This window comes from Rathayibacter sp. PhB179, assembly GCF_004345345.1.
GTDB lineage: Bacteria > Actinomycetota > Actinomycetes > Actinomycetales > Microbacteriaceae > Rathayibacter > Rathayibacter festucae.
Map to the genome: position 1 here is coordinate 166612 of NZ_SLVD01000003.1, position 115343 is coordinate 281954.

Consider the following 115343-nt stretch of genomic DNA (forward strand, 5'->3'; position numbering starts at 1 on the left):
GCGGCAGCGCCTCGAGCAGGCGGTACTGGGCGGCGAGCGGCGTGATGTCGTCCTGCGCCGCGGCGATCAGCAGCGTCGGCACCGCGATCCGCGCGGCGTACTCGCTGACGTCGTGCGAGACCGAGGCGCAGAACGCCTCCAGCACCGTGTCGCGCGAGGCGAAGGCGCTGAAGTAGCGGTCGTGCTGGTCGTGCACGAAGCGGCGCAGCGGCCCGTCCTTGGTCTTCACCATCGCGAGGCTCATCACCCGCACGATCAGCGGATCGCCGAGCAGGCGCAGCCCGAGCGGGCGGGGCAGCACCGCGCCGAGGCGGTAGTAGAGCACCGCCAGCCGGGTCAGCACGCCACGGGGCCCCGCGAGGGCGGGCGCGGCGATCGGATTGACGAGCACCAGCAGCGGAGTCTCCAGCCCGCCCGCGACGGCCGCCGCGGAGACGATCGAGCCGAACGAGTGCCCGAGCACGACCGCGCTCCCGCGCAGCCCGAGCGCGTCCAGGAACTCGCCGAGCCAGGCCGCGTAGCCGTCGACGTCGTGCGCGTGCGCCGTCATCGGCGGCGACGCGCCGAAGCCGGGCAGGTCGGGCGCGATGACGCGGGCGTCCGCGCCGCCCGCGAGCAGCCGCGCGATCACCGGCTCCAGCCCGTGGTGCTCGCCGCGGAATCCGTGCACCAGGACCAGCACGGTCCCGGCGTCGGGGTCGCCGTAGCTCCAGTAGGCGGTGGTGGCCCCGGCGACGTCGACGGCGCTCTCGCTGATGGCGAGTCGCCCGAGGTCGGCGGCGTAGGGGGAGGCTATGGTCATGACGGTCCCCATCGTAGGGAAAGCCCGTCGAACTTCCCGCCGCAACGCCTTGCGGGCCCTCGATCCGAGCCGCAAGCATGAAGGCGCGTCCGCACGCGACGCACCGCCCGTCCCCCGTCCTCCGCTCCGATCCCGGCGCGGCGCCGGTCATCCGCTCAGGCAGCAGCAGAAGGAGCACCGTGAGCTTCACGTCCCCGATCCAACTCCCCGGGCTCGCCCTCGATCCGCAGTGGTACCGCAGGGCCGTGTTCTACGAGGTCATGATCCGGTCGTACTACGACTCGAACGGAGACGGCGCCGGCGACATCAACGGCCTGGCGTCCAAGCTCGACTACCTGCAGTGGCTCGGCATCGACGCGCTCTGGCTGCCGCCCTTCTACATGTCGCCTCTGCGCGACGGCGGCTACGACGTCTCCGACTTCAAGGCGATCCTCCCCGAGTTCGGCACCATGGAGGACTTCCGCGAGCTGGTCCGCAAGGCCCACGAGCGCAACATGCGCATCGTGATGGACTTCCCGCTCAACCACACCAGCGACCAGCACGAGTGGTTCCAGCAGTCGCGCTCCGACCCCGAGGGTCCCTACGGCGACTTCTACGTCTGGAACGACACCGACGACAAGTACCCGGACATCCGGATCATCTTCGTCGACACCGAGGACTCCAACTGGGCCTTCGACGCCGAGCGCCGCCAGTTCTACTTCCACCGCTTCTTCTCGCACCAGCCCGACCTCAACTTCGAGAACCCGGCCGTCCACGAGGCGATCCATGACGTCGTCAAGTTCTGGCTCGACCTGGGCGTCGACGGCATCCGGCTCGACGCGATCCCCTACCTCTACGAGTCCGACGAGGGCAACGGCGAGGGCGAGCCGCCCACGCACGACTTCATCAAGAACCTGCGCACGATGGTCGACCGCGACTACCCCGGCCGCATCCTGATCGCCGAGGCGAACCAGTGGCCGCGCGAGGTCGCCGCGTTCTTCGGCACGGAGGAGGAGCCGGAGTGCCACATGGCCTTCGACTTCCCGGTCATGCCGCGCATCTTCTACTCCCTCCGCGCGCAGACCGCGAACGAGCTGAAGAAGGTGCTCTCCGAGACCTTCGACATCCCCTCGGGCGCCGCCTGGGGCGTCTTCCTGCGCAACCACGACGAGCTCACCCTCGAGATGGTCTCCGAGGAGTACCGCCAGGCGATGTACGGCTGGTACGCCTACGACCCGCGGATGCGCTCCAACATCGGCATCCGCCGCCGGCTGGCGCCGCTGCTCGACAACTCGCGCGCCGAGCTCGAGCTGATCAACGCCCTGCTCTTCTCGCTCGCCGGCAGCCCGTTCCTCTACTACGGGGACGAGATCGGGATGGGCGACAACATCTGGCTGAACGACCGCGACGCCTCGCGCACCCCGATGCAGTGGACCCCGGACCGCAACGCCGGCTTCTCGGCCGCCGACCCGGGCAAGCTCGTGCAGCCGATCGTGCAGTCGCTCGTCTACCACTACAACCAGGTCAATGTGGAGGCGCAGCTCGCCCAGTCGCGCTCGCTGCTGCACTGGATGCGGAACGTCCTGCACGTGCGCCGCGGCCACCCGGCCTTCGGCCTCGGCTCGATGCGCGTCCTCGAGACCGACCACGAGTCGGTGCTCGCCTTCGTCCGCGACTACGCCGGCTCCGGCACCGCGATGGGCGACCAGCCGGAGGAGGTGCTCTGCGTCTTCAGCTTCAACCACAACCCGGTCTCGGTGACGATCACCGACCCCGAGAACCCCGGCTCGACGCTGACCGACCTCTTCGGCGGCGGCCGCTTCCCCGGCTTCTCCGAGGACGGCTCGCTGACGATGACGCTCGGCACCCAGGGCTTCTTCTGGCTGCACGTCGCGAAGGCGGGCCAGACCCGCGAGGGACTCACCCGCTGACCCGGGCTTCGCCCGCTCGACCGCGCAGCACGCCGCGGGGCCTCCCGACGATGTCGGAGGCCCCGCCTAGGCTGTCGGCGTGAGCACCACCGAGACGAACCAGGCACCGACGCTCTTCGACGAGAGCCTCCTCGACGAAGCCGGGTCCACCGGCGGGTCCGCAGGTTCGTCGGAGAGGTCGGAAGGATCCGACGGCGCCCGCTGGTACGACCGTCTCGCCGTCTTCGACCTCGAGACCACCGGCATCGACGTCCGCACCAGCCGCATCGTCACCGCGCACGTCGGCTTCATCGACGCCGACGGCACCCCGGTCGAGGGCACCACCTGGCTCGCGGATCCCGGCGTCGAGATCCCGGCCGGCGCCAGCGCCGTGCACGGCATCAGCACCGAGCACGCCCGCGAGCACGGCCGCCCCGCCGGCGAGGTCGTCGCCGAGGTGTCGGAGGCGCTCCGCTCGCTCCTGGCCCGCGGGATCCCCGTCGTCATCTACAACGCCCCCTACGACCTCTCGCTGCTCGCCTTCGAGGCGCGCCGCTGGGGCGTCCCGGTGCTGATCGACCCGAGTCCCGTCATCGACCCGCTGGTCATCGACAAGGCCCTCGACCGCTACCGCAAGGGCAAGCGCACGCTGGTCCAGGCCGCGCTGCACTACGGCGTCCCGCTGACCGAGGCGCACGACGCCGGCGCCGACGCGATCGCTGCGGGCCGCGTCGCCCAGGCCCTCGGCCGCGCCTTCGCCGAGGAGCTCGGTGGCGGTGCCGAGGCGCTGCACGCCCTGCAGATCGACTGGTGCCGCACCCAGGCCGAGTCGTTCCAGGAGTACATGCGCCGCGTCCGCGACGAGAGCTTCGTCGCCGACGGCGCCTGGCCCGTCCGGCACTGAGCGTCCGGTAGCGACCTCTCGGCACTGCCGTCGCGGCTCAGGTGAGCGTGCGGCCCTCCGCGAGCAGCGCGACGAACTCCGCTATCCGCCGCTCCCGCGCCTCCGGCCGCTTGAGCTGCGACAGCCGGAACAGGAACGCGAAGCGCTTCTGCCCGCCGACCGTCGCGAAGAAGGCGGCGGCCGCCGGATCCGCGGCCAGTGCCGCCGTGAAGTCGTCCGGCACCTCCGCGTCGCGCTGCCGGTAGGCGGCCTCCCAGCGTCCGTCCGCCCGCGCTCGCTCCACCTCGGCGAGCCCGGCCGGCAGCATCCGGCCCTCCTCGAGCAGCCGCGCCACGTGGTCGCGGTTCACCTTCGACCACGGGCTCGCCCGGCGCCGCGGTGTGAACGCCTGCAGCTTGAACTGCTCGTCGAAGGCGCCCGCCTGCCCGTCGATCCAGCCGTGGCAGAGCGCGACGTCGAGCGCCTCCGCGTAGGTGATGCCCGGGTCGACGGCCGCCTTCTTCCGCAGCTTCAACCGCACACCGCCCGGGTCCGGCTCACCGCGGAGGTAGGCGTCCCACTCCTCGGGCGTCGTGAGCGGCAGGATCGGCTTGTCGGCGAAGGACACCATCCCCGGACGCTACCGCCTCTCGGCCCGCCGCGTCACGGGCCCGGAACCCGCGCTCCCGTCACGAGGACATGCGGCGGCCCTCGCGCGCAACCGCTCGACCGCTGCCTCGCGCTGCGCTGGGATCGGAGGACAGCGGGACCACCCGAGTCCCCGGCGAGGAGCAGTCATGCCCACCATCCGCACGGTCACCGTCCTCGGCAGCGGAGTCCTCGGCTCCCAGATCGCGTTCCAGGCCGCCTTCCACGGCTTCGCCGTCACCAGCTACGACGTCACCGACGAGGTGCTCGACGCCGCGCGCGAGCGCTTCCGCGGGCTCGCCGGCGTCTACGAGTCGGCACAGGTCTCCGGAGGGATCTCCGGCGGCGCCGCCGCGGCCCTCGAGTCGCTGCGCCTCACCTCCGACCTCGCCGAGGCCGTCGCCGACGCCGACCTCGTGATCGAGGCCGTCCCCGAGGACCTCGCGCTCAAGCAGGAGCTCTACGGCCGCCTCGGCGCGGTCGCCCCCGAGCGGACGATCTTCGCGACCAACTCCTCGACGCTGCTCCCCAGCGATCTGAAGGAGTCGACCGGCCGCCCCGACCGCTTCCTCGCCCTGCACTACGCCAACCACGTCTGGGTGCAGAACACCGCCGAGATCATGGGCACGGCCGACACCGACCCGGCCGTCGTCGACGCGGTCGTCGCCTTCGCGGTCGAGAGCGGTCTCGAGCCGATCCGCCTGCAGAAGGAGAAGGCCGGCTACCTGCTCAACTCGCTGCTGGTGCCGCTGCTGAACGCCGCGAGCGGCCTCCTGATGGGCGGCTACGCCGACCCCGAGACCATCGACAAGACCTGGCGGATCGGCACCGGCGCCCCGCTCGGCCCCTTCCAGATCTTCGACGTCATCGGCCTCAACACCGCCTACCACGTCGCCGTCGCCGCCCCCGACGAGGCCTCCCAGGCCTTCGCCGCCCACCTCAAGACCGAGTACCTCGACCAGGGCAAGCTCGGCACCGCGACGGGCGAGGGCTTCTACCGCTACTGAACCGGCCGACTGCCCGATCAGCAGAGGAAGAGGACTCGCTCCGCGAACTGCATCGCGACTCATGCTGGTCGAGTAGCCGCGCAGCGGCGTATCGAGACCCGGCGACCACCGTGCAGGCGGTGGTGGATCTCGATACGCCCGCTCCGCGGGCTACTCGATCAGCAGGAAGCGGCCGGCTGCCGGGTCGTCCGATCAGCAGAGGGAAGCGGACTCGCTCCGCGAGCTCCATCGCCACTCATGCTGGTCGAGTAGCCCCGCAGGGGCGTGTCGAGACCCGCCCACCCCGATGACGTCGGCCTCTTCCCCGCCCTGCGCTGGCGCCTACGACGAAGGGCCCCCGACCGCGAGGTCGAGGGCCCTTCGGAGGCGGGAGGCCGGACCCTACTTGCCGAAGTTCTTGTAGCGCGAGTTGAACTTCTCGACGCGGCCGGCCGAGTCCATGATGCGCTGCTTGCCCGTGTAGAACGGGTGCGAGGCGGACGAGATCTCGACGTCGATGACGGGGTACGTGACGCCGTCGAGCTCGATCGTCTTGCTGCTGGTCGCCGTCGAGCGGGTGAGGAAGGTCTCACCGGAGGCGAGGTCGCGGAACACGATGGCCTCGTACTTGGGGTGGATGTCGGTCTGCATGATCGTGTCCTGTCGCTTGTGGTCCTGAACCGCGCCTGTCGTCGACGGGTGCGGGTGGATGAGTGGCGGGCGCACCGCGAACGGGCCCGAACCAGCTACCGAGAATAGCAGACGGCCGCCGCCACGGGGAGGTGCGGCACGCGGTCGCGCGAGCCCGTGCTCAGCGGGCGCGGGCCGAGTAGCGCCCGTTCTCGTGCGTCAGCGCGATGTCGAGCCCGAAGGCGTCCGCGAGGGTCGCCTCGTTGAGCGCCTCGGCCAGCGGGCCCGCGGCGACGACGGCGCCGTCGCGCAGCAGCAGCGCGTGCGTGAACCCGGCCGGGATCTCCTCGACGTGGTGGGTCACCATCACGATCGCGGGCGAGGCCGGGTCCTGCGCGAAACCGCCGAGCAGCTGCACGAGCTCCTCGCGGGCGCCGAGGTCGAGGCTGCCGGCCGGCTCGTCGAGCAGCAGCAGCTCGGGGTCGGTCATGATCGCGCGGGCGATCTGGACGCGCTTCTGCTCGCCGTCCGAGAGGGTGCCGAAGGTCCGATCGGCGAGGTGGTCGAGCTTCCACTCCACGAGGACGCGGCGCGCGCGGCGCTCGTCGATCTCGTCGTAGCCCTCGTTCCAGCGCCCGGTGACCGCGTACGCGGCGGTCATCACGACGTCGAGCACCGTCTCGCCCGCGGGCAGGCGGCGCGCCATCGCGGTCGAGGCGTAGCCGATCCGGGGGCGCAACTCGAAGACGTCGACGCGGCCGAGCGTCTCCTCGAGCAGGTGCGCCGAGCCGGTCGACGGATAGTTCTGCGCCGCGGCGATCTGCAGGATCGAGGTCTTCCCGGCTCCGTTGGAGCCGAGGATCACCCAGCGCTCCTCCTCGGACACGGTCCAGTCGACGTGGTCGAGGATCCGCTTGCCGTTCCGGACGAAGGACACATCGACGAACGAGACAACGCTGGGCATGCGGACCAGTCTAAAGGGAGCGGGCGGCGGGCTCAGACGAGCGAGTCGTAGATCGCACGGGTGTCCCGGGCGATCTGCGTCCAGCTGAAGTCGCTCTGCGCCCGGAGGCGGCCGGCCTCGCCCATCCGCTTCGCGGCGGCCGGATCGGCGACGACCTCGGCCATCGCGGCCGCGAGATCGGCGACGTAGCGCTCCGGATCCACCGGCGTGCCGGTGCCGTCCGTCACCTGCTCGATCGGCACGAGCCGCCCGGTGACGCCGTCGACGACGACCTCCGGGATGCCGCCGGTCGCGGTCCCGACGACCGCGGCACCGCACGCCATCGCCTCGAGGTTCACGATGCCCAGCGGCTCGTAGATCGACGGGCAGACGAACGTGGTCGCGGCGGTCAGCACCGCGGAGAGCTGGTGGCGCGGCAGGTGGCGGTCGATCCAGACGACGCCGGTGCGCTCCTGCTGCAGCCCCCGGACGAGCGCGGTGACCTCGGCCATGATCTCGGGGGTGTCCGGGGCGCCGGCGCAGAGCACGAGCTGCACCTCCGGCGGCAGCATCGCGGCCGCGCGCAGCAGGTAGGGCAGCCCCTTCTGCCGGGTGATCCGGCCGACGAAGACGACGGACGGACGCGACGGGTCGATACCCAGCTCGGCGAGGACGGCCTCGTCCTCCACCGGGTGCCACGCGTCGAGGTCGATGCCGTTGTAGACGACGTGCACCTTCGCCGGGTCCAGAGCGGGGTACGAGCGGAGGATGTCGTTCCGCATCCCGCCGGAGACCGCGATCACCGCGTCGGCGCTCTCGTACGCCTCGCGCTCGATCCAGCTCGAGACGCGGTAGCCGCCGCCGAGCTGCTCGGCCTTCCACGGGCGCAGCGGCTCGAGGCTGTGCGCCGAGACGACGTGCGGGATGCCGTGCAGCAGCTGCGCGAGGCGCCCGGCCGCGTTGGCGTACCAGGTGTGCGAGTGCACGAGATCGGCTCCGGCCGCGTCCTGGGCGATCTGGAGATCGACGCCCAGGGTCTGCAGCGCGCCGTTGGCCTGCGCCAGCTCGGCCGGCACCGGGTACGCGAACGCACCCTCCTCGTCCCTCGGCGCGCCGAAGCAGCGCACCACGACCTCGATGTCGTGGCGGAGGGCCTTGGTGAGCTCGGCCACGTGCACACCGGCTCCCCCGTACACCTCGGGCGGATATTCCTTGGTCAGCAGATCGACTCGCACACCCCGAACCGTAGTACAGCGTGATCCCCCGGCGACAGCCGCATCCGCGCGGGTTCGCGGACCTTCGCCAACCCCTACTGTGGAGCCATGCAGTCAAAGAAGATTTTCGGCATCGTCCTCGCGGGTGGCGAAGGCAAGCGGCTCATGCCCCTGACGGCGGACCGGGCCAAGCCCGCGGTGCCGTTCGGCGGGCAGTACCGTCTGATCGACTTCGCGCTGTCCAACCTCATCAACTCGGGTCTGACTCAGATCGTGGTGCTGACGCAGTACAAGTCGCACTCGCTCGACCGCCACGTCTCGCAGACCTGGACGCTCTCGGGGCTGCTCAACTCGTACGTCGCGTCCGTCCCGGCGCAGCAGCGGCTCGGCAAGCGCTGGTTCAGCGGCTCGGCCGACGCGATCCTGCAGAGCCTCAACCTGATCCGCGACGAGAAGCCCGACATCGTCGTCGTGGTCGGCGCGGACCACGTCTACCGCATGGACTTCTCGCAGATGATCGAGGCGCACATCAAGTCGGGCGCTAAGGCGACCGTCGCGGCGATCCGCCAGCCGATCGAGCTCGCCGACCAGTTCGGCGTCATCCAGCTCGCGGGCGACGAGGCCGGCGACGGCATCGTCCCGACCAAGATCGCCGAGTTCCTCGAGAAGCCCAAGGACGCGGTCGGCCTCGCCGACTCCCCGCACGAGGTCCTCGCCTCGATGGGCAACTACGTCTTCGACGCCGACGCACTGATCGACGCGGTCATCCGCGACGGCGAGCTCTCCACCTCCGACCACGACATGGGCGGCGACATCATCCCCGACTTCGTCGCGCGCGGCGAGGCGGGGGTCTACGACCTCAAGCTCAACGAGGTCCCCGGCTCCACCGATCGCGACCGCTACTACTGGCGCGACGTGGGGACGATCGACTCGTTCTTCGAGGCGCACCAGGACCTCATCTCGGCGCTGCCCGTCTTCAACCTCTACAACCAGCAGTGGCCGATCTTCTCGTCGCAGCTCAACTCGCCGCCCGCGAAGATCGTGCGCGACGGCAAGGGCAACCTCGGCACGACCGTCGACTCGGTGGTCTCGCTCGGCACGGTCATCTCCGGAGCCCACATCGAGCGCAGCGTCGTCGGGCCCTGGGCGATCATCGAGTCGAACGCGACGGTCTCCGACTCGGTCGTCTTCGACAAGGTCCGGATCGGCCCGGACGCCGTGGTCGCCCGCGCTATCCTCGACAAGGACGTCGTCGTCGAGCCCGGCGCCCGTGTCGGCGTGGACCACGACCACGACCGCGAGCGCGGGTTCACCGTCACCGAGTCGGGCATCACCGTCGTCGGCAAGGGCGTCGTCGTCCGCCCGTAGCACCCCCGCGGGTCGAGAGCACTGCGCTTCCGCGCGCCGGCCGTGCCGGCGCGCGGACCCGACCGATTGGCCCGTCCTTGAGTGAGCCTCTGCGCACACCCGCCCGCTTCCTGGTCGTCGTCGACGCCGACTCCACGCTGCTGCAGGACGAGGTGATCGAGCTGCTCGCCGCGCACGCTGGCTCCGAGGAGCGCGTCGCCGCGATCACCGAGCGCGCGATGCACGGCGAGATCGACTTCGGCGAGAGCCTGCGCGAGCGCGTCGCCACCCTCGCCGGCGTGCTCGACGACGTCTGCGCCGGAGTGAGCGCCCGCGTCCGGGTCACCCCGGGAGTGGAGGAGCTGATCGCCGGCATCCACGCCGCCGGTGGCCGGATCGGCGTCGTCTCGGGCGGCTTCCACGAGGTGCTCGATCCGGTCGCCGGGGCGCTCGGCCTCGACTTCGTCCGCGCGAACCGGCTCGGCAGCCGCGACGGCCGCCTGACCGGCGCGGTCGAGGGCCCGGTCATCGACGCCGCTGCGAAGGCCGCGGCCCTCTGCGAGTGGGCGGCGGAGTCCGGCGTCCCGCTCCGGCGCGCGATCGCGGTCGGCGACGGCGCGAACGATCTCGAGATGATGCGGGTGGCCGGCCTCTCGGTCGCCTTCAACGCGAAGCCCGTGGTCCGCGAGCGCGCCGACCTCGTCATCGACGGCCTCGACCTCAGCCAGCTGCTGCCGGTCCTCGGCCTGCGCGGCTGACGCCGGTGGGGCGGCGCCTCAGCCGCCCGCCGTCGCGACCAGCGCCGCCGCGCCCAGGGCCAGCGCCCAGCTGACCAGCGAGCCGACCAGGAAGTACTCCGCCTTCGAGCCGCCCTCGCCGTCGCGGGAGATCTCCGGGAAGCGCACGATGCCCTTCGCCGCGAAGACGGCGCCGGCCAGCCCGATCGCTCCGGCGAGGGTGAGCCCGGCCACGAGGAGCCGCTCCAGCGGCCCGATGGCGCGACCGCCGCGCAGATCCGGGACGCGCACCTCCTGGGGCGCCGGCCGGGCGAATCGAGCGCGGAGCGAGAAGCGGCTGCGGGCGGCGACCGGCTGCGGCAGCTCGCGGTAGAGCGCGGCGCGCACGACGACGTTGGCGCTCTCCAGGAGGAAGAGCGCGGCGCCTCCGGCGAGCAGCGCCTGAGCGATCGGCGGCACCGGCCCGGAGCGCCCGAGCTCCGCGTAGGCGTCGACTAGGGGGCCGGCAGCGGGCCCGGCCGCACGATCCAGCACCGAGAGCACGAGGACCGCGACGACCAGGCCGACGGCGGGTCGGAGCCCACCGGGCGGCCGGGTGCCCGCCGCGGTCGTCGTGAGCAGCAGCCAGGCTCCGGAGAGGACCGCGACGATCGCGACCGCGAGCGGCGGAGCCCCGAGGCCGAGCACCGCCGACACCGCTGCGGCCGCCCAGAGCACGACGATCGCGCCGGCGGCGACGGGCCGTCGCAGGTGCGTCCGCGCGAGGTCGGCCAGTCCGACGAGCGCGAGCAGCAGCGCGGTCAGCACGCGTCCGCCAGCAGCCGCGCGCCGGTGAGCAGCGCGCCGGCGCCCGCGCGCTTCAGCGCCTGCGACACCGCCGACTGCGTGATCGACTCCTGCTCGGCCAGGACCTTCTGCGGCAGCCCGCGCGCGGTGCCGAGCACGAGCCGCCGGTCGCGGTCGCTCATCTCGCCGACGAGGGCGTCGCGGGCGAGGAGGTAGGCGTTCACCGCGGCCTCCTGCGCGCCCGGAGCGTCCGAAGCGATGAACCAGCCCCGTGCGGTGGGCACCGCGCCGTCCTCGAGGGCGTGCGCTCGCTCGATGGCCGCTCGCGCGCGCCACCAGCCGGGCCCGTCCTGCAGGTCACCGGCGATGCCCGAGCCGACCACCCTGATCTCGCCGCGACCGAGGCCGACCCGGCAGTCCACCCCGGGCGGCAGCGCCAGGCGAGCCTGGAGCGTCGCCCCGAGGGCCGCGGAGACGGAGGCATAGACCGCCTGGAACTCGTCCCCGACCGTCGGGTGCAGCGGTTCGAGTGCCGGGACCGCCCCGTCGATCGCCGCGAAGCCGCGCTCGATCTCGCGCTGCACGGAGGACCGGGCAGTGATCTCCCGGGAGTCGACCAGGTCGAGCAGCACCGCGACGACGAGGGGTTCGGTCATCGCATAAGCCTACAGCTAATATCCGTCAGATATAAGCTCTCAGCTGATACGGTCAGTGACCCATCCCGAGGCCGCCGTCGACGGGGATGACGGCGCCGGAGATGTAGTCCGCCTCGTCGCTCGCCAGCCAGCGGGTGACCTTCGCGACCTCGGCGGCCGTGCCGTAGCGGGCCAGCGGGATGCTCTTGCGGTACTCCGCCTGCTGCTCCGCCGGGAGCTCCGCCGTCATGTCGGTCTCGATGAACCCGGGTGCGACGACGTTCGCCGTGATGTTGCGGGCACCGAGCTCGCGGGTCAGCGACCGGGCGAAGCCGACCAGCGCGGCCTTCGACGAGGAGTAGTTGATCTGGCCCGGTCCGCCGTAGAGGCCGACGACGCTCGAGATCAGAACGATGCGGCCGAACTTCTGCTTCAGCATCGCCTTCGACGCCCGCTTGACGACCCGGAAGGCTCCGGTGAGGTTGGTGTCGATCACGGAGGTGAAGTCCTCCTCCGACATGCGCAGCAGCAGCATGTCGCGGGTGATGCCGGCGTTCGCGACGACGACCTCGACGGGGCCGAGCTCGGCCTCGATCTGCGAGAAGGCGGCGTCGACGGACGCGGAGTCGGTGACGTCGGCGACGACGGTGAAGGAGCCCTCGGGGCCCGAGCCGGAGCGGGCGGTGACCGCGACCCGGTGACCGGCCGCCACGAACTCCTCGGCGATGGCGTAGCCGATCCCCCGGTTGCCCCCCGTGACGAGAACGGTGCGCGGCGTGGTCATGGTGTCCCTCTCCGCCGGTGCGCGGGCGGCTCCGGACGACCCGTACATCTTAGAGGCGCTCGGCGCAACACATCCGCGGATAGGGCCGTCTCAGCCTTCGCTTGGCGCGCACGACGTAGTCTTGTCGGGCTGTGAAATCACGCGAATCGCTCACCTCCCTCCCGCCGTCGCCCAGTGCCGCGCGTCGCTCCCGCGCGATCAAGTACTCCATCGCCATGGGCATCAGGATGGTCTGCGTGATCTGCCTGATCTTCGCCCAGGGCTGGTGGCTGCTCTTCTTCGCCCTCGGCGCGATCGTGCTCCCCTACTTCGCCGTCGTGCTCGCCAACGTCGGCAGCGCCGGTGAGAGCGGAACGGTCGAGCGTCCCGGCGCGATCGTGCTGTCCCGGCCGGTGCCGCCCTACGTGCCGCCCACGGCGGACGACGCGGCGCCCTCCGCCGACGCGCCCGAGGGCGGCGACCCGACCGAGGGACGACGGTGATCCCGCTCGGCGGCGTGCCCGATCAGCACGCCTGCTCGCGCGCCGGCTGCGCGCTGACCGCGACCTGGGCGATCGAGTGGCGGAACCCGCGCATCCACACCGCGGACCGCAGGAAGACCTGGCTCGCCTGCGGGGAGCACCTCGACTACCTGCGCGAGTTCCTCGCGGCGCGGGAGTTCCCGCTCGAGGTGAAGCCGCTGCTGACGGTCGACCGCGGAGCCGCCCTGTGAGCGCGACGGCGACGCGGCCGTCCTGGCGCTTCGCCTTCTCGCGCCGCTGGTTCGGCTACCTGGCCCTCACGATCGTCTTCGCCGTCGCCTGCGTGCTGCTCTCGCGCTGGCAGGTCGCGCGGCTCGACGAGGCGGCGAGCACCAACCGGCTCGTCACCGCCAACTGGAACGCGGATCCCGTCGCACTCGACGGGCTGCTCCCCGAGGGAGCGAGCTGGGACGACGCGCTCGAGTACCGGCCCGTCGAGGTCAGCGGCGTCTACGAGACCGACGGCGAGACGCTCGTCCGCAACCGGCCGTACAACGGCAATCCCGGCTTCGAGATCCTCACGCCGTTGCGCCTCGCGGACGGCAGCGTCTTCGTCGTCGATCGCGGCTGGGTCCCGGTCGGCTCCACCCAGGACTCCCCCGACGTCGTCCCGGCCCCGCCCGAGGGCGAGGTCACGGTGACGGCCCGGCTCAAGCCCGGCGAGGGCCGCATCGAGGGCCGCGGCGCCCCCGCCGGCCAGATCGCCACGATCCAGCTCGACGACCTCTCCGCGCAGCTCGACGAGCCGCTGCGCACCGCCGGCTACGGGCTGCTGGTCCAGGAGGACCCGGCACCGATCGAGGAGCGGCCGCTCGCCGCGATCAAGCCGGTCGCCGACGAGGGCCTGCACATCAGCTACGCGATCCAGTGGGTGCTCTTCGCGATCATGGGCTTCGGCGGTCTCGCCTGGGCGATCCGGCACGAGTACCGGATCCGCAACGCCGACGACCCCGAGGTCATCGCCGCTGAGGAGCGCCGCGAGCAGCGCCGCCTCCGCCGCGGCCGCACCGACGCCGAGATCGAGGACGAGCTGCTCGACGCCCGCTGACGGAGCGGGATCCACCGAGATGACGCCCGCCCGCATGCATGCTGGCCGAGTAGCCGCGGCACGCGGTGTATCGGGACCCACGTGAGCCACATGCTGGTCGAGTAGCCGCGGCACGCGGCGTATCGAGACCCACGGCGCCGGGACTCGGGGATCCCTGGACGCCGCGGGTCAGGCCAGCATGATCAGGTCGAGGTAGTCCGCGGTCCAGTGGTCCTCGGTGCCCTCGGGCATGATCAGCACGCGCTCGGGGTTGAGCGCCTCCACGGCCCCCTCGTCGTGGCTGACCAGGACGACCGCGCCCTCGTAGTGCGCGAGCGCGTCGAGGATCTCCTCGCGGCTGGCCGGGTCCAGGTTGTTGGTGGGCTCGTCCAGCAGCAGCACGTTGGCGCCCGAGACGACGATCATCGCCAGAGCGAGGCGGGTCTTCTCGCCGCCGGAGAGGACGCCGGCCGGCTTGTGCGAGTCGTCGCCGGTGAAGAGGAACGAGCCCAGCACGCGGCGGGCCTCGGTCTCGGTGAGGTTCGGGCTCGAGGAGACCATGTTCTCCAGCACCGAGCGCTTGACGTCGATCGTCTCGTGCTCCTGGGCGTAGTAGCCGATGCGCAGCCCGTGGCCTGCCTCGATCACGCCGGTATCCGGCGCGTCCACGCCGCCGAGGATGCGCAGCAGAGTCGTCTTGCCCGCACCGTTCAGCCCGAGGATGACCACCTTCGAGCCGCGGTCGATCGCGAGGTCGACGGAGGTGAAGATCTCGAGCGAGCCGTAGCTCTTCGAGAGGTTCTGCGCCTGCAGCGGGGTCCGGCCGCAGGCGGACGGGGTCGGGAAGCGGAGCTTCGCGACCCGGTCCACGGCGCGGACCTCCTCGAGGCCGCTGAGCATCCGCTCGGCGCGGGCGACCATCTGGTGCGCGGCCGCGGCTTTCGAGGCCTTCGCGCCGAAGCGCGCGGCCTGCAGCTGCAGTGCCCCGGCCTTCTTCTCGACGTTGACGCGCTCCTTCTTGCGGCGCTCCTCGTCGGCCGCGCGCTGGCGGAGGTAGTTCTTCCAGTTCATGTTGTAGACGTCGATGACCTGGCGGTTGGCGTCCAGGTAGAAGACGCGGTTCACGGTCTCGCCGACCAGCTCGATGTCGTGGCTGATCACGATGAAGCCGCCGCGGTAGTTCTTCAGGAACTCGCGGAGCCAGACCACGGAGTCGGCGTCGAGGTGGTTGGTCGGCTCGTCGAGGATGAGCGTCTGCGCGTCGGAGAAGAGGATGCGGGCGAGCTCGATGCGGCGGCGCTGACCACCCGAGAGCGTCTTCAGCGGCTGGTCGAGGATCCGGTCCGGCAGGTTCAGGTTGCTCGCGATCGACGCCGCCTCGGCCTCCGCCGCGTATCCGCCGAGCGAGAGGAAGCGGTCGGTCAGGTTGCCGTACTTCTTCATCCCGGCCTCGCTGACGGCCGTGTCGCTGCTCGACATCGCGACGGTGGCCTCCTGCATGCCCAGCACCAGCTGACCGAGGCCGCGGGCGTCGAGGATGCGCGTGCGCGCCAGCTCCTCCGGGTCGCCGGAGCGCGGGTCCTGCGGCAGGTAGCCGATCTCGCCGCCGCGGTCGACCGACCCCTTCGCGGCGATGAGGTCGCCGGCGAGGACCTTGGTCAGCGTCGTCTTGCCCGCGCCGTTGCGGCCGACGAGGCCGACCTTGTCGCCGTCGCCGACTCTGAAGGACACGTTCTCCATCAGGAGTCGGGCGCCGACTCGGAGTTCGAGGTCGTGCACGCTGAGCACTGTGCTGTCCGTTCCCGCCAAGAAATGGCGTTCGGTTCGGGAGGTGTGGGGCAAGAGGCCGCGGAGCGGCAGCCCCCTAGTATATTTCCTGAGCCGCGGGGCGGATCCACGTCCGCTCACCGCGGACGCGCTCGCTCCTCGCTCTCGGGCGACACGGTCTTTGGAGAACAGACATGTCCAGCTACTCTCTCGCCCCGTCGCGACCGGTCCTGGCGGACCGGCTGCTCACCCGCTCGCTGGTCACCGATCTGGTGCTCGTCCTCGCCGCCGCCGCGTTCACGGCCGGCATGGCGCAGCTGTACATCCCGATGTGGCCGGTCCCGATCACGGGCCAGACCTTCGCCGTCCTGCTCGTCGGCACCACGCTCGGCGCCCTCCGCGGCGCGCTCTCGATGGGCGTCTACGCGCTCGTCGGCGCCCTCGGCGCCCCGATCTTCACCGAGGGCTCGAGCGGCTGGGCCGTCCTGGCCGGCCCGACGGGCGGCTACATCGTCGGCTTCGTCCTCGCCTCGATCGTCACCGGATGGCTCGCGCAGCGCCAGTGGGACCGCCGCGTCGTCGGCACCGCCGTGACCTTCCTCGCGGGCACCGCCACGATCTACCTGGTCGGACTCCCCTGGCTCGCCACCGCGCTCGGCTCGATGGGCTACCCGGCCGACCTCGGCTCGGTGCTGACCGCCGGCCTCGTGCCCTTCCTCGTCGGCGACACCCTCAAGATCCTGCTGGCCGCCGCGCTCCTGCCCACCACGTGGGCGATGCTCGGCCGCCGCAAGGGCTGACCCGCCCCGCACGCACGGCGAAGGGCCCGGAGGATGATCCTCCGGGCCCTTCCCCGTACCTGACGCCGATCGAGCGGCGCGGCTCTAGATCGAGAAGCCGAGGGCGCGCATCATGTCGCGGCCGTCCTCGGTGATCCGGTCCGGACCCCACGGCGGCATCCAGACCCAGTTGATCCGGAACGCCTCCACGACGCCGTCGAGCGACTCCGCGGTCTGCTCCTCGAGCACGTCCGTCAGCGGGCAGCCCGCCGACGTCAGCGTCATGTGGATGACCAGGGCGTCGTTCTCGTCGTCCCAGCCCAGGTCGTAGATGAGGCCGAGGTCGACGACGTTGACGCCGAGCTCGGGGTCCATGACGTCCTTGAGCGCCTCCTCGACCTGGTCGAAGAGCTTCGGGTCGAGCGTGGTGACCGCCATGATCAGGCCGTCGCCGGGGCGAGGAAGCGGTCGTAGCCCTCGTCCTCGAGGCGGGTCGCGAGCTCCTTGCCGCCCTGCTCGGCGATCCGGCCGGCGACGAAGACGTGCACGAAGTCGGGCTGGATGTAGCGCAGGATCCGCGTGTAGTGCGTGATCAGCAGGACGCCGAGGCCGGTCGAGGCGTGGGCGCGGTTGACGCCCTCCGAGACGATCTTGAGCGCGTCGACGTCGAGGCCGGAGTCGGTCTCGTCGAGGACGGCGAACTGCGGGGCGAGCAGCTCGAGCTGGAGGATCTCGTTGCGCTTCTTCTCGCCGCCCGAGAAGCCCTCGTTGACGTTGCGCGCCGCGAAGGACGGATCCATGCGCAGGTCGGCCATGGCCTTCTTGACGTCCTTGGTCCAGGTGCGGATCGCCGGCGCCTCGCCCGCGATCGCGGTCTTGGCCGTGCGGAGGAAGTTGGTGTTGGTCACGCCGGGGATCTCGACCGGGTACTGCATGGCGAGGAAGAGGCCGGCGCGAGCGCGCTCGTCGACGGTCATGTCGAGGACCTCGACGCCGTCGAGGGTGATCGAGCCGCCGTCGACGTGGTACTTCGGGTGGCCCGCGATCGTGTACGCGAGGGTGGACTTGCCGGACCCGTTCGGGCCCATCACGGCGTGGATCTCACCCTGGTTGATGGTGAGGTCGACACCGCGGAGGATCTGCTTGGTCCCCTGCTCGGTCTCGACACTGACGTGGAGATCGCTGATCTGGAGAACGGACATTCAGACTTCCTTCGTGACGGTCGGGTCGATGTAGACGTCGCCGTCGATGACCTCGACGACGAAGACGGGAACCGGCTCGAAGGCCGGCAGGTTTAGGGGGGCGCCGGTGCGCAGCGAGAACGCCGAGCCGTGGGCCCAGCACTCGAGGGTGTCGTCCTCGACGAAGCCCTCGGCGAGGGAGACCTCGCCGTGCGTGCAGGTGTCGCCGATGGCGTGGATCTCGCCGGCCGTGTCCTGCACGATCGCGATGGCGATGCCGTCGACGACGTAGCGGACGGCCTGATTGGGGATCAGCTCCGAGGCGGCGCAGATCTTCGCGGCGTCGCTCATGCGGACACCTCCGGCATGTACGCGCCGGTCTGCCCGGCGCTGCCGGCCAGCTCGGCCTCGATCGCGAGCTGGAGGCGGTCCTCGAGCTCGGTCACGCCGATCTGCTGCACGATCTCGCTGAGGAAGCCGCGGACGACCAGGCGGCGCGCCTCGTCCTCGCGGATGCCGCGCGACTGCAGGTAGAAGAGCTGCTCGTCGTCGAAGCGGCCGGTCGCCGAGGCGTGGCCCGCTCCGGCGATGTCGCCGGTCTCGATCTCGAGGTTCGGGATCGAGTCGGCCCGCGTGCCGTCCGAGAGGACGAGGTTGCGGTTCTGCTCGTAGCTGTCGGTGCCGTTCGCGCTCTGGCGGATCAGCACGTCGCCGATCCAGACCGTCCGCGCGCCCTGGCCCTGCAGCGCGCCCTTGTAGGTGACGCGGCTGCGGGTGTCGGGGGCGTCGTGGTCGACGTAGACCTGCTGCTCGAGGTGCTGGCCGCCGTCGGCGAAGTACAGGCCGAGGAGCTCGCCGTCGGCGCCGCGCTCGACGAGGTGCGCCGAGGGGTTCACCCGGACGATCGAGCCGCCGAGGGTGACGACGATGTGCTTGACCTTCGCGTCGCGGCCGACGCGGAGGAAGTGGTTCGCGAGGTGGCGGGCGTCGTCGGCCCACTCCTGCAGCGTGACGATGGTCAGCTGCGCGCCCTCGCCGACGAGGACCTCGACGTTCTCGGCGAGAGTCGCCTCGCCCTCGTTCTGCAGCACGACGACGCCGCGCGCGTACGGCGCGGCCTCGATGATCGTGTGCGCGGCACGGGGAGCGGAGCCGAGACCGGTGCGGACGAGCGTCGCGACCTTCTCGTCCTCGCCGGTCACCCGGATCGAGAGCGCCTGCTCGAACTGCGACCAGGCGTTCGCGGCGGCGCGGTCCTCGGGGAGGCCGGCGGTGCCGATCCGCGCGTCGTCGCGACCGACCCAGGAGACGTCGACGCCCTCGACCGCCGCCGACTCCAGCGGAGTCGGCGAGCCGTCGAGGGGGCCGTCGATCAGGTCGCCGAGGCGGGCGACCGGGGTCAGCTTCCAGGCGATCTCGCGACCGGTGACCGTCTCGAAGGCGTCGACGTCGGTGGACGCGAAGCGCTCGGAGCGGGTCTGCACGGGCGTGAACGCCCCGTCGGAGTGCGCGGCGATGCCCAGGCGCGCGGCGGCGTCCGCGCCGTCGATCGCAGGGGACGTCGGGGCGCTCGTGGGGACCGTCATCAGGCGGTGGTTCCTTTCGAAGGGTGCTGGCCGCCCGACTCGGGCGGCCTCGGGGCCGGTGGGGCGAGCGTCAGCCGACGCTGCCCTCCATCCCCATCTCGATGAGCTTGTTGAGCTCGAGGGCGTACTCCATCGGCAGCTCGCGCGCGATCGGCTCGATGAAGCCGCGGACGATCATGGCCATGGCCTCGTCCTCCGGCATGCCGCGGGACATCAGGTAGAAGAGCTGCTCCTCGCTGACCTTCGAGACCGTGGCCTCGTGGCCGAGCTGGACGTCGTCCACGCGGATGTCGATCGCCGGGTAGGTGTCCGAGCGCGAGATCGTGTCGACCAGGAGGGCGTCGCAGCGCACCGTGTTCGCGGAGTGGTGCGCGTTGGCGTCCACCCGGACCTCGCCGCGGTAGCCGGCTCGGCCGCCGCCGCGGGCGATCGACTTGGAGACGATCGACGACTGCGTGTACGGAGCCATGTGGATCATCTTCGCGCCGGCGTCCTGGTGCTGGCCGGGGCCCGCGAACGCGACGGAGAGGGTCTCGCCCTTGGCGTGCTCGCCGACCAGGAAGATCGACGGGTACTTCATCGTGACCTTGGAGCCGATGTTGCCGTCGATCCACTCCATCGTCGCGCCCTCGTGAGCGATCGCGCGCTTGGTGACGAGGTTGTAGACGTTGTTCGACCAGTTCTGGATCGTCGTGTAGCGCACGCGGGCGTTCTTCTTCACGATGATCTCGACGACGGCCGAGTGCAGGGAGTCCGACTTGTAGATCGGCGCCGTGCAGCCCTCGATGTAGTGGACGTAGCTGCCCTCGTCCGCGATGATCAGCGTCCGCTCGAACTGGCCCATGTTCTCGGTGTTGATCCGGAAGTAGGCCTGCAGCGGGATGTCGACGCGCACGCCCTTGGGGACGTAGACGAACGAGCCGCCGGACCAGACCGCCGTGTTCAGCGCGGCGAACTTGTTGTCGCCGGCCGGGATGACGGTGCCGAAGTACTCCTCGAAGATCTCGGGGTGCTCGCGGAGGGCGGTGTCGGTGTCCATGAAGATGACGCCCTGCTCCTCCAGGTCCTCGCGGATCTGGTGGTAGACGACCTCGGACTCGTACTGCGCGGCGACGCCGCCGACGAGGCGCTGGCGCTCCGCCTCGGGGATGCCGAGCTTCTCATACGTGTTCTTGATGTCGTCCGGGAGGTCCTCCCAGGTCTGCGCCTGCTTCTCGGTGGAGCGGACGAAGTACTTGATGTTGTCGAAGTCGATGTCCGACAGGTCGGCGCCCCAGGTGGGCATCGGCTTGCGCTCGAAGAGGGCGAGCGCCTTCATGCGCCGCTCGCGCATCCAGGCCGGCTCGTTCTTGAGCGCGGAGATGTCGGAGACGACCTCGGGCGAGATGCCGCGGCGCGCGGAGGCGCCGGCGGAGTCCGAGTCGGACCAGCCGAACTCGTAGACGCCCAGGCTCGCGAGCTCGGGGCGGTCGATCAGGATGTCTGACATAAGTACCTCGTTTCCTACCCACTGGTAACCGGTCGGGTTCCGGAGTCATTCCCCGAGGGGGATCCGAGGAGCGCATCCGGGCCGATCACGCCATCGAGTCGATGGGCGGAGCGGAGCGGTGCGTCCCGGGAAGTCCTGAGGCTTGCGGTGGCGCTCCATCGGGCCGAGGTCCGGGTCTCGCCGTCACGGCGACCGACGCGTCCCGCGTCGAACCTGAACCAACTACTCATCCTACGGAAGCCGTGCTCCCAGTGGAACCTCTGCACCTGGGTGTCGCCCGGGCACCGGAGCCCGCGCCGCCAGACCCGCATGACCACACCCGTGTCGGTGGTCCGTGCTGAAGTGTCCGCATGACGAACGACGACAGCATCCCGACACTTCCCCGCCTCCTCCTCGCGCTTGCGCGCACCGGCCTGGAGCCGAGGCTCGCCCGCGACTTCGGCTCGTTGGCCGAGCCGCTCGCGCGGTGCCTCCCGCTGCCGCGGCTCGTGCTCGCACTGGTCCGGCTGCGCCGGCACCTGCGGTCGGGCGGGAAGGGCCCCCGAGCCGGCCACCGTCCGAGTCAGAGCGCGGGCGCGAGCTCCTCGACGGCCTGCCGACGCTGAGCGCGCACCGTGAAGAGCCGCGGATTCACGTCGAGCAGGACCCGCAGCGCACCGACCCACACGAACGCGGAGCCGAGGAGGTGGACGGCGACGAGCGCCTCCGGCAGGGCGAGGAGCGACTGGGCGACGCCCACCAGCGCCTGCACCCCCACCACGACGAGGAAGGTGATCACGCGGCGCCGTGCCAGCTCGGAGCCCGGAACGCGCGCCAGCAGCACCAGCAGCGCGAGGCCGAGCACGAGCGTGGCCGTCCCGAGGACCCCGTGCACGACGGTGACGCTCTCCCAGTGGAACCGCATCCGCGGGACCTCGGCCGAGTCGCCCGCGTGCGGACCGGTGCCGGTCACCAGGGTGCCGACGGCGATCACGGCCAGCGTCACCGCGACGAGCGCGATGCTCACCCCTCGCGTCAGCGCGTCCGGCTCGAACGCGACGGACTGCGAGCGGTGCGCGCGGTGCCAGGTCAGCGCCGTGGTCGTCAGCAGGGCGATCGCGAGCATGAAGTGACCGGCGACGATGTAGGGGTTGAGGCCCGAGTGCACGGTCGCGCCGCCCGCGAGTGCGTTCGCCACTACGAGCCAGAACTGCGACCAGGCCAGGCGGGTCATCGTGCGGTCGCGCGGCTTCTGCAGCCGGGCCGCGGTGATGGCCCAGCCGACCGCGACGATCAGCACGCCGGTGAAGGCGCGGTTGGTGAACTCGATGAAGCCGTGGATCCCGAGCTCGGGCGTCGAGGTCAGCGAGCCCGCGTCGCAGGCGGGCCAGGTCGGGCAGCCGAGGCCCGAGCCGGTCAGGCGCACGACGCCGCCGAAGAAGATGATCAGGATGCTCGCGACCAGGGCGGCCGTCGTCCCCCAGCGCAGGGCGCGGGGACTCAGGGTGACCCGCTCGGCGAGGAACGAGAACGGCGTCACCATCAGAACGGCAGCAGCGGGTCGATGCCGACGGCGAGGAACAGCAGCGTGAGGTATCCGATCGAGCCGTGGAAGACGCGCATCGGCGAGACGTGCTCGTGACGGATCGCGAGGCTGTAGAGGCGGTGCGTCTCGGCGATGAACCAGACACCGCTCGCGAGGGCGACGACCGTGTAGACGACGCCCATCCCGGCGACGGGGATGAGCAGCAGGGAGCACGCGACGGTGGCCCACGCGTAGAGGATGACCTGGAGACCGACGATGCTGCGCCCGCGGACGACGGCGAGCATCGGCACGCCGGCGGCGCGGTAGTCCTCGCGGTACTTCATCGAGAGCGGCCAGTAGTGCGGCGGCGTCCAGAGGAAGATGACCGAGAACAGGATGATCGGAGCCCAGTCGAGCGAGTTCGTGACCGCGGCCCAGCCGATCAGCACGGGCATGCAGCCCGCGATGCCGCCCCAGACGATGTTCTGCGGCGTGCGGCGCTTGAGGAACAGCGTGTAGAAGAGCACGTAGATGAGGATCGCGGCGAGCGAGAGCGACGCGGCCAGCCAGTTGGCGGTCAGGCCGAGCCAGACGATCGACAGCACGCCGATCGTGGTCGCGAAGACCAGCGCCTCCCGGTCGGAGACCTCGCCGGTGACGAGCGGGCGGTTGCGGGTCCGCTTCATCACGCGGTCGATGTCGCGGTCGATGTAGCAGTTGAACGCGCCGGCCGACCCGGCGCTGAGCGCCCCGCCGATGAGGACGTTGAGGACCAGCAGCAGGTTCGGGATCCCGTTCTGCGCCAGGATCATCGTGGGCGCGGTGACCACGAGCAGCAGCTCGATCACCCGCGGCTTCGTCAGCGCGACGTACGCCCTCACCTTGCGCGACAGGGGCGACCGGACGGGTCCTCCCCGCTCGATCGCGGTGGTCTCTGCGACTACGTCCATTGCTCCTCTAACGATCGATGATCCCGAACGAGTGTAATGCGCGCCGGATGGGGGCGGGCCCGGAGTGCACGCTTGTCCAATCGGACGCCGACATATGCGAGGCGCAACCCCCGATCCCCGGCGCACCCCCCTCCGTATACTCGGAACTGCTCGCCAGAGCGCCCGGCCCGCACCCGAGTTCCGCCCGACTGATCAGTCGCGCGAGGCCGAACGGGGCGTCGTCGGAAGCATCGTGTCGAAGTCGTCATGCGCGCTCCACCATGCGAGAGGGCGGACGGTCCCCGTCTGCCCCACGTCTCGAGAAGGGTCAGTACCTAGTGTCAGAACTGCAATGGGATTCCATTGACGAGAAGGCAGTCGACACGGCGAGGGTTCTCGCCGCGGACGCGGTCGAGAAGGTCGGCAACGGCCACCCCGGCACCGCCATGAGCCTCGCGCCGGCCGCGTACCTCCTGTTCCAGAAGGTCATGCGCCGCGATCCGTCCGACGCCACCTGGATCGGCCGCGACCGCTTCATCCTGTCGGTCGGCCACTCCTCGCTGACGCAGTACGTCCAGTTCTACCTGGGCGGCTACGGCCTCGAGCTCGACGACCTCAAGGCGCTGCGCACCTGGGGCTCGAAGACCCCGGGCCACCCCGAGTACGGCCACACCGACGGCGTCGAGATCACCACCGGCCCGCTCGGCCAGGGCCTCGCCTCGGCCGTCGGCTTCGCCTACGCGGCGCGTTTCGAGCGCGACCTGTTCGACCCCGAGGCCGCCGCGGGCACCTCGCCGTTCGACCACTTCGTCTACGTCATCGCCGGCGACGGCGACCTGCAGGAGGGCATCACCAGCGAGGCCTCCTCGCTGGCCGGCCACCAGCAGCTCGGCAACCTCGTCGTCATCTACGACTCCAACCAGATCTCGATCGAGGACGACACCAACATCGCCTTCACCGAGGACGTCAAGGCGCGCTACGAGGCCTACGACTGGCAGGTCCAGGTCGTCGACTGGAAGAAGACCGGCGAGTACCACGAGGACGTCGCCGAGCTGCACGCCGCGATCGAGGCCGCCAAGGGCGAGACCGACAAGCCGTCGCTCATCATCCTGCGCACGATCATCGGCTGGCCCTCGCCGAAGAAGCAGAACACCGGCAAGATCCACGGCTCCGCCCTCGGCGCCGACGAGCTCCGCGGCCTCAAGGAGGTGCTCGGCTTCGACCCCGAGAAGACCTTCGACGTCGCCGACGAGGTCCTCGAGCACACCCGCAAGGCCGTCGAGCGCGGCCAAGCGCAGCACGCCGAGTGGAACGAGACGCTCGAGGCGTGGGCGACCGCGAACCCCGAGAAGAAGGTCCTCCTCGACCGCGTCCTGAGCGGCGACCTCCCCGAGGGCGTCCAGGAGGCCCTCCCGGTCTTCGAGCCCGGCAAGGAGGTGTCGACCCGTGCCGCGTCCGGCAAGGTCATCAACGCCCTCGCCGGCGTCGTGCCCGAGCTCTGGGGCGGCTCCGCCGACCTCGCCGAGTCGAACAACACGACCATCGAGGGCGCCGGCTCCTTCGTGCCGAGCGAGTTCTCGACCCACGAGTGGACCGGCAAGAAGGGCGGCCGCGTGCTGCACTTCGGCATCCGCGAGCACGCCATGGGCGCGATCCTCAACGGCATCGTCCTGCACGGCAACACCCGCCCCTTCGGCGGCACCTTCCTGATCTTCTCCGACTACATGCGCCCGGCGGTCCGTCTCGCCGCGCTCATGAAGGCGCCGGCCATCTACGTCTGGACCCACGACTCCGTGGCGCTCGGCGAGGACGGCCCGACGCACCAGCCGGTCGAGCAGCTGGCGGCCCTCCGCGCGATCCCGGGACTGGACATCGTCCGCCCCGGCGACGCGAACGAGGTCGCCTACGCCTGGAAGACGATCCTGGAGCGCCGCGAGGGCCCGGCCGGCCTCGCGCTGACCCGCCAGAACATCCCCGTCTTCGAGCGCGGAGAGGGCGACGCCTCCGGCGAGACCTTCGCCCACGCGTCGAACGTCGCCCGCGGTGCGTACATCCTCGCCGAGGCGCCGAACGGCACCCCCGACGTGATCCTCATCGCCACCGGCTCCGAGGTGCAGATCGCCGTCGAGGCGCGCGAGCTGCTCAAGGGCGAGGGCGTCAACGCCCGCGTCGTCTCGGCCCCGTCGCTCGAGTGGTTCGAGGAGCAGGACGCCGAGTACCGCGAGAAGGTGCTGCCCTCCGCCGTGAAGGCGCGCGTCTCGATCGAGGCCGGACTCAGCCTCGGCTGGCAGAAGTACGTCGGCGACGCCGGCCGCTCGGTCTCCATCGAGCACTTCGGCGCCTCCGCCGACTACAAGACCCTGTTCCGCGAGTTCGGGATCACCACCGAGGCGGCCATCACCGCCGCCAAGGAGTCGCTCGCGGCGTCCTGACCACGAAGGCCGCGTCCACCCGGGCGCGGCCTTCGCCGTCGGCCCCACGACTCCCCACCGACCCGCACCATCTAGCGAGAAGAAGAGACATGACCGAGAACACCCCCACCGCAGACCTCTCCGCCGCCGGCGTCAGCATCTGGCTCGACGACCTGTCGCGCTCGCGCATCTCGAGCGGCGGGCTGCAGAAGCTCATCGACGAGAAGAACGTCGTCGGAGTCACGACCAACCCCACGATCTTCGCCGCGGCCCTCGCCAAGGGCGAGTCCTACGACGAGCAGGTCGAGGAGCTCGCCGCCGCCGACACCCCGGTGACCGACGCGGTCTTCGCGATCACCACCGACGACGTCGCCGCCGCCTCCGACGTCTTCCGCCCGATCTACGACGCGACGAACGGCTACGACGGCCGCGTCTCGATCGAGGTCGAGCCGGGCCTCGCGCACGACGCGCAGGGCACCATCGAGCAGGCCAAGGCCCTCTGGGCCAAGGTCGACCGCCCGAACGCGATGATCAAGATCCCCGCGACCGTCGAGGGCCTCGAGGCCATCACCGAGGCCATCGGCTCCGGCATCTCGGTCAACGTCACGCTGATCTTCTCGCTCGCCCGCTACCGCGCCGTCATCAACGCGTACCTGGCCGGCCTCGAGAAGGCCAAGGACGCCGGCATCGACCTGTCGACGATCCACTCCGTCGCCTCGTTCTTCGTGTCGCGCGTCGACACCGAGATCGACAAGCGCCTCGAGGCCGTCGGCACCGACGAGGCCCTCGCGCTCAAGAGCAAGGCCGGCGTCGCCAACGCGCAGCTCGCCTACGAGGTCTTCGTCGAGGCCTTCGCCACCGAGCGCGCGCTGCTCCTGCAGGAGTCCGGCGCCAACCGCCAGCGGCCGCTGTGGGCCTCGACCGGCGTCAAGTCGACCGACCTGCCCGACACCCTCTACGTGACCGAGCTGGTCGCGGCGGGCGTCGTCAACACCATGCCCGAGAAGACCCTCGAGGCGACCTTCGACCACGGCGTCATCGCCGGCGACACGGTGACCGGCTCCTACGCCGACGCCAACGCCGTCCTCGACGCCGTCGCCGCGCAGGGCGTCTCCTACGCCGAGGTCACCGAGCTGCTCGAGAAGGAGGGCGTCGAGAAGTTCGTCGTCTCCTGGAACGAGCTGCTCGACACCGTCACCGCCGCGCTCGAGGGCGCGAAGGCGAAGGCCTGAGCATGACGATCCAGATCCACCTCAGCGGCGACGCCGAGAAGGCCGCCGACCGCGTCGTGCCGGAGCTCGTCGCCGACGAGGTCGCCTCGGGCATCACCGCCCAGGTCCCCACCCTCTGGGGTGCGGCGGCCGAGGAGGAGTCGGCGAAGCGCCTCGGCTGGACCGAGTCGACCACCGTCTCCCGCCCGCTGATCCCCGAGATCCTGGCGCTCCGCGAGGAGTTCCAGGCCAAGGGCATCGACCACATCGTGCTCGGCGGCATGGGCGGCTCCTCGCTCGCGCCCGAGGTCATCACCCGGACCGCCGGCGTCGAGCTCACCGTGCTCGATTCCACCGCGCCCGGGCAGGTCCTCGCGGCCCTGAACGACCGCCTCGCGTCGACCGCGGTCGTCATCTCGTCCAAGTCCGGCTCGACGGTCGAGACCGCCAGCCAGAAGAAGGCCTACGAGAAGGCGTTCACCGAGGCGGGCATCGACCCGCTCGACCGCATCGTCATCGTGACCGACCCCGGCTCGCCGCTCGACTCGTCCTCGCGCGAGGCCGGCTACCGGGTCTTCAACGCCGACCCGAACATCGGCGGCCGCTTCTCGGCGCTCTCCGCGTTCGGCCTCGTGCCGTCCGGACTCGCCGGCGCCGACATCGAGGCCCTCCTCGACGAGGCGGCGGAGGCCTCCCTCGGCCTGGCCGTGGACACCCCGGAGAACCCGGGTCTGCTCCTCGGCGCCGCGATCGCCGCCACCAGCCCCCGTCGCGACAAGCTCGCGATCGTGGCCGACGGCACGCACATCGTGGGCTTCGCCGACTGGGCCGAGCAGCTCATCGCCGAGTCCACCGGCAAGGACGGCACGGGCATCCTCCCCGTCGTCCTCGGCACCCTCGCCCCCGAGCTGTCGGAGGACCTCGCCGACGTGCAGGTCGTCCGCCTGGTCGAGGACGCGAGCGCGCTGCACCTGTTCCCGCGCGACCGGCACGAGGGCGAGATCCTCCTGTCCGGCTCGCTCGGCGCGCAGATGCTGACCTGGGAGTACGCGGTCGCGGTCGCCGGGCGCCTGCTCGGGATCAACCCGTTCGACCAGCCCGACGTCGAGTCGGCGAAGGTCGCGACCCGGGCCCTGCTCGAAAAGCGTCCCGAGCCCGCCGCACCGGCGTTCACCGATGCGGGCATCGAGGTCACCGGCACGTCGGACGTCACCGAGGGCGTCTCGACCGTCGCCGCCGCCGTCGACCGCCTCCTCGCCCAGCTGGGCGAGGGCGGCTACGTGTCGATCCAGGCCTACGTCGACCGCCTCGCGCTGCCGCAGCTGGAGGGCGTCCGCGATCTCCTCGCCGCGCAGGCGCAGCGCCCCGTCACCTTCGGCTGGGGCCCGCGCTTCCTGCACTCGACCGGTCAGTACCACAAGGGCGGAGCGCCGACCGGCGTCTTCCTCCAGATCGCCGAGCGCGCGAGCACGGATCTCGAGATCCCCGAGAGCCCGTTCACCTTCGGCCAGCTGATCCAGGCCCAGGCCGCGGGCGACGCGAGCGTGCTCGCCGAGCACGGCCGCCCGGTCCTGACGCTGACGCTGACGGACCCCGAGGCCGACCTCGAGGCCCTCTTCGAGGCGCTCAACACCTGATCCGCCGGGCGCGGCGTCCCGTCCTCCTCGCGGAGGCGGGGCGCCGCGCCCGCGGTCGTCCGCGCGGTCCGCCACGACCCCGCTCGCAAGCCCTCAGCGGAGCGGGCACGCGTCACCACTCCCCCTCCGTCACCGATAGCAGTGCGCCGAGGCGCCGGCTCCGCCGGCCCGCGGCACACAGAAGGACACTGCACATGTCTGTGGACATCACTCCCGAGTTCAATCCGCTGCGGTTGAGCTTCGACCGCCGGCTGAACCGGATCGCGGGGCCGAGCGGCCTCGTCATCTTCGGCGTCACCGGCGATCTCTCCCGCAAGAAGCTCATGCCGGCGGTCTACGACCTCGCCAACCGCGGCCTGCTTCCGCCCGGCTTCGCGCTCGTCGGCTTCGCCCGGCGCGACTGGGACGACCAGGACTTCGAGAAGGTCGTGCACGACTCGGTCAAGAAGCACGCCCGCACCGAGTTCCACGAGGAGGTCTGGACGCAGCTCGCGCAGGGCATCCGCTTCGTGCAGGGCGAGTTCGACGACCCCGAGGCCTTCAGCCGCCTGAAGACGACCGTCGACGACCTCGACCGCGAGCGCGGCACGAACGGCAATTTCGCCTTCTACCTCTCGATCCCGCCGAAGTCCTTCCCCCAGGTCACCGAGCAGCTGCGCAACTCGGGCCTCGCGGAGCAGAAGGACGGCCAGTGGCGCCGCGTCGTCATCGAGAAGCCCTTCGGCAGCGACCTGAAGACCGCCCGCGAGCTCAACGCGGTCGTCGAGTCGGTCTTCCCGCCGGACTCCGTCTTCCGGATCGACCACTACCTCGGCAAGGAGACGGTCCAGAACATCCTGGCGCTGCGCTTCGCCAACATGATGTACGAGCCCCTCTGGAACTCGAACTACGTCGACCACGTGCAGATCACCATGGCCGAGGACATCGGAGTGGGCGGCCGGGCCGGCTACTACGACGGCATCGGCGCCGCGCGCGACGTCATCCAGAACCACCTGCTCCAGCTGCTCGCCCTCACGGCGATGGAGGAGCCGATCTCGTTCGACGCCGCGGACCTCCGCGCCGAGAAGGAGAAGGTCCTCGCGGCCGTCCGCCTGCCGAAGGACCTGTCGACCGTCACCGCCCGCGGGCAGTACTCCGGCGGCTGGCAGGGCGGCGAGAAGGTGCTCGGCTTCCTCGAGGAGGACGGCATGAGCCCCACCTCGACGACCGAGACCTTCGCCGCGATGCGCCTGGACATCGGCACCCGCCGTTGGGCCGGTGTGCCGTTCTACCTGCGCGCGGGCAAGCGCCTCGGACGCCGCGTCACCGAGATCGCCGTGGTCTTCAAGCGCGCGCCCCAGCAGCTCTTCGCCGAGAGCCAGACCACCTCGCTCGGCCAGAACGCTTTGGTCATCCGCGTCCAGCCCGACGAGGGCGTCACCATGCGCTTCGGCTCGAAGGTCCCCGGCGCGGGGATGCAGGTCCGCGACGTCACGATGGACTTCGGCTACGGCCACGCCTTCACCGAGGCGAGCCCCGAGGCCTACGAGCGCCTCATCCTCGACGTCCTCCTCGGCGAGCCGCCGCTCTTCCCGCGGCACGAGGAGGTCGAGCTGTCCTGGAAGATCCTCGACCCGATCGAGGAGTACTGGGCCACGCAGGGCCAGCCCGAGCAGTACCGCCCCGGAACCTGGGGCCCCGATTCCGCCGACGAGCTCCTCGCTCGCGACGGCCGCACCTGGAGGCGCCCGTGATCGTCGATCTGCCCGACACCACGACGAGCGAGGTCTCGAAGACCCTCGTCAAGATCCGCGAGGAGGGCGGCGCCGTCGCCCTCGGCCGCGTGCTCACCCTCATCATCGCGACCTCGCGAGGCCAGGAGGAGGAGGCGATCGACGCAGCCAACGACGCGTCCCGCGAGCACCCGATGCGCGTCATCGTCGTCTCGAAGGACGACGGGCTGACCACGGTCCCCGTCGACGCCACCCCGCGCGTCGACGCGCAGATCCGCGTGGGCGGCGACGCCGGCGCGAGCGAGGTCGTCGTGCTCCGCCCGTTCGGCGACGCGGCGACCGACGAGGAGAGCCTGGTCACCGGGCTCCTGCTCCCGGACGCCCCCGTGGTCGCCTGGTGGCCGAACAGCGCGCCGGACAGCGCCTCGAAGTCGCCGATCGGCCGCATCGCCACGCGCCGGATCACCGACGCCTCCGCGCAGTCCAACCCGGCCGAGGCTCTGCACCACCTGGCCTCGACCTACGCCCCCGGCGACACCGACTTCGCCTGGACCCGCCTCACCCTCTGGCGTGCCCAGCTCGCCGCGGTGCTCGACCAGCCGCCGTACGAGCCGATCACGGCCGTCGAGGTCTCCGGTGCGCCGGACTCCCCCTCGACGATCCTCCTCGCGGCCTGGCTGCAGCTCGAGCTCGACATCCCCGTCGACCACGAGCTCACCATCAGCGCGACCGGGTCCAGCGGGATCCACGGGGTGCGCCTCTTCCGCGAGTCCGGCGTGATCGAGCTCGAGCGCTCGATCCCGAACGTCGCGACGCTGACGCAGCCGGACCAGCCCGTCCACGACATCTCCCTGCCGCGCCGGAGCCTCCGCGACTGCCTGGCGGAGGAGCTGCGCAGGCTCGACCCGGATGACCTGTACGGTGAAGTCATCTCGCGCGGTGTGGACATGCTCACCGAGAAGAACGACGCTCGCAGCGCGTCCTGACACCGCCGCACTCCCCGGCCGCCGCACCCTGCACGTCAGGCGCGGCGGTCGGGTAGACGGCCATCCGCCGATGGCGACCGACCCGAAGGAGACCCCGATGACCACTGACCGCCGTGTGCTCGTCCACCGAGACAAGCAGACCCTCGCAGGCTCGGTCGCCGCGCGCTTCCTGACGAAGACGATCGACATCCTCGACGACCTGGGCACGGCGAACGTGGTCCTCACCGGCGGGACGATGGGGGCGGCGACCCTCAAGGAGATCGGCGGCTCCTCCGCCGCGGGCAACGTCGACTGGACCCGCGTCCACTTCTGGTGGGGCGACGAGCGCTGGGTGCCCCGCGGCCACGAGGACCGCAACGACGTGCAGGCGGGCGACCTCTTCGAGCGCCTCGAGGTGCCGGCCGAGAACGTGCACTCCTACCCCGCGTCCGACGAGGGCCTCGACCTCGACGGCGCGGCCGCCGCCTACGACGCCGAGCTCCGCGCGCACGCGACCGAGGGCCGCGACTACCCGCGCTTCGACATCACCTTCCTCGGGGTCGGCCCCGACGGCCACATCGCCTCGCTCTTCCCGGAGCGCTCGGCCATCCGCCACCCGCAGCCGGGAGTGCTGGCGGTCCGCAACTCCCCGAAGCCGCCGCCCGAGCGCCTCACGCTCACCCTGCCGCTGATCAACCAGTCCGACCGGATCTGGATGGTCCTCGCCGGCGCCGACAAGGCGTCAGCACTCGGGCTGGCCCTCGCGGGCGCGAGCACGAACGAGGTGCCGGCAGCCGGCGCGTTCGGCCGCAAGCGCACGGTGTTCTTCGTCGACCAGGAGGCCGCGGCTGAGGTGCCCGAGTCGCTGATCGCGCCGAGCTACTGAGCTCTCCCCGGCTCGTCCGGGAACGACGAAGGGCCCGCCTCCTCTGGAGGACGGGCCCTTCGTCGTTGCACCGGCCCTGCGGCCGGCGGTGCTCAGGAGGGGGTCGCCGTGCCCCGGCGGGCGCGCAGCTGCTGCAGCGCCTCCTCGAGGAGCTGAGCGGCCTCGGCCTCGGTGCGGCGCTCCTTCACGTACGCGAGGTGCGTCTTGTAGGGCTCCGACTTCGCGACCTGCGGCGGGTTCGCCCGGTCGCGCCCGGCGGGGAGACCGGACTGCGGGGAGTCGATCACCTCGGGGATCTCGTCCTCGGGGAGGGCCGCCGAGAAGTGACGCACCGTCTCGTTGCCGAGGGCGTCCCAGTAGGAGACCGCGACGCGCTCCGCGTGGTAGCCCCGGTCCTGCTCGCCCATGGGTCCCGCGCCGACGCGCGAACCGCGGATTGCACTGCCGCCTGATGCCATTCCGTTTACCCCTATGCTCCGGTGTCGAACTTGGTGATGAGACCGAGCACCACGATGCAGGCCAGCCAGACGAGGCCGAGGATCACGGTGATGCGGTTCAGGTTGCGCTCTGCGACGCCCGAGGCACCGAGGTTCGAGGTGACTCCACCGCCGAACATGTCGGACAGTCCGCCGCCGCGCCCCTTGTGGAGCAGGATCAGCATGGTGAGCAGGAGGCTCGTGATGCCCAGGACGACCTGGAGCACGACCTGGAGGATGTCCACGCGGTACCTTTCGAAGTTCTGGCGCGTTGCACGCCTCGACGAGTATAACGGCGCCTGCGAACCCCCGGGGAATCGCGTCGCCCTGTGTTCTGTCCGCTGGATACGCGGGGGCTTCGACTTCTGGTGAGGGGCGGAGGGGATGGCCTCGTCGCGGCGCCTTCCCGCGCCCTTCGGGCGCCCGCCAGACCCGAGCTGCGCCCACTCCCACGCCGCTCCCTGCGCGGCGTGGCGCAGTCGGCCTAATCACGGGGTCGCTTCCCGTGGAGCGACTCCCGACCGTCTACGTCGATTCGCTGGCACGCGAATCACCGGTTAGCCTCGCCGCCGAGAGACTGGTCGTTCACCTGCCCGACGACGCCGACCTCGAGCCTGTCGCCTCATGCGAAGACGCCGAGACGATTTCGGGCTTCAACGCGAAGAAGGCGGGCCCTCTCGGGCCCGCCTTCTCGTCGCAGTAGGTCAGACTCCGACGTGGTTGCGGAACCTTGCGATGGCGGCGAACTCCTCGACCTGGAGGCTGGCGCCTCCGACGAGGGCGCCGTCGACGTCGGGCTCGCGCATGAAGCCGGCGATGTTGCCGGACTTGACGGAGCCGCCGTAGAGGATGCGCGTCTTCGCCGCGGTGTCGGCGCCGAGGATGTCGGCGACGACGTCGCGGAGGGCCTTGCAGACCTGCTGGGCCTGCTCGGGCGTGGCGGCCTGGCCGGAGCCGATGGCCCAGACCGGCTCGTAGGCGACGACGATGTCGGCGTCCGAGGGCAGGCCGGTGAGGGCCTCCTTCAGCTGCGCGACCGGGACCGCGGACGGGCCGTGCTTCTCGAGGTCCTCGGCGGTCTCGCCGACGCAGACGATCGGCGGGACGCCGTGCTTGACGGCCGCGGCCGTCTTCGCAGCGATGTCCGCGTCGGTCTCGCCGTGCAGCGTGCGACGCTCCGAGTGGCCGACGATGACGTAGTCGCAGTCGAGCTGCTTGAGGAACTGGCCGGAGATCTCACCGGTGTAGGCCCCGCTGTCGAACTTCGACAGGTCCTGCGCGCCGTACTTGAGCGGCAGCTTGTCGGAGTCCACGAGGATCTGCACGGGGCGCAGATCGGTGAACGGCGGGAACACCGCGACCTCGACGCCGTCGAAGTCGTGGTCGGCGTCCTTGAGGCTCCACGCGAGCTTCTGGACGAAGGCGATGGCCTGGAGGTGGTCCAGGTTCATCTTCCAGTTGCCGGCGATGAGCGGGATGCGGGATGTCACTGCCATCCGAGGACCTCCAGTCCGGGGAGGCGCTTCCCCTCGAGGAATTCGAGGCTGGCTCCGCCTCCCGTCGAGATGTGGCCGAACTGCCCGTCCTCGAAGCCGAGGGCGCGCACCGCGGCGGCCGAGTCTCCGCCGCCGACGACGCTGAGTCCGTCGACCTCGGTGAGGGCCTGGGCGACGGCCTTCGTGCCGGCCGCGAACGGCTCGAGCTCGAAGACGCCCATCGGTCCGTTCCAGAACACGGTCTTCGAGGCCGCGACGACCTCGGCGAACCGCTTCGCGGTGTCGGGCCCGATGTCGAGACCGAGGCCGTCCGCGCCGAAAGCGGTGTCCTCGATCGCGTCGGCGGGGGCCGTCACGTACTCGGCGTCGGCTCCGAACTTCGAGGCGACGACGACGTCCGTGGGGACGACGATCTCCACCCCGAGCTCCTTCGCCTTCGCGAGGTAGCCGAGGACGGTGTCGATCTGGTCGGCCTCGAGCAGGCTCTTGCCGACCTCGTGGCCCTGGGCCTTGAGGAAGGTGAAGAGCATGCCGCCGCCGATGAGGATCGAGTCGACCCGCGGGAGCAGGTGGTCGATCACGCCGAGCTTGTCCGAGACCTTCGAGCCGCCGAGGACGACCGTGTAGGGGCGCTCCGGCTTCTCGGTCAGGCGGTCCAGGACCTCGAGCTCGGCGGCGATCAGCGTTCCGGCGGCACTGGGCAGCAGCTGGGCGAGCTCGTAGACGCTCGCCTGCTTGCGGTGCACGACGCCGAAGCCGTCGGAGACGAACGCGTCGCCGAAGGCGGCGAGCTTCTCGGCGAAGGCGCGGCGCTCGTCCGCGTCCTTGCTGGTCTCCCCCGGGTTGAAGCGGAGGTTCTCGAGCACGACGACCTGGCCGTCCTCGAGGGCGTCCACCGCGGCGGAGGCGGAGTCGCCGACCGTGTCGTCGGCGAACGAGACGGGGGCGTCCAGGAGCTCGCCGAGGCGCTTCGCGACGGGCGCGAGGCTGTACTTCGAGTCGGGGGCGCCGTCGGGGCGGCCGAGGTGGCTCACGACCACGACTCGCGCGCCCTCGGCGACGAGCCGCTGGAGCGTGGGCACCGACGCGCGCACGCGGCCGTCGTCCGTGATCGTTCCGTCCTTCAGGGGGACGTTCAGATCGCAGCGGACGACGACGCGCGTGCCGGCGAGGGAGCCCAGTGAGTCCAGAGTGCGGAGCGTCACGGTGTCACTCGTCACGGAGTCGTGACTCAGAGCTTGCCGGCGACGAGCTCGGCGACGTCGACGAGGCGGTTGGAGTAGCCCCACTCGTTGTCGTACCAGGAGGCGACCTTGACCTGGTTGCCGATGACCTTGGTCAGGCCGGCGTCGAAGATCGAGGAGTGCGGGTCGGTGACGATGTCGCTGGAGACGATCGGGTCCTCGGTGTACTTGAGGATGCCCTTGAGGTCGCCCTCGGCGGCGGCCTTGTAGGCCGCGTTGATCTCCTCGACCGTGGCCGACTTCGACAGCTCGACCGTGAGGTCGGTGATCGAGCCGGTCGGGACCGGGACGCGCAGCGCGTAGCCGTCGAGCTTGCCGACGAGCTCGGGGATGACGAGGCCGAGGGCCTTGGCGGCACCGGTCGACGTCGGGATGATGTTGACCGCGGCGGCGCGCGCGCGACGGAGGTCGCTGTGCGGGCCGTCCTGCAGGTTCTGGTCGGCGGTGTAGGCGTGGACCGTGGTCATCAGACCGCGCTCGATGCCGAAGTTGTCGAGCAGGACCTTGGCGAGGGGCGCGAGGCAGTTCGTGGTGCACGACGCGTTCGAGACGATGTCGTGGACCTGGGGGTCGTAGGTGCCCTCGTTGACGCCGAGGACGATGGTCGCGACGTCGTCGCCGGTGGCGGGAGCCGAGACGATGACCTTCTTGGCGCCGGCGGTGATGTGCTTGCGCGCGTCCTCCGACTTGGTGAAGCGGCCGGTCGACTCGATGACGACGTCGACGCCCAGCTCGCCCCAGGGGAGGTTCGCGGGGTCGCGCTCCTCGAGCACGATGATCGGCTTGCCGTTGACGACGATCTTGTCGCCGTCCAGCTCCACGGTCGCGTCGAGGCGGCCGGTGATGGAGTCGTACTTCAGGAGGTGCGCGAGCGCCTTGTTGTCGGTGAGGTCGTTGACCGCGACGATCTCGAGGTCGCTGCCCTTGGCGAGGGCCGCACGGAGGAAGTTACGGCCGATACGGCCGAAGCCGTTGATGCCGATCTTGACGGACACAGATATCTCCTGGAGAGGAAGGGCACCTCGACGGTGCAGTGGAGGGTGTGGATCGCTGCGAGAGCGGCGTCCCGGATCGGGACCCGGGACGCCGGAATCGCTACGACAGTAGCAGGAGGCCGGAAGTGTTCTGGCGGGCCTTCTCGAAGCGCGCGGAGACGTCCGCCCAGTTCACGATGTTCCAGAACGCCTTGACGTAGTCGGCCTTCACGTTGACGTAGTCGAGGTAGAAGGCGTGCTCCCACATGTCCAGCAGCAGGACCGGAACGGTCGCGGCGGCGTGGTTGCTCTGGTGGTCGTAGAGCTGCTCGATGAGCAGCTTCTGGCCGAGGGAGTCCCAGGCCAGGATCGACCAGCCGGAGCCCTGGATGCCGAGGGCCGAGGCGGTGAAGTGCGCCTTGAACTTGTCGAACGAGCCGAAGTTCTCGTCGATCGCCGCGGCGAGCTCGCCGGTCGGCTTGTCGCCGCCGTCGGGCGAGAGGTTGTTCCAGAACACGGTGTGGTTCACGTGACCGGCGAGGTTGAACGCCAGGTCCTTCTGGAGCTTGTTGACGTTCGCGAGGTTCTCGCTGTCGCGAGCCTCCTGCAGCGCGGCGAGGGCGGTGTTCGCCCCGGTCACGTACGTCGCGTGGTGCTTGTCGTGGTGGAGCTCCATGATCCGTCCACTGATGTGCGGCTCGAGAGCCGAGTAGTCGTAGGGCAGTTCGGCGAGCGTGTAGTCAGCCATGTGCGATCTCCTGTTCGTGGTCGTCGACCTCAGTGATCCGCCGGGTCTCACGGCCCCTCACCGCTGTGCGGGAGGGTGTGCCGGGGTGTCCTGAGCGACCTTTCCAGTCTAGTGAGAGCCGCCCTCCGCACTCGGAGCGTTTCCTCCGTTCAACCAGGAGACACTCAGCGTTCCCGCGTTCGTGCGCCCGACGGCCCTTCGGCTCGCGCGGGGCTCAGAGGTCCTGGAGCTCGGCGGGGAGGTTCGCGTCGGTGCCGGGGATGTCGAGGTCGGTCGCGCGCTTGTCGGCCATCGCGAGCAGGCGGCGGATGCGGCCGGCGACCGCGTCCTTCGTCATCGGCGGGTCGGCGTGGTGGCCGAGCTCGTCGAGGCTGGCGTCGCGGTGGGCGAGCCGGAGGCGGCCGGCGTAGCGGAGGTGCTCGGGGATGTCCTCGCCGAGGATCTCCATGGCGCGCTCGACCCGGGAGCAGGCGGCGACGGCGGCCTGCGCCGAGCGGCGGAGGTTCGCGTCGTCGAAGTTGACCAGGCGGTTGGCGGTGGCCCGCACCTCGCGGCGCTGGCGCAGCTCCTCCCAGCTGGCGACGGTGGAGGTCGCGCCCATCAGGGTGAGCATCGCGCTGATGCTCTCGCCGTCGCGGACGACCACGCGGTGCACGCCGCGCACCTCGCGCGACTTGGCCTGGACGCCGAGGCGCCCGGCCGCACCGACGATCGCCATCGCCGCCTCGTTGCCGGGGCAGATCACCTCGAGCGCGGCCGAGCGGCCGGGATCGGTGAGCGAGCCCTGCGCGAGGAAGGCGCCGCGCCAGACGGCGGCGAGCTCCTCGCGGGTGCCGGTGGTCAGCCGGTTCGGCAGTCCGCGGACGGGACGGCCGCGCTGATCGAGCAGGCCGGTCTGGCGGGCGAGGGTGTCGCCGCCCTCGACCACCCGGACGAGCCAGCTGGTGGTGCGGCGCGAGCCGCCGGCCGACACGATGCTGCCCTCGCTGCGGACGCCGTAGAGCTCGGCGAGGTCGCGGCGGACGCGGGTGGCCAGGGGGGCGGAGTCGAGCTCGACCTCGACCGCGAGGCGGTTCGAGATGATGTGCAGTCCTCCGGAGAAGCGGAGGATGGTCGCCAGTTCAGCGGCACGGACGGTGTTCTTGCGCGAGACGATCGCGACCAGTTCGCCCTTGACATCTGCAGTGAGGGCCACGGAGTCTTCTTTCCTTACGTCGGGAGCGCGGCGGAGCGCGCGGGGATCATTCTCGGCCGAGGTCGCGGTGCGCCACGTTGACGGCGACACCCGGCAGCTCGGCCAGTCGGGCCGCGACGCGGCCGGCGACGGCGACCGAGCGGTGCTTGCCGCCGGTGCAGCCGATGGCGATGGTCGCGTGGCGCTTGTTCTCGCGCTGGTAGCCGTCGAGCACCGGCCGGAGGGCACGCGAGTAGGAGTCGATGAACTCCTCCGCGCCCTGCTGGGCCAGCACGTAGTCTCTCACCTCTTCGTCGAGACCGGTGTGCGGGCGGAGCTCCGGGATCCAGTACGGGTTGGGCAGGAAGCGCGCATCCGCGACCATGTCGGCGTCGGTCGGCAGGCCGTACTTGAAGCCGAAGCTCATCACGGTGATCTGCAGCCCCGCGCGGCCGGCTTCGGCGAACCGCGTGGTGATCGTGGTCGCGAGCTGGTGCGGGTTGAGGTCGGAGGTGTCGATCACGATGTCGGCCGACTCGCGCAGTTGCGCCAGGCGGGTCCGCTCGGCGGAGATGCCGTCGAGGAGCGTGCCGCGCCCCTGCAGCGGGTGCGGGCGGCGGACCTGCTCGAAGCGGCGGACGAGAGCGGCGTCGGCGGCCTCGAGGAAGACGACGCGCAGATCGACGCCGACGCGCAGCTCGCGCACGATCTCGCCGAGGTCGGCGAAGAAGTCCCGCCCGCGGACGTCGACGACGGCCGCGACCTTGGGCACGGTGTCGCCCGCCCGCTGGGCGAGATCCACCAGCGGGCGCAGCATCTGCGGCGGGAGGTTGTCGACCACGTACCAGCCGAGGTCCTCCAGCGCGTTGGCGGCGGTGGATCGTCCGGCTCCGGACATCCCGGTGACGATCAGCACGTTCTGCTGCTCGCTCTCGGTGCTCATGGGGTCTCCGTGCTCGTGTGGGGTGGTCGCGGACCCTCCTTCGGGGAGGGCGGGCCTCCAGCCTAGGGTGTGGCCCTGAGCAGAGCACCCGGCGGAAGGTGGTGCCTCATGGATGCAGGTGCCCGTGGATCGCGGCCGCGAGCGTCGGCCCGATGCCCTTCACCTCCGCGATCTCGGCGTCGCTCGCCTCGCGCAGGCGGGTCACCGAGCCGAAGTGCTTCAGCAGGTCGCGCACCCGCGTCCCGCCCAGCCCCGGGATCTCGGCCAGCTGCGACGAGATGTCGCGCTTGCGCCGCTGCCGCTGGTGGGTGATCGCGAAGCGGTGCGCCTCGTCCCGGATGCGCTGGAACAGGAAGAGCGCGTCGCTGTTGCGCGGCAGGATCACCGGGAAGTCGGAGTCGGGCAGCCAGATCTCCTCCAGCCGCTTGGCGATCCCGCAGAGCGTGATCCCGGTGACGCCGGACTCGTCGAGCGCGCGCTGGGCGGCCGCGACCTGCGGCTGCCCGCCGTCGACGATGAGGAGGTTCGGCGGGTAGGAGAACTTGCGCCGCTTGGCCTCCCCCGTCTCGGGATCGACCTCGGCGGGCTCGGTCGGCTCCTTGAGGTAGGCGAGGCGCCGGGTGAGCACCTGGTGGAGGGACTCGGTGTCGTCCGTGGACTCCGCGATGCTGAAGCGGCGGTACTGGTCTTTGCGGACCAGGCCGTCTTCGAAGACGACCATCGAGGCGACGATGTTCGTGCCGCTGAGGTGCGAGACGTCGTAGCACTCCATCCGCAGCGGCGCCTCGGCCATCCCGAGCGCGTCGCGGATGTCCTCCAGGGCCTGTGTGCGCGCGGTGAAGTCGGCGGAGCGCCGGGTCTTGTAGAGCATCAGCGAGTGCTTGGCGTTCTGCGTCGCGGTCTCGAGGAGGGCCGCCTTGTCGCCGCGCTGCGCGGCGCGCAGACGGACGTTGGCACCGCGGAGGGAGCCCAGCCACTCCTCGAGCGCCTCGGAGTCGTCGGGCAGCTCGGGCACGACGACCTCGCGCGGCGGGACGTCGCCGCCCTCGTAGGCCGCTTGCAGGGCCGTGTCGACGAGCTCGGCGGTGCTCATGTCGAGCTCCTTGTCGACGACCCAGCCGCGCTCACCGCGGATCCGGCCGCCGCGCACGCGGAACTGCTGCACCGAGGCGGCCAGCTCGTCGTGCACGATCGCGTACAGGTCGACGTCGACGTTGTCCTTCAGCACGACCGCGCTCTTGGCGAGCACGGCGTCGAGCGCCGCGGCCTGGTCGCGGAGCTTGCCGGCGCGCTCGTACTGCATCGCCTCGGCGGCCTCGCGCATCTCGCGCTCGAGCTCGCCGATCATCTTGCGGTCGTGGCTGCCCATGAACGCGACGAAGCGGTCGACGATCGTCCGGTGCTCCGCGAAGGTGACCCGGTGCGAGCACGGACCGCCGCAGCGGCCGATCTGCGAGGCGAAGCAGGGCTTCCCGCTCTGCATCGCCCGCTTGTAGTTGGAGTCGTTGCAGGTCCTGATCGGGAACGCCTTGATCATCAGGTCGATCGTCTCGTGGATCGCCCAGATCTTCGGGTACGGGCCGAAGTACCGCGCCCCGCGGATCTTCGAATTGCGGGTCACCATCACCCGCGGCGCCTCGTCGCCGAGGGTCACCGCCATATACGGGTACGACTTGTCGTCGCGGAACTTGACGTTGAAGGGGGGATCGAACTCGTTGATCCAGGTGAACTCGAGCTGCAGCGCCTCGACGTCGGTGCCGACCACGGTCCACTCGACGCCGGACGCCGAGGTGACCATCCGCCGGGTGCGCTCGTGCAGGCTCGGCAGCGGAGCGAAGTAGTTGCTGAGCCGGGCGCGGAGGTTCTTCGCCTTGCCCACGTAGAGGACCCGGCCCCGGGCGTCCTTGAAGCGGTAGACGCCCGGGAGGGTCGGGATCTCGCCCGGCTTGGGCCGGAAGTCGACGGTCTGCGTCATGCCCGCGCCCCCGCTCCCCCGGCCCTCCGGGGACGACCGGCGAGGCGGAGCCGCGTCACGGCAGGATCTCGGCGAGGAAGGTGCCGGTGTGGCTCTCCTTGACCTTCGCGACGTGCTCGGGGGTGCCGATGGCGACGACCTGGCCGCCGCCCGCGCCGCCCTCGGGACCCATGTCGATCAGCCAGTCGGCCGACTTGATGACGTCGAGGTTGTGCTCGATCGTGATGACGGTGTTGCCCTTGTCGACGAGGCCGTTGAGCACCAGCAGGAGCTTGCGGACGTCCTCGAAGTGCAGACCGGTGGTCGGCTCGTCGAGCACGTAGACGCTGCGCCCGTTCGAGCGGCGCTGCAGCTCGGTGGCGAGCTTGACGCGCTGCGCCTCGCCGCCGGAGAGCGTGGTCGCGCTCTGCCCGAGCCGGACGTAGCCGAGGCCGACCTCGACCAGGGTCTTGAGGAACCGGTGGATCGAGGTGATCGGCTCGAAGAACTCGGCCGCCTCGGCGATCGGCATGTCGAGCACCTCGGCGATGTTCTTGCCCTTGTAGTGCACGGTCAGGGTGTCGCGGTTGTAGCGCGCTCCCCCGCAGACCTCGCACGCGACGTAGACGTCGGGCAGGAAGTTCATCTCGATCTTGATCGTGCCGTCGCCCGAACAGGCCTCGCAGCGCCCGCCCTTGACGTTGAAGCTGAACCGGCCGGGCAGGTAGCCGCGGGCCTTCGCCTCGGTGGTCTCGGCGAAGAGGTTGCGGATGCGGTCGAACACGCCGGTGTAGGTCGCCGGGTTGGAGCGCGGGGTGCGGCCGATCGGGTTCTGGTCGACGTGCACGACCTTGTCGAGGTTCTCGAGCCCGGTGACGCGCGTGTGCTTGCCCGGCACCTTGCGGGCGCCGTTGAGCTGGTTGGCGAGCACCCGGTAGAGGATGTCGTTCACCAGCGTCGACTTGCCGGAGCCCGAGACGCCGGTGACCGCGACGAAGGTGCCGAGCGGGAACTCGACGTCGACCTTCTGCAGGTTGTTCGCGTTGGCGCCGACGACCTTGATCACGCGCTTGCGGTCGATCTTGCGGCGCTTCTTCGGCAGCTCGATCGAGCGGCGGCCGGCGATGTAGTCGCCGGTGAGCGAGTGCGTGTTCTCGAGCAGCGACTCGTAGGAGCCGGAGTGCACGACCTGGCCGCCGTTGACGCCGGCGCCGGGGCCGATGTCGACGATCCAGTCGGCGGTGCGGATGGTGTCCTCGTCGTGCTCGACGACGATCAGGGTGTTGCCGAGGTCGCGCAGCTTGATCAGGGTGTCGATCAGCCGGCGGTTGTCGCGCTGGTGCAGGCCGATGCTCGGCTCGTCGAGGACGTAGAGCACGCCGGTGAGACCGGAGCCGATCTGGGTCGCGAGCCGGATGCGCTGGGCCTCGCCGCCGGAGAGCGAGCCGGCCGCACGGGAGAGGTTGAGGTAGTTGAGCCCGACCTCGATCAGGAAGTCGAGGCGCGCGCGGATCTCGCGGAGCACCTGCGCGGCGATGGTGGCCTCGCGCGGGGTGAGCTGCAGCTCGCTCATGAACGACTGGGCGTCACCGAGGCTGAGGTCGGCGACGTCGGCGATGCTCGCGCCGTGCACGAGCACGGCGAGCACCTCGGGCTTAAGGCGCGAGCCCTTGCAGACGGGGCAGGCGACCTCGCGGAGGAACTCGGCCCAGCGCGAGCGCTGCACATCGGTCTCGGCCTGCACGTACTGCCGCTCGATGTAGGGCACGACGCCCTCGAAGCCGGAGGTGTAGCTCATCTCCCGGCCGTAGCGGTTCTTCCACTTGACCTTGACCTCGAAGTTGTCGCCGTGCAGCACGGCCTGCTGCACCTCCGAGCTGAGGCGCTTCCACGGGGTGGTCAGCTTGAAGCCGAGGTCGCGGGAGAGGCCGTCGAGCAGCTTCTCGTAGTACTGGAAGAGGCCCTTGCCCTGGGTGGTCCACGGGATGATGACGCCCTCGGCGATGCTGAGGTCGGGGTCGCCGAGCAGCAGCTCGTCGTCGACCGACATCCGCGTGCCGAGGCCGGAGCACTCGGGGCAGGCGCCGAAGGGGGCGTTGAAGGAGAAGGTGCGCGGCTCGATCTCGGTGAGCGAGATCGGGTGGTTGTTGGGGCAGGACAGCTTCTCGGAGTACGTCGTCCACGCGCCGTCGCCCTCGCCGTCTACGAAGTTGATCTGCACGATGCCGTCGGTGAGGCGCAGCGCCGTCTCGAGCGAGTCGGTCAGGCGGCCGAGGATGTCCGGGCCGGCGACGAGGCGGTCGACGACGACGGAGATGTCGTGCTTGTACTGCTTCTTCAGCACCGGCGGCTCGCTCAGCTGGATGAGCTTGCCGTCGACCATGGCGCGGGAGTAGCCGCCCGCGGTCAGCTCCTTGATGAGGTCGACGAACTCGCCCTTCTTCTGCGAGACGACCGGGCTGAGGATCTGGTAGCGGGTGCCCTCCTCCAGCTCCATCAGCTGATCGGCGATCTGCTGCACGGTCTGCGCCGAGATCGGCTCGCTGCAGACGGGGCAGTGCGGGATCCCGATGCGGGCCCAGAGCAGGCGCATGTAGTCGAAGATCTCGGTGATCGTGCCGACGGTGGAGCGCGGGTTGCGGTTGGTCGACTTCTGGTCGATCGACACCGCCGGGCTGAGGCCCTCGATGAAGTCGACGTCCGGCCGGTCGACCTGGCCGAGGAACTGCCGCGCGTAGGCGGAGAGCGACTCGACGTAGCGGCGCTGGCCCTCGGCGAAGATCGTGTCGAAGGCGAGCGACGACTTGCCCGACCCGGACAGTCCGGTGAAGACGACCATCGAGTCACGGGGGATCTCGAGGTCGACATCGCGCAGGTTGTGCACTCTGGCCCCGCTCACCACCAGCTTCGACACCGATTCGTCCAGGGAGGAGACGAAGCGGTGGAAGGAGGGTGAGGGGGTGGTGGAAGGGTCCGTAACGGCGTTCAGGATCGACACCTCGAAAGTGTATGCGGAGCCACCGACATCGCCCGGGGCGTTCGCTGGCCGCTGATCCCGGACCCCGCGACTTGCGCTCGTCGACGCCGCCCGCACCGGTGGGCCGGCCCGCGCGGGCCGGCCCGGATCGGTCAGGACAGGTGCCCGGCCTTCTCCATCTGCCGCAGCTCGCGCTTGAGCTCGGAGACCTCGTCGCGCAGGCGCGCGGCGAGCTCGAACTTCAGCTCGCCGGCGGCCTGCAGCATCTGGCCGTTGAGGTCGGCGATGATCGCCTCGAGGTCGTTGCCGCCGTTCGCGGCGAGACCCTGGCGGCGCAGGTTGGGCGTCGGGCTCTTCTTCTTGGCGTCGCGGCCGGCCAGGAGCTTCGCGGTGTCGGCTCCCTCGCGGGCGAGCGCGTCGGTGATGTCGGCGATCTTCTTGCGCAGCGGCGTCGGGTCGATGCCGTGGTCGAGGTTGTAGGCGACCTGCTTCTCGCGACGGCGATCGGTCTCGTCGATCGCGAGCTTCATCGAGTCGGTCATCTTGTCCGCGTACATGTGCACCTCGCCCGAGACGTTGCGCGCGGCGCGGCCGATGGTCTGGATGAGCGAGGTCGACGAGCGGAGGAAGCCCTCCTTGTCGGCGTCGAGGATCGCGACGAGCGACACCTCGGGCAGGTCGAGGCCTTCGCGGAGGAGGTTGATGCCGACGAGGACGTCGTAGACGCCCGCGCGCAGCTCGGAGAGCAGCTCGACCCGTCGCAGCGTGTCGACGTCGGAGTGCAGGTAGCGCACCCGGACTCCGGCCTCGGTGAGGAAGTCCGTGAGCTCCTCCGCCATCCGCTTCGTGAGGGTGGTGACCAGCACGCGCTCGTCGCGCTCGGTGCGGAGCTTGATCTCCTCGAGCAGGTCGTCGATCTGGCCCTTGGTCGGCTTGACGACGATCTCGGGGTCGATCAGGCCGGTCGGGCGGATGATCTGCTCGACGATGCCGTCGGCGATCCCCATTTCGTAGCGGCCGGGGGTGGCCGAGAGGTAGACGGTCTGGCCGACGCGGCCCTTGAACTCCTCCCACTTCAACGGGCGGTTGTCCATCGCCGAGGGCAGCCGGAAGCCGTGCTCGACCAGGGTGCGCTTCCGCGAGGCGTCGCCCTCGTACATCGCGCCGATCTGCGGCACGGTGACGTGCGACTCGTCGATGACGACGAGGAAGTCGTCGGGGAAGTAGTCGAGCAGGCAGTGCGGCGCCTCGCCGGACTCGCGGCCGTCGATGTGGCGCGAGTAGTTCTCGATGCCGGAGCAGAAGCCGATCTGCTGCATCATCTCGAGGTCGAAGGTGGTCCGCATCCGGAGGCGCTGCGCCTCGAGGAGCTTGTTCTGCTTCTCGAGGTCGGCGAGGCGGACCTCGAGCTCCTGCTGGATGGTGTCGATGGCGCGGTGCATGACGTCCTGGCTGGCGACGTAGTGCGAGCCGGGGAAGACGGAGACGGACTCGAGCTTCTTCACGACGTTCCCGGTGAGCGGGTGCAGCGTGTAGAGCGCCTCGATCTCGTCGCCGAACATCTCGATGCGGATCGCGAGCTCCTCGTACATCGGGATGATCTCGATCGTGTCGCCGCGGACCCGGAAGGTGCCGCGGGCGAAGTCGACGTCGTTGCGGGCGTACTGCATCGAGACGAACTTGCGGATCAGGCGGTCGCGGTCGACCCGCTGGCCGACCTGGAGCGCGACCATCGCCTCGAGGTACTGCTCCGGCTGGCCGAGGCCGTAGATGCAGGAGACGGTCGAGACGACGATGACGTCGCGCCGGCTGAGCAGCGAGTTGGTCGTCGAGTGCCGCAGGCGCTCCACCTCGGCGTTGACCGAGCTGTCCTTCTCGATGAAGGTGTCCGTCTGCGGGACGTAGGCCTCGGGCTGGTAGTAGTCGTAGTAGGAGACGAAGTACTCGACCGCGTTGTTGGGGAAGAGCTCGCGGAACTCGTTGGCGAGCTGCGCGGCGAGCGTCTTGTTGTGCGCGAGCACGAGGGTCGGCCGCTGCACGGCCTCGACGAGCCAGGCGGTGGTCGCGGACTTGCCGGTACCGGTGGCGCCGAGGAGGACGACGTCGGTCTCGCCGGCGTTGATCCGGGCGCTCAGATCGGCGATCGCTCCGGGCTGGTCACCGCTCGGCTGGTATTCGCTGATGACCTCGAAGGGGTGCACGGCACGGGTTGGCTCCATGCTCGAAGCGTAACCGCGACCACCGACATCGGGGCGGCCCTGCGCCGACGGCGAACGGGGCTCGCGCCGACCCCGGCCACACACCGCCCGGCTGGGGGCGCCGGGTCTCGATACACCCCTGCGGGGCTACTCGACCAGCAGGGGCGTCCAGCACGTGGCGAACGCATGCCCGACGGGACGCCGCTGCAGGCCTGCTCGATCAGCATGGGCGTCCAGCACCCTGCCACATGCATGCTGATCGAGTAGCGCGCGGAGCGCGCGTATCGAGATCCACCGGGCCCGGAAGCCCGGTCTGCAGGCCGACCAGCAGGAGGGCGCCCGATCAGAGGCGGGAGACGCGCAGGTCGCGCAGGTGGAGGCGGTCGCCCGCGGCCATGCCGTCGGTGCGCACGCGGAGCACCGCGCAGACCGCCCACTCCGGCGCGGGGAGGGAGTAGGCGTCGTCGAGCCGGACTCCGGCGAAGGAGTCGCGGGCCGAGACGTCGGTCACCGAGTACCAGTCCCGCCCCAGGCCGTCGGCCCGTCGCGCCGTCGAGAAGCCGAGATCGATCGCGACGGATCCGGAGCCCTCGTAGAGCGCGTCCAGCGACGCGAGCACCCGCGCTCCCGCGGCGATCGGCACGAAGAGGTGGACCGCGCCGGAGCCCGACCCGTCCTCGACTGCGAGCGCGCGGAGCCCCGCGATCGGCGAGTCCCCCGCCGCGACGGACGCCCCGCCCTCCGCCGTCCAGTCGTCGGCGAGCACCGAGCGCGAGCCGTGCGGGTCGAGCACGCCGCGGATCCGCTCGGCCGCGTGGAACCGCAGCGCGGTCGAGGGCAGCGCGGAGGTGTCCGAGATCGTCAAGACGCCGTCACCGCGCGCCAGGAAGGGCAGCCGCGAATTGCCGCCCTGGAACTGCCCGCCCCGGACGACGGCCCGCTGGCCCCCTGCCCCGGAGAACTGGATCAGTCCGCGCTCGGCGTCACCGTCGACCTCCTTCCGAGCCCGGACGAGGAAGCGGCAGTCGGTGAGCGAGAGCAGGGCGCCCCAGCCGTCCAGCTCGAACCAGCCGTGGTTGTCGGGGACCTGCATCTCGAAGTGGCAGTGCGAGAAGTGGGCCTGTCCACGCGAGATCGTGACCGCGCGGCCCTGGTTCGTCGAGAAGGTGTCGAACGAGCACTGGTCGACGAAGAACTCCTGGTCGCCGTGGATCTGGAGCGCGCTCTCGGTGTTGCTGGTGAGGTCGCAGCCCTGGAACGCGATGCGCTCGCCCGAATCGACGGCGTCCTCGACCGCCACGACTCCCACGCGGTTCCCCTGGAACGAGCACGAGCGGAACTCGAGCAGATAGGCGTGCGACCCGAGCTCGACCGCCGTGTCGAAGCTGCGCGCGACGACGTTCGCGAACGAGAGGTAGGCGGGCTTCGGTCCGGGTTCGCGCAGGTGGGACGGTGCGCTCACGGCGATGCCGGTGTTCGAGCCGTTGCCGATCAGGTGCAGATCGCTCAGCACGGTCTGGTGCTGGCGGGTGTAGCCCGCGGCGGAGGACTGCAGCACGGGGCCGACGGTCTGCAGCGCAGGGCCCGTGCCGACGTAGCGGATCTCGCAGCGACCCTCGATGCTCACCCGGGCGTCCCAGGAGAGCGTCTCGTCGACGACGAAGCTCCCACCGGGCGCGGTGACGACGGCGTGGTGCTCGGCCGGGTCGACCCCGTCCTCCGGCACGGCGGCAGCCGCCAGCGCCGCCTGCCAGGCAGCGGTGTCGCGCGCGGCTCCCGCGGGGAGCGACTCGTCGAGGTGGTCGTGCACGTCGACGATGCGGGACGTGCCGGCGGGACGGCTGATCACCTGGACCGGCGCCGGTCCGGTCCGGCCGGTGAGCGCACCCGCGGCCGCTCCCGCGCCCGCACCGAGCAGGACGCCCGCCCCGGAGGCGAGCAGGAGGCGCCGGGAGTCGGAGGCGGGCGGGCGTGCTCCGGAAGCGCTCATGCGTCGTACCCCTCGACTCGGCGATCGTGCTGGGGCCGTCCCCCGTGCTGCGGCCCTCCCACTGTAGGAGCAGGGCCTGACGGTCTCCCGCCGCCGGATGCACTCAGGCTGAGGGGCGGCGCAGCCGCTCCCAGAGCGCGTCGACCTGGCTCAGGGTCTCCTCCAGAGTTCCGGAGGCGTCGATCACGGCGTCCGCGAGGGCCAGGCGGTCCTCGTCGCTCGCCTGCGCGCCGACGCGAGCGCGGGCGTCGGCCTCGGTCATGCCGCGCAGGTCGATGAGGCGCTCGACGCGCGTCTCCTGCGGGGCGTGGACGACGATCACCTCGTCGAACTCCCCCGCCCCGCGCGACTCGGCCAGAAGCGGGACGTCGTAGACGACGATCGCCGCGGGGTCGGCGGCGGCCGCCGCGGCGAACAGCTCCTGCGAGCGGAGCGACACCGCCGGGTGGGTGATCGCGTTGAGGTCCTCGCGGGCGGCGGAGTCGGAGAAGACGATCGCGCCGAGCGCCGCCCGGTCGAGCGAGCCGTCGGCGCGCAGGGTCTCCGGGCCGAACCGCTCGACGATCGCGGCCAGCGCGGGCTCCCCCGGCTCGACCACCTCGCGGGCGAGCCGGTCGGCGTCGACGACGACGGCTCCGAGCTCGGCGAGACGGCGGGCGACGGTGGACTTGCCCGAGGCGATGCCTCCGGTGAGGGCTGCGAGATGCACCCGGCAAGCCTAACGAGCGGCGCAGTGGACCGGACGGGGGTGGATCTCGATACGCCCGCTCCGCGGGCTACTCGATCAGCATGAGAGGGCAGTGCGGGCTTGTCGGTCACCAGGGATGCAGTGGGCGGCTCCACGCATGCTGGTCGAGTAGCCGCGCAGCGGCATATCGAGACCCGCGCCGTCCGCTCCCGCTGCAACGCCGAACGGCCGGCCCCCGAGGGGACCGGCCGTTCGTCGTGGTGGTGATGCTGCAATCAGTTGTTCGAGGACAGCTTCTCGCGCAGAGCGGCGAGCGACTCGTCGTCGGCGAGGGTTCCGCCGCCGGCAGCCGACTCGGTGTTGGTGAAGCCGCCGCCGACCGAGACGCCCTCGGAGACCGTGGCGGCCTCCTCCTGCGACTTGGCGACCTGGGCCTTGTGGGCCTCCCAGCGAGCCTGAGCAGCGGCGTACTCCTGCTCCCAGGCCTCGCGCTGGGACTCGAAGCCCTCGCGCCACTCGTTGGTCTCCGGGTCGAAGCCGTCGGGGTACTTGTAGTTCCCCTGGTCGTCGTACTCGGTGGCCATGCCGTAGAGCGCCGGGTCGAACTCGGTGCCCTCGGGGTCGACGTTCTCGTTCGCCTGCTTGAGCGAGAGCGAGATGCGACGACGGTCGAGGTCGATGTCGATGACCTTGACGAAGACCTCTTCACCGACCGACACGACCTGCTCGGCGAGCTCGACGTGCTTGCCCGAGAGCTCGGAGATGTGGACGAGGCCCTCGATGCCGTCCGCGACGCGGACGAAGGCACCGAACGGGACCAGCTTCGTGACCTTGCCCGGGGCGACCTGACCGATCGCGTGGGTGCGGGCGAAGACCTGCCACGGGTCCTCCTGCGTCGCCTTGAGCGAGAGCGACACGCGCTCGCGGTCGAGGTCGACCTCGAGGATCTCGACGGTGACCTCCTGGCCCACCTCGACGACCTCGGAGGCGTGCTCGATGTGCTTCCAGGAGAGCTCGGAGACGTGGACGAGACCGTCGACGCCGCCGAGGTCGACGAACGCACCGAAGTTGACGATCGAGGACACGACGCCCTTGCGGACCTGACCCTTGTGCAGGTTGTTCAGGAACGTGGTGCGGCTCTCGGACTGCGTCTGCTCGAGGAGCGCGCGACGCGACAGGACCACGTTGTTGCGGTTCTTGTCGAGCTCGAGGATCTTCGCCTCGATCTCCTGGCCGAGGTACGGCGTGAGGTCGCGGACGCGGCGCAGCTCGATGAGCGAGGCCGGGAGGAAGCCGCGGAGGCCGATGTCGACGATGAGCCCGCCCTTGACAACCTCGATGACCGAACCGGTGACGACACCGTCGGACTCCTTGATCTTCTCGACGTCGCCCCACGCACGCTCGTACTGCGCGCGCTTCTTGGAGAGGATCAGGCGACCCTCCTTGTCCTCCTTCTGCAGGACGAGGGCTTCGACGCTGTCGCCCACGTTGACGACCTCGGAGGGGTCGACGTCGTGCTTGATGGAGAGCTCACGCGAGGGGATGACGCCCTCGGTCTTGTAACCGACGTCGAGGAGGACCTCGTCGCGGTCGATCTTCACGACGGTGCCTTCGATGAGGTCTCCGTCGTTGAAGAACTTCAGAGTCTTTTCGACCGCGGCAAGAAAGTCTTCAGCAGACCCGATGTCGTTGATCGCGACCTGCTTGGTTGCCTTTTCGGTCGTTGCGGTTGTCATTAAGGGATGCTCCAGGATGGATGGGTATCGGGCGGCGGGCACCGACACGCCCGAGGGCGTGACGCGGTGGTGACCACTGCGGAGGTGATGGGGATGCCGTGACCGGGAGGAGCTCGAGAGCCCGGACCGTGATCCCGGATCTCCAGCGCACCGTGGGCACGGCGGTGCCACGAATGTGACGTTCCAGACTATCGAACCGACCGGGGTGAGAGCAATCTCGAGGGGCCCCGTTCCGCGTGTCCTGGCGGGTTCCGTCGGTCGGCAGCCGCCCGACGGAGGTCAGGCCCCGGCGCCGAGGCTCGCGCGGAGGGTGTCGAGCCCGACACCGCCGAGATCGAGGGCGCGACGGTGGAACGACGCGAGGGAGAAGTCCGCCCCGTCGCGCGCGCTCGCCTCGTCCCGCAGCTCCTCCCAGATCCGCTGGCCGATCTTGTAGGAGGGCGCCTGGCCGGGCCAGCCGAGGTAGCGGTTGACCTCGAAGCGGACGAAGGCGTCGTCCATGTTGACGTTCGCGCGCAGGAAGGCGAGGGCGGACTCGGCCGTCCAGACGTCCGAGGAGCCGGGCATCCGCTTCTGCAGGTGCACGCCGATGTCGATGACGACGCGGGCGGCGCGCATCCGCTGCCCGTCGAGCATCCCGAGGCGGTCGGCCGGGTCGTCCAGGTAGCCGAAGCGCTCCATCAGCCGCTCGGCGTAGAGGGCCCAGCCCTCGGCGTGCCCCGAGCTGCCGGCGAGCTGGCGGCGCCAGGTGTTGAGGCTCGCGCGGTTGTACACGGCCTGACCCACCTGCAGGTGGTGACCGGGGACGCCCTCGTGGTAGACGGTCGTCAGCTCGCGCCAGGTGGCGAACTCGGTGACGCCCGGCGGGACGGACCACCACATCCGGCCCGGGCGGGAGAAGTCGTCGCTCGGGCCGGTGTAGTAGATGCCGCCCTCCTGGGTCGGCGCGATGCGGCACTCGAGGCGGCGGAGCTCGTCCGGGATGTCGAAGGCGGTGCCCGCGAGCTCGCTCACGGCCCGGTCGCTGGTCTCCTGCATCCAGCGCTGCAGCGCATCGACGCCGTGCAGGGTGCGGGCGGGGTCGGTGTCGAGGTGCGCGATCGCCTCGGCGACACTCGCGCCGGGCAGGATCTCGCGGGCGATCGCCTCCTGCTCGGCGGTCATCCGTGCGAGCTCCTCGATCCCCCACTCGTAGGTCTCGTCGAGGTCGACCACCGCGCCGAGGAAGCGGCGCGACTGCAGCGCGTAGTGCTCGCGGCCCACCGCGTCCTGCTCCGTCGCGGCCGGGCCGAGCTCGGTGCGGAGGAACCGGGCGAGGCCGCCGTAGGCCGCGGAGGCGCGACGGGCGCCCTCCTCGAGCCGCAGCGAGAGCGACGCGGGCAGCGATCCGGTGGCCGGAGCCGCGTCGGCGGCCAGTGCCGCGAAGAACCCCCGCGGACCGGCGATCGTCTCGGCCTGCTCGGCGACGAGGCCGACCTGGCGGCGCGCCGGCGTCACCCCGGCGCCGATGCCAGCGCGGAGGGTCTCCGCGTAGCCGGCGAGGGCGGCCGGGACCGCGAGGAGCCGCTCCGCCACGTCCTCCCAGTCGCTCACGGAGTCGGTCGGCATCAGGTCGAAGACGTCGCGCAGCTCCTGCGCGGGCGAGGCGATCACGTTCAGATCGCGGAGCGGCAGCTGCGCCGCGTGCGCCTCGAGCGACAGCCGCAGGTCCGCCCCCAGATCGGCGACCGTCACCGCGTCGACCGCGTCGACCGGCTCGGCGGACTCGAGCTCGGCCAGCGCGGCGGCCGTCGCCGCCCGCGCCCGCTCCACGCCCTCCGGCGACAGGTCGCCGAGTCGGCGGTTCGCCTCGGCGCGGCCGATCGAGGTGCCGAGGGTGGGCTCGAGCTCGACGAGGGTGTCGACCCAGCGCTCGGCGACGAGGTCGACGGCGGTGGGCTCGCGGGAGATGTCGGAGGTCATGCCTTCGAGCCTAGCCAGGGGTCAGGAACGGCCCGGATCCGGCGGGCGCCGCGCGACGTCAGTGCGCCGCGACGTCCCAGTCGGAGCCGTGGCCGACCTGCACCTCGAGCGGCACGGAGAGATCGACCGCACCGGCCATCCGTGCGCGGACGACCTCCTCGAGCACGTCCTCCTCGCCGGGGGCCACGTCGAAGATGAGCTCGTCGTGCACCTGCAGCAGCATCCGCGACTCCAGGCCCTTCTCAGCGATGTCGGCCTGGACGCCGATCATCGCGATCTTCATGATGTCGGCGGCGGATCCCTGGATCGGCGAGTTCAGCGCGGCGCGCTCCGCGTTGTCGCGGAGGACGCGGTTGCCGCTCTGGAGGTCGGGGAAGGGGCGGCGGCGACCGAAAATCGTCTCGGTGTAGCCGGTCTCCCGCGCCTGCTCGACGACCGTGCGGAGGTAGTCGCGAACCGCGCCGAAGCGGACGAAGTAGTCGGTCATCAGCTGCTTCGCCTCGTTGCTGGAGATGCGCAGCTGCTTGGAGAGGCCGAACGCGCTCAGTCCGTAGGCGAGCCCGTAGGACATCGCCTTGACCTTGTTGCGCATCGCCGAGGTGACGTCCGACGGCTCGACGCCGAAGATCCGCGCGCCGACGAAGCGGTGCAGGTCCTCGCCGCTGTGGAAGGCCTCGATCAGGCCGGCGTCGCCGGAGAGGTGCGCCATGATCCGCATCTCGATCTGCGAGTAGTCGGCGGTGATCAGGGTGCTCGCCTGCTCGCCGTGCACGAACGCGGTGCGGATGCGGCGGCCGACCTCGCTGCGGACCGGGATGTTCTGCAGGTTCGGGTCGTTCGACGAGATCCGCCCGGTCGCGGTGCCGGTCTGGTCGTAGCTGGTGTGGATCCTGCCGTCGGCGGTGACCGACTTCTCCAGCGTCTCGATGATCTGCTTGAGCTTGGTCGCGTCGCGGTGCTCGAGCAGGAGACCGAGGAACGGGTGCGGGTGCGACTCCTGCAGGTCCGCCAGGGCGGACGCGTCGGTCGTGTAGCCGGTCTTCGTCGCGCGGGTGCGCGGCATCGCCAGCTCCTCGAAGAGGACCTGCTGCAGCTGCTTGGGCGAGCCGAGGTTCATCTCGTGCCCGATCTCGGCGAAGGCGCGGTTCGCGAGGTCGACGGAGGTGGCGGTGAGCTCGCCGCGGAGGCGCGCGAGCACCTCGGCGTCGATCGCGACGCCGGTGAGCTCCATCGTTGCGAGCACCTGCACGATCGGCAGCTCGATGTCGACGAGCACCGAGAGCATGCCCTCGCCGAGCAGCTCGGTCTGCACGCCGACCAGGCGGTGCGCGTACCAGGCCTCGGTCGCGGGACCGATCGGCGGGGCGGTCGGGACGAGCTGGTTCGGGTCGCCCTGGATCATCGCCTCGTCGAGGTACTGCTGGACCTGGGCCGGCAGCGTCGCCGCGTGACCGGTGGGCTGCAGGAGCCACGCCGCGATGCGGGTGTCGAAGGCGAGTCCGGCCACCGGGAGCCCGGCCCGGCGCAGCGCCTTGACCTGCGGCTTGGCGTCGGCGAAGTACTTGGGGGCGTCGCTCGCGAGCCACTCCTCGAGCGCTGTGTAGTCGGGCCGGCCGGCGGCCCAGGGCACGAAGGCCGACTCCGCCTCGACCGACAGGCCGATGCCCTCGAGGCCGCCCTCGCCGAGCTGCACCTGCACGGCGACGGGCACGGTGCCGTTCGCGGAGACCCGGGCGAGCCAGTGCGCGAGCTCCTCGTCGACCAGGTTCCGCACGGCCGGAGCCGCGGTCACGACGGTGTCGCCCGCGAGCGCCTCCGCCGCGCCCTCGACGCCCTCGTCGGCGGCGATCGTGAGCACGCGCTCCTGCAGCGTCCTGAACTCGAGCCGGCTGAAGATCTCGCGGACCGCGTCCGGGTCGATCGGACGGCGGTCGAGGTCGTTCGGGCCGAGCGGCAGCTCGACGTCGGTGATCAGGCGGTTGAGCCGGCGGTTGCGGAGCGCGTTCTCCTTCTGCTCACGCAGCTTCTCGCCGACGACGCCCTTGATCTCGTCGGCGTGGGCGATGATGTCGGCGACGGTGCCGTACTGGTTGACCCACTTGGCGGCCGTCTTCGGGCCGACCTTGTCGACGCCGGGCAGGTTGTCGCTCGTCTCGCCGACGAGCGCCGCGATCTCGGGGTACTGGTGCGGCTCGACGCCGTACTTCTCGAAGACCTTGTCGCGGTCGTAGCGGGTGAGCTGCGAGACGCCCTGGGTCGACGGGTAGAGCAGGGTGACGTCGGGCGTCACCAGCTGGATGGTGTCGCGGTCTCCCGAGACGACCAGCACGCGGAAGCCCGCCTCGGCGCCCTGGCGGGCGAGCGTGGCGAGGATGTCGTCGGCCTCGAAGTCCTCCTTCGAGACGGTGCGGATGTTCATCGCGTGCAGCGCCTCCTCGAGGAGGGGGACCTGGCCCTTGAACTCGGGCGGGGTCTCGCCGCGGGTGCCCTTGTACTCCGGGTACTCGCGGGTGCGGAACGAGTAGCGGGAGATGTCGAAGGCGACGCCGAGGTGCGTCGGCTTCTCGTTCTTCAGCAGCAGGATCAGCATCGACAGGAAGCCGTGGATGGCGTTCGTGTGCTGCCCGTCGCGGGTCTGGAAGCTGTCGACCGGGAGGGCGTAGAACGCCCGGAACGCGAGCGAATGACCGTCGATGAGCAGGAGGGTAGGCTGTTCCGGATCTGACACAGGGCAAGACTACACAGCGCCTCCGACACCGGTTCGGGCCCGGTCCCGCCCGTCGGCGGAGGGCCTCCGGGAGGCCCAGCACGAGGAGCACCGTGACCGAATACGCCCCCGCCGCCGCGACCGCCGCCCCCTGGGTCCGCCCGCCCGTCCTCGATCTCGAGGCGCACATCGGGCGCGGCATGGGCGAGCTCGCCGAGCGGATGGGCATCGTCTGGCACGAGCTCACCCCGGAGCACTCGGTCGCGTCGATGCCCGTCGAGGGCAACCGCCAGCCGGTCGGCATCCTGCACGGCGGCGCGCACGTCGTCCTCGCCGAGTCGATGGGCTCGATCGCCGCGAACGTGCACGCCGGCGCGGGACGCCTCGCGATGGGCATCGAGCTGAACGCGAGCCACAGCCGCTCGATCACCCACGGCCACGTGATCGCCACCTGCGACGCCATCCACCTCGGCTCCACCCTTACCACCCATGAGATCGTCGTCCGCGACGAGCAGGGCCGCCGCCTCAGCACGGTCCGCATCACGAACATCCTCCGCGACGCGCGCTGACCGCTCCGCTCAGTCCGCACCGGGGACGACGGCGACGACGACGGAGCCGAGCACGAGGACCGTGCCCGCCGCCGCGACGAGGGGCTTCGGCGAGCCCACGGCGACCGCCAGGAGCGCGCCCGCGAGACCGACCGTCACCTCCGCCGAGCACGCGACGACCATCGGTCGCGCCGCCGTGCGCTCCAGCAGCCACGAGTCCTCGACGGCCGGGAAGGCTCGGGGCAGGAGCGCGAGGAGGGAGACGACGACCGGGAGGACCACCAGCGGCGGTGTCCGCCCCAGCTCCGGCAGGCAGGCGCCCAGCATGAGCTCGAGCACGACGGTCGCCGTGACGAGCAGCAGTCCGAGCCTGGACCGGGACGCGCGCCGGGTCGGCTGCCGTGATCGGTTCGCAGGGCGCAACGATCGACTCCCTCCTCTGCGGACGGGTCCTGCACCCGCGCCTCGTCCGTTCTAGCGGCGGCCCGCCTCGGCGGTACCGCCCTGTCGCCGGACGTGAGCTGAATGGCGCGGGCCGCCCGCGGGCCGGCGGACGACGGGCTCCGCAAGGGTGTGCCCGCGCGGCGGACCCCGGCCGCGCAAGCACGACGGGCGACTCGGGCTCGAGGCCCGCGGACGAGGTTCAGCTCAGCGCTCGCGAGGCCGTGAGCGCGAAGGCCGTCCCGAGCACGAGCACGAGCCCGGCGGCGACGAAGGACGGCACGGGCGACCCGACGGCGGCCGACATCGTCCAGCCGATCAGTGCAATGCCGAGCTCTGCGGCGAACACTGCGCGCGTCGGTCGCTGGGCGGAGCGCTCGAGGAGGCGCGACCCCTCGACGAGCGGAATCATCCGCGGAACGAGAGCCAGGAGAACGAGCAGGAGAGGGAAGGGCACCTCCACTGCGCCTCCCCAGGATCCGGAAGGCGGAGCGTCGACGACGAGGAGAACAGCGAGCGCCACGGCGAGAACGAGGATCCCCGCTCTCGATCGGGGCAGGCCCCACGGCGACGAGGAGCGAGTCGAAGTCGGATCCATCTGCTCATTCCTTGCAGGGCTCGAAGGGCGTGATGCCACTACCGCGCGGAGGGAGTGGCGGATCGGCCGTCGGCACTGTCGCATCGATCACCGACCGTGCGCCGCACCCGACCTGCGTACTTTGTAGCAAGGTCAGGCACGCGGAGAGACAGCTGTCGCTCCGCGCCGGTCCTCGCGCGACGAGGACCGCGAGAGGCGACGAGGACGAGCGCGCTCTCGGTGGAGATGCGGGAAGCCGGCCTTCGTCCGACACGAGACGGACCGACTGCTCGACGTCGCCCGCGGAGCGCGCCGCGGAGCGCGCCGCGGCAGGTCCGCAAGCCCCCGCCGTGGCGGGGCGGGCGACCTAGGCTCGGGGCGTGACCTTCCGCGATCTGCTGCGCTCCCTGCCGTCCATGCCCTCCGAGCTGCCCGACTTCGACGCGGAGGCGGCTCCGGCCGACCCGGTCGAGCTGTTCGGGCAGTGGCTGGAGGCGGCGAAGGACGCCGGCCAGCTCCTCCCCCACGGCGCGACGCTGTCGACCGCCGACGCCGACGGGACCGTCTCGGCGCGGGTGCTCGTGCTGCGCGACATCGACGACGCCGGCTGGGCGTTCTCGACCCACGCCTCCAGCCCCAAGGGGCGGGCGATGGCGGCGAATCCGCACGCCGCGCTGACCTTCTTCTGGCCGGTGCAGGGCCGGCAGGTCCGGGTGGAGGGCCGCGTCGAGCGCGCGTCCGTCGAGGAGTCGAAGAATGACTTCCAGCGGCGCTCCGAGGCGGCGCGCACGGCACTGCTGGTCGGCCGGCAGAGCGAGCCGATGAAGCGCGCCGAGGACTTCGACCTGGTGACGCTGCAGACCGGCGTCGCCGTCGCCTGCTCCCCCGCGACGCTCGACCGCGACTGGGCCGTCTACCGCGTCGTGCCCGAGCGGATCGAGTTCTGGCAGGGCTCGACCAGGGCGGAGCAGGACCACACCCGCCTGCTGTACAGCGCACCCGGGGCGGGAACGACGGAGGCGGGCGGCTCCCCGTGGGAGCGCACCCGCCTCTGGCCGTGACGGCGCGGCCCTCGGGCCGCCGCCGCCCTACTTCTTGGGGCTGAGCTGCTCGATGATCGCCTGGGCGACGTCGTGCATGGTGAGGCGGCGGTCCATCGACGCCTTCTGGATCCAGCGGAACGCCTCGGGCTCGGAGAGGCCCATCTTCTCGTTGAGCAGGCCCTTGGCCCGGTCGACGAGCTTGCGGGTCTCGAAGCGCTCGACCATGTCGGCGACCTCGGCCTCGAGGGTGAGGATCTGCGCGTAGCGGGAGAGGGCGATCTCGATCGCCGGCAGCAGGTCGTTCGGCGTGAACGGCTTGACCACGTAGGCCAGCGCGCCGGCCTCGCTCGCGCGCTCGACCAGCTCCTTCTGGCTGAAGGCGGTCAGCAGGACGACGGGAGCGATGTGCGCCTTCGAGAGGCGCTCGGCGGCGGAGATGCCGTCGAGCTGGGGCATCTTCACGTCCATGATCACCAGATCGGGGCGCAGCTCCGTGGCGAGGGCCACGGCCGTCTCGCCGTCGCCCGCCTCACCGACGACCTCGAAGCCGTTGTCGCGGAGGATCTCCACGATGTCCATGCGGATGAGCGATTCGTCCTCTGCGACGACGACCCGACGGGGTGCGGTCTGCGGAGTTTCCTGGTCTGTCACGCCGAAGAGCCTACGGTATTCTCGACAGGCTCGTGATGAGCCGGTGTGGCGGAATGGCAGACGCGGGGCACTCAAAATGCTCTGTCCGAGAGGGCTTGTGGGTTCGAGTCCCACCACCGGTACCGCAGGCGCCCCGCGCGCGTCGCCACTTCGCTAGCGTCGTCGGATGGACGATTCCTCGGCGGCCTGGCCGCTCTTCTCCCTCGTGCTGCGCACGCCGCGCCTCGAGCTGCACCCGGTCCGCGACGCCGATCTGCCGGCCCTCGCCGCGGCCGCCGTCGCCGGGATCCACGAACCCGGCCGATCGCCGTTCCCCGCGGCCTGGGCCGAGGCGCCCGCCGAGCAGCTGCCCGCCGATCTCGCCCGCTACCAGTGGTCGCTCCGTGCGGCGACGCGGCCGGACTCCTGGCGCGTGGCCTTCGCGATCGTCGAGGACGGCGCGGTGATCGGCTGCCAGGACCTGCTCGCCGACGAGTTCGCGGCGCGGCGAACCGTCTCCTCCGGCTCGTGGCTCACGCGCGCGGCGCAGGGGCGCGGTCTCGGCCGGGAGATGCGGGCGGCGGCCCTGCTGCTCGCCTTCGACCACCTCGGTGCGGAGGTGGCGGAGAGCAGCGCGCTGGCCTGGAACACGGCGTCGATCCGGGTGTCGACCGGGCTCGGCTACGAGCCCAACGGCACCCAGCGCACGGTCGGCGCCGACGGAGTGGCGGTCGAGGAGATCCGGTTCCGCGTCACGCCCGAGACGTTCCGCCGCCCGGAGTGGGCGCTCGAGGTGTCCGGCCTCGAGGCGGCCCGTGCGCTCCTGATCGCCGAGCCGGCGGCGGACTCCTAGCGAGAACCGGCGAGCCGAGCCGCTCAGAACTCCGCGAGGCTCCCGCGCAGGCCACCCCCGGGGTACTCCCGCCGCAGGATCCCGCGGCGGCGCAGGATCGGCACCAGCTCGTCGAGCATCCGGTGCAGCGTCACCGGGTGGAAGTCGCCGGAGAACGCGACGCCGTCGTTGTCCGCGTCGTCGCCGAGCTCCTGGACGAAGTCGGCGACCTCCTCCGCGGTGCCCACCACTCCGCTGCGGCCGGCGATCAGGCCGAGCCGGGCCTTCGCGGTGAGCAGGGCGCGCAGCGGAGCGTCCTCGTCGGCACCGCCGTAGAGGCCGGCGATGCTGCCGCGCGAGACGTGCTCGCCGAAGACCGCCGGGTCGACCGGGCGGTCGAGGTCCAGCGCGGTCAGGTCGGTCTCGAGGTCGCTCGACCAGGCGGCCGCGGCGGTGAGCAGCGCCGCGTCGTCGGGGTGGGCGGAGGCGTCGACGAGGCGCTGCGCCTCCTCCCGGCTCGAGACGATGATCGGCTTGAAGACGAAGAGGATGGTGAGGTCGTCGGGGTTCCGGCCGTGCGCGGCGGCCGCGGCGCGGGCCCGCTCGCGGTAGGCGCGCACCGTCGCGGTGTCGAGCGAGGCGAGGGCCAGCTGGATCTCGGACTGCGCGCCGGCGAAGTCGATGCCGCGCGGCGAGCCGCCGGGCGAGACGATGACCGGCTCGCCCGGGCCGGCGGCGGCCGAGGAGGACCCGGTGCCGAACGGCAGCGCGTTCAGCGGGCCGTCGAAGGAGTAGTGCGTCCCGCGGTGCTGCAGCGCGCGCAGCCGGTCGCCGTCGGCGAAGCGGCCGGTCGCCTCGTCCTGGATCAGCGCGCCGTCGTCCCAGCTGCGCCAGAGCTCGCGCAGCGAGTCGAGCCACTCGTGCGCGCGGTCGTAGGCGCCGTCGTGCGGCAGCGGCTCGAGGCCGAAGTGCCGGCTGCTGCCGACGTCGGTGACGACGTTGAGCCCGAGCCGGCCGCCGCTGAGGTGCTGCAGCGTGGCGAACTGGCGCGCCGCCTGGTACGGGCTGTAGGCCATCGGGTTCACGGTCGGCGCGACGCCGAGGTGCTGCGTCGCCTCGAAGAGCGACGGCGCCAGCAGCAGCGGGTCGTGCTTGGGCCCGCCGTAGGCCCGGCGGATCCGGAGGTCGAGGGTGCTCGCGTTCCCGAGCGACAGCGCGTCCTCGATGATGACGAGGTCGAAGCCGGCCTGCTCGAGCTCGCGGGCGCTGCGCCGGTAGACCTCGGCCGTCGTCCAGGAGTGGTCCCACTCCCAGCCGGGCTGCCCCCAGGCCTGCGGCCCGAAGCCCCGGGAGAGGAACCAGGCGAAGTGCTGCGGCCGGCTCACGACGCCTCCGCCAGCACGAGCGGCCGGACGGCCGCGGCGCGCAGCCCGAGCTCGAGGTCGGCGAGGAGGTCCTCGACGTCCTCGATGCCGATGGAGAGCCGCAGCAGACCGGGGCCGATCCCCGCGGCCTCGAGCTGCTCGGCGGTGCGGGCGACGTGCGTGGTCGAGGCCGGGTGCAGCACGAGCGAGCGGACGTCGCCGAGGTGGGTCATCCGGGTGAAGAGGCCGAGCGCGTCGGAGAAGCGGCGAGCCGCCTCCTCGCCGCCGTGCAGCGTGAAGGAGAAGACCGAGCCCTGCCCGCGCGGCAGCAGGCGGCGGGCGAGCGCGTGCGAGGGGCTGGAGGCGAGTCCGCTGTAGTCGACGCTCGCGACTTCGGGCCGCTCCTCCAGCCAGCGCGCGACGGCGAGGGCGCTGGCGACTGGTGGCGGACCCGCAGCGACAGCGTCTCGAGGCCCTGCTCGAGCAGGAAGGCGGTGAGCGGCGAGACGGTCGGACCCATCCGGCCGGCGACGACGTGGCGGGCGTAGTCGGCGAAGGCTCGCTCGGGGTCGCCACCGCGCTCGATCGCGGCGGCGAGGTGCGGATAGTGCGGCGTGCGCCAGTCGAAGCGGCCGCCGTCCACGATCACGCCGGCGATGACGGCGCCGTGCCCGGCCAGGAACTTGCTCGCCGAGTGCACGACGATGTCGGCCCCGTGCTCGAGCGGGCGGAGGAGGTACGGGGTCGCGAAGGTGTTGTCGACGACCACGGGGACACCGGCGCGGTGCGCGACCTCGGCGACGAGCCGGACGTCCACCACGTCGTTGCGCGGATTCGGGATCGATTCGATCAGGACGGCGCGGGTGCGCGGGGTGATCGCGGTGGCCCAGGCGAGCGGATCGTCGGCGTCCTCGACGAACGTGGCGCCGACGCCGAGGCGGGCGAGGTTCTCCAGCAGGAGGTTGCGGGTGCCCTCGTAGAGGCTCGCTGCGGCGACCACGTGGTCTCCGGCCGAGGCGAGCGCGAGCAGGGCGACCGAGACGGCCGCCTGACCGCTGCCGACCAGGAGCGCCTCGACGCCGCCCTCGAGGGCGGCGAGGCGGCGCTCGACGGCGTCGGTGGTCGGGTTGCCGACCCGGGTGTAGGTGTAGCCGTCCGCGCCGGCGAAGCGGTCGCGCGCCTCGTCGAAGGAGTCGAAGCTGAAGCCGGCCGTGAGGTAGATCGGGGTGCGCCGCGCGTGCAGCGCGTCCTCGACCGCTCCGGCGTGCAGCTGCCGGGTCGAGAAGCCCCAGCCGTCCTCGCTCGCGTGCCCGTGCCGTGCCATGATCCGCCTCCCTCGTGCCCGCCCTCCGGCAGTGGCCACCACCGTGGCAGAGGAGGAGGGCGGCGCGTCGGGCGGTTACCCGCCGTTACGCCGGAGCCGCCGGAGCGTCACCAGAACATCGTTCCCGGCGCGCCCTTGAACGGTCCGACCACGCGGGAGGTGATCCAGCCGCCGTAGAAGTCGCCCGGCTGCGGCTGCACGGTCTCGCCGTCGACGGTGCAGGAGTCCATCCGCCCCGGGTAGAGCGCGACCGTGTCGACGAGCTGCTCGAAGCCCGGCATCGGCTCGGGGTAGATCCAGCCGGCCGCCTCGGCGACGGCCTCGCCGCCGCGCACCGTCAGGTAGGAGGCCGCGCCCTTGAACTCGCAGATGCTGCGACCGGGGGCGGGCTCGAGCGCGCCCTCCGCGAACGCGCTGCGCGGCAGGTAGTAGACGGGCGGGTGGCTGGTCTCGAGGACGCGGAACGCCTCCCGGGTGTCGGCGACGACGACGCCGCCGAGCCGGACCACGACGTGCTCGGCGGTCGGCTCGACCCTGGGCGGTCGCGGGTAGTCCCAGACGGATTCCTGTCCCTCGGCGGGGGGTGTGCGCTTCATCCGGCCCACGCTACGCGGGCGGGCGGCGGCGCCTCTCCCGCTCCCAGGCGATGCGCGGCCGGGCACGTCGGAGGTCCGCGGATCACCGCCGGGACGGCACGGGGTCGCCGCGGTCGCGTAACGTCGACCTTGCGCCGGAATCCCGAGACCGCGCGCAGAAGGATTACACGCGTGCCCGAAGAATGCATCCACGGTCTGGACATCGCTCTCTGCGACGTCTGCTCCCCCGCCAAGCTCCCCGAGCCGCAGGGCCGCACCCGGGCTCCGGTGCGCGTGCCCGGGACGTCCCGTGCGGCCACCGCGCGCGCCGCCGCCCGCGGCACCGCCCGCGAGAAGCCGCTCCCCCAGGTGGACATCACCGCGCAGCGCATCTACCACGTGACCCACCTCGACAACCTCGAGGCGATCGTCGCCGCCGGCGCCGTCCTGGCCGACCAGAACCTCGAGGGCCGCCCCGCGGTCGACGTCAGCGCCGAGACGACCCGCGAGCACCGCCGCGCGGTCCAGGTCAAGGACGGCGTCAGCGTCGCCGGCTACGTCCCGTTCTTCCTCTCCCCCGACGCCGCGCTCTGGGCCGACCTCCGCGGCGACCGCGTGCTCCCGCACTGGTCCCCCCGCGCGCACACCACCACCGCGTCGCAGTTCGTCGTCCTGGTCGGCTCGCTGTCCTCCGCGCCCGTGCTGAGCGACGGCGACGCGTCGCACGTGCTCACCCGCTTCACCGAGGGCGACGCCCTCGTGCGCACCTTCGCGCGGCTCCTCGTCGACGAGCCCGCGCTGCGCAGCGCCGAGGCGCTCGTGCCGGACCGCTTCCCGATCGAGGAGATCGCCGTCGTCGGCGTGCCGTCGGTCACCATGAAGAACAAGGTCAAGGCGATGTTCGAGAACAGCGGGGCCTCTCCCCGCGTCGCGGTCTATCCGCCCTGGTTCCACCCGGTCGCCGAAGAGGAGTGACGCGGCGGAGTCGGCCGGAGCGGTCGGCTCCTACGCCCCCTCGAGCAGGTCGAGCCGGTCGGCGAGGTAGCGCTCGAGCGGCATGAGGCCCTGCTCGCCGAGACCGGGTGCCCAGCGGACCACCACCCGGTCGCCGCGGAGCGACAGCGGCTCCTGACCGGCGGCGAGGCTCTCGGCGTCGATCGCCAGGCGGCGCCAGCCGTGGTTGACGATCTCGCCCTCCTGGAAGGGTCCGTCGAAGGCGGCCTTCCGGATCTCCCGGCGCGCCTCCTGCGACTCCGACTGGTTGTTGGCGTGCAGCGGCGCGACGGAGCGGGTGACCGAGCCGGTCGCGAAGACGTCGCCGTCGTGCCCGAGCAGCAGGACGCCGAGTCGCCAGGCCCGGGTGACCGGGGCCATCACGGGCGCGCGGCGGAAGCCGAGGATCGCGCGCGGCCGGCGGAGCTCGGCGAGGGCCTGATCGGGCACACCGCGGAGCTCGAGCTCGACGACGGTCTGCGCGAGCAGCTCCTGCAGCGCGGCGGCGGCGCTCGTCGCCTCGTCCGATGCCGTCATCGACCGCGCTCCCGTCCGCTCCCCTGCACGCGACCGCGTCCGGCCGGCTCCACCAGCCTAGGACGGCTGACGACGGGGGCGAGCCGGGGTCCGGAGACGCCGACGGCGCGCCCGCCCCGGAGGGTGGACGCGCCGTCGGGGCGGATCAGATCGCCGAGGCGAGGACCTCGTCGAGCTTCGCGGAGGCCTCCTCGTCGGTGGCCTTCAGCGCGAGCGAGAGCTCCGAGACCAGGATCTGGCGGGCCTTCAGCAGCATGCGCTTCTCGCCGGCCGAGACTCCGCCGGCCTGCTCGCGGCGCCAGAGGTCGCGGACGACCTCGCTGACGCGGTAGACGCTGCCGCTCGCCATCTTCTCCTGGTTGGCCTTGAACCGGCGCGACCAGTTGCTGGCCTCCTCGGCCACGTCGCTGCGGAGCACGTCGTAAACGGCCTGCACGCCGGCGTCGTCGATGATCTCGCGGACCCCCACGAGCTCGGCGTTCTCGACGGGCAGGGTGATCGTGAGCTCGCTGGTGTGCACGTTCATCGTCATGAACGTCTTCTCGACGCCCTTGACCGAGCGCTTCTCGAGCCCGGTGATCGTCACCGCTCCGTGGTGCGGGTAGACCAGGGTCTCGCCGACCTCGAATGTCATCATGTCGTGCCTTTCATCGTGGGGCGTGGTGGGAGGGAGGAGGAGTCCGGGGCCCGCAGCGGCGCGTCGGCCAGCCAGGGCGGGAGGAGCGCGACGAGCTGCTCGACGAGCTCCTCGTCGGTGCCGTCGAGGCCGCCCGCGAGCCAGGCGCCGACCACGGCGAGCACGCCGCCGGCCGCGAAGGTCGCCGTCAGCTCGGGATCGACGCCGGCGGGGACGTCGACGCGGGCGAGCACCTCGCGATGCAGGGCGAGCACGGTGTCGAGGACGGCGTCGTCCGAGGCGACGCGGGCCGAGGCGCGGGCGCGGAGGCGGGCGTGGAAGGCGTGCCGGTCGACCAGCCGGTCGACGAGGCGGACGTAGCCGCGCCGGAGCGCGCGGGCGCCGGAGCCGTCCGCGGGGTCGGGAGCGGCGACGTCCGCGACGACGAGGTCCTCGCGGAGGAGGGCGGAGGCGACGGCCGCCGCGTCCTCGAAGTGCGAGTAGAACGAGCTGCGGCTGATGCCGGCCTCGCGGACGATGTCGCTGACCGCGATGCCCTCGGCGCGACCGCCGTCGGTCTGCATGACGAGCCGCTCGACCGCGTCGAAGACCCGGCGGCGGGTGCGGCGCGTGCGCGGATCGGCCGACGCGGGCCCCGGGGTGACGGGTGCCTCCACTCCGTGCGGAGAGGCGGCTCGAGCGGAAGACATCTCCGGCAGTCTACCACTTCCCGGACAGGTGTTCGGAAAACCCGGCGAACTGGTGGGCCGGTCGGCTCCGGCTCGCGAGAAGTGGTTCGGCCCGCGGGATCCGGTGGATCCGTCGTGCCCGACGCGTTTCAGCGAGCCGGAGGCGTGCGCGGCTGCTCGCGCCATCACCTGTGGCACTCGGAACCGACTTCGGCACGCGGGGACGAGCTGGTCCGACGTGCCCGACGTGATTCCGCGAGCCGAACGGGTACGCGGCCACTCCGCGCGCCACCTCCGGCTCGCGGAAGCGGGTTCGGCACGCGGGAACGAGCCGATCCGACGTGCCGGACGTGATTCTGCGAGCCGAACGGGCAGTCGGCTGCTCCGCGCGCCACCTCCGGCTCGTAGAAGCGGGTTCGGCACACGGGAACGAGCGGTTCCGGCGTGCCGGGAGCGATTCCGCGAGCCGGAGGTGCGCGGAATGGGCCGCGGCAGAACGGCGGCGTCCGAGCCCGGGTCAGCTCGCAGCGGTGCGGGTCGCGGCGAGGCGGCCGAGGCGGGTGCGTGCCGCGCGCTCGCTGGGCGACACCGTGCCGAGGTAGAGCTCGAGGGAGCGCATCAGCAGGCGGGTCGCGGTGATCGCGGGCCACCACGGGCGGCGGAGGCCGAGGAGGCGGCGCACCTCGGGCGACAGCGACGCGGTGGCGCCGGCGAAGAGCAGCGGGTAGATCAGCCCGGCCTCCCCGGGGAGCTTCACCGTCCGGAGGAACTCGACCGCCTCGTGCACGCGCTCGTCGGGACGCAGCTCGCCCGCGAACCCGGCCAGCTGCTCGCGCAGCTCGGCGACGCTCTCGGGCGGGTTCTCCACCCCGAGCAGGCGGCCCGACGCGGCCCACTCGCGGACGTAGGCGTCGGCACCGCCCGGGATCGGGCCGCCCCACAGCTGGTGCGCGCCGAGGAACGCGTCGGTGAAAGCGTCGTGCACCCAGAGCAGCAGCCGCGGATCCTGCGCCGAGTAGTGCCGCTCGACGTCGGCCGCGTCCTGGTAGGTGCCGACGATCCGCTCGTGCACTCCGGTCACCCAGCGGGCGGCTCCGGAGGCGGTGGCGGTGTCGCCGAAGCTGGTGGTGAGCACCCAGCGCACGGTGTTGTCGAGGCGGCCCATCGGGTCCTCGCGGTAGCGGGAGTGGTCGTGCACGCCGGCCATCGCGCCCGCGTGCAGCGTCTGCATCAGCAGGGCGCGGACGCCGGCGACCATCGTCGGCATCGCGCCGTTGACCGCCCAGACGGCGCTGCCGGGGCCGAACAGTCCCGCGTCGTCGCCCGTCTCGAGGGCGGCGACCCAGTCGGGGCGGGGGCGGGGACGGCGTCGGCTCATCCATCGAGTCTGCGCTCGGATCCTGGGTGCGACCGTCTCTTCCCTCACTCCGCCAGGGGTGCTACAGGGCACGAGGTTCCCGGGCCGCGGGGCTCGTCCGAGCTCCTCGGATCACGCCGGGGGTGCCGGGCCCGCCTCACTCCCCCAGCAGCTCCCGCAGGTCGTCGGCGGTGAGCGCCTGCGCGAACAGCTCGCCCTCGTCGAGGACGGCGGTGCTCAGGCGCGCCTTGCGCTCCTTCAGCCGGACGATCTTCTCCTCGATCGTGTCCTTCGCCACCAGCCGGTAGACGTTGACCCGGCGCTCCTGGCCGATCCGGTGCGCGCGGTCCACCGCCTGGGCCTCGGCGGCTGGGTTCCACCAGGGGTCGAGGATGAAGACGTGGTCGGCCTCGGTCAGCGTGAGCCCCGTCCCGCCCGCCTTCAGGCTGATCAGGAACACCGGCGCGGCTCCGGAGCGGAACTCGTCGATCACCGCACCCCGGTCGCGGGTGGAGCCGTCGAGCTGCACGAACGGGATCCCCCGCCGCCGCAGCCGCTCGGCCGCCCGCTCCAGGTACGAGGTGAAGGTGCTGAAGACGAGCGCTCGGCGCCCCTCCGCCAGCACGTCGTCGAGCTGCTCGATCAGCGCGTCGAGCTTGGCCGAGGGCACGTGCCGGTACGCGGGATCGACCAGCGAGGCGTCCAGGGCGAGCAACCGCAGCAGCGTGAGGGAGCGGAACACGGTGAAGCGCTGGCGGTCGAGGTCGTCGACGAGCCCGAGGAGCTTCCGCCGCTCGCGCTGCAGATAGCCGTCGTAGAGCACGCGGTGGCTCGGGGCGAGGGTGACCTCGAGGGTCTGCTCCTGCTTCTCGGGCAGCTCGGGCGCCACCGCCTCCTTCGTCCGGCGCAGCAGGAACGGGCGGATCCGGCGCCGCAGCCGGTCGAGACGCCGCCGCGCTCCCTCGGAGTGCGAGACCGTGCGCCCCGCCGACAGGTCCGGCGAGACGATGCCGACCGGCTCGTCCGCGTGCACGATCGGGCGGGTGAACTCCTCCCGGAAGCGCCGGAGCGACGGCAGGAGACCGGGCGCGGTCAGCGCGAGGACCGCCCACAGCTCGTCGAGCGAGTTCTCGAGCGGCGTGCCGGTGAGGGCGAGGGTGATCGGCGCGCCGACGCCGCGGGCGGCCTGGTGCGCCTGCGAGGACGGGTTCTTCACGAACTGCGCCTCGTCGAGGACGAGCGCCGACCACTCCCGCTCGGCCCACTGCTCGCCGGCCAGGCGGAGCACCGCGTAGCTGGTGACCACGACGTCGAGGTCGGCCGGCAGGGCGGCGAGGCTGTCGCCGCGCCCCTCGCGGGTGCTGGTCACCGCCGCGATCCGGAGGGAGGGGGCGAAGCGCGCCGCCTCCGAGAGCCAGCCGGGCAGCACCGAGGTCGGCGCGACCACGAGGAACGGCGCGGCGCGGACTCCGGCGGCGCGCGCCTCCTCCACCGCCTGCAGCATCATCGCGAGGGTCTGCAGCGTCTTGCCCAGCCCCATGTCGTCGGCGAGGATCCCGCCGAGCCCATGGCGGCGGCGGTGCACGAGCCAGGAGTAGCCCTCGCGCTGGTACGAGCGAAGCTCGCCGGTGAGGCCGGCCGGCGGCTCGACGTCGACCGGCGCACCCGCGGCCAGAGCGTTGTCGAGCACGACCTTCCAGGCATCGGAGGCGGTGCTCGCGTCGGCGAGCTCGTCCAGCTCCTCCCAGAGCGCGGTCTGGTGCCGGCCGATCCGCGGGCCGGTCTCCCACTCCTCCAGCTCGTCCGCGCGCTGCAGCAGCTCGCGGAGCCGGTCGAGGCCCGGGTGCGCGAGCGAGAGGTAGGAGTGGTCGACGAGCCGGATCCGGTCGCCGCCGTTCGCGAGCGCGCGGAACAGCGGGCCGAAGGGGACGCTCGCGTCGCCGATCGTGACGACGACGCCGAGGTCGAACCAGTCGGCGCTCTCGGTGTCGGCCGCGGTGAGAGTGAGCGTGAGCGGTCCGTTGAGCAGCCGGTAGTCGGGCTGCTTGCCCTCGCGCTCGATCCGCACGCCGCCGACGCCCTCCAGGAGCGGCAGCTGCTCGACGACGAAGACCGCCGCCGCCGCGCCGCGCAGGACCGCGGGCCGGTCGACGTCGGGGACGACGTCCGACTGCGCGGCCGCCAGGACGGTCCGGGCGCGGCGGAGGATCGACACCTCGAGCGCGTCGTCACCGGCTCCTTCGAGTTCGCGGGCGCGGTCGGCGCTCCGCCGCCAGTGGAAGCCGACCCGGACGACGCGGCGCGGCTCGAACGAGACGGTGCAGACCAGCCGCGGCGGCTCGGGCTCGTCGAGCTCCACCCCGGCGTCCGCGCTCCGCACGGCGACGCGGCCGCGCAGGGTCGGCAGGTGCTCCGCCAGGAACTCGGCGACGTCCTCCGCCGGGATGCCCGTCGGCTCGGGATGGCGGAGCAGCCGCAGCTCCTCCTCGTCGAGCGGCTGCGGGGTCGGCGCGAGCAGCAGCGCGGTCGGGTCGCCGGACTCCACCAGGTAGACGCCGTGCCGGGCGATGGGCCTCGCGGCCTCGAGCGGGCGCTCGCCGACGTCGAGCCGGAGGACGGGGGTGAGCTCCAGGGCGCCGGCCAGCTCGGAGGCGACCAGGGCGACGTGCGCGGAGGCGGAGCGCGTGAGAGCACCCGTGCCGGTGGTCAGCAGCGGAATGCGCAGGCCCTCCGCCTGCTCGAGCAGCCGCCAGAGCAGCGGGCTCTCGTAGTCGTCGAGGTGGATCCAGTCCGGGTCCTGGCCGAGGTGCACGGTGCGGGTGGCCCGGTGCAGCGCGGCGAACTCGGCGAACCAGCGCTGATGCGCCGGATCCAGCGAGAGCCGGTGGGTCTGGAAGTTGAGCGACTTCCAGGTGAGGGTCGTCCGGTTCCAGGCGCCGCCGCGGCCGGGCACGACCGGGCGGGTGGCGAGGCGGTGGTCGTCGCGCTCGGCGGGGTCGTAGGTCGCGGCGGTGACGCGCTCGCTCGTCGGCGCGCGCCACGGGTCGTCGGCGCGCCGGACCAGGCGGCGCAGCTCGAACTGCAGGCCGATCGGCGTGAGGGTCGGAGTCGGCTCTCCGGGCTCGCCGCCGCTGAGCTCGCCCACGCGGGCGCGCCAGGAGGCGGCGGACTTCTCGGGAGGCATCGCCCCATGCTGTCACGCCGGTCCGACACCGATCCGCGGTCGATGCGGCGCCCGTCCCCGCGCCGGCCCGGGTCAGCGGCAGAATCGGAGGATGAGCAGCAACGACTCCCCCGAGCCCACCGTCCTCGCGATCGGCAGCGACGAGCTGCGCGTGGCGCTGACGACCGCGGGCGCCGAGATGACCTCCCTCCGCGACACCGAGAACCGCGAGTACCTCTGGCAGGCCGGCCCCGAGTGGCGCCGGCACGCGCCCGTGCTCTTCCCGATCATCGGGCGGCTGCCGGGCGACACCCTGCACCACGACGGCCGCGACCACCCGATGGGCCAGCACGGCTTCGCGCGCGATCGCGTCTTCGAGCTGGCCGGCGTCGGCGGCGACGAGGCCGTCTTCCGGCTGCGCAGCGACGACGCGACCCGCGCGGTGTTCCCCTTCGACTGGTCGCTGCTGATCGCCTACGCGGTGACCGGATCGACGCTGCGGATCACGCAGACCGTCGAGAACCGCGGCACGGAGCCGCTCGGCGCCTCGGTCGGCAACCACCCGGCGTTCGCCCTGCCGCTGCCCGGCGCGACCGGTGAGCACCGGATCCGCTTCGCGCAGCCCGAGCCGGAGGGCTTCCGCCGGGCTCCCGAGAACCTGCTCGTCGCCGAGCGCCACCCGGCACCGCTCGAGGACGGCGTGCTCACGGTGGACGACACGCACTTCGAGGAGGGCGTGCTGATCTTCGACGAGCCCCGCCGCCGCACGCTGACGCTCGAGGCCGACGGCGCGCGCTCGATCGCGGTCGACAGCGGCGACTTCGACGTCGTCGGCGTCTGGAAGCCGGTCGGCGCGCCGTTCGTCTGCATCGAGCCGTGGCGGAGCGTGCCGACGCCGGAGGGCTGGGACGGCGACATCGTCGACAAGCCGCGGCAGTTCGTGCTCGCCCCGGGCGAGCAGCGCGCCTTCTCCTACAGCATCACGCTCAGCTGAGGCTCCTCGCGCTGCAGCTGCGCGTCGAGGAGCTCGAAGCGGCGGATGATCAGGCCTTCGCGGGTCGCCCACGGGCAGATCACGAGCGTCTCGACGTGCAGCGCCTCCATGGCCGCCTCGGCGACGAGCGCGCCGGCCAGCAGCTGCGGGGCGCGGAGCGTGGAGACGCCGGGCAGCGCCGAGCGGTCGGCCGCGCTGATCGCGGCGAGGCGGGAGGACCAGAGCCGCAGGTCGACGAGGTGCAGCTCGCGGCGGGCGAGCGGGCCCGCGGCGCTGGGAGCGGCGCCGGCGATCCGGGCCAGGGAGCGGAAGGTCTTCGAGGTGCCGGCCACGAGGTCGGGGGTGCCGAGGGCGAGGAAGGCGCGGACGGGCTCGGCGAGCACCTCGCGGGCGTGCCGGCGGGCGGCCTTGACGCTCGTGGCGGAGGCGGGGTCGCCGTCGAGGAGGTCGCGGGTGACGCGGCCGGCCCCGAGCGGCACCGAGACGGCGAGCTCGGGCACCTCGTCGACGCCCATCGACAGCTCGAAGGAGCCGCCGCCGATGTCGAGGTCGAGGATCGAGCCGGCGCCCCAGCCGAACCAGCGGCGCACGGCGAGGAAGGTCGCGGACGCCTCGGCCTCGCCGCCGAGCTCCTGGAGGTGCACGCCGGTCTCGGTGCGGACGCGCTCGAGCACCGCGGCGCCGTTGCCGGCCTCGCGGATCGCGGAGGTGGCGAAGGCGAGCAGGTCCTCCGCGCGGTGGCGGCGGGCGACCTCGTGCGCCTCGGCGACGAAGGAGATCAGCTCGCGCTGCCCCTCCTCCGTGATGTCGCCGGCGGCGTCGAGGTACGCGACCAGCGCGAGGCTGCGCTTGTGCGACCGGTACGGCACGGGCCGCGCCCCCGGGTGCGCGTCGACGAGCAGCAGATGGACCGTGTTGGAGCCGATGTCGAGCACGCCGAGTCGCATGCCCCCACGCTAGCGCGGCCCGCAGCCGCCCCCGGACCGGCGGCGACGCCCGAGCTCCCTGCTCTTCGAGCAGCCCGCGCAGCGGGCGCATCGAGCGGAGGGGGCGCCTCCGGCGCCAGCGCAGGGCGGGGAAGAGGCCAACGTGCATGCGGTGGGTGAATCTCGATACGCCCCTGCGGGGCTACTCGACCAGCATGTCTGCGGGCGTCTCTTCCAAGTAGATCCACCCACGCCCGAGCACGAGTGTGCAAACTCGCCCTGCTGACGACGCCGGGTCTCGATACGCCGCTGCGCGGCCACTCGACCAGCATGGAAGGGCGCGGCCCCCGAAGGGCGGCCACTCGATCAGCATGGAAGGCCCGGCCCTCTGAAGGGGCCGCTGTGCACGCTCGGCCGGCGTGGGCAGCTGCTCAAGCGGCGAGGAGTGGCACGCGCCCCGAAGGGGCCGCGGCCCTTCCACCCGACGCGCTGGCGGGCGTGGGTCTCGATACGCCGCTGCGCGGCTACTCGACCAGCATGCTGGGGCCGCTGCGCGGCTGCTCGATCAGCAGGAGCGGGAGCGGCGCCCCGAGTTCGGGAGCGTGGCGCCCCGGAGGGGTCGCCACCCCTGCAGACCGGCCGCCGCTCCGCAGGGTCACCGGCGATCCGCGTGCCAGCGGATCGTCGTACCCGGAACGCGACCGGCTCCCACCAGCGCGACCCGTCGCGAAGCCGACCGCCGACGGACGACGAGGAACGAGGAGTCCGTCGCAGAAGGGCCCGGCCGCGCTAGCGACCGGGCCCTTCTGCAGGAACTCAGTGGTCCCAGTTCTCCACCGGCTCGGAGGAGCTGGAGGATCCGACGACGTGCACGCGCATGTCGTTGGTGGTGCCGGCGCGTCCGGGGGGCGATCCGGAGACGACGACGACGGTGTCGCCGGCCTTCGCGAGGTTCTCGCGGAGGAGGACGGCGTCGACCTGGGCGAACATGGCGTCCGTGTGGTTCACGCGGGGCGTGACGTAGGACTGGACGCCCCAGTTGAGCGCCATGCGGCGGCGGACCGAGGGCTCGGGGGTGAAGCCGATGATCGGGATGCCGTGGCGCAGGCGGGTCATGCGGCGGACGGAGTCGCCGGACTCGGTGAAGACGCAGAGGAACTTGGCCTCGACGAACTCGGCGACCTCGGCGGCGGCGAGGGTGACGGAGCCGCCCTGGGTGCGCGGCTTGCTGCCGAGCGGGGGGATCCGCTCGAGGCCGTGCTCCTCGGTCGACTCGACGATGCGGGCCATGGTCTGGACGGTGACGACCGGCCAGGCGCCGACGCTGGTCTCGCCGGAGAGCATGACCGCGTCGGCTCCGTCGAGGATGGCGTTCGCGACGTCGGAGGCCTCGGCGCGGGTGGGGCGCGGGCTCTCGATCATCGACTCGAGCATCTGGGTGGCGACGATGACGGGCTTGGCCCAGCGGCGGGCGAGCTCGACGGCGTGCTTCTGCACGATCGGCACGGCCTCGAGGGGCAGCTCGACGCCGAGGTCGCCGCGGGCGACCATGATGCCGTCGAAGACGTCGATGATCTCCTGCAGGTTGTCGACGGCCTGCGGCTTCTCGATCTTGGCGATGACGGGGGCCTTGCGGCCCTCCTCCGCCATGATCTCGTGCACGCGGACGATGTCGCTGGCGTTGCGCACGAAGGAGAGCGCGATGATGTCCGCGCCGAGGCGGATGGCCCAGCGGAGGTCGTCCTCGTCCTTCTGCGACAGCGCGGGCACGTTGACCGCGACGCCAGGCAGGTTGATGCCCTTGTTGTTCGAGATGTTGCCGGGGACGACGCACTCGGTGATGACTCGGGGGCCCTCGACGGCGGTGACGCGGACCGCGACCTTGCCGTCGTCGATCAGGAGCATGTCGCCGGGGTTCACGTCGTCGGGCAGGCCCTTGAACGTGGTGCCCGAGAGCTCCTTGGTGCCGAGGACGTCCTCGGTGGTGATGGTGAAGACGTCGCCCTCGGCGAGGGGGTACGGACCGCCCTCGAACTTGCCGAGGCGGATCTTGGGGCCCTGCAGGTCGACCATGATCGCGACGGCGCGACCGGAGTCCTCGGCGGCCTTGCGCACGAGGCGGTAGATGCCCTCGTGCACGTCGTAGCTGCCGTGGCTGAGGTTCATGCGGGCCACGTCCACGCCGGCGTCGATGATCGCACGAATGGTCTCGTACGACGACGTTGCCGGGCCGAGGGTGGCGACGATTTTCGCTCGTCTCATTGAGGGGGTGCTCCGTTGTTCTGCGCCCGAGGGCGCGTCGTTAGCGGGGAGGGTGAGCTGTGAAGCTGGCGCGCGAAGACTATCGCGTCCGTGGGACTAGAGCGTGAAGCCCCGGTCGTTGGGCCCGACGGGCGCGGGCAGCTGGGTGGTGCCTTCGAGGTAGCGGTCGATCTCGGCCGCGACGGAGCGGCCCTCCGCGATCGCCCAGACGATCAGCGACTGGCCGCGGCCGGCGTCGCCGGCGACGAAGACGCCCGGGACGCTGGTCTCGAAGCGGTCGCCGCGGACCACGTTGCCGCGGTCCGTGAACGGCACCTCGAGCTGGCCGGCGAGGTGCTCCGACTCGGGGCCGGTGAAGCCCAGGGCCAGGAGGACCAGGTCGGCCGGGATCTCGCGCTCGGTGCCCGCCTTGGGCACGCGGCGTCCGTCGAGGTACTCGGTCTCGGCCACGCGCACGGCGCGGACCTCGCCGACCTCGTTCGCGAGGAACTCGACGGTGGAGGCGAGGTAGACGCGCTCCCCGCCCTCCTCGTGGGCGCTGGCGACCTCGAAGACGGTCGGGTCCATCGGCCAGGGCTGGCTGTCCGGACGCTGCGACGGCGGCTGGGTGCCGATCGCGAGGTTGGTAACCGAGGCCGCCTTCTGGCGGTGCGCGGTGCCGATGCAGTCCGCTCCGGTGTCGCCGCCGCCGAGGACGACGACGTGCTTGCCCTCGGCCGAGATCCGCTCGAACACGCGGTCGCCCGCGATGGCGTGGTTCGACTGCACCAGGTACTCCATCGCGAAGTGCACGCCGGCCAGGTCGCGGCCGGGGATCGGCAGATCGCGCGGGACCATCGCACCGGTGGCGACCACGACGGCGTCGTAGCGCGCGCGCAGATCGTCCCAGGTGATGTCCGTGCCGATGTCGACGCCGGCGCGGAAGCGGGTGCCCTCGGCCTTCATCTGGTTCAGGCGCAGCTCGAGGTGCTTCTTCTCCATCTTGAAGTCGGGGATGCCGTAGCGCAGGAGGCCGCCGATGCGGTCGTCGCGCTCGTAGACCGCGACGGTGTGCCCGGCGCGGGTGAGCTGCTGCGCCGCGGCCAGACCGGCGGGGCCGGAGCCGACGACGGCGACCGTCTTGCCGGTCAGCCGCTCCGGCGGGTGCGGCTGCACCCAGTCGTTGCCGAAGGCCTGATCGATGATCGAGACCTCGATCTGCTTGATCGTGACCGCGGGCTGGTTGATGCCGAGCACGCAGGACGACTCGCAGGGCGCCGGGCACAGACGGCCGGTGAACTCCGGGAAGTTGTTGGTCGCGTGCAGGCGCTCGATCGCCTGGCGGCCCTCGCCGCGCCACATCAGGTCGTTCCACTCGGGGATCAGGTTCCCGAGCGGGCAGCCCTTGTGGCAGAACGGGATGCCGCAGTCCATGCAGCGGCCGGCCTGCCGGCGCAGCACGGCGGTGTCGCCCTGCTCGTACACCTCTTTCCAGTCCATCAGCCGCACAGACACCGGGCGCCGCTTGGGCAGCTCCCGGTCCTGCACCTTCAGGAATCCCTTGGGATCAGCCACCGGTCACCTCCAGAATCCGTCCCCAGACGACGTCGCCGTCGGGGTCGAGCCCCTCTTCGACGGCGGATGCTCGCGTCGCGAGCACCGCGGCGAAGTCGCGGGGCAGTACCTTGACGAAACGCGAGACGGTTCCGTCGAAATCGTCGAGCATCCCCTGGGCCAGGGTCGACTCGGTCTCGGCCACGTGCCGCTCGAGCAGGTCGCGCAGGATCTCCACGTCGGCGCTGCCGAGCTCGGAGAGCGTCAGCTCCCCGGAGGCGATCGCGTCGCGGTTGACGAGCTCGCGGCTCAGGTCGTGGATGTAGGCGGTGCCGCCGGACATGCCCGCGCCGAGGTTGCGGCCGGTCGCGCCGAGGATGACGGCGAGCCCGCCGGTCATGTACTCGAGCGCGTGGTCGCCCACGCCCTCGACGACCGCCGTGGCACCGGAGTTGCGGACCAGGAAGCGCTCGCCCACCATCCCGCGGATGAACATCGTGCCCTGGGTCGCTCCGTAGCCGATCACGTTGCCGGCGATGACGTTCGCCGACGCGTCGAAGGTGCTGCGGCGGTCGGGCCGCACCACGATCTGGCCGCCGGAGAGGCCCTTGCCGACGTAGTCGTTCGAGTCGCCCTCGAGGCGCAGCGTGATGCCCGCGGGCAGGAACGCGCCGAGCGACTGCCCCGCCGAGCCGCGGAGGTTCACCGTGATGGAGTCGGCCGGCAGCCCGTTCTCGCCGTAGCGGACGGTCACCTCGTGGCCGAGCATCGTGCCGACGGCGCGCTCGGTGTTCTTGATCTCACGGTCGATCACCACGGTGCCGCGGTGGTCGAGGACGTTCGCGGCGAGGCGGATCAGCTCGTTGTCGAAGTGCTTCTCCAGCTCGTGCTCCTGCGCGCGGCCGTGGCGGCGCGGCTCCTCGGCGCGGAAGACCGGGCCGACCAGGATCGGCGTCAGGTCGAGCCCGCTCGCCTTCCAGTGCTCGATGGCGCGGTTGACGTCGAGCAGCTCGCGGTGGCCGACGATCTCGTCGATCGAGCGGAAGCCGAGCTGGGCGAGGTACTCGCGCACCTCCTGGGCGATGAACTCGAAGAAGTTGACGACGAACTCGGGCTTGCCGTTGAAGCGCTTGCGCAGCTCGGGGTTCTGCGTCGCGACGCCCACCGGGCAGGTGTCGAGGTGGCAGACGCGCATCATGATGCAGCCCTCGACGATCAGCGGGGCGGTGGCGAAGCCGAACTCCTCGGCGCCGAGCAGGGCGCCGATCACGACGTCGCGGCCGGTCTTCATCTGGCCGTCGACCTGCACCACGACGCGGTCGCGCATGCCGTTGAGCATCAGCGTCTGCTGGGTCTCGGCGAGGCCGAGCTCCCACGGCGTGCCGGCGTGCTTGAGCGAGTTGACGGGGCTCGCGCCGGTGCCGCCGTCGTGGCCCGAGACGAGGATCACGTCGGCGAGGGCCTTGGCCGTGCCGGCCGCGACCGCGCCGATTCCCGACTGGCTGACGAGCTTCGCGTGGATGCGCGCCTTCGGGTTCGCCCGCTTGAGGTCGAAGATCAGCTGCTTGAGGTCCTCGATCGAGTAGATGTCGTGGTGCGGCGGCGGTGAGATCAGGCCGACGCCCGCGGTCGCGTGCCGGGTGCGCGCGATCCACGGGTAGACCTTGGTCGGCGGCAGCTGGCCGCCCTCGCCGGGCTTGGCGCCCTGGGCGAGCTTGATCTGGATGTCGTCGGCGTGCGTCAGGTACATGCTCGTGACGCCGAAGCGGCCCGAGGCGACCTGCTTGATCGCGGAGCGGCGCTCGGGGTCGAGCAGTCGCTCGGTGTCCTCGCCGCCCTCGCCGGTGTTCGACTTGGCGCCGAGGCGGTTCATCGCGATGGCGAGCGTCTCGTGCGCCTCCGGCGAGATGGAGCCGTAGCTCATCGCCCCGGTGGAGAAGCGCTTGACGATGGACTCGACCGACTCGACCTCGTCGATCGGGACGGGCGTGCGGCCCTCCGTGTCGAGGGTGAACATGCCGCGGAGGGTCATCAGCGAGAGCGCCTGATCGTCGACCATCTTCGTGTACTCGCGGAAGACGTCGTAGCGGCGGTTGCGCGTGGAGTGCTGCAGCCGGAAGACGGTGTCCGGGTTGAAGAGGTGCGGCGCGCCGTCGCGGCGCCACTGGTACTCGCCGCCGACCGCGAGGCGCTCGTGCGCGACGACCGCGCCGTCCTCGGGGTACGCGGCGCGGTGGCGCGCGGCGTTCTCCTCGGCGACGACCTCGATCCCGATGCCGCCGAGCTTGGAGGCGGTGCCGGTGAAGTACTGGTCGACGAAGACCTGGCTGAGGCCGACGGCCTCGAAGGTCTGCGCGCCGGCGTAGCTGGACACGGTCGAGATGCCCATCTTGGACATGATCTTGAGGACGCCCTTGCCGAGCGCCTTGATCACGTTCTTGACGGCCTTCTCGGGCGAGAGGTCCGAGATCATGCCGCTGCGGACCAGCTGCTCGCAGGTCTCCATCGCGAGGTACGGGTTCACCGCGGAGGCGCCGTAGCCGATCAGCGTCGCGACGTGGTGCACCTCGCGGACGTCGCCGGCCTCGACGACCAGCCCGACGCGCATCCGGTTCTCGGTGCGGATCAGGTGGTGGTGCACGGCGGCGAGCATCAGCAGCGAGGGGATCGGCGCGAGGTCCTTGGTGGAGTCGCGGTCCGAGAGCACGAGGAACTGCGCTCCGGCGGCGATCGCCTCGTCGGCCTCGGCGCACATCGCGTCGAGGCGGTCCTGCATCGCGCGGGGGCCGGCGTCGACGCGGTACAGACCGCGGATCGTCGTGGTGATGTGGCTGAGCGGCCGCGGCGCGATGTGCTGGATCTTGGCCAGCTCGTCATTGTCGATCACCGGGAAGTCGAGGACGACCTGGCGGGCGTGCTCGGCGCCGGCCGAGAGCAGGTTGCGCTCCGGTCCGAGGCCGAGGCGCAGCGAGGTGACGACCTCCTCGCGGATGGAGTCGAGCGGCGGGTTGGTCACCTGCGCGAACGCCTGGGTGAAGTAGTCGAACAGCAGTCGCGGGCGCTTGGAGAGCACCGCGACCGGCGTGTCGGAGCCCATGGCGCCGAGCGGCTCGGCGCCGGCCTTCGCCATCGGCAGCAGCAGCAGCCGCACCTCCTCCTCGGTGTAGCCGAAGGTGCGCTGGCGGCGGTTGACCGACGCGGGCGTGTGCACGATGTGCTCGCGCTCGGGCAGGTCCTTGAGGTTGATGCGGCCCTTGTCGAGCCACTCGTCGAAGGGACCGGAGTCGGCGAGCTGCGCCTTGATCTCCTCGTCCTCGACGATGCGGCCCTGCTCGGTGTCGACCAGGAACATCCGGCCCGGCTGCAGCCGGCCCTTGCGGACGATCTTCGCGGGGTCGATGTCGAGGACGCCGATCTCGCTGGCGAGCACGACGAGGCCGTCGTCGGTGACGACGTAGCGGCCGGGGCGCAGGCCGTTGCGGTCCAGCGTGGCGCCGACGAGGTCGCCGTCGGTGAAGACGATCGCGGCTGGGCCGTCCCACGGCTCCATGAGCATCGAGTGGTACTCGTAGAAGGCGCGGCGCTTCTGGTCGATCGCGGCGGCCTGGTTCTCCCACGCCTCCGGCACCATCATCATGATCGCGTGCGGCAGCGAGCGGCCGGCCAGCGTGAGCAGCTCCACCGTCTCGTCGAACGAGGCGGAGTCGCTGCGGCCGGTCGAGACGATCGGGAACAGCGGCGAGAGGTCGCCGAGCTCGGCGCTCTTCAGCTGCGACTGGCGCGCGCGCATCCAGTTGCGGTTGCCCTGCACCGTGTTGATCTCGCCGTTGTGCGCGATCATCCGGAACGGCTGCGCGAGCGGCCAGGACGGGAAGGTGTTGGTCGAGTAGCGCGAGTGCACCAGCGCGAGCTTCGAGGTGAAGCGCTCGTCCGAGAGGTCGGGGTAGAACGGCTCGAGCTGGAGGGTGGTGACCATGCCCTTGTAGACGAGCGTGCGGCTCGAGAGCGACATGAAGTACACCTCGAGCTCGCGCTCGACGCGCTTGCGCAGGCGGAAGGTGAGGCGGTCGAGGCGGAGCCCGGCCAGCGGCACGCCCGCCGCGTCGGTGAGCTCGCTCGAGACGTAGAGCTGCTCGATCGCCGGCATGGCGGCGCGGGCGAGCGTGCCGATCTCGTCCGGCTGGACGGGGATGGAGCGCCAGCCGAGGACGGTGAGGTTCTCCTCGCGGGCCATCTCGGCGATGGTCGACTTGACCCGCTCGCGCTCGAAGACGTCGACGGGCAGGAAGGCGTTGCCGACCGCGTACTGCCCGACGGGGGGCAGCTCGACGGCCGCGACGGCGCGCAGGAAGTCGTCGGGGATCTGGGTGATGATCCCCGCGCCGTCGCCGGTGCCGGCGTCGGAGCCGACCGCGCCGCGGTGCTCGAGGTTGCGCAGCGCGTTCAGCGCGGCGTCGATGATGTCGTGCCCGGCCGTCCCGCGCATGGTGGCGACCATGGCGAGACCGCATGCGTCCTTCTCGGCCGCCGGGTCGTACATCCCCTGTGCGGACGGGGTGCCGAGGAACGGCACGGCGGGGACGCGGGGCGAGGGCTGAACGGGAGCCATGGGGACCGTCCTCACGAGAGTCGTAGCGGATCGGGACGTCGCTGGCCCGCGGTGTGGTGGTGGAGGAGCGGCTCCCCGATCGGGAGGGCCGTGCATTCGGTGGTCGCGGAGCGGAGGTCTGGCGCCGTCGTCGGGGTCGTGCGCTCGCTCCCCCGCGGCAGCGCTTGTGGCTGAGCCGCGGTGGGGCGGACGGACGGAGAGGTGAGCTGGATGCGGGGCCGCGGGGGTGCCGCGGACCGCGTCAGCTGTGGGAGACCGTCGACTTCTCGGCGTCGGTGCCGGAAGAAGGAGTGGTGGCGTCGGAGTCGGACTCGACGTCCTCGAATTCTACCGCAGCTGGGGCGGGCGTCCACTCGCGGCCGGGCCGGTAGGCCGAGGTCTCGCGACCCGGGTGCTCGCGCCGCTGGATCACGACGAGGACCAGACCGACGACGACGGCGGCCAGCGCCGCCCAGACGTTGGTGCGGATGCCCCAGAAGAACTCGCTCGGGTCGATCCGGATGGACTCGAACCAGACGCGGCCGATGCCGTACCAGATCAGGTAGGCGGCGAAGACGGTGCCCCACTGCAGCTTGAGGCGGCGCTCGAGCAGCAGGATGACCGCGATGCCGACGACGTTCCAGAGGATCTCGTAGAGGAAGGTCGGGTGGAAGAGCGTGCCGGCGGGCAGGCCGACCGGGAAGGCCGGGTTGCTGCTCTCGATCTCGAGGCCCCACGGCAGGGTCGTCGGGAGGCCGAACAGCTCGTGGTTGAACCAGTTGCCGAGGCGGCCGATGGCCTGCGCGGCGAGCATGCCGGGCGCGAGCGCGTCGGCGAAGGTCCAGAAGCGGACGCCGGTCCAGCGGCAGCCGATCCAGGCTCCGACGGCGCCGCCGATCAGGCCGCCGAAGATCGCGTTGCCGCCGTTCCAGATCCGGATGATCTCCCACGGGTCCGCGCCGGCGTAGAAGTAGTCGCCGGGGTGCGTGAGCACGTGGTAGAGCCGCGCGCCGATGATGCCGAGCGGCACGGCCCAGATGATGATGTCGAGGACGACCCACGGCTCGGCGCCGCGGCGCTTGAGGCGGGCGTTCGTCATGATCGTGGCGACCACGATGCCGACCAGGATGCAGACGGCATAGGTGTGGATCGAGAACGCGCGATCGAAGAGCGTGAAGTCGTACTGACTCCACGCCTCGGGCGGACTCGGGATGCTCAGCGGTACGGACACCGGTACGTCGACCTTTCGAAGGAGGGATCCCGCGGTCGCGGCGGCGCCGCGCCCCGACGGGCATCCCGAGTGTACTGGGAGGCGTCAGGCGCGCGGACGCGTGCCCTCTGCCAGACCGCGAGCCGTCTCCGCCACCGCGGCGACTCCCCCGGAGGCGAGCGCGCGCACGAGGGCCGAGCCGACGATCGCGCCGTCGGCGTAGGCGAGGATCTCGGCGACCTGGTCGCCGGTCGAGACGCCCACGCCGACGCAGGCGCTGTCCGAGCCGGCGGTGCGCAGGCGCTCGACGAGCGTGCGGGCGGCACGGTCGACGTCCGCGCGCGCTCCGGTGATGCCCATCGTCGAGACCGCGTAGACGAAGCCGCGGCTCGCCTCGACGGTCGCTCGCAGGCGCTCGTCGCTCGAGGAGGGGGCGGCGAGGAAGACCCGGTCGAGGCCGAGGCGCTCGGAGACGGCCATCCACTCCGCGCCCTCGTCGGGGATGAGGTCGGGCGTGATCAGGCCGGAGCCGCCGGCCTCGGCGAGGTCGGTGGCGAAGCGCTCGACGCCGTACTGCAGCACTGGGTTGTAGTACGTCATCACCAGCACCGGCACGTCCACGCGGGCGCGGATCGCGCGGACCGCGTCGAAGCCGTGGCGCAGGCGGAAGCCGCCGGCGAGGGCGGCCTGGGTCGCCTCCTGGATGACGGGGCCGTCCATGACCGGGTCGGAGTAGGGCAGGCCGAGCTCGATCGCGTCCACGCCGTTCTCGGCGAGGGCCACTGCGGCGTCGATGCTCGTCGCGAGGTCCGGGAAGCCGGCGGGCAGGTAGCCGATCAGGGCGCCCGCGGCCTCCTTGTTGCGGCGGCGGACGGTCTCGGCGACGCTCGGGCCGACGCCGCTCACGACTGCACCGCGCCCTGGTCGACGAGTCCGAAGTAGCGCGCGGCGGTCGTCATGTCCTTGTCGCCGCGGCCGGAGAGGTTGACCAGGATGGTCGCGTCGGGGCCGAGCTCGCGGCCGAGCTCGAGCGTGCCGGCGAGGGCGTGCGCCGACTCGATCGCGGGGATGATGCCCTCGGTGCGGCTGAGCAGCATCAGGGCGTCCATCGCGGCGGAGTCGGTGACCGCGCGGTAGTCGGCGCGGCCGATGCTCGAGAGCCAGGCGTGCTCGGGGCCGACGCCCGGGTAGTCGAGACCGGCCGAGATCGAGTGCGACTCGATGGTCTGGCCGTCCTCGTCCTGGAGCAGGAAGCTGCGGGCGCCGTGCAGGACGCCGGGGCGGCCCTTGCTGATGGTCGCCGCGTGGCGCGGGGTCTCGATGCCGTCGCCGCCGGCCTCGAAGCCGACCAGCCTGACCTCGGGGTCGTCGAGGAACGCGTGGAAGATGCCCATCGCGTTGGAGCCGCCGCCGACGCAGGCGGTGACGGCGGTGGGCAGGGCGCCGGTGAGCGCGAGGACCTGCTCGCGCGCCTCCTCGCCGATGATCTTCTGGAAGTCGCGCACCATCGCCGGGAAGGGGTGCGGGCCCGCCACGGTGCCGAAGACGTAGTTCGTCGTCTCGACGTTGGTCACCCAGTCGCGCATCGCGTCGTTGATCGCGTCCTTGAGGGTGCGCGAGCCCGTGGTCACCGAGACGACCTCGGCGCCGAGCAGGCGCATCCGGGCGACGTTGAGCGCCTGGCGCTCGGTGTCGACCTCGCCCATGTAGACGACGCAGTCGAGGCCGAAGAGCGCGGCGGCGGTGGCGGTGGCCACGCCGTGCTGGCCGGCGCCGGTCTCGGCGATCACGCGGGTCTTGCCGATGCGCTTGGTCAGCAGCGCCTGGCCGAGCACGTTGTTGATCTTGTGCGAGCCGGTGTGGTTGAGGTCCTCGCGCTTGAGGATGATCCGCGCACCGCCCGCGTGCTCGGCGAAGCGCGGCACCTCGGTGATGATCGAGGGCCGGCCGGTGTAGCTGCGGTGCAGCTCGGTCAGCTCGGCGCGGAACGCCGGGTCGACCTTGGTGCGCTCGTACTCGGCGCTCAGCTCGTCGAGCGCCTTCACGAGCGACTCGGGGACGTAGCGTCCGCCGAAGTCGCCGAAGTAGGGACCGAGTTCGTCTCGGAGTGCCATGGCAGTGCCGCCTATCGGTGGATCGTGGTCAGTGCGCCAGGAAGCCGGCGAGGGTGGAGACGGGGTCGCCGCCGGTGACGAGGGCCTCGCCGACGAGGACGACGTCCGCGCCGGAGCGGCGGTAGTGCGCGACGTCGTCGGCCGAGAGGACCGCCGACTCCGCGACCTTGACGGCGTCGGCCGGGAAGCGCTCGGAGAGGCGGCCGAAGAGGTCGCGGTCGAGCTCGAAGGTGGAGAGGTCGCGGGCGTTGACCCCGATCAGGCGCGCGCCGAGGTCGGCGGCCCGCTCGAGCTCGTCGCCCGAGTGGGTCTCGACCAGCGGGGTCATCCCGAGCTCGAGGACGAGGGCGTGCAGCTCGGCCAGCACGGGCTGCTCGAGCGCGGCGACGATGAGGAGGACGAGGTCCGCTCCGGAGGCGCGCGCCTCGAGCACCTGGTAGGGCTCCGCGATGAAGTCCTTGCGCAGGACCGGGATCGACACCTTCGCGCGGACGGCCTCGAGGTCGGCGAGGGAGCCCTTGAAGCGGCGCTCCTCGGTGAGGACGCTGATCGCGCTCGCTCCCCCGAGCTCGTACTGCCCGGCGAGCAGCGCGGGGTCGGGGATCTCGGCGAGGGCGCCGCGGGACGGGCTGGACCGCTTGACCTCGGCGATGATCCGCACGCGCTCGGCCGGAGCCAGCGCGGCGAGGGCGTCGAGGGCGGCCGGGCGCTCGGCGGCACGCCGCTCGAGGGCGGCGAGCGGGACGGTCTCGCGACGCCGGGCCGCGTCGGCCAGGGCGCCGGCGGTCAGATCGCCGAGCACTCTACGCGCGCGCCTTCGGGTTGGCCTTCGCGCCGTCGACGCCGTAGCCCAGGCGGGCCAGGATCACGCCGACGAGGAGGCCGACCACGACGAGTCCGGCGGACAGCCAGACGACGAGGGGCAGGTCGAACCAGAAGGCGATCGTGCCGACCGTGAAGCCGACCAGCATGATGACGACGGCCGTCCACGCTGCGGGCGAGTGGCCGTGGTTGTCGTCGTCGTGCTCGGTGCTCATGGCTCTCCTCCTGGACGTGCGTGGGAACCAGAGCAGTCTAGCGGCTCGGGGCCGAAGGGCCCGCCGACCGGCGGGCACCGTTGAAGCCCGCTCAGCGGGCGGACGTCGGGTCGTCGCCGCGGGACAGCTCGTCCCAGGAGACGACGGGATCGATGTCGCCGTCGTCGGTCTGCACGGTCGTCGCCCCGTGGCCGTAGCCGTCGGCGGGCTCGAACCGGGAGGCGCGCTTCTTCTTCGCACCGGGCCAGCGCCGGACCGTGACGAGCACGAGCACGCCGATGACCGCGGTCAGCACGCCGGCCACCAGCGCGACGACCGGCCAGGCGGTGACGGAGGACGAGGCGACGAGCGCGGCGACCGACTCCCGGCCCGCGATCGCGGTCGCATCGGTGACCAGCGACGAGCCGGCGCGCACGGGATCGGCGAGCGCGGTCGAGGCGGCCAGGACGACCGAGCCGCCGAGGACGATCTGCAGCAGCCCGAGGACGATCCGGAAGGCCGGCCCGGCGATGGCGAGCGCAGCCGCGAGAGCGAGCCCGGCGAGGGCCAGGGCCGACAGGGCCGGCGCGGCGACGGTGCCGACGACGGAGAGCGCCCGGCCGTTGCCGACGCCCGAGGTGAGCACGAGCGTTGCCCAGGGCTGGGTGGAGGCGGTGAGCTCGAGCGCGGCGAGCAGCACGATCCCGAGGATCGCGGAGTACTTGAGGCGCCGGCCGCTCACGCCTGCGGCCCGAGGTCCGTCACCGGGGCGAGCGGATCGACGTCGAAGCAGGAGTGCTCGCCGGTGTGGCAGGCGGCACCGATCTGCTCGACCTGCACGAGCAGCGTGTCGGCGTCGCAGTCCAGCGCGGCCCCGCGGACGTACTGGGCGTGCCCGGAGGTGTCGCCCTTCCGCCAGTACTCCCGGCGGGAGCGCGACCAGAAGGTCACCCGGCCCTCGGTCAGCGTGCGACGCAGCGCCTCGCGGTCCATCCAGCCGAGCATCAGCACCTCGCCGGTGTCGTGCTGCTGGATGACGGCGGGCAGGAGGCCGCTCGCGCCGAAGGTCGCGCGGTCGAGGACCGCGGTGAGGTCGTCGGGGGTCGTCGTGCCGTCGGTCGTCTCGGTGCTCATCGCCGGATCTCGATCCCGGAGTCGTCGAGGGCGCGCTTCACGTCGCCGATCGTCAGCTCGCGATTGTGGAAGACGGAGGCGGCGAGCACCGCGTCGGCGCCCGCCTCGATGGCGGGAGCGAAGTGCTCGACGGCGCCGGCGCCGCCCGAGGCGATCACCGGCACGGTGCTCAGCTCGCGCATCGCCGTGATCAGCGGCAGGTCGAAGCCCTGCTTGGTGCCGTCGGCGTCGATGGAGTTGACCAGCAGCTCGCCGGCACCGCGCTCGACGGCCTCCGCCGCCCAGGCGAGGGCGTCGAGCGTCGTCTCGCGGCGACCGCCGTGGGTGGTGACGACGAAGCCGGAGGGCGTGGCGTCGCTCCGCTTCACATCGAGCGAGAGCACCAGCACCTGCGCGCCGAAGACGTCGGCGATCTCGCCGATCAGCTCGGGGCGGGCGATCGCGGCGGAGTTGACCCCCACCTTGTCGGCGCCGTGCGCGAGCAGGCGCGAGACGTCCTCGACGGAGCGCACTCCCCCGCCGACGGTGAGCGGGATGAAGACCTGCTCGGCGGTCGCGCGGACGACCTCGTAGGTCGTGGAGCGGTCGTCGACGGTGGCCGTGACGTCGAGGAAGGTCAGCTCGTCGGCGCCCTGCTCGAAGTACAGCCGGGCGAGCTCGACGGGGTCGCCGGCGTCGCGCAGGTTCTGGAAGTTGACGCCCTTGACGACGCGGCCGGCGGCCACGTCGAGGCACGGGATGACGCGGACGGCGAGACTCATCGCTCCCCCTCCTAGAGGCGTGCGGCGTGGATCGAGGTGACCAGGATCGCGCGGGCGCCGAGGTCGTAGAGCCGGTCCATCACCTGGTTCATGTCGGCGCGCGGCACCATGACCCGCACGGCGACCCACTCGGGGTCGTGCAGCGGCGAGACGGTGGGCGACTCGAAGCCGGGCGCGAGAGCGGTGGCGGTCTCGAGCAGCGCGACGGGGCAGTCGTAGTCGAGCAGCACGTACTCGCGGGCCACGAGCACGCCCTGCAGGCGGCGCAGCAGGACCGGGATGCCCTCGGGCTCGCCCGCGCCGGAGACGAGGACGGCCGTGGACTTCAGGATGACGGGGCCGAAGATCTCCAGGCCCGCCTTCCGCAGCGTGGTACCGGTCTCGACGACGTCGGCGATCACGTCGGCGACGCCCAGCTGGATGGCCGACTCGACCGCGCCGTCCAGGCGGATGAGGGTGACCTCGACGCCGTGCTCGCGGAGGAAGCGGCCGACGAGGCCGGGGTAGCTGGTCGCGACGCGGAGGCCGTCGATCTGCTGCAGCTCGGTGTAGCGGCCGGCCGGACCGGCGAAGCGGAAGGTCGAGTCGGCGAAGCCGAGGCTGGCGATCTCGCGCGCCTCGGAGCCGGAGTCGATCAGCAGGTCGCGGCCGGTGACGCCGACGTCGAGCGCGCCGGAGCCGACGTAGGTGGCGATGTCGCGCGGGCGGAGGTAGAAGAACTCGACGCCGTTGCGCTCGTCGACGACGTGCAGCTCCTTGGGATCGCGACGGCCGGTGTAGCCGGCCTCGGCCAGCATCTGGCCGGCGGTCTCGGAGAGCGAGCCCTTGTTCGGGACGGCGACGCGCAGGAGCGCGGGCGGGGCGGTGGTGCCGGTGGTGTCAGGAGTGGTGGGGGTGGTCGTGGTCACGACGGGACGTCCTCTGGAGGTCGAGGGTGATTCGGTGAGCGGAGGCGCGACGGCGCCTCGGAGAGCGTGGGGGCGCGCGGCGACGTGGCGGCGGCGCACTCCGGCGATCGGGGGGACGCTCACAGATGTCGGTAGACGTCGGCCGTCGTCAGGCCCTTCGCGAGCATCAGCACCTGCAGGTGGTAGAGCAGCTGCGAGATCTCCTCGGCCGTGCGCTCGTCGCCCTCGTACTCGGCGGCCATCCACACCTCGGCGGCCTCCTCGACGATCTTCTTGCCGATGAAGTGCACACCGGCGTCGAGCTCGCGGACCGTGCCCGAACCCTCGGGACGCGCGGCGGCCTTCTCGCCCAGCTCAGCGAAGAGGTCGTCGAAAGTTTTCACCGGGGAAGTCTATACGCGGCGGCGGACCGGCGAGGGCGGCGTATGACTGTGCGATCTGCAGGCGACGGTCCGATCTGCAGGCGATCCGACCTGCGTCCGGCGGCAGCTCGCGCAAGGATGCGTGCTTCCAGGCGAATCACCTGCAGATCGGACCAGCGGCGCGCAGCGCGCGGGACGCGGTGCCGTCTGCAGGTGCAGGTGGGTTCTGCAGGTGATCTGCCCGGATCAGCGCTCTGGAGCACGCCGGACCGGGATCCGCGCTCGAATCACCTGCAGAACGGATCGGAACCTGCAGAAGGGACTGGCACCTGCGCAACGCACTGGCACCTGCAGAACGGGCCGACGGGTCAGTGGCGGTGCAGGAGGGACGACGCGGTGTCGCGGAGCGCGGCGATGGCGGCCTCGGGGTCGTCGGCGCCGAAGACGGCGGAGCCGGCGACGAAGGTGTCGGCGCCCGCCTCGGCGGCGATCTCGATCGTGCCGGGGGCGATGCCGCCGTCGACCTGGAGCCAGACGTCGAGGCCGGTGCGGTCGACGACCTCGCGCAGCGCGTGCAGCTTCGGCATCGTCTCCGCCATGAACGACTGGCCGCCGAAGCCGGGCTCGACCGTCATCACCAGCACCTGGTCGAACTCGGGCAGCAGGTCGAGGTAGTCGTCGACCGGGGTGCCGGGCTTGAGCGCGATGCCGGCGCGCGCGCCGATCTCACGGAGGCGGCGGGCCAGCGCGACGGCGTCGCGCGCGGCCTCGGCGTGGAAGGTGACGGAGTAGGCGCCCGTCTCGGCGTAGCCCGGCGCCCAGCGGTCGGGGTCGTCGATCATCAGGTGCACGTCGAGCGGGCGCGGCGAGACCTCCTGCAGGCGCTGCACCATCGGCAGGCCGAAGGTGAGGTTCGGCACGAAGTGGTTGTCCATCACGTCGACGTGCACGAGATCGGCCCCGGCGATCCGCTGCAGCTCGGCCTCGAAGTTGACGAAGTCGGCGGACAGGATGCTGGGATTGATCCGTGCGGGCATGCTCCCCAGCCTAGGCGCGGCGGCCGGGCCGTCAGGCCGGGCTGCGGCGCAGCAGCTGGATGAACATCGCGTCGGTCCCGTGCCGGTGCGGCCAGAGCTGCGCGTGCAGCGCGCCCTCGGCGAGCGGCAGCGGCTCGCGGGTGATGCCGCGGAGGACCGCCGGGGTGTCGACGAGCTCGAAGCCGCCGGGGTGGCGCTCCGCGGCGAGCGCGAGCACGCGCTTGGTCTCGCCCAGGTGCGGCGAGCAGGTCACGTAGGCGAGCAGGCCGCCGGGCGCGAGCGCGGCGAGGGCGGAGTCGAGCAGCTCGCCCTGCAGGGCGGCGACCGGGACGACGTCGTCGGCGGTCTTCCGCCAGCGCGCCTCCGGGCGGCGGCGGAGGGCGCCGAGCCCGGTGCACGGGGCGTCGAGGAGGACGCGGTCGAAGGCCGCCGGTTGCTCCTCACCGAGCGTGCGGCCGTCACCGGTGCGGACCTCGACGGTCGGGTCCACGGCGGCGAGGGCCTGGCGGACCAGCCCCGCCCGCGCCGGGACGACCTCGTTGGCCAGCAGCGTCGCGCCGCCCGCGCGCGCCTCGGCGGCCAGCAGCGCCGCCTTGCCGCCGGGGCCGGCGCAGAGGTCGAGCCAGCGCTCGCCCGCGCGGATGGGCTCGGCGCGGGAGAGCGCCAGCGCGGCCAGCTGCGAGCCCTCGTCCTGGACGCGGACGCGGCCCTCGTGCACGGGCGCGATCGCCTCGGGGTCGCCTCCGGTGCTGACGAGGCCGACGGGCGAGTAGCGGTCGGGCGCGGCGTCGGGCAGCTCGGCGGCCTCGGCGAGGCCGGGCAGGGCGACGAGGTTCACCCGCGGCGCGGCGTTGTCGGCGGCGAGCAGCGCCTCGAGCTCGTCGGCGGCGCCCTCGGCGGCGAGGGCGCGGCGCAGGGCCTTGACGATCCAGACCGGATGCGAGGTCGCCGCGGCGATCCGGTCGTCGCCCGAGGTCGCGGCGGCGGCGACGCGCTCCTGCCACTCCTCGGCGCCCGAGCGGGTGACCGAGCGCAGCACCGCGTTCGCGAAGGCGACGGCGCCGCGGGAGGAGCCGCCAGCGACCAGCGCGACGCTCTCGTTGACCGCCGCGTGCGCCGCGACGCGGGTGCCGAGCAGCTGGTGCACGCCGAGCCGGAGCGCGTCGAGGACGGGGGCGTCGAGGGTCTCGACGGCGCGGCCGGCGGCGAGGGCGATCACCCGGTCGTAGTAGCCGGAGAGGCGGAGGGTGCCGTAGCAGAGCTCGGTGGCCAGGCCCGCGTCGGCCGGCGACAGCTCGGCGGCGCGGATCCGGGCGGGCAGCACGAGGTTGGCGTAGGCGTCGCCGCCGCTGACCGCGAGCAGGACGTCGTAGGCGACCTGGCGGGCCGGAGCGACCGTGGTCCGGCCGCTCACGCGAGCACCGTGCTCTCGCGCAGGCCCCGGGCCCAGGCGGCGCCGGGCATCGGGGTCTTGCCGGCGGGCTGCACCGAGACGAGCTCGACCGCGCCGTCGCCCGTGCCGACCAGGGCGCGCCCGGCGTCGAGGAGCACGGCGCCGGGCGCGAGGGGAGCGTCCGTGAGCGCCTCGTCGACGGCGAGCACCTTCAGCCGCGCGTCGCCGACCGCCGTCGACGCGCCGGGCTCGGGAGTGACCCCGCGGACGAGTGCGAGGATCCGCGCGGTCGGCAGAGACCAGTCGATCCGGCCGTCGGTCACGTCGAGCTTGGGGGCGAGCGTGACCTCGCCCGACTGCGGCACGGCGACCGCGGTCCCGGCGGCGAGCCCGTCGACGACCTCGCCGGTCAGGGCGGCCCCGCGCTCGGCGAGCACCTCGAGCAGCTCGCCCGCCGTGCGCCCGGCGACCTCCTCCTCGATCTCGGCGAAGACGTCGCCCGCGTCGAGCTCGGCCACCAGCTGGAAGACGGCCGCGCCGATCCGCTGCTCCCCCGCCATCAGCGCGCGCTGGACGGGCGCCGCCCCGCGCCAGCGCGGCAGCAGCGAGAAGTGCAGGTTGATCCAGCCGAGGCGCGGCACCGCCAGCAGCCGCGCGCGGACCAGGCCGCCGTAGGCCACGATCACGCCGAGGTCCGGCTCGAGGGCCGCGATCCGGTCGGTCACCTCCTCGTCGAGGCGGTTCGCCTTGAGCACCGGCAGGCCGAGCTCCTCGGCGACCGCGGCGACCGGCGAGGGCGTGAGCACGCGCTTCCGGCCGACGGGCGCGTCGGCCCGGGTGACCACCGCGACGATCTCGTGCTCGGAGGCGGCGAGGGCGCGCAGGGTGGGGACGGCGGCGGCCGGCGTGCCGGCGAAGACGAGGCGCACGAGGAGCTCCTGAGCGTGGGGTCGAGCGGAGAACGGGTCCGGGAGGGACGGGTCTAGAGGATGTCGGGGTCGTCCAGCCGGACGCGCAGCTTCGGCGCCGGCCGGAAGCGGCCCGGCGTGGTGGGCGGCCGGCGGCGGCGGGTCGCGTTGCGGATCACGGCGGACCGGAGGCGGGCGGCGACCTCCGCCCCGCGAGCGTAGTCGAAGCGCACGATCGCCCGGACGGAGCCGTCCTCGAGCCCGACCGGGCCGAGCACCTCGTGCCGGTCCGCCTCGTCGAGCGCGTCGAGCGCCTCCGTCACCGCGTGCGCGTCGCCGCTGACGGTCGCGAGGCGGACGGCGGGCGGGAAGCGCAGCTCGCGCCGCTCGATCAGCTCGGCGCGGAGGTACTCGTCCTGGCGCCAGGTCGCGAGGGCCGTCGCGAGCCGCCCGGCGACGCCGACCAGCAGCACCGGCGCGCCGGGGCGGGCCAGAGCGGCCGCGTTCGACCAGGTGCGCAGGGCGTCGTCGGCGACGCGCAGGCTCTCCCGCGCGAGCATCCGCTCGCCGTCGAGCAGCAGGACGGCGTGGTAGCCGCCGTCGGCCCGGGGCTCACCGCCGCGGGTGGCGACGACGAGCGCAGGCGTCCCGGGCACGGTGAGGATCGGGTGGGCGCCGTCCGCCACGACGACCTTGACGCCGGGGAACGCCCGGCCGAGCTCCTCCGCCGTGCGGCCGGCGCCGAGGCTCACCAGGCGCAGCGCCGTCGCCTCGCAGACCGAGCAGTGCCAGTCGGCGGCGATCAGGCCGCACCAGCCGCAGCTCGGCCGCGCGCCGGCGGAGTGCACGGCGAGCGGACCCTGGCAGCGGTTGCAGCGCGCCACGGTGCGGCAGCGCGCGCAGGCGACCACCGGCGCGTAGCCGGGACGGGCGACCTGGACGAGCACCGGGCCCGAGTCGAGGGCGATCCGCGCCTGCCGCCAGGCGGTGGACGGGATGCGCGCGGCCTGATCGTGCTCGTCGGCGGCCGTCTGCTGCGCGGTCGGCACGACGTGCGGGCGCCGCGAGGGCCGCGGCTGCACCGGCGCGGCGAAGCCGAGGCCGACCAGCCGCTCCACCTCGACCGTGCGGGTGTTGCCGAGCAGGACCAGCCCGGCTCCGCTCTGCTCCTGCCGGACCAGTGCGACGTCGCGGGCGTGCGCGTAGGGGGCGAGCGGCTCGGCGAAGAGCGGATCGCCGTCGTCCCAGAGCGCGATCAGGCCGAGCGCGGACGACGGCGCGTAGAGCACCGAGCGGTTGCCGACGATGACCCGCGGCCCAGGAGTGAGGCAGCGCAGGAACGCGGCGTAGCGGCCGGCGCCCTTCTGCCGGGCGTCGAGGCGGACGACCGCGTCCTCGGGGACGTGCTCGGCCAGGGCCTGCTCGAGCTGCTCCTGATCGCGGTAGTCCGGCACCGCCAGGATCGCGTCGCGCCCGGCCGCCAGCGCGGTGCGGGCGAGCTCGGCGAGCGTCACCGCCCAGCCGCCGACCCAGGCTCCGGAGGCGAGCTGCACCGGCGCCGGCACGGCGTTCACCGCGAGGCGACCGCCGTCGAGGAGACCGTCGAACGTCTCCGCGGGGTAGCCGGTCACCGCGCCGGGCCCGGCGCCGTCCGCGACCGGCTCGGCCGGGGTGGAGTCCGCGTCCGCCTCGGACGAGGTGGCGGTCGCCGCCGCCTCGGCGAGGGCCGCGAGGTGCGCCCGCTCGACCCGCACGTGGCGCCGCGGCACAGCGAGGCGCAGCACGTCGCTCGCTCCCCCGGCGGCGCGGTCGGCGACCCGCCGGGCGAGTGCCCAGACCTCGGGGGTGAGCACGACGAGCGGCGAGACGAGCTCCTCGAGCTCGCTCAGCGCGCCCGCGTGCTCGGAGCCCTCGCCGACCTCGACGACGAACGCGTCCGCGATCCGCCCGCCGGTGCGCAGTGGGACGCGGACCCGGACACCCGGCCGGACGCCCTCGCGCAACGCCTCGGGGACGGCGTAGTCGAGCAGCCGGTCGAGCTGCGGGAGCGGCGAGTCGAGGAGCACGCGCGCGACGCGCCCCTCGGGACCGGTCACCGCCTCCCCCGCCGCGTCGGCGCCTACGAGAGACCCGCGGCGGAGCGGAGGTCGTCGACGCGGTCGAGGCGCTCCCAGGTGAAGTCGGGCAGCTCGCGGCCGAAGTGCCCGTAGACCGAGGTCTGCGAGTAGATCGGGCGGAGAAGGTCGAGCGCGTGGATGATCGCGGCGGGACGGAGGTCGAAGACCGAGCGGATCGCCTCGGTGATCTGCTCGTCGGGAAGCGTGCCGGTGCCGAAGGTCTCGACGTAGAGGCCGACCGGGGCGGCCTTGCCGATCGCGTAGGCGACCTGCACCTCCATCCGGCGGGCGAGACCCGCGGCGACCGCGTTCTTCGCGACCCAGCGCATGGCGTAGGCGGCCGAGCGGTCGACCTTCGACGGGTCCTTGCCCGAGAAGGCGCCGCCGCCGTGGCGAGCGGCTCCGCCGTAGGTGTCGACGATGATCTTGCGGCCGGTGAGCCCGGCGTCGCCCTGCGGGCCGCCGATCTCGAAGCGGCCGGAGGGGTTGATCAGCAGGCGCACGCCGGAGGAGTCGAGGTCGACGCGCTCGAGCACGGGGCGGATCACGTGCTCCTCGATGTCGGCGTGGATCGTGGCGGTGCTGACGTGCTCGGCGTGCTGGGTGGAGAGCACGACCGTGTCGATCGTGGCCGGCGTCGTGCCGTCGTAGCCGATGGTGACCTGCGTCTTGCCGTCGGGCCGGAGGTAGTCCAGCTCGCCGGTCTTGCGGACCTCGGCGAGGCGCTCCGCCAGGCGGTGCGAGAGCCAGCTCGGCAGCGGCATGTACTCGGGGGTCTCGTCGGTGGCGAAGCCGAACATCAGGCCCTGGTCCCCCGCGCCCTGGCGGTCGAACGCGTCCTCGTCGGAGGCGTCGCCGCGCACCTCGAGGGCCGTGTCGACGCCCGCGGCGATCTCGGGCGACTGCTGCCCGATCGAGACGGAGACGCCGCAGGAGCGGCCGTCGAAGCCCTTGAGCGAGGAGTCGTAGCCGATCTCGACGATCGTGTCGCGGACGATCGCGGGGATCTCGACGTAGCCCGAGGTGGAGACCTCGCCGGCGACGTGCACGAGCCCCGTGGTGACGAGCGTCTCGACGGCGACCCGGCTGCGCGGGTCCTCGCGGAGGAGCGCATCGAGGATGCGGTCCGAGATCTGATCGCAGATCTTGTCCGGGTGACCCTCGGTCACGGACTCGGAGGTGAACAGGCGGAGGGGGCCGGAGGTCATGTCGAGCGTCTCATTCCGTAGGGCGCGGCAGCCGGAGCTGTCTCGATCCGGTGCAGTCCCGCACCGGGCTCGCCCTCTCACCGGGGGCGGACCGGGCCAGGGTGACGCCCTAGCGCGCGACCACGTCGAGGACGCGATCGGCGACCGACGCCTTGCTGCCGGAAGCCTCGATCACTATATCTCCGGCCGGATCGAGGACCACCACGGTGTTGCTGTCGCTCTGGAAGCCCTCGGCCCAGCCGACCCTGTTGAGGACGAGCAGGTCGCAGCCCTTGCGGACGATCTTGGCGCGGCCGAGCGCGAGCATCGCGTCCCGGTCGGGCTCGGTCTCGGCGGCGAAGCCGACGATCAGCTGCCCGTCGGTCTTCGCGGCGGAGATCTCGGCGAGGATGTCCGGGTTCTTGACGAGCTCGAGGACGAGGCGGTCGCCCTGCTCCTCCTTCTTGATCTTGGCCTCGGAGACGTCGGCCGGCCGGTAGTCGGCGACGGCCGCGGCCATGATCACGATGTCGGCGTCGCGGGCGGCGGCGAGCGCGGCCTCGCGCAGCTCGAGGGCGGTCCCGACGGGGACCACCGTGACGCCCTGCGGCGCCTCGATGTCGAGGTTCGCGGCGAGGAGGGTGACCCTCGCTCCGCGCGCGGCCGCGGCGACAGCGAGCGCGACGCCCTGCCGGCCGCTGGAGCGGTTCCCGACGAAGCGGACCGGGTCGAGCGGCTCGCGGGTGCCGCCGGCGGTGACGAGGACCCGCAGGCCCTCGAGGTCGCGCCGGGCGGCGGTGGCGCGGGCGTGGACGGCGAGGGCCTCGGCGACGATCGTCGCGGGCTCCTCCATCCGGCCCGGGCCGGAGTCGGCGCCGGTGAGCTGGCCGACGGCCGGGCCGACGAGGTGGACGCCGCGGGAGCGCAGCGTCGCGACGTTCGCGACCGTGGCCGCGTTCGCCCACATCTCGGTGTGCATCGCCGGAGCGACCACGACCGGAGCGGTGCTGGCGAGCACCGTGTTGCCGAGCAGGTCGTCGGCGAGGCCGGTCGCCAGCTTGGCCAGGGTGTGCGCCGTCGCCGGGGCGATCACGATGAGGTCGGCCGCCTGGCCGATCGCCACGTGCCGCACCTCGGCGACGCCCTCGTAGAGCTCGGTGTGCACCGCGTTCCGCGAGATGGCCTCGAGCGTCGGCTTCCCGACGAAGCGCAGCGCCGCCTCGGTGGCCACGACGTGGACGTCGTGGCCCTCGAGGACCAGCGCGCGGACGACTCCGACCGCCTTGTAGGCGGCGATGCCGCCGGTGATCCCGACGACGACGTTCAGCCGTGCGGCCCGTCTCGATGACCGCATGTCGCGGAGCGCCCCCGGTCGGGACTACTCGTCGAGGGGCTCGGCGACCGGACGGGCGACGAGCTTGTCCTCGTTGATCTCGTGCAGCGCGACCGAGAGCGGCTTGTCGTCGATGGTGGAGTCGACCAGCGGGCCGACGTTGTCGAACAGGCTGCCCTCGTGCAGGTCGGCGTAGTAGTCGTTGATCTGGCGCGCGCGCTTGGAGGCGAAGATGACGAGCGCGTACTTCGAGTCGACCTTCGAGAGCAGCTCGTCGATGGGCGGGTCGATGATGCCGAGGTTGTTGGCCATGGTGTCTCCTAGCGTGGCGCGAAGCGCCGATCTGCGGCTCCGGAGCGGCACGGCGCGCGATCACCGGGGAGGGCGATCGGGGCAAGGCCCGGAGGTGGTCGGTGGTCTCGGTCTCAGCGGCCCGGATCGGCGGGCGTGCTGTCGGAGCGAGGCGACATCAATTCTACGACCTCGCGGGCCGCTTCGGGCACGGTGCTGTTCACGACGCAGAAATCGAACTCGTCCTGCGCGGCCAGCTCGACCTTCGCGGTGGCCAGCCGGCGCTCCTGCTCCTCCGCGCTCTCGGTGCCGCGGCCGACCAGGCGGCGCACCAGCTCCTCCCAGCTCGGCGGCAGCAGGAAGACCAGCCGGGCGTCGCCCATCCGCTCGCGGACCTGCCGCGCGCCCTGGATGTCGATCTCGAGCATGACCTGGCGACCGGCGGCGAGGGCGGCGTCGATCGGGCCGCGGGGCGTGCCGTAGCGGTAGGCGTTGTGCACCGTCGCGTACTCGAGGAACTCCCCCGCCTCGACCATGCGGTCGAACTCGGCGTCGTCGACGAAGTAGTAGCTGACGCCCTCGATCTCGCCGGGGCGCGGGGCACGCGTGGTGGCCGAGACGGACAGCAGGACGTCGGGGTAGTTCTCGCGGATGTAGCCGGAGACGGTGCCCTTGCCGACCGCGGTCGGACCGGCCAGCACGACGAGCCGGTTGCGCTCGCCGCGGCGCTGACGCGACTCGCGCTCCTCCAGGAACGCGCCGAGGCCCTCGACCTGGCGGCGGCCGAGGCCGCCCAGGCGCTTGGACGGCGCGATGCCGAGCTGCTCCATCACCCGGGGCGTCTTCACCACGCCGAGGGCGGGGACGGCGCGCAGCAGCTCGCTGACGCGCATCCGCCCCTCGACGCCGGTCGGGTCCTCCTGCGCGGCGGCGAGCACGGCGGTGGCGGGCCGGTCGCCGGCGGCGACGCCTTTCTTCACCTGGGCGCGGGCACGGCGGGCGGCGATCGCGGCCTCGGAGGCGGCGCGGCGGTCGACGGCGGGCGGCGCGGGTCGGCGCGCGCCGGACGGCGCCTCGGCGGCGGGGTCGAGCGGGCTGACGGCTTCAGCGGACAAGGGTCTCCTGGAGGTGTGCGGCTCGGCGGTCGATCTCGGCGGCGATCCCGTCGGGTCCGGCGCCGAGGACACTGCGCGATTCGCTCACGATCGTCGAGGCGGCCAGCGCTCCGAACAGCCGCGACGCGTCCGCGGTGTCGGCGCCCTGGTGGCCGAAGCCGGGCGCCAGCACCGGCAGTGCGGGGCGGAGCGGAGTGCCCGTGCCGATGCCGTAGTCGCCGAGCGCGACCGTGGCCCCGAGCACGACGCCGACCGAGCCGATCGACGAGCGCGCGTGTCCCGCGTTCCAGGATGCCACGTCGGCCAGCACCGCGTGCGCCACGGTCGAGCCGGCGGCCGGCCCGTCCTGCAGCAGCGCGCGCTGCACCGGCCGCGCCTCGGAGTTGGAGGTCGCGGCGAGGACGAAGACGCCCTTGCCCGACTCCTCGGCCAGGGCGAGCATGCCCTCGAGCGAGCCGACGCCCTGGTAGGCGGCGGCCGTCATCGCGTCGGCCTCGAGCGGTGAGCCCGGCCGGAGCCAGGCCTCAGCGTAGGCCGTGACGCTCGTGCCGATGTCGCCGCGCTTCGCGTCCGCGATGACCAGCAGGCCCGCGGCGCGCGCGTCGGCGAGGACGCGCTCGAGCGCCGCGTAGCCCGCGGAGCCGTGCCGCTCGAAGAACGCGACCTGCGGCTTGACCAGGCCGACCCGGCCGGCCGAGGCCTCGACGACCCGCCGGCCGAAGGACTCCAGGCCCGCCGCGCTGTCGTCCAGGCCCCAGGCGTCGAGCAGGAACGCGTGCGGATCGATCCCGACGCAGAGCTGCCCGAACGCGTCGAACGCGGCCTCGAGCCGGGCGCCGAAGGACTCGGCGCCCGGCTGCGCGACGGCGTCCGTCACGCCGTGCGCTCCGCCCGGCGGATCGCGTAGTCCTGCAGGCTCGTCACCTCGAACGGCTCGGCGGCGGCGTCGAGCGAGGCGACGGCCGCGGCGAGCTGGGCGATGGTGGTGAACAGCGGCTTGTCCGCGGCGACCGCGGCGGCGCGGATCTCGTAGCCGTCGGCGCGGGAGGCCCCGCCGCTCGGCGTGTTGATCACCACGTCGACCTGGTCGCGGTTGACCAGCTCCACGATCGAGGGCGCGTCGTCGACGGCCTCCTCGCTGTACTTGCGCACCACGCGGGCCTGGATGCCGTTGCGGTTGAGCACCTCGGCGGTGCCCTCGGTCGCGAGGATCTCGAAGCCGAGCTGGCGCAGGCGCAGCGCAGGCAGCACGATCGAGCGCTTGTCGCGATCGGCGACCGAGATGAACACGGTGCCGCTCGCGGGCATGCCGCCGTACGCCGCCTCCTGGCTCTTCGCGAACGCCCGGGGGAAGTCGCGGTCGATGCCCATCACCTCGCCGGTCGAGCGCATCTCGGGGCCGAGCAGCGAGTCGACGATCTTGCCCTCCTTGGTGCGGAAGCGCTTGAACGGCAGCACCGCCTCCTTCACCGCGATCGGCGAGTCCATCGGCACGTCGGAGCCGTCGCGCTCGGGCAGCAGGCCCTCGGCCTTCAGCTCGGCGATCGTCTCGCCGACCATCAGCCGCGAGGCGGCCTTCGCGAGCGGGATGCCGAGCGCCTTCGAGACGAACGGCACGGTGCGCGAGGCGCGCGGGTTCGCCTCGAGGACGTAGAGCACGCCCTGGCCGATCGCGAACTGCACGTTGAGCAGGCCGCGGACGCCGACGCCCTCGGCGATGGCCAGGGTCGCCTCGCGGACCTTGTCGATCTGCTGGCGGCCGAGGGTGACCGGCGGCAGGGTGCAGGCCGAGTCGCCGGAGTGGATGCCGGCCTCCTCGATGTGCTCCATCACGCCGCCGATGTAGAGCTGCTCGCCGTCGTAGAGCGCGTCGACGTCGATCTCGATCGCGTCGTCGAGGAAGCGGTCGACCAGCAGCGGGTGCGTCGCGTCGATGATCCCCTCGTCGGCCATCCGGGCGAAGTAGTCCTCGAGCTGCGGGGAGCCGTAGACGATCTCCATGCCGCGGCCGCCGAGGACGAACGACGGGCGGACGAGGACGGGGTAGCCGATCTCGACCGCGACCTCGAGGGCGCCCCCGAGGTCGGTCGCCGTGCCGTTGCGCGGGGCGAGCAGGCCGGCCTCGTCGAGGATCCGCGAGAACGCGCCGCGCTCCTCCGCGAGGTCGATGTTGGCGGGCGTGGTGCCGAGGATCGGCACGCCCTCGGCCTCGAGGCCGGCGGCGAGGCCGAGCGCGGTCTGGCCGCCCAGCTGCACGACGACACCGACGAGCTCGCCGGACTGCGACTCCGCGTGGATGACCTCGAGCACGTCCTCGAGCGTCAGCGGCTCGAAGTAGAGGCGGTCGGAGGTGTCGTAGTCGGTCGAGACCGTCTCGGGGTTGCAGTTGATCATGATCGTCTCGAACCCGGCGGCCGAGAGCGCGAACGACGCGTGCACGCAGGAGTAGTCGAACTCGACGCCCTGGCCGATGCGGTTCGGGCCGGAGCCGAGGATGACGACCTTCCGGCGGTCGGCCGCGACGACCTCGGTCTCCTCGTCGTAGGAGGAGTAGTGGTACGGCGTCAGCGCCGGGAACTCGCCGGCGCAGGTGTCGACCGTCTTGTAGACCGGGCGGACGGCGAGGTCGTAGCGGGTGCGGCGCACCTCGGCCTCGTCGAGACCGCGCAGCTGGGCGATCTGCACGTCGGAGAAGCCGTGGTCCTTCGCCAGGCGCAGGACGCCGGCGTCGAGGCCGTCGTGCTCGCGCACCAGCTCGGCGATCTCGTTGATCAGCACGATCTGGTCGAGGAACCACGGGTCGATCTTGGTGGCCTCGAAGGCCTGCTCGACGCTCGCGCCGAGGCGCAGCGCCTGCTGCACGGTGACGATGCGGCCGTCGGTCGGGGTCTTCGCGATCTCGAGCAGCTCCTCGACCGAGCGCGACTGGTCGCCCCAGTGGAAGGAGGAGCCGCGCTTCTCGAGCGAGCGGAGCGCCTTCTGCAGCGCCTGCGCGTAGTTGCGGCCGATCGCCATCGCCTCGCCGACCGACTTCATGGTCGTGGTCAGCGTCTTGTCGGCGGCCGGGAACTTCTCGAAGGCGAAGCGCGGCACCTTGACCACGACGTAGTCGAGGGTCGGCTCGAAGCTCGCCGGCGTCACCTTGGTGATGTCGTTCGGGATCTCGTCGAGGCGGTAGCCGATCGCGAGCTTCGCGGCGATCTTGGCGATCGGGAAGCCGGTCGCCTTCGAGGCCAGCGCCGAGGAGCGCGAGACGCGCGGGTTCATCTCGATCACGATGATCCGGCCGTCGGCGGGGTCGATCGCGAACTGGATGTTGCAGCCGCCGGTGTCCACGCCCACGTCCCGGATGATCCGGATGCCGATGTCGCGCAGCTTCTGGTACTCGCGGTCGGTCAGGGTCAGCGCCGGGGCGACCGTGATCGAGTCGCCGGTGTGCACGCCGACGGGGTCGACGTTCTCGATCGAGCAGACGACGACCGTGTTGTCGGCCGTGTCGCGCATCAGCTCGAGCTCGTACTCCTTCCAGCCGAGGATCGACTCCTCGAGGAGCACCTCGGTGGTCGGGCTCTGGTGCAGGCCGTCGCCGACCATCCGCACGAGCTCGTCGACCGAGTGCGCGAAGCCGGAGCCGAGACCGCCCATGGTGAAGGAGGGCCGGATGACCAGCGGGTAGCCGAGGTCCTCGGCGAAGCCGATCGCCTCCTCGACGGTGTGCGCGATGTACGACTTCGCGACGTCGGCGCCCGCGTCCAGCACGAGCTGCTTGAAGATCTGGCGGTCCTCGCCGCGGTTGATCGCCTCGAAGCTCGCGCCGATCAGCTCGACGTCGTACTTCTCCAGGATCCCGAGGTCGTGCAGCTGGATCGCGGCGTTCAGCGCGGTCTGGCCGCCGAGGGTCGGCAGGATCGCGTCGGGGCGCTCCTTGGCGATGATCGCCTCGATCGCCTTCGGGGTGATCGGCTCGACGTAGGTCGCGTCGGCGAAGTCCGGGTCGGTCATGATCGTCGCCGGGTTGGAGTTGACGAGGATGACGCGGACGCCCTCCTCGCGCAGCACGCGGCAGGCCTGGGTGCCCGAGTAGTCGAACTCGACCGCCTGGCCGATCACGATCGGGCCGGAGCCGATGACGAGGACGCTTCTGATGTCTTCCCTGCGGGGCATTACTTCTGCTCTCCGGTGGTCGAGGCGGTGGTGGTGGTCGAGGTGGTGGAGTCTGCGGTGGCGGGCTCGGCGCCGCCCTGCTCGGCCGTGCGCTGCACGACCATGGCGCGGAAGCGGTCGAAGAGGTGGTTGGAGTCGTGCGGTCCGGCCGCCGCCTCCGGGTGGTACTGGACCGAGAACGCGGGGATGTCGAGGCAGCGCAGGCCCTCGACGACCGAGTCGTTGAGGCTGTAGTGGCTGACCTCGACCCGGCCGAAGCCCTCGGGCGAGTCGAGCTCGCCGTCGATCGGCGCGTCGACCGCGAAGCCGTGGTTCTGCGAGGTGATCTCCACCCGGCCGGTCAGCTTGTCGAGGACCGGCTGGTTGATCCCGCGGTGGCCGAACGGCAGCTTGTAGGTGCCGAAGCCGAGCGCGCGGCCGAGCAGCTGGTTGCCGAAGCAGATGCCGAAGAACGGCAGGTCGGCGCGGAGCGTGGTGCGCAGCAGGTCGACGTGGCGGTCGGACGCCTCCGGGTCGCCGGGCCCGTTCGAGAAGAACAGCGCGGAGGGGTCGAGCGCGAGCACCTGCTCGGCGGTCGTCGACTCGGGCAGCACGTGCACGTCGAAGCCGCGCTCGGAGAGGTAGTTGACCGTCGAGGTCTTCACACCCAGGTCGATCACGGCGACCGAGCCGACGCGCTCGCCCTGCGCGGGCACGGTGTAGCGCTCCTCCGTGGAGACGGAGGAGGACAGGTTCAGGCCCGCCATCTGCGCGCCGCCGAGCACCAGCGCGAGCTGCTCCTCCTCGGGGAGGGCGAGGTCGTCGCCGGAGAAGACGCCGGAGCGCATCGAGCCGAGCGAGCGGATGTGCCGGGTGATCGCGCGGGTGTCGACCCCGGAGATGCCGACGATGCCGTCCTTCTCCAGGTCGTCGTCGAGCGAGCGCTGCGAGCGGAAGTTCGAGACCACACGGGAGGGGTCGCGGACGACGTAGCCGGCGACCCAGATGCGGCGCGACTCCTCGTCCTCGTCGTTCATCCCGGTGTTGCCGATGTGCGGGGCGGTCTGCACGACGATCTGACCGGCGTAGGACGGGTCGGTCAGCGTCTCCTGGTAGCCGGTCATGCCGGTCGCGAAGACGATCTCACCGAGCGTGCGGCCGCGTGCGCCGTAGGCCTGACCCGAGAATCGTCGCCCGTCCTCGAGGACGAGGACGGCGGTGGGTTCGGTGCTGAGGCGTGTGGTTGGCACGGACTAGGAGCCCTTCTGGATCGAGTCGGAGCCGCCGTCGGCGGTCCCGGGGTGGGAGGGGGAGGAATCGGGGCCGGCGAGCCGGCGGAGCTCGTCGACCAGTCGTCGTCGGAGCGCGGGATCGGCGACGCGGAGGTAGCTGTCCACGATCTCCTCGCCGCGCGGCGACCAGGAGAGCACGAGCAGCCCGCCCTCCTCGACGGCGCGGTCGATGGCGTAGGAGCCCTCGCCCGCGCCGCGGAGGAGCGCCGCGGGGATCACGGTCTCGCGATCGCCGACCGGGGCGATCACCACGCCGCGCTCGTGCAGGCGGAGCGTAGCCCTGCCGCGGAAGCCGAGGCCCGGCAGCACCACGCGCTCGAGCGGCTGCTCGAAGCGGGTGGTCGCGACGTAGGGCAGCTCGACCGCCTCGCGCTCGGCGCCGAGCGACGCGGCGGGCACGGGCTCGGGGGCGAGCGCGGCCGAGCGTCGCCGGCGTGCGCGCCAGGACAGCGCCATGCCGATGAAGACGAGGGCGACGGCCGCGGCGATGACGATCGCGATGGCGGTCCTATCCACGGGCGCCCCTCGCTGCCGCGGCGACGGTCGCCGCGTCGACGAGCTCGCCGTCGAGGACGGTCGGGACGCCGCGGTGCAGCGTCGCGACGACGCGGCCCGGCAGCTCCCGGCCGAGATAGGGCGAGTTGGTGCTGCGCCCGCGCAGGTCGCCGGTGGAGAAGCGGCGGCGGACCTCGGGATCGTAGAGGACGACGTTGGCCGCGGCGCCGACGGCGAGGCCGTGCTGGTAGCCGTCGAGCCGGCCGATTCGCGCGGGGGCGGAGGAGAGCACGCGGGCGACGTCGGACCAGCTCAGCCGGCCGTCCTCGACGACCGCGGCGTGCACGACGCTCAGGGCGCTCTCGAGGCCGACCATGCCGAAGGCGGCGGCGTCCCACTCGCAGTCCTTCGCCTCGACCGGGTGCGGGGCGTGGTCGGTGGCGACGATGTCGATGGTGCCGTCGGCGAGCGCCTCGCGGAGGGCGAGCACGTCCTCGTCGCGGCGCAGCGGCGGGTTGACCTTGTAGCGGGCGTCGTAGCCCGGGGCGCCGTCGACCCCCGCGATCAGCTGCTCGGAGAGCAGCAGGTGGTGCGGGGTGACCTCGGCCGTGACGTCGATGCCGCGGGCCTTGGCCCAGCGGATCACGTCGACGGAGCCGGCGGTCGAGACGTGGCAGACGTGCAGCCGAGAGCCGACGTGCTCGGCCAGCAGGACGTCGCGGGCGATGATCGCCTCCTCCGCCACGGCCGGCCAGCCCTGCAGTCCGAGGGCGCTGGAGACGGCGCCCTCGTTCATCTGCGCGCCGACGGTGAGCCGCGGCTCCTGCGCGTGCTGGGCGACGACCCCGTCGAAGGCCTTCACGTACTCGAGCGCGCGGCGCATCAGCAGCGCGTCCGAGACGCACTTGCCGTCGTCCGAGAACACGCGGACGGCGGCGCGGCTGCGGGCCATCGCGCCGAGCTCGGCGAGCGACTCCCCCGCGAGGCCGACGGTGACGGCGCCGATCGGGCGGACCGTCGCGTAGCCCGCGTCCTCGCCCAAGCTCTGGACCTGCTCGACGACGCCGGCCGTGTCCTGCACCGGGGAGGTGTTCGCCATCGCGAAGACCGCGGTGAAGCCGCCCGCCGCCGCGGCGCGCGTGCCGGTCAGCACGGTCTCGCTCTGCTCGAAGCCGGGCTCGCGGAGGTGGGTGTGCAGGTCGACGAGGCCCGGCAGCGCCAGGAGCCCGTCGGCGTCGATCACGCGCGCGCCGCTCGAGTCGACGTCGGTGCCGATCTCGACGATCGTCCCGCCGTCGATCAGGACGTCGGCCGTCGTCTCGTCGGCGAGCGTCGCTCCCGAGAGGAGGATCCTCGTACCGGTCATCACAGGACCTCCCTTTCACCGGACAGCAGCAGGTACAGCGCCGCCATCCGCACGGACACCCCGTTCGCGACCTGCTCGAGCACCGTGGAGCGGCTCGAATCGGCGGCGGCCGAGGAGATCTCGACGCCCCTGTTCATGGGTCCGGGGTGCATCACGATGGTATCCGGGCCGAGGCGGGCGAGCCGCTCGTCGTCCAGGCCCCAGATGCGCGCGTACTCGCGGCCGTTGGGGAAGAAGCCGCTCGACATCCGCTCCAGCTGGATGCGCAGCAGCATCACCACGTCGGGCAGCCCGGAGTCGATCGCGTCGTCGAGGTCGAAGCGGATCGTGGCCGGCCAGTCGAGCGTGTCGACGGGGACGAGCGTGGGCGGCGCGACGAGGGTGACCTCCGCGCCGAGCGCGGTCAGCAGCCAGACGTTCGAGCGGGCGACCCGCGAGTGCAGGATGTCGCCGACGATCGTGACCGCGACGCCGTCGAGGCTCTTGCCTCGGGAGGCGGCGGCGCCGTGCAGCCGGCGGCGGATGGTGAAGGCGTCGAGCAGCGCCTGGGTGGGGTGCTCGTGGGTGCCGTCGCCGGCGTTGAGGATGGCGGCGTCGATCCAGCCGCTGGCCGCGAGCACCGCCGGCGCTCCGGAGGCGTGGTGGCGGATGACGACGCCGTCCGCGCCCATCGCCGCGAGGGTCTGCGCGGTGTCCTTGAGGCTCTCGCCCTTGGAGACGCTGGAGCCCTTGGCGCTGAAGTTGATGACGTCGGCCGAGAGCCGCTTCGCCGCGGCCTCGAACGAGATGCGGGTGCGGGTGGAGTCCTCGAAGAAGAGGTTGACCACGGTCTTCCCGCGCAGGGTCGGCAGCTTCTTGACCTCGCGGTTCTGCACGTCGGACATGTCCTCGGCGATGTCGAGGAGGCCGATCGCGGTGGCGCGGTCGAGGTCGCGGGTGGACAGCAGGTGCCTCATCGGGTGCCTCCGTCCGGTGCGGACTCGATCGCGACGAGGTCCTCGCCGTCGGTCTCGACCAGGCGGACGTTGATCCGCTCGCTGAGGCTGCTGGGCAGGTTCTTGCCGACGAAGTCCGCGCGGATCGGCAGCTCGCGGTGACCGCGGTCGACCAGGGCGGCGAGCCGGACGGCGCGCGGGCGGCCGATGTCGCTGAGCGCGTCGAGGGCCGCGCGGATGGTGCGACCGGAGAAGAGCACGTCGTCGACCAGGACGACGGTGCGGCCGTCGATGCTCGCCGGGACGGCGGTGCGCGCGGGCGTCCGCGTCGGGTGGTGGGCGAGGTCGTCGCGGTACATCGTCACGTCGAGCGAGCCGGAGAACACCGGGTCGGCCCCGGGCTCGATCCTTGCGATCGTGTCGGCTATGCGCCGCGCGAGCGCGACTCCGCGGGTCGGGACCCCGAGGATCACCAGCGACTCCGCGCCGCGATTCGACTCGAGGATCTCGTGAGCGATGCGCGTCAGAGCGCGCGTGATGTCAGCGCTGCTGAGCACGATTCGTGCCGTCACACCGACCTCCTTCCCCGTCTCTCTGGACGGCCTTAAAGGAAATGCCTCCCCGAGTATAGGGGTCGGCCTGCCACGGACGCGGAGCGGCGCAGGGCGCCGCGCCCGCCCCGAGCATGCTGGTCGAGTAGCCGTCCGCAGGACGGCGTATCGAGACCCGCCGGCATCAGAACGCCGGTCTGCAGCCGCACCCCTCGGCGACGGTGGATCTCGATACGCCCGCTCTGCGGGCTACTCGATCAGCAAGAAGGGGGACCCCGAGTCAGGCCGTCGCGTGCGACTCGGCGACGGAGGCGAGCAGGCCGTTGATGAAGCCGGCCGAGTCGTCGGTGGACAGCAGGGTCGCCGCCTCGACGGCCTCGGAGATCGCGACGCCGTCCGGGACCGCGTCGTTGTGCAGGATCTCCCACACGCCGATGCGGAGGATCGCGCGGTCGACCAGCGGCATGCGCGAGAGCGTCCAGCCCTTGGCGAGCTGCGCGATCAGCGCGTCGATCTCGTCGGCGTTGTCGATGACGCCGTCGACGATCTCGCGGGCGTACAGCCAGGAGGCCTCACGCGCCGGCTCGTTGGCCGCGCGCTCCGCCTCGGAGCGCAGCGACTCCGAGAAGGAGATCTGCCGCACGTCGGCGTTGTAGATGATGTCGAGGGCGCGCTTGCGCGCCTTCGTCCGAGCGCTCACAGAAGGCCCGGCTCAGCTGACGCGGCCGAGGTAGTCGCCCGTGCGGGTGTCGACCTTCACCTTGGTGCCCTGCTCGAGGAAGAGCGGGACCTGGATCTGGTAGCCGGTCTCGACGGTCGCGGGCTTGGTGCCGCCGGTCGAGCGGTCGCCCTGCAGGCCCGGCTCGGTGTAGGTGATCTCGAGCACGACGGAGGCGGGGAGCTCGACGTAGAGCGGGTCGCCGTCGTGCAGGGCGAGGGTGAGGTTCTGGTTCTCGAGCATGAAGTTCGCGGCGTCGCCGACGACGGCCTCGGGGACCGTGATCTGGTCGTAGTCCGAGGTGTCCATGAAGACGAAGTCCGCGCCGTCGCGGTAGAGGTACTGGAAGTCGCGACGGTCGACGTTGGCCGTGTCGATCTTGGCGCCGGCGTTGAAGGTCTTGTCGACGACCTTGCCCGTCAGCACGTTCTTCATCTTGGTGCGCACGAACGCGCCGCCCTTGCCCGGCTTCACGTGCTGGAAGTCGATGACGTTCCAGAGCTGACCGTCGATGCTGAGGACGGTGCCGTTCTTGATGTCGGTGGTAGAGGCCATGCGAAGGGGGATCCGTTTCGTGGAAGTCTGCTGATCGGCCGATCCGGCCAACCCATCGAGTGTAGTCGGTCCGGCCCGCAGGCGGCCGGGCCGCCTCCCCCGGCCGGACGATGCGGGCGCAGAGGAGCCCGGAGCAGACTGGAGGGACGCCCACGACCGAGGAGGTCGCATGACCCTCAGCACCGCTCACTCCGGGATCGTCTCCGCGGCGGCCCGCTCGGACTTCTTCGCGCCGACGCTCCCGGGCCAGAACATCGTTCCGCCGTGGTTCGCGGTCGTCTTCGCGGTCGTGCCGATCGTCATCGTCGCGGTGATCGTCCTGATCATCGTGCTGATCGTCCGCAATGTGCGTCGCGCCCGTCGGCTCGGCGTCGATCCGACCACGATGCAGACGGACATGGCCGCCCGCTACCTCCGCCACGGCGTCGGCCCGGCGGGCTCCTCGCTCACCGATCGCCTGGCCGAGCTCGACCGGCTGCGCGCCGCCGGAACGATCAGCGCGGAGGAGCACGCCCGTGCCCGCGAGGCCGCGCTCACCGGCGACCGCGGGCCGGACGACCGGCGGGGCTGACCCCGCGAGGTGCCGCTACGCGCCGATCTCCTGGTACGCCGCGAACAGCAGCGACGTCTCCGGTCCCTGCAGGATGCTCGGGCGCGCGAGGTCGTCGAGCACCACGAAGCGGAGCATGCCCGCGCGCGACTTCTTGTCGCGCTGCATCGCCGCGAGCAGCGTCTCCCACCGGCCGAGCGGGTAGCTCGTCGGCAGCGTCAGCGACTCGAGGACGCTGCGCTGGCGATCGACGACGGCGTCGCTGAGCGAGCCGGTGAGCCGGGACAGCTCCGCCGCGAACATCATGCCGACCGAGACGGCCGCGCCGTGCCGCCACTGGTAGCGCTCCGCGTGCTCGACCGCGTGGCCGAGGGTGTGCCCGTAGTTCAGGATCTCGCGCAGGCCCTTCTCGGTGAAGTCCTCGCTCACCACGCGCGCCTTGATGCCGATCGACAGCTCGACCAGGCTGCGGAACTCCTCCGACGTCGGGTCGGTCGCGAGGTCCACGTCCGACTCGATGATGTCGAGGATGCGCGGCTCGGCGATCATGCCGTACTTCACGATCTCGCCGAAGCCGGCCAGGATCTCGTTGCGCGGCAGGCTCGTCAGCACGTCGAGGTCGGCGACGACGGCGCGGGGCGCGTGGAAGGCGCCGACGAGGTTCTTGCCCTCGGCCGTGTTGATGCCGGTCTTGCCGCCGACGGCCGCGTCGACCATGCCGAGCACCGTGGTCGGCACCTGCACGAGGTCGACCCCGCGGAGCCAGGTCGCGGCGACGAAGCCGGCCAGGTCGGTGATCGCACCGCCGCCGAAGCCGACGACCGCGTCGGTCCGAGTGAAGTCGGACTGACCCATCACCTGCCAGCAGAAGGCGGCGACCTCGACGCGCTTGGCGGCCTCGGCGTCGGGCACCTCGGCGAGCAGCACCTCGTAGCGGTCGAGCAGGCTCTCCCGGATCTCAGCGGCCAGGACCGCGAGGGTCGGCGGGTGCACGATCAGCACCTTGGCCGCTCGCGGGCCGATCGCGTCGGCGAGGCCGTCGAGGAGGCCGCGGCCGACCGTGATGTCGTAGCCGTTCTCTCCGGTGACGGTGAGGGCGGTGGCGCCGTCGTTCATGCTCTTCTTCCGGTCGGGCGGCCGGTGGGGGCCGCCGGTTCTGTGGTGCTGGTGGATTCGGTCGTGCTGGTGGACCCGGTGGAGCTGGTGGACTCGGTGGTGCCGGCGGCGGGCTCACCGGACGCCGCCTCGCGCTCGCGCACCCAGGCGGTCACCTCGGCGGCCAGGGTCGTGATCGGGCGGCGCGAGGAGTCGACGACGGTGTCGGCGAGCGACTCGTAGACCGCGCGTCGCGACTCGAAGATGCGCGTCCAGTCCGCGACGCCGCCGCGCACCAGCGGGCGGCCGGAGCCGAGCCGGTCGCGCACGGCCTCGGCGGTCGTGGTCAGCAGCACAACGGGGACGCCGGCCAGGTCGGCGCGCGTGCCCTCGTCGAGCACCGCTCCCCCGCCCAGGCTCAGCACCACGGGACGCCGGACGGCCTGCTCGACGACGCGGCGCTCCTCCACGCGGAAGGAGGCCTCGCCGTGGAGGTCGAAGTACGCGGCGATCGGTCCATGCCGGCGCACGAACTCGGCGTCGGAGTCGACGAACTCGGCCGCGAGGGCCTTCGCGACCCGCTTGCCGATGGTCGTCTTGCCGGCCCCCATCGGGCCGATCAGGACGACGCGGGCGCGGGCCGCGCCGGTATCGTGACCCGCCATCAGCGGGCCCGCCCAGGTAGGTGCTCGGGCATCAGACGAGACCGAGCGCCGGATCGCTGGCGGCGAGGGTGCGCAGCTCCTCCGGGATCGCGTCGAGGTAGCCCTGCAGATTGCGGCGGGTCTCGGTGACGCTGTCGCCGCCGAACTTCTCCAGCACGGCGTTCGCGAGCACCAGCGCGACCATCGCCTCCGCGACGACGCCCGAGGCGGGCACCGCGCAGACGTCCGAGCGCTGGTGGTGCGCGCCCGCGGCCTCGCCAGTTGCGACGTCGACCGTGCGCAGCGCGTGCGGGACAGTGGCGATCGGCTTCATGCCGGCCCGGACCCGCAGGACGGTGCCCGTGCTCATGCCGCCCTCGGTGCCGCCGGCGCGATCGCTCGAGCGGCCGATGCCGCCCTCGGCGACGAAGAGCTCGTCGTGCGCCTCGGAGCCGCGGCGGGTGGTGGTCAGGAAGCCGTCGCCGACCTCGACGCCCTTGATCGCCTGGATGCCCATCAGCGCGGCGGCCAGCTGCGCGTCGAGACGGCGGTCCCAGTGCACGTAGGAGCCGAGTCCCGGCGGGAGGTCGTAGGCGAGGACCTCGACGACGCCGCCGAGGGTGTCGCCGTCGTCGTGCGCGCGGTCGACCTCGGCCACCATCAGGGCGCTGGTCGCCGCGTCGTGGCAGCGCAGCGGATCGGCGTCCAGCGCGTCGACGTCGGCGGGGGTCGGCAGGGCCGAGCCCTCCGGCACGCGGACCGGGCCGATGGCGAGGGTGTGGCTGACGAGGGTGATGCCGAGCTCGCCGAGGAAGCGGCGGGCGACGGCGCCGAGCGCGACGCGAGCGGCCGTCTCGCGGGCCGAGGCGCGCTCGAGGACGTTGCGCGACTCCTCGAAGCCGTACTTCTGCATGCCGACGAGGTCGGCGTGACCCGGGCGCGGGCGGGTGAGCGCGGCGCCGCGGCCCTTGGGCAGCGTCTCGGGATCGCGCGGCTCGGCCGCCATCACGTCGACCCAGCGCGCCCACTCGGTGTTGCCGATGCGCAGCGCGATCGGGCCGCCCGTCGTGCCGCCGTGGCGGATGCCGGACGAGACGTTCAGCTCGTCCTGCTCGAACTTCATCCGGGCGCCGCGGCCGTAGCCGAGCTTGCGCCGAGCGAGGTCGGCGCGGACGTCGTCGAGGGAGACGGGGACACCCGCCGGCAGTCCTTCGAGGACGGCGACGAGTTCGGGGCCGTGGGATTCCCCGGCCGTGAGCCAACGGAGCATCCTCCGATTCTCGCACACGCGCCCGACCGCGCTCGCGCCCGGCGGCCCGCGGAGTCAGGCGGCGGAGTCCGCCGGGAGAGTCGCGCGCATCGCCGCGAGCACGGCGTCCTCGCCGGGCAGCGGCACGGCCGGATCGCCGGCGACGAACACCCGCACCTGCAGCAGCGCCTGGTGCAGGAGCATCCCCAGCCCCGAGACGACGGGCGAGCCGGCCGCGCTCCAGCGCAGCGCCAGCGGACTCGGCCAGGGCGAGTAGGCCACGTCGAAGAGCGTCGAGGCCGCGACCACCGCGTCCGGCACGGCCAGCTCGGCGGAGGCGCCGCCCGGCAGCGTCGAGACGAGCAGCGGCGCCGCGTCCGTGCCGTCCCACTCCGAGAACGGGCGGACGTCGAGGGCGACGCCGACCGCCTCGGCGATCGCGGCCAGCGGCGCGGCCTTCTCCGGCGAGCGGAGTGTGACGGTGACCCGCGCCGCGCCCAGCTCGGCCGCCGCGGCGAGGGCGGAGGCGGCGGTCGCCCCTCCCCCGAGGATCTCGACGCGCTCGGCCGAGTGCACGCCCGCCTCGCCGAGCGCCCGGACGATCCCGGCCACGTCGGTGTTGAAGCCGCGCAGGCGGGGTGCGCCGGCGGAGCGGTCGATCAGCAGGGTGTTGACGGCACCGGTCGCCCGCGCGACCAGGTCCTCCTCGTCGAGCAGCGGCCGCACCACGTGCTTGAGCGGCATCGTCAGCGACAGGCCGTGCCACTGCGCGACCGGATCACCGACGAGCGCCGCGAGCGACGCCTCGGTCGCCTCGACCGCGGTGTAGCTCCAGTCGAGCCCGAGCACCCGGTAGGCCGCCGCGTGCAGCTCGGGCGAGCGCGAGTGCGCGATCGGCGAGCCGAGCACCGCCAGCCGGCGCCCGCCCGGCGCCGGCTCCGCGGTCACTGGTACTCCGGGTGGTCCCGCATCCACGCCTGCCACTGCGCCACCGCGGCGTTGTGCTCCGCATCGGTGGTCGAGTACACCGTCTCGCCGGTCTCGAGGTTCACCGTGACGAAGTAGAGCCAGGTGCCGTCCGCGGGCTGCAGCACCGCCTGGATGGCGACGTCGCCGGGGTTCGAGATCGGCGCGGGCGGCAGGCCGTCGCGCTGGTAGGTGTTGTAGATGTTGCTCGCGTCGTTGCGCTCCGCGTCGGTCGTGGTCACCCGGTCGGTGGCACCGGTGCCGTAGGCGACGGTCGCGTCCGACTGCAGGCGCCAGCCCTGGTCGAGGCGGTTCTGGAACACCCGCGCGACCTTCGGGAAGTCGTCCGCAACGCGGGCCTCGCGCTGGACGAGCGAGGCGAAGACGACGGTCCGGTAGCGGTTCTCGACCGGCACGCCCGCCGCGTCGAGCGACTGGTACATCCGGTTCACGAGCGTCTGCAGGATGTCGTGCGCCGAGGTGCCCGGGTCGATGTCGTAGGTCGCCGGGAACAGGAAGCCCTCGAGGCTGGTCGCCTCGGCGGGGAGCCCGTAGGAGCCCCAGTCCGCGGCCGCGGCCTCGAGGTCGGCGAGGGCGACGCCCGAGCCGTCCGCGATCAGCGGCAGCGCGCCCTTGAGCGAGGTGCCCTCCGGGATGACGAAGGTGTTCGCGAGCCGGGTCGAGTCGGAGTCGAGCAGCGCCGACAGCGCCGCCTTCGCGCTCATCTCCGCCTTCAGCGAGTAGGCACCGGGCTGGAAGACGGGCTCGGGATTCTCCGCGAGGAGCAGCTCGTAGAACGGCGTGTAGGACTTGATGACGCCGTCCGCGACGAGGTTCTCGGCGATGGTGCTGCCGCCGTCGCCCTGGTGGATGGTGAAGACCACCTCGCTGGTGCCGGTGCCGGTGAAGTCGGTCGGCTCCGGCTCCGCGAACAGCGCGCGGACGGGCTCGACGAAGATCGTCACCGCGATCGCGACCAGGGCCACGAAGACGCCGAAGGCGAGGAGCCCGCCGATCAGCCCGCGACGGCTGCGTCGGGGCCTGTTCTCGCGCTTCGCGCGGCGGCGGCGGGTGGAGGGGGCGGCGTCGGGGTGCGCGGCGGCGACGGCTTCTCCGCGGTCGCGCGGGGCGCCGACCTCGGGGCCGGCGAACAGGTGGTCGATCGAGTCGGGCGCCGTCGGCTCCGTCTCAGAAGCGGGGTGCTGCTCCGGGTCGTGCGGGAGCTGACTCTGCTGATCGGCCTCCGCGGCGCGGGCGGCGCGGCGGCTCGGGGGGACGTCGGTCACGGCTGGGTCGTCCTTCGTTCGGTTCGAGCGCGGATCCGGCGGGGGTACCGGACGAGCGCTCGGAATCGATGGCGTGCTGCAGGATCACCACGGCGGCGACCTGGTCGATCACGGCGCGGGAGCCGCGGGTGCTGCGTCCCGAGCGGTGCAGCGCGCTCTGGGCGCTCACCGTCGAGAGCCGCTCGTCCACGAGCCGCACCGGGGCGGTCGGGACGGCGGAGGCGAGGCGCGCCGCGAAGGCGCGGGCGTCGTCCGTCGAGGCCGTCTCGGCGCCCGACAGCGACAACGGGAGGCCGACGACGATCGCCGACGCGCCGAACTCGGCGGCGAGGGCCGCGATCCGGGCGACGTCGGCGCCGTCCGGTGCCTCCGCGACGCGCGCGACGGTCTCCACCGGCACGGCGAGGAGGCCGTCGGCGTCGCAGCGCGCGACACCAATGCGGGAGCGGCCCACATCGATGCCGAGCCGGACGCCGAACCTCTCCATCTAGCGCGTCGCCTCCTCGACGACGGCGTCGAGCGCCGCGCCGATGGCGGACACGTCCGAGCCGCCGCCCTGGGCGAGGTCGTCCTTGCCGCCTCCGCCGCCGCCGAGGACACCGGCCGCGCGACGGGCGAGCACGCCCGCCTTCCGGCCGAGCTCGCGGGCGGCGGGGGTGGTCGCCACGATCACGGCGGGCTTGCCGGCGACGTCGGCCGCGAGGGCGACGACCGCCGCGTCCTGGCCGAGGCGCTCGCGCACCGAGATGACGAGCGAGCGCAGCTCGTCGCCGGAGCCGGCCGTGCCGACGTTCTCGGCGACGATCGTCACGCCGTTGATCGAGCGCTTCGTGGCGGCGATCGCGGGGACCCGCTCGGCGAGGGCGCGGGCCTCGAAGGTCGCGATCCGCTTCTCGGCGGCCTTGAGGCTCGCGACGAGCTCGGCGATCCGGTCGGGCAGCTGCTCGCGCGGGGTCTTGAGCGAGGTCGAGATGGTGCTGACCAGGGCGCGCTCGGCGACGAGCTCGCTCAGCGCCTCGCGGCCGACGAGCGACTCGACGCGGCGGTTGGTCGAGCCGACCGAGGACTCGCTGATCAGGCTGATCAGCCCGATCTCCGCGGAGGTGCCGACGTGGGTCCCGGCGCACAGCTCGCGCGACCAGGGGCCGCCGATGTCGACGACGCGGACGACCTCGCCGTACTTCTCGCCGAAGAGCGCCATCGCGCCGAGCGCCTTGGCCTCGTCGAGCGGGAGCTCGCGGGTGACGACCTCGAGGTTGTCGCGGATCGCGCCGTTGGCGATGTCCTCGATCTCGCTGCGGGTCTCGAGCGAGAGCGCCTGGTTCCAGGAGAAGTCGAGGCGCAGGTAGCCGGCCTTGTTGAACGAGCCGGACTGGTGCGCCTGCGGGCCGAGGACCTGGCGGAGCGCCGCGTGGATGAGGTGGGTGCCGGAGTGCGCCTGGCGCGCGCCGCGGCGCCAGTCGCGGTCGACGACGGAGGTGGCGGCGTCGCCGACCCCGACCTCGCCGCTGGCGACCTGGACCTTGTGGCTGATCAGGCCCTTGACCGGCTTCTGCACGTCGAGGACCTCGAGGTCGAAGCCGTTGCCGATGATGCGGCCGGCGTCGGCCTCCTGGCCGCCCGACTCCGCGTAGAGCGAGGTCGCCTCGAGGATCACCTCGGCGATGTCGCCAACGACCGCCTTCTGGACCGCGTGGCCGCCGACGATGAGGCCGAGGATCCGGGACTCCGTGTCGAGGACGTCGTAGCCCGTGAAGAGCGTCTCGCCCTTGGCACGGAAGTCGGCGTAGACCGAGAGGTCGGCCAGGGCGTTCTTCTTCGACTTCGCGTCGGCCTTCGCGCGGGTGCGCTGCGCCGTCATCAGCGAGTCGAACGCCTCGCGGTCGACGCTGAGGCCCGACTCCTCGGCGATCTCGAGGGTCAGGTCGATCGGGAAGCCGAACGTGTCGTGCAGGAGGAAGGCGGTGTCGCCGGGCAGGGTCGCCGCTTCCGCCTTCTTGGTCTTCAGCACCGCGAGGTCGAGGATCTCGGTGCCGGCCGCGAGCGTGCGCAGGAACGCCTCCTCCTCGCCGTACGCGCTGGTCGAGAGGCGCTCGAACTCGGTGGAGACCTCGGGGTAGGCCGAGGCCATCGCGTCGCGCGAGGCGGTGAACAGCTCGGGGAACGTCGCGGTGTCGACTCCGAGCAGGCGCATCGCCCGCACGGTGCGGCGCATCAGGCGGCGCAGGATGTAGCCGCGGCCCTCGTTGGACGGCGTCACGCCGTCGGAGAGCAGCATCAGCGAGGAGCGGACGTGGTCGGCGATGACGCGCATCCGCACGTCGTCCTCGTGCACGGCGCCGTAGCGGCGGCCCGAGAACTCGGCGGCGCGGTCCAGCACCGGGCGCACCTGGTCGATCTCGTACATGTTCTCGACGCCCTGCTTGAGGAACGCGACGCGCTCGAGACCCATGCCGGTGTCGAT

The 115343-nt window shown here is 72.0% G+C and carries 100 protein-coding genes, 1 tRNA gene and 2 pseudogenes (2 of these 103 only partly in view); 22 read left to right on the forward strand and 81 right to left on the reverse strand.

Annotated features, from left to right (window positions below):
* Nucleotides 1-802 carry the 5' portion of an alpha/beta hydrolase gene (locus tag EDF43_RS08005; RefSeq protein WP_132436231.1) on the reverse strand. Its footprint begins 110 nt before the window's first position, so the window shows 802 of its 912 coding nt (coding positions 1-802); the start codon lies at nt 800-802; its stop codon lies beyond the left edge, outside the window.
* 179 nt (nt 803-981) lie between these two features.
* Between EDF43_RS08005 and treS the strand changes: the two genes are divergently transcribed.
* Nucleotides 982-2712, forward strand: a complete 1731-nt coding sequence (gene treS / locus EDF43_RS08010) for a maltose alpha-D-glucosyltransferase (RefSeq protein WP_123735774.1) — start codon at nt 982-984, stop codon at nt 2710-2712.
* Between the two features lie 79 nt (nt 2713-2791).
* Entirely contained in the window at nt 2792-3595 is an 804-nt protein-coding gene (locus tag EDF43_RS08015; RefSeq protein WP_132436232.1) for a 3'-5' exonuclease, read from the forward strand.
* A 37-nt stretch (nt 3596-3632) separates the two neighbouring features.
* Here EDF43_RS08015 and EDF43_RS08020 read toward each other — a convergent pair whose 3' ends face one another.
* Nucleotides 3633-4205: a YdeI/OmpD-associated family protein gene (locus tag EDF43_RS08020; RefSeq protein ID WP_132436233.1), complete on the reverse strand. Its 573-nt coding sequence runs from the start codon at nt 4203-4205 to the stop codon at nt 3633-3635.
* 166 nt (nt 4206-4371) lie between these two features.
* Between EDF43_RS08020 and EDF43_RS08025 the strand changes: the two genes are divergently transcribed.
* On the forward strand, nt 4372-5229 hold the full coding sequence (locus tag EDF43_RS08025) for a 3-hydroxyacyl-CoA dehydrogenase (RefSeq protein ID WP_132436234.1): 858 nt from the start codon (nt 4372-4374) through the stop codon (nt 5227-5229).
* Between the two features lie 381 nt (nt 5230-5610).
* Here EDF43_RS08025 and EDF43_RS08030 read toward each other — a convergent pair whose 3' ends face one another.
* From EDF43_RS08030 to glgA, 3 genes are all read right to left on the reverse strand, one after another.
* Nucleotides 5611-5859: a type B 50S ribosomal protein L31 gene (locus EDF43_RS08030; RefSeq protein ID WP_123446296.1), complete on the reverse strand. Its 249-nt coding sequence runs from the start codon at nt 5857-5859 to the stop codon at nt 5611-5613.
* Between the two features lie 160 nt (nt 5860-6019).
* Nucleotides 6020-6802 carry an ABC transporter ATP-binding protein gene (locus EDF43_RS08035; RefSeq protein WP_132436235.1) on the reverse strand — a complete coding sequence of 261 codons (783 nt, stop codon included), beginning with the start codon at nt 6800-6802 and terminating at the stop codon, nt 6020-6022.
* A 32-nt stretch (nt 6803-6834) separates the two neighbouring features.
* Nucleotides 6835-8016, reverse strand: coding sequence for a glycogen synthase (glgA, locus tag EDF43_RS08040; RefSeq protein WP_123733099.1), 1182 nt, complete (start codon nt 8014-8016; stop codon nt 6835-6837).
* Between the two features lie 87 nt (nt 8017-8103).
* On the opposite strand from glgA, the gene EDF43_RS08045 reads away from it, so the two are divergent.
* The gene (locus EDF43_RS08045; RefSeq protein WP_132436236.1) at nt 8104-9363 is read left to right on the forward strand and encodes a glucose-1-phosphate adenylyltransferase; all 1260 of its coding nucleotides are present in this window, start codon (nt 8104-8106) and stop codon (nt 9361-9363) included.
* Nucleotides 9364-9440: 77 nt separating this feature from the next.
* Nucleotides 9441-10100: a phosphoserine phosphatase SerB gene (gene serB, locus EDF43_RS08050; protein ID WP_132436237.1), complete on the forward strand. Its 660-nt coding sequence runs from the start codon at nt 9441-9443 to the stop codon at nt 10098-10100.
* Nucleotides 10101-10118: 18 nt separating this feature from the next.
* On the opposite strand, the gene EDF43_RS08055 is transcribed toward serB, so the two are convergent.
* From EDF43_RS08055 to EDF43_RS08065, 3 genes are read right to left on the reverse strand one after another with little or no spacing between them, the layout of a single operon-like run.
* Nucleotides 10119-10886 (reverse strand): hypothetical protein, encoded by a 768-nt coding sequence (locus EDF43_RS08055; RefSeq protein ID WP_132436238.1) that lies wholly within the window; start codon nt 10884-10886, stop codon nt 10119-10121.
* Nucleotides 10880-11521 (reverse strand): SatD family protein, encoded by a 642-nt coding sequence (locus tag EDF43_RS08060; protein WP_132436239.1) that lies wholly within the window; start codon nt 11519-11521, stop codon nt 10880-10882. Before EDF43_RS08060 ends, EDF43_RS08055 begins: the two co-directional genes overlap by 7 nt.
* A 52-nt stretch (nt 11522-11573) precedes the next feature.
* A complete protein-coding gene (locus EDF43_RS08065) occupies nt 11574-12284 on the reverse strand; it encodes a beta-ketoacyl-ACP reductase (RefSeq protein ID WP_132436240.1) in 711 nt (236 codons plus the stop codon).
* A gap of 131 nt (nt 12285-12415) precedes the next feature.
* Between EDF43_RS08065 and EDF43_RS08070 the strand changes: the two genes are divergently transcribed.
* Genes EDF43_RS08070 through EDF43_RS08080 form a run of 3 tightly spaced genes read left to right on the forward strand, consistent with a single transcriptional unit; the run spans nt 12416 to nt 13853 of the window.
* Nucleotides 12416-12766, forward strand: a complete 351-nt coding sequence (locus tag EDF43_RS08070; protein ID WP_123735782.1) for a DUF3099 domain-containing protein — start codon at nt 12416-12418, stop codon at nt 12764-12766.
* Nucleotides 12763-12996 (forward strand): hypothetical protein, encoded by a 234-nt coding sequence (locus EDF43_RS08075; protein WP_243582970.1) that lies wholly within the window; start codon nt 12763-12765, stop codon nt 12994-12996. The genes EDF43_RS08070 and EDF43_RS08075 overlap by 4 nt, the downstream gene beginning before the upstream one ends.
* Complete coding sequence (locus EDF43_RS08080) at nt 12993-13853, forward strand: SURF1 family protein (RefSeq protein ID WP_123735783.1); 861 nt, start codon at nt 12993-12995, stop codon at nt 13851-13853. Before EDF43_RS08075 ends, EDF43_RS08080 begins: the two co-directional genes overlap by 4 nt.
* A 168-nt stretch (nt 13854-14021) precedes the next feature.
* On the opposite strand, the gene EDF43_RS08085 is transcribed toward EDF43_RS08080, so the two are convergent.
* A complete protein-coding gene (locus tag EDF43_RS08085; protein ID WP_123733093.1) occupies nt 14022-15620 on the reverse strand; it encodes an ABC-F family ATP-binding cassette domain-containing protein in 1599 nt (532 codons plus the stop codon).
* Nucleotides 15621-15793: 173 nt separating this feature from the next.
* Here EDF43_RS08085 and EDF43_RS08090 point away from each other — a divergent pair, with 173 nt between their 5' ends.
* Entirely contained in the window at nt 15794-16399 is a 606-nt protein-coding gene (locus EDF43_RS08090) for a biotin transporter BioY (RefSeq protein WP_123735784.1), read from the forward strand.
* A gap of 84 nt (nt 16400-16483) precedes the next feature.
* On the opposite strand, the gene EDF43_RS08095 is transcribed toward EDF43_RS08090, so the two are convergent.
* The 7 genes from EDF43_RS08095 to EDF43_RS08125 form a co-directional block, all read right to left on the reverse strand.
* A complete protein-coding gene (locus tag EDF43_RS08095; protein WP_123446284.1) occupies nt 16484-16816 on the reverse strand; it encodes a metal-sulfur cluster assembly factor in 333 nt (110 codons plus the stop codon).
* A gap of 2 nt (nt 16817-16818) precedes the next feature.
* Complete coding sequence (gene sufC, locus EDF43_RS08100; protein WP_123446283.1) at nt 16819-17580, reverse strand: Fe-S cluster assembly ATPase SufC; 762 nt, start codon at nt 17578-17580, stop codon at nt 16819-16821.
* Nucleotides 17581-17910 (reverse strand): non-heme iron oxygenase ferredoxin subunit, encoded by a 330-nt coding sequence (locus EDF43_RS08105; protein WP_123735785.1) that lies wholly within the window; start codon nt 17908-17910, stop codon nt 17581-17583.
* Nucleotides 17907-19145: a Fe-S cluster assembly protein SufD gene (gene sufD / locus EDF43_RS08110; protein ID WP_123735786.1), complete on the reverse strand. Its 1239-nt coding sequence runs from the start codon at nt 19143-19145 to the stop codon at nt 17907-17909. Before sufD ends, EDF43_RS08105 begins: the two co-directional genes overlap by 4 nt.
* Before the next feature lie 70 nt (nt 19146-19215).
* Nucleotides 19216-20634: a Fe-S cluster assembly protein SufB gene (sufB, locus tag EDF43_RS08115; RefSeq protein ID WP_123446280.1), complete on the reverse strand. Its 1419-nt coding sequence runs from the start codon at nt 20632-20634 to the stop codon at nt 19216-19218.
* Nucleotides 20635-21196: 562 nt separating this feature from the next.
* Nucleotides 21197-22156, reverse strand: a complete 960-nt coding sequence (locus EDF43_RS08120) for a COX15/CtaA family protein (protein WP_207901647.1) — start codon at nt 22154-22156, stop codon at nt 21197-21199.
* Complete coding sequence (locus EDF43_RS08125; protein WP_123735788.1) at nt 22156-23088, reverse strand: heme o synthase; 933 nt, start codon at nt 23086-23088, stop codon at nt 22156-22158. Before EDF43_RS08125 ends, EDF43_RS08120 begins: the two co-directional genes overlap by 1 nt.
* A gap of 317 nt (nt 23089-23405) precedes the next feature.
* Here EDF43_RS08125 and tkt point away from each other — a divergent pair, with 317 nt between their 5' ends.
* The 6 genes from tkt to pgl all read left to right on the forward strand — a co-directional run bounded on the left by tkt (nt 23406) and on the right by pgl (nt 31889).
* Nucleotides 23406-25499, forward strand: a complete 2094-nt coding sequence (gene tkt, locus EDF43_RS08130) for a transketolase (RefSeq protein ID WP_132436241.1) — start codon at nt 23406-23408, stop codon at nt 25497-25499.
* An 89-nt stretch (nt 25500-25588) separates the two neighbouring features.
* Nucleotides 25589-26710, forward strand: a complete 1122-nt coding sequence (gene tal, locus EDF43_RS08135) for a transaldolase (protein WP_132436242.1) — start codon at nt 25589-25591, stop codon at nt 26708-26710.
* Between the two features lie 2 nt (nt 26711-26712).
* Nucleotides 26713-28326, forward strand: coding sequence for a glucose-6-phosphate isomerase (locus EDF43_RS08140; RefSeq protein ID WP_132436243.1), 1614 nt, complete (start codon nt 26713-26715; stop codon nt 28324-28326).
* A 194-nt stretch (nt 28327-28520) separates the two neighbouring features.
* On the forward strand, nt 28521-30059 hold the full coding sequence (gene zwf, locus EDF43_RS08145; protein WP_132436244.1) for a glucose-6-phosphate dehydrogenase: 1539 nt from the start codon (nt 28521-28523) through the stop codon (nt 30057-30059).
* Nucleotides 30056-31024, forward strand: coding sequence for a glucose-6-phosphate dehydrogenase assembly protein OpcA (locus tag EDF43_RS08150; protein ID WP_123735792.1), 969 nt, complete (start codon nt 30056-30058; stop codon nt 31022-31024). The genes zwf and EDF43_RS08150 overlap by 4 nt, the downstream gene beginning before the upstream one ends.
* 97 nt (nt 31025-31121) lie before the next feature.
* Nucleotides 31122-31889: a 6-phosphogluconolactonase gene (pgl, locus tag EDF43_RS08155; RefSeq protein ID WP_123735998.1), complete on the forward strand. Its 768-nt coding sequence runs from the start codon at nt 31122-31124 to the stop codon at nt 31887-31889.
* 92 nt (nt 31890-31981) lie between these two features.
* On the opposite strand, the gene EDF43_RS08160 is transcribed toward pgl, so the two are convergent.
* From EDF43_RS08160 to polA, 16 genes are all read right to left on the reverse strand, one after another.
* Entirely contained in the window at nt 31982-32347 is a 366-nt protein-coding gene (locus EDF43_RS08160; protein WP_123446271.1) for an RNA polymerase-binding protein RbpA, read from the reverse strand.
* A gap of 11 nt (nt 32348-32358) precedes the next feature.
* Nucleotides 32359-32610: a preprotein translocase subunit SecG gene (secG, locus tag EDF43_RS08165; protein ID WP_123733087.1), complete on the reverse strand. Its 252-nt coding sequence runs from the start codon at nt 32608-32610 to the stop codon at nt 32359-32361.
* 459 nt (nt 32611-33069) lie between these two features.
* Nucleotides 33070-33861 (reverse strand): triose-phosphate isomerase, encoded by a 792-nt coding sequence (gene tpiA / locus EDF43_RS08175; protein ID WP_132436245.1) that lies wholly within the window; start codon nt 33859-33861, stop codon nt 33070-33072.
* Nucleotides 33852-35066, reverse strand: a complete 1215-nt coding sequence (locus tag EDF43_RS08180; protein WP_132436246.1) for a phosphoglycerate kinase — start codon at nt 35064-35066, stop codon at nt 33852-33854. Before EDF43_RS08180 ends, tpiA begins: the two co-directional genes overlap by 10 nt.
* Nucleotides 35067-35092: 26 nt before the next feature.
* Nucleotides 35093-36100 (reverse strand): type I glyceraldehyde-3-phosphate dehydrogenase, encoded by a 1008-nt coding sequence (gene gap / locus EDF43_RS08185; RefSeq protein WP_123446267.1) that lies wholly within the window; start codon nt 36098-36100, stop codon nt 35093-35095.
* A 100-nt stretch (nt 36101-36200) separates the two neighbouring features.
* Complete coding sequence (locus tag EDF43_RS08190; protein ID WP_123446266.1) at nt 36201-36827, reverse strand: superoxide dismutase; 627 nt, start codon at nt 36825-36827, stop codon at nt 36201-36203.
* Nucleotides 36828-37041: 214 nt separating this feature from the next.
* A complete protein-coding gene (gene whiA, locus EDF43_RS08195) occupies nt 37042-38022 on the reverse strand; it encodes a DNA-binding protein WhiA (RefSeq protein WP_123446265.1) in 981 nt (326 codons plus the stop codon).
* Nucleotides 38023-38068: 46 nt separating this feature from the next.
* On the reverse strand, nt 38069-38944 hold the full coding sequence (gene rapZ / locus EDF43_RS08200; RefSeq protein WP_123446264.1) for an RNase adapter RapZ: 876 nt from the start codon (nt 38942-38944) through the stop codon (nt 38069-38071).
* 106 nt (nt 38945-39050) lie between these two features.
* The gene (gene uvrC / locus EDF43_RS08205; protein WP_132436247.1) at nt 39051-40919 is read right to left on the reverse strand and encodes an excinuclease ABC subunit UvrC; all 1869 of its coding nucleotides are present in this window, start codon (nt 40917-40919) and stop codon (nt 39051-39053) included.
* A gap of 55 nt (nt 40920-40974) precedes the next feature.
* On the reverse strand, nt 40975-43824 hold the full coding sequence (uvrA, locus tag EDF43_RS08210; protein WP_132962496.1) for an excinuclease ABC subunit UvrA: 2850 nt from the start codon (nt 43822-43824) through the stop codon (nt 40975-40977).
* A 203-nt stretch (nt 43825-44027) separates the two neighbouring features.
* The gene (gene uvrB / locus EDF43_RS08215) at nt 44028-46094 is read right to left on the reverse strand and encodes an excinuclease ABC subunit UvrB (RefSeq protein WP_123446262.1); all 2067 of its coding nucleotides are present in this window, start codon (nt 46092-46094) and stop codon (nt 44028-44030) included.
* Between the two features lie 322 nt (nt 46095-46416).
* Entirely contained in the window at nt 46417-48063 is a 1647-nt protein-coding gene (locus tag EDF43_RS08220) for a hypothetical protein (RefSeq protein ID WP_132436248.1), read from the reverse strand.
* Nucleotides 48064-48166: 103 nt separating this feature from the next.
* Entirely contained in the window at nt 48167-48772 is a 606-nt protein-coding gene (coaE, locus tag EDF43_RS08225) for a dephospho-CoA kinase (RefSeq protein ID WP_123735799.1), read from the reverse strand.
* A gap of 254 nt (nt 48773-49026) precedes the next feature.
* Nucleotides 49027-50487 carry a 30S ribosomal protein S1 gene (gene rpsA / locus EDF43_RS08230; protein WP_123446259.1) on the reverse strand — a complete coding sequence of 487 codons (1461 nt, stop codon included), beginning with the start codon at nt 50485-50487 and terminating at the stop codon, nt 49027-49029.
* 279 nt (nt 50488-50766) lie between these two features.
* Complete coding sequence (locus EDF43_RS08235) at nt 50767-52449, reverse strand: DUF885 domain-containing protein (RefSeq protein WP_132436249.1); 1683 nt, start codon at nt 52447-52449, stop codon at nt 50767-50769.
* Nucleotides 52450-52507: 58 nt separating this feature from the next.
* Nucleotides 52508-55177, reverse strand: a complete 2670-nt coding sequence (polA, locus tag EDF43_RS08240) for a DNA polymerase I (protein WP_132436250.1) — start codon at nt 55175-55177, stop codon at nt 52508-52510.
* Nucleotides 55178-55356: 179 nt separating this feature from the next.
* Here polA and EDF43_RS08245 point away from each other — a divergent pair, with 179 nt between their 5' ends.
* Nucleotides 55357-55725: a hotdog fold thioesterase gene (locus EDF43_RS08245; RefSeq protein WP_123446567.1), complete on the forward strand. Its 369-nt coding sequence runs from the start codon at nt 55357-55359 to the stop codon at nt 55723-55725.
* A 9-nt stretch (nt 55726-55734) separates the two neighbouring features.
* Here EDF43_RS08245 and EDF43_RS08250 read toward each other — a convergent pair whose 3' ends face one another.
* Both EDF43_RS08250 and EDF43_RS08255 read right to left on the reverse strand, forming a co-directional pair.
* Nucleotides 55735-56043, reverse strand: a complete 309-nt coding sequence (locus tag EDF43_RS08250; protein WP_132436251.1) for a hypothetical protein — start codon at nt 56041-56043, stop codon at nt 55735-55737.
* A 304-nt stretch (nt 56044-56347) separates the two neighbouring features.
* On the reverse strand, nt 56348-56602 hold the full coding sequence (locus EDF43_RS08255) for a hypothetical protein (RefSeq protein WP_132436252.1): 255 nt from the start codon (nt 56600-56602) through the stop codon (nt 56348-56350).
* Between the two features lie 500 nt (nt 56603-57102).
* Here EDF43_RS08255 and EDF43_RS08260 point away from each other — a divergent pair, with 500 nt between their 5' ends.
* Entirely contained in the window at nt 57103-57783 is a 681-nt protein-coding gene (locus EDF43_RS08260; protein ID WP_132436253.1) for a pyridoxal 5'-phosphate synthase, read from the forward strand.
* Nucleotides 57784-57810: 27 nt separating this feature from the next.
* On the opposite strand, the gene EDF43_RS08265 is transcribed toward EDF43_RS08260, so the two are convergent.
* The gene (locus tag EDF43_RS08265; protein ID WP_123446252.1) at nt 57811-58416 is read right to left on the reverse strand and encodes a response regulator; all 606 of its coding nucleotides are present in this window, start codon (nt 58414-58416) and stop codon (nt 57811-57813) included.
* Nucleotides 58417-58455: 39 nt separating this feature from the next.
* Between EDF43_RS08265 and EDF43_RS08270 the strand changes: the two genes are divergently transcribed.
* A tRNA-Leu gene (locus EDF43_RS08270) sits at nt 58456-58538 on the forward strand.
* A 44-nt stretch (nt 58539-58582) separates the two neighbouring features.
* Nucleotides 58583-59248 carry a GNAT family protein gene (locus EDF43_RS08275; protein ID WP_132436254.1) on the forward strand — a complete coding sequence of 222 codons (666 nt, stop codon included), beginning with the start codon at nt 58583-58585 and terminating at the stop codon, nt 59246-59248.
* Nucleotides 59249-59271: 23 nt separating this feature from the next.
* Here EDF43_RS08275 and EDF43_RS08280 read toward each other — a convergent pair whose 3' ends face one another.
* From EDF43_RS08280 to EDF43_RS08290, 3 genes and pseudogenes are all read right to left on the reverse strand, one after another.
* Complete coding sequence (locus EDF43_RS08280) at nt 59272-60612, reverse strand: LLM class flavin-dependent oxidoreductase (RefSeq protein WP_132436255.1); 1341 nt, start codon at nt 60610-60612, stop codon at nt 59272-59274.
* A pseudogene (locus EDF43_RS08285) lies at nt 60609-61915 on the reverse strand (PLP-dependent transferase). Before EDF43_RS08285 ends, EDF43_RS08280 begins: the two are co-directional and overlap by 4 nt.
* A gap of 107 nt (nt 61916-62022) precedes the next feature.
* Nucleotides 62023-62511 (reverse strand): DUF427 domain-containing protein, encoded by a 489-nt coding sequence (locus EDF43_RS08290; RefSeq protein WP_132436256.1) that lies wholly within the window; start codon nt 62509-62511, stop codon nt 62023-62025.
* Between the two features lie 171 nt (nt 62512-62682).
* On the opposite strand from EDF43_RS08290, the gene EDF43_RS08295 reads away from it, so the two are divergent.
* Nucleotides 62683-63465: a DarT ssDNA thymidine ADP-ribosyltransferase family protein gene (locus EDF43_RS08295; protein WP_159422559.1), complete on the forward strand. Its 783-nt coding sequence runs from the start codon at nt 62683-62685 to the stop codon at nt 63463-63465.
* A 30-nt stretch (nt 63466-63495) separates the two neighbouring features.
* On the opposite strand, the gene EDF43_RS08300 is transcribed toward EDF43_RS08295, so the two are convergent.
* From EDF43_RS08300 to EDF43_RS08320, 5 genes are all read right to left on the reverse strand, one after another.
* Entirely contained in the window at nt 63496-64020 is a 525-nt protein-coding gene (locus EDF43_RS08300; RefSeq protein WP_123735810.1) for a hypothetical protein, read from the reverse strand.
* Nucleotides 64021-64165: 145 nt separating this feature from the next.
* A complete protein-coding gene (locus EDF43_RS08305; protein ID WP_123446565.1) occupies nt 64166-64654 on the reverse strand; it encodes a CarD family transcriptional regulator in 489 nt (162 codons plus the stop codon).
* Nucleotides 64654-65346, reverse strand: a complete 693-nt coding sequence (locus EDF43_RS08310; RefSeq protein WP_132436257.1) for a TetR/AcrR family transcriptional regulator — start codon at nt 65344-65346, stop codon at nt 64654-64656. Before EDF43_RS08310 ends, EDF43_RS08305 begins: the two co-directional genes overlap by 1 nt.
* Before the next feature lie 496 nt (nt 65347-65842).
* Complete coding sequence (locus tag EDF43_RS08315; RefSeq protein ID WP_132436258.1) at nt 65843-66703, reverse strand: oxygenase MpaB family protein; 861 nt, start codon at nt 66701-66703, stop codon at nt 65843-65845.
* Nucleotides 66704-66839: 136 nt separating this feature from the next.
* Nucleotides 66840-69866 (reverse strand): DEAD/DEAH box helicase, encoded by a 3027-nt coding sequence (locus EDF43_RS08320; protein ID WP_132436259.1) that lies wholly within the window; start codon nt 69864-69866, stop codon nt 66840-66842.
* A gap of 91 nt (nt 69867-69957) precedes the next feature.
* On the opposite strand from EDF43_RS08320, the gene EDF43_RS08325 reads away from it, so the two are divergent.
* Nucleotides 69958-70839 carry an aldose 1-epimerase family protein gene (locus tag EDF43_RS08325; RefSeq protein ID WP_132436260.1) on the forward strand — a complete coding sequence of 294 codons (882 nt, stop codon included), beginning with the start codon at nt 69958-69960 and terminating at the stop codon, nt 70837-70839.
* On the opposite strand, the gene EDF43_RS08330 is transcribed toward EDF43_RS08325, so the two are convergent.
* From EDF43_RS08330 to efp, 31 genes are all read right to left on the reverse strand, one after another.
* Nucleotides 70818-71786 (reverse strand): Ppx/GppA family phosphatase, encoded by a 969-nt coding sequence (locus EDF43_RS08330; protein ID WP_127886888.1) that lies wholly within the window; start codon nt 71784-71786, stop codon nt 70818-70820. The two genes, EDF43_RS08325 and EDF43_RS08330, sit on opposite strands and share 22 nt — an antisense overlap.
* A 795-nt stretch (nt 71787-72581) precedes the next feature.
* On the reverse strand, nt 72582-74027 hold the full coding sequence (pyk, locus tag EDF43_RS08335; protein ID WP_123446241.1) for a pyruvate kinase: 1446 nt from the start codon (nt 74025-74027) through the stop codon (nt 72582-72584).
* A 96-nt stretch (nt 74028-74123) separates the two neighbouring features.
* On the reverse strand, nt 74124-75581 hold the full coding sequence (locus EDF43_RS08340; protein WP_132436261.1) for a glutamate synthase subunit beta: 1458 nt from the start codon (nt 75579-75581) through the stop codon (nt 74124-74126).
* Nucleotides 75574-80100 carry a glutamate synthase large subunit gene (gltB, locus tag EDF43_RS08345; RefSeq protein ID WP_243646265.1) on the reverse strand — a complete coding sequence of 1509 codons (4527 nt, stop codon included), beginning with the start codon at nt 80098-80100 and terminating at the stop codon, nt 75574-75576. Before gltB ends, EDF43_RS08340 begins: the two co-directional genes overlap by 8 nt.
* Nucleotides 80101-80410: 310 nt before the next feature.
* Nucleotides 80411-81361 (reverse strand): prolipoprotein diacylglyceryl transferase, encoded by a 951-nt coding sequence (gene lgt / locus EDF43_RS08350; protein ID WP_243646266.1) that lies wholly within the window; start codon nt 81359-81361, stop codon nt 80411-80413.
* Between the two features lie 102 nt (nt 81362-81463).
* A complete protein-coding gene (gene trpA / locus EDF43_RS08355; RefSeq protein WP_132436262.1) occupies nt 81464-82264 on the reverse strand; it encodes a tryptophan synthase subunit alpha in 801 nt (266 codons plus the stop codon).
* Nucleotides 82261-83472 carry a tryptophan synthase subunit beta gene (trpB, locus tag EDF43_RS08360; protein ID WP_123735818.1) on the reverse strand — a complete coding sequence of 404 codons (1212 nt, stop codon included), beginning with the start codon at nt 83470-83472 and terminating at the stop codon, nt 82261-82263. Before trpB ends, trpA begins: the two co-directional genes overlap by 4 nt.
* Before the next feature lie 28 nt (nt 83473-83500).
* Nucleotides 83501-84274 (reverse strand): indole-3-glycerol phosphate synthase TrpC, encoded by a 774-nt coding sequence (gene trpC, locus EDF43_RS08365; RefSeq protein ID WP_132436263.1) that lies wholly within the window; start codon nt 84272-84274, stop codon nt 83501-83503.
* Between the two features lies 1 nt (nt 84275).
* Complete coding sequence (locus tag EDF43_RS08370; RefSeq protein ID WP_123446235.1) at nt 84276-84509, reverse strand: DUF6704 family protein; 234 nt, start codon at nt 84507-84509, stop codon at nt 84276-84278.
* A 91-nt stretch (nt 84510-84600) separates the two neighbouring features.
* Entirely contained in the window at nt 84601-85230 is a 630-nt protein-coding gene (locus EDF43_RS08375; RefSeq protein ID WP_132436264.1) for a Trp biosynthesis-associated membrane protein, read from the reverse strand.
* Nucleotides 85227-85622, reverse strand: a complete 396-nt coding sequence (hisI, locus tag EDF43_RS08380) for a phosphoribosyl-AMP cyclohydrolase (protein ID WP_132436265.1) — start codon at nt 85620-85622, stop codon at nt 85227-85229. The genes EDF43_RS08375 and hisI overlap by 4 nt, the downstream gene beginning before the upstream one ends.
* Nucleotides 85619-86383 (reverse strand): imidazole glycerol phosphate synthase subunit HisF, encoded by a 765-nt coding sequence (gene hisF / locus EDF43_RS08385; protein ID WP_123735821.1) that lies wholly within the window; start codon nt 86381-86383, stop codon nt 85619-85621. The genes hisI and hisF overlap by 4 nt, the downstream gene beginning before the upstream one ends.
* A gap of 11 nt (nt 86384-86394) precedes the next feature.
* The gene (gene hisG, locus EDF43_RS08390; RefSeq protein WP_132436266.1) at nt 86395-87291 is read right to left on the reverse strand and encodes an ATP phosphoribosyltransferase; all 897 of its coding nucleotides are present in this window, start codon (nt 87289-87291) and stop codon (nt 86395-86397) included.
* 119 nt (nt 87292-87410) lie between these two features.
* Nucleotides 87411-87674: a phosphoribosyl-ATP diphosphatase gene (locus EDF43_RS08395; protein ID WP_055791842.1), complete on the reverse strand. Its 264-nt coding sequence runs from the start codon at nt 87672-87674 to the stop codon at nt 87411-87413.
* Between the two features lie 347 nt (nt 87675-88021).
* On the reverse strand, nt 88022-88690 hold the full coding sequence (gene rpe, locus EDF43_RS08400) for a ribulose-phosphate 3-epimerase (RefSeq protein ID WP_132436267.1): 669 nt from the start codon (nt 88688-88690) through the stop codon (nt 88022-88024).
* A 31-nt stretch (nt 88691-88721) separates the two neighbouring features.
* Nucleotides 88722-90104 carry a transcription antitermination factor NusB gene (locus tag EDF43_RS08405; RefSeq protein ID WP_243646259.1) on the reverse strand — a complete coding sequence of 461 codons (1383 nt, stop codon included), beginning with the start codon at nt 90102-90104 and terminating at the stop codon, nt 88722-88724.
* A complete protein-coding gene (fmt, locus tag EDF43_RS08410) occupies nt 90101-91012 on the reverse strand; it encodes a methionyl-tRNA formyltransferase (protein WP_132436269.1) in 912 nt (303 codons plus the stop codon). The genes EDF43_RS08405 and fmt overlap by 4 nt, the downstream gene beginning before the upstream one ends.
* Before the next feature lie 53 nt (nt 91013-91065).
* A complete protein-coding gene (locus EDF43_RS08415; RefSeq protein WP_132436270.1) occupies nt 91066-93087 on the reverse strand; it encodes a primosomal protein N' in 2022 nt (673 codons plus the stop codon).
* 23 nt (nt 93088-93110) lie between these two features.
* On the reverse strand, nt 93111-94316 hold the full coding sequence (gene metK / locus EDF43_RS08420; protein WP_127886900.1) for a methionine adenosyltransferase: 1206 nt from the start codon (nt 94314-94316) through the stop codon (nt 93111-93113).
* Between the two features lie 109 nt (nt 94317-94425).
* The gene (coaBC, locus tag EDF43_RS08425) at nt 94426-95622 is read right to left on the reverse strand and encodes a bifunctional phosphopantothenoylcysteine decarboxylase/phosphopantothenate--cysteine ligase CoaBC (RefSeq protein ID WP_132436466.1); all 1197 of its coding nucleotides are present in this window, start codon (nt 95620-95622) and stop codon (nt 94426-94428) included.
* Between the two features lie 51 nt (nt 95623-95673).
* Entirely contained in the window at nt 95674-95940 is a 267-nt protein-coding gene (gene rpoZ, locus EDF43_RS08430; RefSeq protein ID WP_123446225.1) for a DNA-directed RNA polymerase subunit omega, read from the reverse strand.
* A gap of 113 nt (nt 95941-96053) precedes the next feature.
* Nucleotides 96054-97034: a guanylate kinase gene (gene gmk, locus EDF43_RS08435; RefSeq protein ID WP_132436271.1), complete on the reverse strand. Its 981-nt coding sequence runs from the start codon at nt 97032-97034 to the stop codon at nt 96054-96056.
* Nucleotides 97024-97911 (reverse strand): orotidine-5'-phosphate decarboxylase, encoded by an 888-nt coding sequence (gene pyrF / locus EDF43_RS08440; protein ID WP_132436272.1) that lies wholly within the window; start codon nt 97909-97911, stop codon nt 97024-97026. Before pyrF ends, gmk begins: the two co-directional genes overlap by 11 nt.
* Nucleotides 97908-101198: a carbamoyl-phosphate synthase large subunit gene (carB, locus tag EDF43_RS08445; RefSeq protein WP_132436273.1), complete on the reverse strand. Its 3291-nt coding sequence runs from the start codon at nt 101196-101198 to the stop codon at nt 97908-97910. Before carB ends, pyrF begins: the two co-directional genes overlap by 4 nt.
* The gene (gene carA / locus EDF43_RS08450) at nt 101198-102427 is read right to left on the reverse strand and encodes a glutamine-hydrolyzing carbamoyl-phosphate synthase small subunit (protein WP_123735829.1); all 1230 of its coding nucleotides are present in this window, start codon (nt 102425-102427) and stop codon (nt 101198-101200) included. The genes carB and carA overlap by 1 nt, the downstream gene beginning before the upstream one ends.
* A gap of 3 nt (nt 102428-102430) precedes the next feature.
* On the reverse strand, nt 102431-102985 hold the full coding sequence (locus tag EDF43_RS08455) for a hypothetical protein (protein WP_132436274.1): 555 nt from the start codon (nt 102983-102985) through the stop codon (nt 102431-102433).
* Nucleotides 102978-104330: a dihydroorotase gene (locus EDF43_RS08460; RefSeq protein ID WP_132436275.1), complete on the reverse strand. Its 1353-nt coding sequence runs from the start codon at nt 104328-104330 to the stop codon at nt 102978-102980. The genes EDF43_RS08455 and EDF43_RS08460 overlap by 8 nt, the downstream gene beginning before the upstream one ends.
* Nucleotides 104330-105286, reverse strand: a complete 957-nt coding sequence (locus tag EDF43_RS08465) for an aspartate carbamoyltransferase catalytic subunit (RefSeq protein ID WP_123704396.1) — start codon at nt 105284-105286, stop codon at nt 104330-104332. Before EDF43_RS08465 ends, EDF43_RS08460 begins: the two co-directional genes overlap by 1 nt.
* Nucleotides 105283-105837 carry a bifunctional pyr operon transcriptional regulator/uracil phosphoribosyltransferase PyrR gene (gene pyrR / locus EDF43_RS08470; protein WP_132436276.1) on the reverse strand — a complete coding sequence of 185 codons (555 nt, stop codon included), beginning with the start codon at nt 105835-105837 and terminating at the stop codon, nt 105283-105285. The genes EDF43_RS08465 and pyrR overlap by 4 nt, the downstream gene beginning before the upstream one ends.
* 259 nt (nt 105838-106096) lie before the next feature.
* A complete protein-coding gene (gene nusB / locus EDF43_RS08475; protein ID WP_123446217.1) occupies nt 106097-106516 on the reverse strand; it encodes a transcription antitermination factor NusB in 420 nt (139 codons plus the stop codon).
* A gap of 12 nt (nt 106517-106528) precedes the next feature.
* Nucleotides 106529-107089: an elongation factor P gene (gene efp, locus EDF43_RS08480; protein ID WP_123446216.1), complete on the reverse strand. Its 561-nt coding sequence runs from the start codon at nt 107087-107089 to the stop codon at nt 106529-106531.
* A 169-nt stretch (nt 107090-107258) separates the two neighbouring features.
* On the opposite strand from efp, the gene EDF43_RS08485 reads away from it, so the two are divergent.
* Nucleotides 107259-107660: an SHOCT domain-containing protein gene (locus EDF43_RS08485; RefSeq protein WP_132436277.1), complete on the forward strand. Its 402-nt coding sequence runs from the start codon at nt 107259-107261 to the stop codon at nt 107658-107660.
* Between the two features lie 15 nt (nt 107661-107675).
* On the opposite strand, the gene aroB is transcribed toward EDF43_RS08485, so the two are convergent.
* From aroB to alaS, 7 genes and pseudogenes are all read right to left on the reverse strand, one after another.
* Nucleotides 107676-108755: a 3-dehydroquinate synthase gene (aroB, locus tag EDF43_RS08490; protein ID WP_123446214.1), complete on the reverse strand. Its 1080-nt coding sequence runs from the start codon at nt 108753-108755 to the stop codon at nt 107676-107678.
* A complete protein-coding gene (locus tag EDF43_RS08495; RefSeq protein WP_132436278.1) occupies nt 108752-109399 on the reverse strand; it encodes a shikimate kinase in 648 nt (215 codons plus the stop codon). Before EDF43_RS08495 ends, aroB begins: the two co-directional genes overlap by 4 nt.
* Before the next feature lie 31 nt (nt 109400-109430).
* Nucleotides 109431-110648, reverse strand: a complete 1218-nt coding sequence (gene aroC, locus EDF43_RS08500; RefSeq protein ID WP_123446212.1) for a chorismate synthase — start codon at nt 110646-110648, stop codon at nt 109431-109433.
* A 54-nt stretch (nt 110649-110702) separates the two neighbouring features.
* Nucleotides 110703-111575 (reverse strand): shikimate dehydrogenase, encoded by an 873-nt coding sequence (locus EDF43_RS08505; RefSeq protein ID WP_123704406.1) that lies wholly within the window; start codon nt 111573-111575, stop codon nt 110703-110705.
* Complete coding sequence (gene mltG, locus EDF43_RS08510; protein ID WP_166674095.1) at nt 111572-112879, reverse strand: endolytic transglycosylase MltG; 1308 nt, start codon at nt 112877-112879, stop codon at nt 111572-111574. Before mltG ends, EDF43_RS08505 begins: the two co-directional genes overlap by 4 nt.
* A 25-nt stretch (nt 112880-112904) precedes the next feature.
* Nucleotides 112905-113366: pseudogene (gene ruvX, locus EDF43_RS08515) on the reverse strand (Holliday junction resolvase RuvX); the annotation flags it as partial.
* A protein-coding gene (alaS, locus tag EDF43_RS08520; protein ID WP_132436279.1) for an alanine--tRNA ligase crosses the window boundary here: on the reverse strand, nt 113367-115343 show its 3' portion. 681 nt of this gene lie beyond the right edge of the window; 1977 of the gene's 2658 nt are visible here — the last part of the coding sequence; its start codon lies off the right edge, out of view; the stop codon is at nt 113367-113369. It abuts the pseudogene before it with no gap.

Bases quoted from the DNA above. Each gene is read 5' to 3' on its own strand.
- aroB (WP_123446214.1), bottom strand. From the start codon at position 108,755: ATGAACGACGGCGCCACCGCCCTCACCGTCACCGGAGAGAACGGCTAC.
- EDF43_RS08460 (WP_132436275.1), bottom strand. From the start codon at position 104,330: ATGACCGGTACGAGGATCCTCCTCTCGGGAGCGACGCTCGCCGACGAG.
- pgl (WP_123735998.1), top strand. From the start codon at position 31,122: ATGACCACTGACCGCCGTGTGCTCGTCCACCGAGACAAGCAGACCCTC.
- gltB (WP_243646265.1), bottom strand. From the start codon at position 80,100: ATGTACGACCCGGCGGCCGAGAAGGACGCATGCGGTCTCGCCATGGTC.
- metK (WP_127886900.1), bottom strand. From the start codon at position 94,316: ATGACCTCCGGCCCCCTCCGCCTGTTCACCTCCGAGTCCGTGACCGAG.
- EDF43_RS08290 (WP_132436256.1), bottom strand. From the start codon at position 62,511: ATGAAGCGCACACCCCCCGCCGAGGGACAGGAATCCGTCTGGGACTAC.
- tal (WP_132436242.1), top strand. From the start codon at position 25,589: ATGACCGAGAACACCCCCACCGCAGACCTCTCCGCCGCCGGCGTCAGC.
- EDF43_RS08030 (WP_123446296.1), bottom strand. From the start codon at position 5,859: ATGCAGACCGACATCCACCCCAAGTACGAGGCCATCGTGTTCCGCGAC.
- zwf (WP_132436244.1), top strand. From the start codon at position 28,521: ATGTCTGTGGACATCACTCCCGAGTTCAATCCGCTGCGGTTGAGCTTC.
- hisI (WP_132436265.1), bottom strand. From the start codon at position 85,622: ATGAGCACCGAGACGACCGACGGCACGACGACCCCCGACGACCTCACC.
- EDF43_RS08320 (WP_132436259.1), bottom strand. From the start codon at position 69,866: ATGCCTCCCGAGAAGTCCGCCGCCTCCTGGCGCGCCCGCGTGGGCGAG.
- EDF43_RS08035 (WP_132436235.1), bottom strand. From the start codon at position 6,802: ATGCCCAGCGTTGTCTCGTTCGTCGATGTGTCCTTCGTCCGGAACGGC.
- EDF43_RS08315 (WP_132436258.1), bottom strand. From the start codon at position 66,703: ATGAGCCGACGCCGTCCCCGCCCCCGCCCCGACTGGGTCGCCGCCCTC.
- EDF43_RS08090 (WP_123735784.1), top strand. From the start codon at position 15,794: ATGTCCAGCTACTCTCTCGCCCCGTCGCGACCGGTCCTGGCGGACCGG.
- carB (WP_132436273.1), bottom strand. From the start codon at position 101,198: ATGCCCCGCAGGGAAGACATCAGAAGCGTCCTCGTCATCGGCTCCGGC.
- aroC (WP_123446212.1), bottom strand. From the start codon at position 110,648: ATGCTCCGTTGGCTCACGGCCGGGGAATCCCACGGCCCCGAACTCGTC.
- sufD (WP_123735786.1), bottom strand. From the start codon at position 19,145: ATGACGGTCCCCACGAGCGCCCCGACGTCCCCTGCGATCGACGGCGCG.
- EDF43_RS08485 (WP_132436277.1), top strand. From the start codon at position 107,259: ATGACCCTCAGCACCGCTCACTCCGGGATCGTCTCCGCGGCGGCCCGC.
- EDF43_RS08125 (WP_123735788.1), bottom strand. From the start codon at position 23,088: ATGGACGTAGTCGCAGAGACCACCGCGATCGAGCGGGGAGGACCCGTC.
- EDF43_RS08045 (WP_132436236.1), top strand. From the start codon at position 8,104: ATGCAGTCAAAGAAGATTTTCGGCATCGTCCTCGCGGGTGGCGAAGGC.
- tpiA (WP_132436245.1), bottom strand. From the start codon at position 33,861: ATGGCAGTGACATCCCGCATCCCGCTCATCGCCGGCAACTGGAAGATG.
- EDF43_RS08160 (WP_123446271.1), bottom strand. From the start codon at position 32,347: ATGGCATCAGGCGGCAGTGCAATCCGCGGTTCGCGCGTCGGCGCGGGA.
- hisF (WP_123735821.1), bottom strand. From the start codon at position 86,383: ATGAGTCTCGCCGTCCGCGTCATCCCGTGCCTCGACGTGGCCGCCGGC.
- EDF43_RS08235 (WP_132436249.1), bottom strand. From the start codon at position 52,449: ATGACCTCCGACATCTCCCGCGAGCCCACCGCCGTCGACCTCGTCGCC.
- rpsA (WP_123446259.1), bottom strand. From the start codon at position 50,487: ATGACAACCGCAACGACCGAAAAGGCAACCAAGCAGGTCGCGATCAAC.
- rpe (WP_132436267.1), bottom strand. From the start codon at position 88,690: ATGCCCGCACGGATCAATCCCAGCATCCTGTCCGCCGACTTCGTCAAC.
- EDF43_RS08060 (WP_132436239.1), bottom strand. From the start codon at position 11,521: ATGACCGAACCCCTCGTCGTCGCGGTGCTGCTCGACCTGGTCGACTCC.
- EDF43_RS08025 (WP_132436234.1), top strand. From the start codon at position 4,372: ATGCCCACCATCCGCACGGTCACCGTCCTCGGCAGCGGAGTCCTCGGC.
- EDF43_RS08465 (WP_123704396.1), bottom strand. From the start codon at position 105,286: ATGAGGCACCTGCTGTCCACCCGCGACCTCGACCGCGCCACCGCGATC.
- sufC (WP_123446283.1), bottom strand. From the start codon at position 17,580: ATGTCCGTTCTCCAGATCAGCGATCTCCACGTCAGTGTCGAGACCGAG.
- EDF43_RS08220 (WP_132436248.1), bottom strand. From the start codon at position 48,063: ATGAGCGCTTCCGGAGCACGCCCGCCCGCCTCCGACTCCCGGCGCCTC.
- EDF43_RS08495 (WP_132436278.1), bottom strand. From the start codon at position 109,399: ATGGCGGGTCACGATACCGGCGCGGCCCGCGCCCGCGTCGTCCTGATC.
- EDF43_RS08245 (WP_123446567.1), top strand. From the start codon at position 55,357: ATGGGCGAGCTCGCCGAGCGGATGGGCATCGTCTGGCACGAGCTCACC.
- rpoZ (WP_123446225.1), bottom strand. From the start codon at position 95,940: ATGGCCAACAACCTCGGCATCATCGACCCGCCCATCGACGAGCTGCTC.
- EDF43_RS08370 (WP_123446235.1), bottom strand. From the start codon at position 84,509: ATGAGCACCGAGCACGACGACGACAACCACGGCCACTCGCCCGCAGCG.
- EDF43_RS08190 (WP_123446266.1), bottom strand. From the start codon at position 36,827: ATGGCTGACTACACGCTCGCCGAACTGCCCTACGACTACTCGGCTCTC.
- EDF43_RS08300 (WP_123735810.1), bottom strand. From the start codon at position 64,020: ATGACGGCATCGGACGAGGCGACGAGCGCCGCCGCCGCGCTGCAGGAG.
- EDF43_RS08020 (WP_132436233.1), bottom strand. From the start codon at position 4,205: ATGGTGTCCTTCGCCGACAAGCCGATCCTGCCGCTCACGACGCCCGAG.
- rapZ (WP_123446264.1), bottom strand. From the start codon at position 38,944: ATGAGCACCGAGAGCGAGCAGCAGAACGTGCTGATCGTCACCGGGATG.
- pyk (WP_123446241.1), bottom strand. From the start codon at position 74,027: ATGAGACGAGCGAAAATCGTCGCCACCCTCGGCCCGGCAACGTCGTCG.
- EDF43_RS08325 (WP_132436260.1), top strand. From the start codon at position 69,958: ATGAGCAGCAACGACTCCCCCGAGCCCACCGTCCTCGCGATCGGCAGC.
- uvrC (WP_132436247.1), bottom strand. From the start codon at position 40,919: ATGACGCAGACCGTCGACTTCCGGCCCAAGCCGGGCGAGATCCCGACC.
- EDF43_RS08095 (WP_123446284.1), bottom strand. From the start codon at position 16,816: ATGGCGGTCACCACGCTCGACCCGAAGCTCTTCGACCAGGTCGAGGAG.
- EDF43_RS08140 (WP_132436243.1), top strand. From the start codon at position 26,713: ATGACGATCCAGATCCACCTCAGCGGCGACGCCGAGAAGGCCGCCGAC.
- EDF43_RS08105 (WP_123735785.1), bottom strand. From the start codon at position 17,910: ATGAGCGACGCCGCGAAGATCTGCGCCGCCTCGGAGCTGATCCCCAAT.
- EDF43_RS08305 (WP_123446565.1), bottom strand. From the start codon at position 64,654: ATGACATTCGAGGTCGGCGAGACCCTGGTCTACCCGCACCACGGAGCG.
- EDF43_RS08065 (WP_132436240.1), bottom strand. From the start codon at position 12,284: ATGACCACGCCGCGCACCGTTCTCGTCACGGGGGGCAACCGGGGGATC.
- sufB (WP_123446280.1), bottom strand. From the start codon at position 20,634: ATGTCAGACATCCTGATCGACCGCCCCGAGCTCGCGAGCCTGGGCGTC.
- EDF43_RS08120 (WP_207901647.1), bottom strand. From the start codon at position 22,156: ATGGTGACGCCGTTCTCGTTCCTCGCCGAGCGGGTCACCCTGAGTCCC.
- EDF43_RS08275 (WP_132436254.1), top strand. From the start codon at position 58,583: ATGGACGATTCCTCGGCGGCCTGGCCGCTCTTCTCCCTCGTGCTGCGC.
- trpB (WP_123735818.1), bottom strand. From the start codon at position 83,472: ATGGCACTCCGAGACGAACTCGGTCCCTACTTCGGCGACTTCGGCGGA.
- uvrB (WP_123446262.1), bottom strand. From the start codon at position 46,094: ATGGAGCCAACCCGTGCCGTGCACCCCTTCGAGGTCATCAGCGAATAC.
- efp (WP_123446216.1), bottom strand. From the start codon at position 107,089: ATGGCCTCTACCACCGACATCAAGAACGGCACCGTCCTCAGCATCGAC.
- EDF43_RS08310 (WP_132436257.1), bottom strand. From the start codon at position 65,346: ATGTCTTCCGCTCGAGCCGCCTCTCCGCACGGAGTGGAGGCACCCGTC.
- EDF43_RS08330 (WP_127886888.1), bottom strand. From the start codon at position 71,786: ATGCGACTCGGCGTGCTCGACATCGGCTCCAACACGGTCCATCTGCTG.